Genomic DNA, 115343 nt, shown 5'->3' with positions numbered 1-115343 from the left:
ACGGTTTTAGCGGATTTGAAGTGTCCATCATGTGCTCAGAGTCGCTGTAATCGGTGATCTTGCAGAGAATAGCCCTGTTCGCGGTAGAAACGGAAACTCTCACGCGCGGCCTGACGAATAGCCGGATCTTCCACCACCACTTCCGCGACCCGGGCAAACCCCTTGGCGAAGGCTGGCACTTTCAGGTCCAGGTTGACCAGCAGGTCATGGTGATCGCCACAACTGTCGCCCACACCCAGCACCACCTGGCTGTCCGGCTCCGATTCTGCGGGGCCGTGGGGCACAAAGCTCTCGCCCTTGAAGCGCCACAGGCGGGCATCGAGGTCGTCACGCTGGGCGGCATCGCTGCAGTGCAGGTAGATGCGGTGGCCCATGCGCCAGGCTTTTTCCGTGAGTTTGCAGGCAAAGTCCAGGCGAGCCGACGGATCGGCGCTGGGCAATATATAGAAGTCGACTTGGGTCATTACATTTCCAGGCAGGCACGCAAAAACCTGTAGGAGCCTGTAAATCGGCTCCTACAGAGTTGCGTTTAGGCTTTGGCGCGATCCAGCAGGTACTGGGTCAGCAACGGCACCGGACGGCCGGTAGCGCCTTTGTCCTTGCCACCGCTGGTCCAGGCGGTGCCGGCGATATCCAGGTGAGCCCAGTTGAAGTTCTTGGCAAAACGCGACAGGAAGCACGCCGCCGTGATGGTGCCGGCCTTTGGCCCGCCAATGTTGGCGATGTCGGCGAACGGGCTGTCCAGTTGCTCCTGGTACTCATCGAACAGGGGCAATTGCCAGGCGCGGTCGTCGGCCGCCTTGCCGGCGCTGAGCAATTGCTCGACCAGCTCGTCGTTGTTGCCCAGCAGGCCCGAGGTGTGGGAACCGAGAGCGACGATGCAGGCGCCGGTCAGGGTGGCGATATCAATCACTGCCTGGGGCTTGAAGCGCTCGGCGTAGGTCAGGGCATCGCACAGCACCAGGCGGCCTTCGGCGTCGGTGTTGAGGATTTCCACGGTCTGGCCGCTCATGGTGGTCACGATATCGCCTGGGCGGGCAGCACCGCCGCTCGGCATATTTTCGGCACAGGCCAGGATGCACACCAGGTTGATCGGCAGCTTGAGCTCCAGCACGGCGCGCAGGGTACCGAACACACTGGCGGCGCCGCCCATGTCGTACTTCATCTCGTCCATGCCGGCACCCGGCTTGAGGCTGATGCCGCCGGTGTCGAAGGTGATGCCTTTACCGACCAGGGCGAACGGTTTGTCGGCCTTCTTGCCGCCGTTGTATTGCATGACGATCAGGCGGGGCGGCTGGTCGCTGCCCTGGCCCACGGCATAGAACGAGCCCATGCCCAGTTCTTTGATCTTCTTCTCGTCGAGGACTTCGACTTTCAGGCCCTTGAATTCTTTGCCCAAGGCCTTGGCCTGTTCACCGAGGTAGGTCGGGTGGCAGATGTTTGGTGGCATATTGCCCAGGTCGCGGGTGAACGCCATGCCCGCAGCGATGGCCTGGGCGTGGGTGGTGGCGCGCTGTACTTCAGCCTGGGCGGCCTTGATGGTCAGCAGGGTGATTTTCTTCAGGGCGCCGGGTTCGGCTTTCTGGCTCTTGAACTGTTCGAACGTGTAACCACCGTCCAGCAGGGTTTCGGCCAACAGGCGGGTCTTGCCGTAGCTGTCGCGGCCCTTGACCACGATTTCGTCCAGCGCCAGTGCCGCATCGCTGCCGCCCAGACCCTTGAGGGTGTTGAGGATGGCGCTGATGATCTTGCGGAACGGGCGGTCGCCCAGTTCGGCATCCTTGCCCACACCCACCAGTAACACGCGGTCGGCTTTGAGGTTCGGCAGGCCTTGCAACAGCAGGCTTTGCCCGACTTTGCCGGCCAGGTCGCCACGCTTGAGCACCGCGCTGATGGCGCCACCGCTCAGTTCATCGACTTGTTTGGCGGCCGCGCCGAGCTTGCGGCCTTCGCCGATGGCGACCACGAGGGTGGCGGTCTTCAACGTTTCGGGGCTAACGCTTTTTACAACCAATTCCATGTTCGGGTCCCTTATATAAGGTCAAAGAGCCTGGAGTCTGTACTCCGGCCTGTGGGCTGGGCCGCCTGTAGACGGCCGCGACAAAGCCCGCAGTTTGTACCGCGCCGCCCGAGCCTGACAACCCTTGACGCCAGCTTTGTGCATGGGTGTGAGCAAGCTCCGTGACAGGCGCGGACAATCACAGGATAATGCGCCATCTTTTTCGCCGGCCCGTGTCAACGGGGCGACTTGATATGCTTGCTTGTTTGGCCGCCTTAGCCTGACAACCCTGGAGTGTCTGGTTTGATCGTCTTCCGTTATCTGTCCCGCGAAGTTCTGCTGACCCTGAGTGCCGTAAGTGCGGTACTGCTGGTCATCATCATGAGTGGTCGTTTCGTCAAATACCTGGCCCAGGCCGCCTCGGGTGCCCTGGATCCAGGCTCGTTGTTCCTGATCATGGGGTTCCGCCTGCCTGGCTTCTTGCAGCTGATCCTGCCCCTGGGCCTGTTTCTCGGGATCCTGCTGGCCTATGGCCGGCTCTACCTCGAAAGCGAGATGACCGTGCTGTCGGCCACCGGCATGAGCCAGCAGCGTCTGCTGGCCATGACCATGGTCCCGGCCACCGGCGTAGCGCTGGTGGTGGCCTGGCTGAGCCTGAGCCTGGCGCCCCAGGGCGCCATGCAATTTCAGCTGGTGCTCAACAAACAGGACGCGATGACCGAGTTCGACACCCTCGAACCGGGGCGCTTCCAGGCGCTCAACGACGGCACCCGCGTAACCTACACCGAGCGCATGACCGACGATCGGGCCAACCTCGGCGGTGTGTTCATCTCCGAGAAGCGCCTGGGCCAGGACAAGAAAGACCGAGGCATTTCCGTGCTGGTGGCCGATAGCGGGCGCCAGGAAGTGCGTCCGGACGGCAGCCGCTACCTGATCCTGGAAAACGGCTACCGCTACGACGGCAGCCCCGGCCAGGCCGACTACCGTGCCATCAAGTACGACACCTACGGGGTCATGCTGGCCCGGCCGGATGTGAGCAACGAGGTCACCGACCGCGATGCCATCCCGACCTCAGCCCTGATCGGCAGCAAGCAACTGCGCTCGATTGCCGAGCTGCAATGGCGTATTTCCCTGCCACTGCTGGTGTTTATCGTCACCTTGATGGCGGTGCCGCTGTCCCGGGTCAACCCGCGCCAGGGCCGCTTCCTCAAGCTGCTGCCGGCGATCCTGCTGTACATGGCCTACCTGACCATCCTGATTTCCGCCCGTGGCTCCCTGGAGAAGGGCAAGCTGTCGCCGACCCTGGGGCTGTGGTGGGTCCACGGCATCTTCCTGGTAATTGGCCTGGGCCTGCTGTATTGGGAACCGATTCGCTTGAAAATGCAGAGCCGTCGCGGCATGAAGGAGATGGCTCGTGGGTAAGTTGGATCGCTACATCGGTAGCAGCGTACTGGTCGCCATCCTGGCGGTATTGGGCATCATCCTCGGCCTGGCGTCGTTGTTTGCCTTCATTGATGAAGTGGGCAACGTCACCGATACCTATACGGTCACTGACGTACTGAGCTACGTGGCGCTGACCGCGCCGCGCCGGCTCTACGACATGATGCCGATGGCCGCACTGATCGGCTGCCTGATCGGCCTGGGCAGCCTGGCCAGCAACAGCGAGCTGACCATCATGCGCGCCGCGGGGGTGTCCATTGCCCGTATCGTCTGGGCGGTGATGAAACCCATGCTGCTGCTGATGGCCACCAGCGTATTGATCGGCGAATACGTGGCGCCACCGGCGGAAACCACCGCCCAGGCCAACCGTGCGCTGGCCCAGGGCTCGGGCGACGCGCAGAGCTCCAAGCGGGGCCTGTGGCACCGCCAGGGCGATGAATTTATCCACATCAACGCCGTGCAACCCGGTGGCCTGCTGGTGGGTGTGACCCGCTATCGCTTTGATGAAGAGCGCCACATGCTGTCGTCGAGCTTTGCCAAACGGGCACAGTTCAATGACAACCAGTGGGTGCTGAGCGATGTCACCACTACCCATTTCCGCAACCCCGGCAAAGGCACCGAGGCCAGCACCGAGGTGATCAACGAGCCGACACAGACCTGGGACATCGCCCTCAAACCGGAACTGCTCAATACCGTGGTGATGGTCCCGGAAAGCCTGCCGATCTCCGGTTTGTGGAGCTATATCCACTACCTCAAAGACCAGGGCCTGAACAACGGCCGCTACTGGCTGGCATTTTGGGTCAAGGTGTTGCAGCCGGTGGTGACCGCTGCCCTGGTGCTGATGGCGATTTCGTTTATTTTCGGCCCGTTGCGCTCGGTAACCCTGGGCCAGCGGGTATTTACCGGGGTATTGGTCGGTTTCACCTTCCGCATTGCCCAGGACCTGCTGGGGCCGTCGAGCCTGGTATTCGGCTTCTCGCCGCTGTTTGCGGTGCTGGTGCCGACCGGCATCTGTGCCCTGGCCGGGTTCTGGCTGCTGCGGCGGGCCGGTTGATCCGCGGTTGTTGAATAAAAAATGCCCCATTCGCAAGAACGGGGCATTTTTGTTATTGGTCGTCAAAGATGACGTCTGGCCTGAGCATCAGGTACAATTCCCGGCTATTTTTCAGCGGGCAATCTGCCTGCAGCCTTTTTGAGTGTTGATCCGTGAGTGATTTGAGTCATATCCGCAATTTCTCCATCATCGCCCACATTGACCATGGTAAGTCGACGCTGGCCGATCGATTCATCCAGATGTGCGGCGGCCTTGCCGAGCGTGAAATGGAAGCCCAGGTCCTGGACTCCATGGACCTCGAACGCGAGCGCGGGATCACCATCAAGGCCCACAGCGTTACCCTGTACTACACCGCCAAAGACGGTATCAAGTACCAGCTGAACTTCATTGACACCCCGGGCCACGTCGACTTCACCTACGAAGTCAGCCGTTCCCTGGCCGCCTGCGAAGGCGCGCTGTTGGTGGTGGACGCGGGGCAGGGCGTTGAAGCCCAGTCCGTGGCCAACTGCTACACCGCGATCGAGCAGGGCCTGGAAGTCATGCCGGTGCTGAACAAGATCGACCTGCCACAGGCCGATCCGGACCGTGTGAAGGAAGAAATCGAAAAAATCATCGGCATTGACGCCACCGACGCCGTCGAGTGCAGCGCCAAGACCGGCCTGGGTGTCGACGAAGTGCTCGAGCGCCTGGTCAAGACCATTCCTGCGCCAACCGGTAACTACGAAGATCCGCTGCAAGCGTTGATCATCGACTCCTGGTTCGACAACTACCTGGGCGTTGTGTCCCTGGTACGCGTGCGCCATGGCCGGGTGAAGAAGGGCGACAAGATCCTGGTCAAGTCCACCGGCAAGATCCACCTGGTGGACAGCGTCGGTGTATTCAACCCCAAGCACACCGCTACCACTGATCTGAAAGCCGGTGAAGTAGGCTTCATCATCGCCGGTATCAAGGACATCCACGGTGCGCCGGTCGGTGACACCCTGACCTTGAGCTCGACGCCTGATGTCGACGTGCTGCCAGGCTTCAAGCGCATCCAGCCCCAGGTCTACGCCGGCCTGTTCCCGGTCAGTTCCGATGACTTCGAGGATTTCCGCGAAGCCCTGCAAAAGCTGACCCTCAACGACTCGTCGTTGCAGTACACCCCGGAAAGCTCCGACGCCCTGGGCTTCGGCTTCCGCTGCGGGTTCCTGGGCATGCTGCACATGGAAATCATCCAGGAGCGCCTGGAGCGCGAGTACGACCTGGACCTGATCACCACCGCGCCAACCGTTATTTTTGAGCTGGCGCTGAAAACCGGTGAAACGATTTACGTCGACAACCCGTCCAAGCTGCCGGATCTGTCGTCGATCGAAGACATGCGCGAACCGATCGTGCGCGCCAATATTCTTGTGCCGCAGGAGCACCTGGGCAACGTCATTACCCTGTGTATCGAAAAGCGTGGCGTGCAGCACGACATGCTGTTCCTCGGTACCCAGGTCCAAGTGACCTACGATTTGCCGATGAACGAAGTGGTCCTGGACTTCTTTGACCGTCTCAAATCCACCAGTCGCGGCTATGCTTCGCTGGATTACCATTTCGACCGTTATCAATCGGCCAATCTGGTGAAGCTCGATGTGCTGATCAACGGCGACAAGGTCGATGCCCTGGCGCTGATCGTGCACAAGGATAATGCGCACTACAAAGGTCGCCAGTTGACCGAGAAGATGAAGGAACTGATTCCGCGCCAGATGTTCGACGTTGCGATCCAGGCCGCCATTGGCGGGCAGATCATTGCGCGGACCTCCGTCAAGGCTCTCAGAAAGAACGTACTGGCCAAATGCTATGGCGGCGACGTCAGCCGTAAGCGCAAGCTGCTTGAGAAGCAAAAGGCCGGTAAAAAACGCATGAAGCAAGTGGGTAACGTGGAAATTCCACAAGAAGCCTTCCTTGCGGTGCTCAGGTTGGATAGTTAGGTCCTATGTCACTAAATTTCCCGCTGTTGCTGGTCATCGCCGTTGCCGTCTGTGGCTTCCTGGCGCTGCTCGATCTGCTGTTCTTCGCCCCGCGTCGCCGGGCGGCCATCGCGTCCTATCAGGGCAGCGTCAGCCAGCCCGATGGCGTGGTGATCGAGAAGCTGAACAAAGAGCCCCTGCTGGTTGAATACGGCAAGTCGTTCTTCCCGGTGTTGTTCATCGTGCTGGTGCTGCGCTCGTTTCTGGTAGAGCCGTTCCAGATTCCTTCGGGTTCGATGAAGCCAACCCTGGATGTGGGCGACTTTATCCTGGTGAACAAGTTTTCCTACGGGATCCGCTTGCCGGTGATCGACAAGAAAATCATCGAGGTGGGTGATCCGCAGCGCGGCGATGTGATGGTGTTCCGCTACCCAAGCGACCCGAACGTCAACTACATCAAGCGTGTGGTCGGCCTGCCGGGTGACGTGATTCGCTACACCAGCGACAAACGCCTGTTCGTCAATGGCGAGTCGGTGGCTGAGAAACTCATCGGTGCCGAGCCGAATACCCTGGGCAGCGCCGAGCTGTACGAGGAAAAACTCGGGGCGGTAGAGCACCAGATCCGCAAGGAAATGAGCCGCTACCGTTCGCCGCCCGACAACCAGTGGACCGTGCCTGCCGGGCACTACTTCATGATGGGCGACAACCGCGACAACTCCAACGACAGCCGCTACTGGGATGATCCAAGCATTCCCAAGGAGCTGCTGGGCATGGTTCCGGACCAGAATATCGTCGGCAAGGCCTTCGCGGTCTGGATGAGCTGGCCCGAACCCAAACTCAGCCACCTGCCGAACTTCTCGCGGGTGGGGCTGATCAAGTAATCCATGCGGCGCTGTGAACACAGCGCCGAATGCTTTTCTGGGGCTTGGACATTGGTCCGGCCTCGAGCGATACGCAGCATTGCCAGGATTTGAATTTGAACACAGCGTTAATCGTCGATGGCCTTTGCCGCCACGTACTGAAAGTAGGTAAACCGTGAGCGTTTCTTTGAGTCGTCTTGAGCGTCAGCTCGGCTACACCTTCAAGGACCAGGAATTGATGGTCCTTGCCCTCACACATCGCAGTTTTGCCGGGCGCAACAATGAACGCCTGGAATTCCTCGGTGATGCCATTCTCAACTTCGCCGCGGGCGAAGCCTTGTTCAACCGCTTCCCCCTGGCCCGTGAAGGCCAGCTGTCGCGCCTGCGCGCGCGCCTGGTGAAAGGCGAGACCCTGGCCGTATTGGCCCGTGGTTTTGACCTGGGCGAGTACCTGCGCCTGGGGTCCGGCGAGTTGAAAAGCGGCGGTTTCCGTCGCGAGTCGATCCTGGCCGATGCCCTGGAAGCCCTGATCGGCGCGATCTATCTCGATGCCGGGATGGAAGTGGCCAAGGAGCGGGTCATGGCCTGGCTGGCGTCGGAAATCGACAGCCTGACCCTGGTGGATACCAACAAGGATCCCAAGACCCGCCTGCAGGAATTTTTGCAGTCGCGCGGCTGCGAACTGCCACGCTACGAAGTGGTGGATATCCAGGGTGAGCCGCATTGCCGTGTGTTCTTCGTCGAATGCGAAGTCACCTTATTGAACGAAAAAAGCCGAGGTCAGGGTGTGAGCCGTCGTATTGCCGAACAGGTAGCGGCCGCTGCAGCACTGATTGCCCTGGGCGTGGAGAATGGCCATGACTGATTCAACCGCAACACGCTGTGGCTATGTTGCCATCGTCGGCCGTCCCAACGTGGGCAAGTCCACGCTGCTCAACCACATCCTCGGGCAGAAGCTGGCGATCACCTCGCGCAAGCCGCAGACCACCCGCCACAACATGCTGGGCATCAAGACCGAAGGCAACGTGCAAGCGGTCTACGTCGACACCCCGGGCATGCACAAAGGCGGCGAGAAAGCCCTGAACCGCTACATGAACAAGACCGCTTCGGCGGCGTTGAAAGACGTCGACGTGGTGATCTTCGTGGTTGACCGCACCAAGTGGACCGATGAAGACCAGATGGTGCTGGAGCGTGTGCAGTACGTCACCGGCCCTTTGATCGTCGCGCTGAACAAGACCGACCGCATCGAAGACAAAGCCGAGCTGATGCCGCACCTGAGCTGGTTGCAGGAACAACTGCCGAACGCCCAGATCATGCCGATCTCGGCCCAGCACGGGCACAACCTCGAAGCCCTGGAGCGGGTGATCGCCGGCTACCTGCCGGAGAACGAGCACTTCTTCCCGGAAGACCAGATTACCGACCGCAGCAGCCGCTTCCTCGCCGCTGAACTGGTACGCGAGAAAATCATGCGCCAGATGGGCGCCGAACTGCCGTACCAGATCACCGTGGAAATCGAAGAGTTCAAGCAGCAGGGCAAGACCCTGCATATCCATGCGCTGATCCTCGTCGAACGTGACGGCCAGAAGAAAATCATCATTGGCGACAAGGGCGAGCGCATCAAGCGCATCGGCACCGAGGCGCGCAAGGACATGGAATTGCTGTTCGACTCCAAGATCATGCTTAACCTGTGGGTGAAGGTTAAGGGTGGCTGGTCCGATGATGAGCGTGCACTGCGCTCCCTGGGCTACGGCGACCTGTAATCAGTCTTTAGTAACACCGCAGGACAAAATGTGGGAGCGGGCTTGCTCGCGAATGCAATGGATCAGTCACCAGATGCTTTGGCTGACCCACCGCATTCGCGAGCAAGCCCGCTCCCACATTGGATAGTCGTTGTTTTCCAGACCGTGTTCCCGCAGCGAGAACCCCATGTCCCCAACCCCACCCCCCAGCCAACCCGCCTACGTCCTGCACAGCCGCGCCTACCGCGAGACCAGCGCCCTGGTGGACTTCCTCACGCCCCAGGGCCGGCTGCGCGCGGTGTTGCGCAGTGCGCGGGGCAAGGCGGGCACGCTGGCGCGGCCATTCGTGGCCCTGGACGTGGAGTTTCGCGGCAAGGGCGAGCTGAAAAACGTCGGCCGCCTGGAAAGCATCGGCACCTCGGCCTGGCTCAATGGCGAGGCGCTGTTCAGCGGCCTCTACCTCAATGAACTGCTGATCCGCCTGCTGCCCGCCGAAGACCCCCACCCCGCAGTGTTCGATCACTACGCTGCGACCTTGCTGGCCCTGGCCGAAGGCCGCCCCCTGGAGCCGCTGTTGCGTGCTTTCGAGTGGCGTCTGCTCGACGACCTGGGCTACGGTTTTGAACTGAGCAACGACCTGCACGGCGAGCCCATCGCCAGCGACGGCATGTACCGCCTGCAGGTGGATGCCGGCCTGGAGCGCGTCTACCTGCTGCAACCCGGCCTGTTCCAGGGCACCGAGTTGCTGGCCATGGCCGACGCCGACTGGAGCGCCCCCGGTGCCTTGTCTGCGGCCAAGCGCCTGATGCGCCAGGCCCTGGCCGTGCATCTGGGCGGTCGGCCGCTGGTCAGTCGCGAGTTGTTTCGAAAGCCCTGACATCCCCGTGTATGCTGTGCGCCGATTCTTTCCCTTTTCAGGAGCGCTTCCGTGACCACCAGCAATCGCATTCTTCTTGGCGTCAACATCGACCACGTCGCCACCCTGCGCCAGGCCCGGGGCACTCGCTACCCTGATCCGGTCAAGGCCGCGCTGGATGCCGAAGAAGCCGGCGCCGATGGGATCACCGTGCACCTGCGCGAAGACCGCCGGCACATCCAGGAGCGCGACGTACTGGTGCTCAAGGACGTGCTGCAAACGCGCATGAACTTCGAAATGGGCATCACCGAAGAAATGATGGCCTTCGCCGAGCGCATCCGTCCGGCGCATATCTGCCTGGTCCCGGAAACCCGCCAGGAACTCACCACCGAAGGCGGCCTGGATGTCGCCGGCCAGGAAGCGCGGATCAAGGCGGCGGTCGAGCGCCTGTCGCAGATCGGCAGTGAAGTCTCGCTGTTTATCGACGCCGACGAACGGCAGATCGAAGCCTCGCGCCGCGTGGGCGCCCCGGCCATCGAGTTGCACACCGGCCGCTACGCCGATGCCACCACCCCCACCGAAGTGGCCGAAGAACTGCAGCGCATCATCGACGGCGTGGCCTGTGGCCTGCGCGAGGGCCTGATCGTCAACGCCGGCCATGGCCTGCACTACCACAACGTCGAAGCCGTGGCGGCGATCAAGGGCATCAACGAACTGAACATCGGCCACGCGCTGGTGGCGCACGCGCTGTTCGTCGGTTTCAAAGGCGCGGTTGCCGAGATGAAAGCGCTGATCCTGGCTGCCGCCAAGCCCTAATCAACGCCAAAGATTCAACGTGGCGCGGGCTTGTGTGGGAGCGGGCTTGCCCGCGATAAGGGCGTTTCAGTCGATACCTCTATTGACTGACACAGCGCTATCGCGGGCAAACCCGCTCCCACACAAGCTTGCTCCCACACAAGGCCTTTCCCACATGCGGCAATGCGAAGCCTTACTGTTTAGCCGGCAGGGGTGTATCGTATTTGCCCTTTGCGGGCCTTGGGCCTGCGCAGATTTGTGAGGTTGTTGTGTCCCGATCCTTTTCCCGTCGACAAATCCTTGGTGGCCTCGTCGGCCTGGCAGTCGTGGGTGTCGGTGCCGGTGGCGCCTATCGCTACTGGCTGGGGAAAGTCGCGGACGCCAGCGCCGGGCGCGATTACGAGTTGATCGCCGCACCGTTGGACGTGGAACTGGTGCCGGGACACAAGACCGAGGCTTGGGCCTTTGGCCCTTCGGCGCCGGGCACCGAGTTGCGCGTACGCCAGGGCGAATGGCTGCGGGTGCGCTTTATCAACCATCTGCCGGTTGCCACCACCATCCACTGGCACGGCATCCGCCTGCCCCTGGAAATGGACGGCGTGCCCTACGTCTCGCAACTGCCGGTATTGCCCGGTGAGTATTTCGACTACCAGTTCCGCGTGCCGGATGCCGGCAGCTACTGGTATCACCCCCATGTCAGCAGCAGCGAAGAACTGGGTCGTGGCCTGGTCGGCCCGTTGATTGTCGAAGAGCGCGAGCCCACCGGCTTCCAGCACGAACGCACCCTGAGCCTGAAAAACTGGCATATCGACGAGCAGGGTGAATTTGTCGAGTTCAGCATCCCCCGCGAAGCAGCCCGTGGCGGTACGGCCGGGCGCCTGTCGACCATCAACGGTGTGCCGCAGGCGGTCATCGACCTGCCTGCCGGGCAAATCACCCGGGTGCGCCTGCTCAACCTCGACAACACCCTGACCTATCGCCTGAATATCCCCAACGTCGAGGCGCAGATCTACGCGCTGGACGGCAACCCCATCGAGCCACGGCCCCTGGGCAAGGAATACTGGCTGGGCCCGGGCATGCGCATCTGCCTGGCAATCAAGGCCCCGCCGGCCGGCGAAGAGCTGTCGATCCGCAATGGCCCGGTGCGTCTGGGCACCTTCCGCTCGGTGGCCAACACCGACGCCCCCGGCGAGTGGCCACCGGCGTTGCCGGCCAACCCGATTGCCGAGCCCGACCTGGCGAATGCCGAGAAACTCAACTTCAATTTCGAATGGGTCGGCTCGGTCTCGGTCGATGTCGAAAACAGGCCGCCGAGCCTGTGGCAGATCAACGGCCAGGCCTGGGATATCACCGACAAGACCTGCGCCGACCGCCCGATTGCCAAGCTCGAGTTGGGCAAGAGCTATATTTTCGAACTGAAGAACATGACCCAGTACCAGCACCCGATCCACCTGCATGGCATGAGTTTCAAGGTCATCGCCTCGAACCGGCACAAAGTCACACCGTACTTCACCGACACCTACCTGCTGGGCAAGAACGAGCGCGCTCGCGTGGCGTTGGTGGCGGATAACCCTGGGGTGTGGATGTTCCACTGCCATGTGATCGACCATATGGAAACCGGCCTGATGGCCGCCATCGAGGTGGCGTGATGCGCCAGATACGCCCGACGGCGATTATCGACCGCAGCCGCGACCAGGACTTTATGCGCGAAGCCCTGGCCCTCGCCGCCCAGGGCGCGGCCCTCGGCGAAGTGCCGGTGGGTGCGGTGCTGGTGCAGGACGGCGAAATCATCGGGCGCGGCTTCAACTGCCCGATCAGCGGCAGCGACCCCAGCGCCCACGCCGAGATGGTCGCCATCCGCGCGGCGGCCCAGGCCGTCAGCAACTACCGCCTGCCGGGCAGCACCCTGTATGTGACCCTGGAGCCGTGCAGCATGTGCGCCGGGCTGATCGTCCACTCGCGCATCGCGCGGGTGGTGTACGGCGCGCTGGAGCCCAAGGCGGGGATTGTGCAAAGCCAGGGGCAATTCTTTACCCAGGGCTTTCTCAATCATCGGGTGATGTATGAAGGCGGGGTGCTGGCCGAGGAGTGCGGAGCGGTGTTGAGTGAGTTCTTCAAGGCGCGCCGGGCTAAACCCTGACCTCAATGTGGTAGCAGGCAAGCCAGCTCCCACATTTTTGATCTGCATTTTCTCAGGGCGATTGGGGGTTACTTCTTGGCGATAATCACCGCGCGCATCGGCGCCGGCAGCCCTTCAATCGTCTTGCTGTGATCCTCAGGATCGAGGAAGTCACTCAGGGACTGATACTTCATCCACTCTGTCCCGCGTTGTTCCTCGACCGTGGTCACGCTCACATCCACGCAGCGCACCTCAGTGAAGCCGGCACGCCGCAGCCATAGCATCAGCGCCGGCACCGAGGGCAGGAACCACACATTGCGCATCTGCGCGTAACGGTCTTCCGGCACCAGTACCTGTTGTTGATCGCCCTCGATCACCAGCGTTTCCAGCACCAGTTCGCCGCCCTTGACCAGGCAATCCTTGAGCGCCAACAAATGCTCGATCGGCGAGCGGCGGTGGTAAAACACGCCCATGGAGAACACCGTGTCAAAACCTTCCATGTTCGGCGGCAGGTCTTCGAACGGGAAGGGCAGGTGCCAGGCGTTGGGCGCCGACAGGTAGCGCTGCACCGCCTGGAACTGGCAGAAGAACAACCAGTTGGGGTCCACGCCAATCACACTGTCGGCGCCGGCGCCGAGCATGCGCCACATGTAGTAGCCGTTGCCACAGCCCACATCGAGGATGCGCTTGCCCGTAAGGTTCAGGTGCGGCGCGACCCGCGACCATTTCCAGTCCGAGCGCCATTCGGTGTCCACATGCACCCCGAACAGGTTGAACGGGCCTTTGCGCCACGGGCTCAGGCCCATCAGCGCGGCATGCATCTGCTCACGGGTTGTGTCATCGCAATCGGTGTCGAGGGTCAGGCCGTTCAGCAGGTCGACTTCGCTTGGCAGGATCTTGGGCAGCGCATCCAGCGCACTTTGCCAGCGCGCCAGGTCGCCATGGCCCTTTTCCATTTTTGCATCGAGTTGTGCTTGCAGGCCCTGGGCCCACACGGCCAGGGGAGTGCCGACCAGATGGCGGGCGAGGGGGGACAGATCAATCATGGCAAGGCAATCAACGAGGCAAAGTTAAGACACTGGAACCACGGCACGACTTTCGAGAACCCGGCCGCCAGCAGGCGTTCGCGGTGTTCTTCGAGGCTGTCGGGCTTCATGACGTTTTCGATGGCGCTGCGCTTCTGGGCGATTTCCAGTTCGCTGTAGCCGTTGGCGCGTTTGAACGCTACGTGCAGATCGGTGAGCAATGCATGTTCTTCGGGATCATTGAAGCGCAGTTTTTCCGAGAGAATCAGCGCGCCACCGGGCAGCAGCGATTGGCGAATCCGCCCGAGCAAGGCCAGGCGCTCCTCGGGGGCGATAAATTGCAGGGTGAAATTCAGCGCCACCACCGAGGCCGGCTGGAACTCTAGGGCGAGGATATCGCCTTCGATCACCTCCACCGGCAGCAGCTCCTGGAACATCGAGTCCTGGCCGTTGAGGTATTCGCGGCAGCGCTCGACCATCGCCGCCGAGTTATCCACAGCGATCACCCGGCAACCGTCGGTGCGCACGTGGCGACGCAGGGCCTGGGTCACCGCGCCCAGGGACGAACCCAGGTCGTACAGCACGCTGCCCGGCTGGGCAAACTGCGCCGCCAGCACGCCGAGGTTCTCGACAATCGTCGGGTAACCGGGCACCGAGCGCTTGATCATGTCCGGGAACACCCGCACCACGTCCTCGTTAAAGGCGAAGTCCGGCACCTGGGGCAAGGGCTGGGCGAATAGGCGATCGGGTTCTTTGCTCACGGCTGTTCCGGCGACGAAGTGGAAAAGGCCGGCATTTTAGCCAACTTGGCCGAGCGATGCGCGCCTTCTCTGATCTGTGGCGAGCGGGCTTGCCCGCGCTGGATTGCGCAGCAGTCCCATCTAGGGGGCCGCTGCGCGCCCCAACGCGGGCAAGCCCGCTCGCCACAGGGGGAGTCAGGTCAGGGGCGTGCGGCGCGGCTGGGAAAAGGCCGATGCGGTGATGCCCCACTGTCCCAACCAGTAGGTGATGATCAACAGGTACGGTGCGGCATCGAAGGTCACCACAAAGCGGTTGATGCCGATCAGCGTGTCGGAAAACACAAACAACGCCGCGCCGACGGCCGCCAACTGCGCCGAGCGCTTGGGTACGTCGCTGCCCAGGCGCGCCAGTGCACGCCAGAGCATGGCGCTGATCACCAGCGCATACACCACCACCGGAATCAGCAAGTCGCCCAGGCCGTGGGATATCAGGATGCTCAACAGGATCGCCCCAACCCCCAGGGCCAAGGCCAGCGGCAACAGGGCCGGGCGCCGGCAGTCGCTGAAGTAGGCTTTGAGATACGCCAGGTGCGCGAACAAAAACGCGCCCAGGCCGAAGATAAACAGGTCGCCGGGCCAGGCCAGCAACACATCGCCCACCACGGAGAAGATCAACCCCAGGCTGATCCAGCGTCGATAGTCACTGGGCGGCGCATCATGCAGCCAACCCAACAGCGCCAGTACCGGCAGCGGCTTGACCAACAGGCACAGCAAGGTGGCATGCGTGCTCAGACCGTAGATAAAGGTACCCGCACCCATCAACGCAAGAATCATCCATGGCATATCAGTTCACCGTAATGGCGCAGTCAAAGGTGTCCACCGGATTCACTTCCGGGGCCCAGGGTTGTTGGGAGGTCAGGCGCAGGCGGCCGCTACCTGCGGTAAAGGCCTGGAAGCGCCAGGTGGATTGCCCGGCGGCACCCACTACACCGGCGTCCTCGGGGTTGCTGTAGACCTCGGGGCCGAGGCTGCGCAGCACGCCGCCGGCCGAATCCTGGATCGCCCAGCGATAACCAGTGGTGGGGTTGCTCGGCAAGGTCAGGGTCAGGTTTTGCCCGGCCTTGAGCTTGAGCGGGCAGGCGCTCTGTTTTTCGACGGTGACGTTTTGCTTCGGTGCACTGGCGCAAGCCGCGAGCAGGGCGAGGCTTAGCGGAAGAAGCAGGCGGGCAGCGGTCATGAAGGCTCCGTTTATTGGCGACGAAGGGCGAGCATAACCGAAGATGAGACAAGGTGTTACAGCAGGGTTTTGTGTTGAGGCGGCTGACGCCATCGCGGGCAAGCCCGCTCCCACACTTGAATGTGTTCACATATCAAAATGTGGGAGCGGGCTTGCCCGCGATGAGGCCAGTGCCAACGCTACAGATCTATCAGAACAACACCTTCGCCACATCCGCAAAGCGCTTGGCAAAGTGCACCGTCATGCCTTCCTTGAGGTACTCCGGCAATTCTTCAAAGCTGCCCCGGTTGGGCTCCGGCAGGATCAGTTCATGGATCTTCTGGCGCCGCGCCGCAATCACCTTCTCGCGCACGCCACCAATCGGCAGTACGTGCCCGGTCAGGGTCAGTTCGCCGGTCATGGCCACGCCTTTTTTCGGCGGCTGGTTGCGCGCCAGCGAGAGCAGCGCACTGGCCATGGTCACCCCGGCACTCGGGCCGTCCTTGGGCGTGGCGCCTTCCGGCACGTGCAGGTGCACGAAGGCTTCGTCGAAGAACTTCGGGTCACCGCCAAACGACTTCAGGTTGGAGCTGATGTAGCTATAGGCGATTTCGGCGGATTCCTTCATCACTTCACCCAACTGCCCGGTGAGCTTGAACCCACGATTGAGCGTGTGGATACGCGTCGCCTCGATCGGCAAGGTCGCGCCGCCCATGCTGGTCCAGGCCAGGCCGGTGATGACACCCGTGCCCGACAGTACCTGCTCGTTGCGGAACACCGGCATGCCCAGGGAGCTTTCCAGGTCCTTGTTGCCGATCTTGATCACCGAGTCCGGCTCATCCAGCAGCTTGACCACCGCCTTGCGCACCAGCTTGCCCAGTTGCTTCTCCAACTGGCGCACCCCGGCTTCACGGGCATAGCCGTCGATCAGCGCGCGCAGGGCGCCATCGGTGATGCTCAGGCTGTTCTTGGCCACGCCGGCTTTTTCCAACTGCTTTGGCCACAGGTGACGCTTGGCAATGGCGACTTTTTCTTCGGTGATATAGCCCGACAGGCGAATCACTTCCATACGGTCCAGCAACGGGCCGGGGATCGAGTCCAGGGTGTTGGCGGTGCACACGAACAGCACTTTGGACAGGTCCAGGCGCAGGTCCAGGTAGTGATCGAGGAATTCGACGTTCTGTTCCGGGTCGAGGGTCTCCAGCAGGGCCGACGCCGGGTCGCCCTGGTAGCTCTGGCCCATCTTGTCGATCTCGTCGAGCATGATCACCGGGTTCATCACCTCCACATCCTTGAGCGCCTGCACCAGCTTGCCCGGCAGGGCGCCGATGTAGGTGCGGCGATGGCCCTTGATTTCGGCCTCGTCGCGCATGCCGCCGACGCTGAAACGGTAGAACGGCCGCCCCAGAGACTCGGCGATGGATTTGCCGACGCTGGTTTTGCCCACACCCGGCGGGCCTACCAACAGCACGATGGAACCGGCGACTTCGCCTTTATAGGCGCCGACCGCGAGGAACTCGAGGATGCGACTCTTGATGTCGTCCAGCCCCGCATGGTGTTTATCCAGGACTTTGCGTGCGTGTTTGAGGTCGAGTTTGTCCTCGCCATACACGCCCCACGGCACCGAGGTCGCCCAGTCCAGGTAGTTACGCGTGACCGCGTATTCCGGCGAGCCGGTTTCGAGGATCGACAGCTTGTTCAGCTCTTCATCAATGCGTTTCTGCGCCTGGGCCGGCAGCACCTTGCCTTCCAGGCGCTGCTCGAACTGTTCGACGTCGGCGCTGCGATCGTCCTTGGTCAGCCCCAGCTCCTGCTGGATCACCTTGAGTTGTTCCTTGAGGAAAAATTCGCGCTGGTGCTCGCCGATCTTGCGGTTCACCTCGGCGGAGATTTCCTTTTGCAGGCGCGCGACTTCCACCTCTTTGCGCAGCATCGGCAACACTTTTTCCATGCGCTTGAGCATTGGCACGCAGTCCAGCACTTCCTGCAACTCGTTACCGGTGGCCGAGGTCAGCGCGGCGGCGAAGTCGGTCAGGGGCGACGGGTCGTTGGGGCTGAAGCGGTTGAGGTAGTTCTTCAGCTCTTCGCTGTACAGCGGGTTGAGCGGCAGCAGTTCCTTGATCGCATTGATCAGGGCCATGCCGTAGGCCTTGACCTCATCGGTCGGCTCGCTGGGCTGGTGCGGGTATTCGACTTCCACCAGATACGGTGGGCGGTGGTGCTTGAGCCAGGTCTTGATGCGCACGCGGGTCAGGCCCTGGGCAACGAACTGCAGCTTGCCGTTTTCGCGGCTGGCGTGATGCACCTTGACCAGGGTGCCGTACAACGGCAGGGCAGAGGTATCGAAATGCCGCGGGTCTTCGGGCGGCGTGTCCATGAAGAACAGCGCCAGGGAGTGGTGGTCGGATTTGCTCACCAGCTCCAGGGTCTCGGCCCAGGGCTCTTCATTGACGATCACCGGCAACACCTGCGCCGGGAAGAACGGCCGGTTGTGGATCGGGATGATATAGACCTTGTCCGGCAGATTTTGCCCAGGCAGGGCCAGGCCGGTGTTGGACGACGGAGTTTCAGCGTTTTCGGGGTCGGCGTAGTCGTTGAGGTCGATATCGGGGAATTCTTGCTGGTCGCTCATGGGGCACCTGCACAGTGAAGTATGGAGGTTAGATGGGGCAGGTGAGCGGTGGTTTCAATGGCCCGGCGTGGTTAGCAACAAATTGCATGACATTTACGACGTCACCGCAGTCCCCCTTCAGCAAATCGGTGGCGATTTTTGGGGTGCCTGCGCGGTTTAGACGGCGATCTGTCGTCAAAATAATGTCAGCCAACCTCCCGTATTTATTAGGTTTACTTCTGCCCGGCGAAGGCTAATCTGGGTTTTCCAAATGCCCGGTATGAACGGGCATTTATTTGACACCGGGCCGCCAGTCGCGAGGGATGCGTATGACAAAAGGGCGCTTGAGCTGGGGCGTGGGCACGCTGCCAGGAGGCAAGCGGATGAAATGGCGCCACGCCTTCCAGGCGCGGCTGGCGGGGGTGTTGGCGTTGCTGCTGCTGGTCGTGGTGGGCGCGGTGTATTTTGCCGTGAAAGTGGCCACCACCCGGGCCGTGGAAAATCAGGCCCTGGTGCAACTGGAGACCGGCAGCCGAGTGTTCGAGCGCCTGCTGGACCTGCGCGGGCGGCGCCTGCAATACGGCCTCGACTGGCTGACGGTGGACGAACAGTTCCGTCGCGCCGTCGCTGAGGGCCAGCCGGCGGCGATCCTCGCGGCCCTGCACCGGCAGGGCAGCGGCATCCGTTCCAGTGAGGTGTTTGTGCTGGGGCTGGATGGGCAGGTCATCGTCAGCACCCTGGCTGACGTGTCGGCGCAGCAAGTCTTTCCCTACGCCGAGGCGCTGCGTCAGGCTCGGCGCAATTCCCTGCAAATGCTCGTCGTCTCCCTGGCCGGCCAGCCTTTTTTGCTGGTCCAGGAAGATGTGCTGGACCCGCTGCCCATTGCGCGGGTGGTCATGGGCTTTTCCATGGATGAGGAGTTCGCCGCCGAGTTGCGCTCCCTGAGCAACCTGGAGGTGTCGTTCATGAGCGTGGACAAGGGCCAGCCGGGGGCCTTGTTCAGCACCCAGCCCGTGACCGATCGCCCGGCCATTATCGAGGCGCTACAGGCGTCGCCTCCCAGGGCGCTGGCACAAATGAGTGAGTTTCACGGCCAGCGTTTTCTCAGCCAGGTGCTGCCCCTGGCCAACACCGGCGATGGCGGGCAAGTCATGGCCTTGCTGCAAAGCCCGCTGGACCACGCCCTGCAATCCTTTGCGCCGCTGGACCGGCAATTTCTCGGCATCGCCCTCGCGGCCCTGTTGGTCTCGCTGGTGGGTGCGCTGTTGATGGCGCGCCGCGTGTCGCGCCCGCTCGATGCCCTGGTGCAGGCAGCCGAGCGCATTGGTGGCGGGGATTACCGCACGCCAGTGGCGGTGCGCGGCAAGGATGAATTCGGCCTGCTGGCCCGTGCCTTCAATGCCATGCAAAGCGGCATCGCCGTGCGCGAGCGGCAACTGGCGCACAATGCCCTGCACGATGCGCTGACCGGCCTGCCCAACCGCGCCCTGGCCATGGAGCGCCTGGGCAGTGCGATCAGTGCGCGGCGCCCGGTTGTGTTGCTGTACCTGGGGATTGAAAACTACCGGGTGATCAACGAAGGCTTTGGCCCCCAAGGGGTCGAGGAAATGTTGCGCGAAGCCAGCCGCTGCCTGCTGTCGAGCCTGGCGGCCGGGGATTCGGCGGCGCGCATTACCGGCAGCGAATTTCTGGTACTGTTGGAAAACACCAAGCTCGACAGCGCCGTGGCCCGCGCCGACCGCCTGTACAGCCTGTTGACCGAGCCGCAGCGGGTGGGTGTCGATGAACTGCGCCACGAAGTGAGCATGGGCATTGCCGCCTACCCCGAAGATGGCCAGCAGGTCGAAGAACTGATCAGCCGCGCGGCCATTGCGCGCCACGATGCGGCCGCGCTGCCCGGCTATCTGCAGATCTATCAACAAGATCGCGACCTTGCCCATCAACGCCAGATCAGCCTGATCCGCGACCTGCGCCGCGCCGCCATCGAAGACGAATTGTTCCTGTGCTATCAACCCAAGCTCGACCTGCGCCACGGCTACGTGCGCCAGGCCGAGGCACTGTTGCGCTGGCAGCACCCGACCCTGGGCCTGGTGTCCCCCGTCGAATTCATCCCCCTGGCCGAACGCTCCGGCAGCATGGCCAGCCTGACCCACTGGGTGATCGAAGAGGCGATCCGCCAGTTGGCAGAGTGGAGCGTGCGCGGGCTGGAGGTGCAGCTGTCGCTGAACATTTCGGTGGACGACCTCGGCGACGAAGGGTTGGCGCCGCGGGTGACCGAACTGCTGGAATTGCACGGGGTGCTGGCCGGGCAGTTGATTTTCGAGATCACCGAAAGCGCGATCATGCACAACCCGGAACAGGCCTTGCGCATCCTCGAGCAACTGCGCGGCTGTGGCATCAGCCTGTCGGTGGACGACTTCGGCACGGGCTACTCGTCCCTGGCCCAGTTGCAGCGCCTGCCGGTGCAGGAGCTGAAGATCGACCAGTCCTTTGTGCGCAACCTCGACAGCACCAGTGGTGACGCGGTGATCGTGCGTTCGACCATCGAGATGAGCCACAACCTGGGGCTCAAGGTGGTGGCCGAAGGGGTGGAGTTCGAACCCAGCCTGAGGCTGCTCAAGCAATGGAATTGCGACACCGCCCAGGGCTACCTGATCAGCCGGCCGTTGAATGCCATGGCCTTTGAGATGTGGATGCGCCGGGATCGCAGTACGGTGTGACGGGGCCGGCGCGGTCAAAATGTGGGAGAGGGCTTGTGTGGGAGTGGCTTGCCTGCGATAGCGGTGGGTCAGTGCAACATATGCCAACTGATCCAGCGCTATCGCAGGCAAGCCAGCTCCCACATTTGAGTTGTATTTCAAATAAAAAACCCCGGAATTCCGGGGTTTTTTTGTTGCCGCTGTCGCTTAATCCGCCAGCTTGAACGCCATCACATAGTCACCCTGCTTGGTTCCCAGGGAACCATGACCGCCCGCCACGACCAGCACGTACTGCTTGCCGTCCTTGCCGGTGTAGGTCATCGGGGTGGTTTGCGCGCCTGCAGGCAGGCGGCCTTCCCACAGTTGCTTGCCGTTTTTCACGTCATAGGCACGCAGGTACTGGTCGAGGGTACCGCTGAGGAAGGACACGCCACCGGCGGTGGTGAAGGCCCCGCCCAGGCTTGGCACACCCATGCTCAGGGGGATGGGCACTGGCGAGCTGTCACGCACGGTGCCGTTCTTGTGCATCCAGATGGTCTTGTTGTTGGTCAAGTCCACGGCGGCCACATAACCCCAGGCCGGTGCCTGGCATGGCAGGCCCATTGGCGAGAGCATGGCTTCCAGGACCACGCCATAAGGCGTGCCTTTGTTCGGCTGCACACCTTCGGTCTCGCTGACACGCGGGCCCATGGCGGCGATTTTTTCTGCCGGGATCATGGTCGACTTGAACGCCATGTAGCTTGGGTTGACGAAGGCAATCTGGCGCACCGGATCAACCGAGATGCCGCCCCAGTCGAACACGCCGAAGTTGCCGGGGTAAACGATCGAACCTTGCAGCGATGGCGGGGTGAACGGGCCATCGTAGCGCAGGGATTTGAAGTCGATCCGGCAGAGCATTTGGTCGAACGGGGTCACGCCCCACATGTCACGTTCCTTGAGGGGCGGTGGCATGAAGTTGAGGTCGGACTTGGGCTGGGTCGGCGAGGTGTGATCGCCTGCCACTGCGCCTTGCGGTACCGGGATTTCGTTGATCGGCACCACCGGCTCGCCCGTTGCACGGTCCAGCACGTAGATGCTGCCTTGCTTGGTCGAGGCCATCACGGCTTGCTTCACGCCGGCCGCTGTCTTGATGTCGATCAGGCTTGGCTGGCCGCCCACGTCCATGTCCCACAGGTCATGGTGGGTGAACTGGTAGTGCCAGCGCACTTTACCGGTGTCGATATCCAGGGCGGTCAGGCCGGCAGCGTGCAGCTCGGAAGCCGGGGTGCGGTAGCCACCGAACTGGTCCGGGGTCTGGTTGCCCATCGGCAGGTAGAGCATGCCGAGTTTTTCATCGACGGCGAACATCGACCACATGTTGGGCGAGTTGCGGGTGTAGGTCTTGCCTTCGGCAATCGGCGTGGTGTCGTCCGGGTTGCCGCTGTCCCAGTTCCACACCAGCTTGCCGGTGTGCACGTCGAACGCGCGGATTACGCCGCTTGGTTCGTCGGTGGAGACGTTATCGGTGACGTGACCGCCAATGACCACCAGGTTCTTGGTGATGGCGGGCGGCGAGGTGGAGTAGTAACCACCGGGGGCGAAGGTGCCAATGTTGGCGCCCAGGTCGACCTGGCCTTTGTCGCCGAAGTCTTCACACATCTTGCCGGTGTCGGCGTTCAGTGCGATCAGACGGGTGTCGGCGGTCGGCAGGAAAATGCGGCGCGGGCAGGCATTGGCGGCTGGCGTGGCGGCGCCGGTGGCCGGGCTTTGCTCGGTGGCGGCGTAGGCCGCGTCATCGTGATACGACACGCCACGGCAGGTCATATGCGCCCAACCCTTGAAGTTCTCGGCTTTCTGCGTCGAGAGCTTAGGGTCGAAACGCCAGATTTCCTTGCCGGTATCCGGATCAAGGGCAATCACCTGGCTGTGCGGTGTGCACACGTAGAGCATGCCGTTGACTTTCAGCGGGGTGTTTTCCGCAGTGGTTTCACCAGGGTCGCCCGGGCCAGGCAGGTCGCCGGTGCGATAAGTCCAGGCCGGCACCAGCTTGTGGGCATTTTCCGGGGTGATCTGCGCCAGCGGCGAGTAACGATCACCGAAACCCGAACGGCCATAGGAATTCCAGTCGCCATCGGCCTGGGCCGGCGCGGCATTGGTCATGCCCGGTACCGCGTCGCGGTCCAGTTGGCCCTTGATTTCACCGGGGTTGGTGAACTGGCTGGCCACGGCGGTTGCGCCGGCCAGTACCACGGCTACGCTCAGCGCGCCGGTGCCCAGCGGGGCGGGTTGGCCACGCAGCAGGGGACGGCGGAACCACGGCAGCAGCATGACGATGCCCAGGCCGAACAACAGGGCCAGGCGCGGCACCAGTTGCCACCAGTCCAGGCCGACTTCCCACAGAGCCCACACCGTACTGGCGAACAGCACCACAGCGTACAGGCCCAGCGCCGCGCGGCGCGTAGCCAGCAGCAGGACGCCGGTCAGAGTGATGCCGATACCGGCCAGCAGGTAGTACAGCGACCCGCCGAGCATGCTCAGCTTGACGCCCCCGGCCAACAAGGCCAGGCCCATGATCAGCAGCAAGATCCCCAGCAGCCTGGGCAGCAGGCGGCTTGGGCTTGAAGCACCATCAGTGCTCATAGTGTGATTCTCCGTGACGTTTAAAGTAGTCCCGCGCTTGTTCACTGTAGATGACGTTTGCGCGCGGGCTTGGTTCAGGTCTCATTGCGTTTATTGCGATTCAGAAGGACGCTTGCAGCTTGATCCCGCCGACCAGCGCGTCATCCACCTGGGCAACGGCCCCCGGATGCCGGATGTATTGCAGGTTCGGGCGCACCGTCAGCCAGTTGCTGACATGCACGCCGTAATAGAGCTCGGCGCTGTATTCGGTGTCTTGCACCGGCAGGTAGGCGGCGTCGTCGAAGTCGTAGACCGCACGGGCCTGGTTGCTGGCCTGGGCGTTCTTGCGATAGGCCGGGTTGACGTGCACGCGGGCCACGGCAAAGCCGATATCGTCCTGGGCGCGGGCATCGAACGGGCCTTTGTAGACCACCCCGGCCTGCACATAGTTATCCACAGCGTTGGTCTTCTTATCGTGCATCGTCGCGTTGGCGAACACGCTCAAGCCACGGCTGTTGTCGCTGGCGAGGCGGGTGACCTGCTGCTGCACGCCCAGCCACACACCGTGCTTGCTGGAGGCACTGCGATAGGCCTCGCCACTGACGGCGGCGGGCTGGTCGTAGCGGTCCTTGTAGACATCGCTGGCCTTGGCGCTGCTGTAGTAGTAACCGGCGCGGTATTCGCCCGGCAGGCCATGGAACGTTGGCGTCCACACCAGCTCCACCGGCAGCAGGGCGCCCTGGGTGCCGCTGCCACTGAGCTTGAAGCCATTGCCGCGATCGAGGTTGGACGGGTTCTGTTCATAGGCGCCGACCTGCGCGTACAACTCGGGCGTCAGGTGGTATTTGACCCGCAGCGCCCATTGGCTCACGGGCCAGTTGTACCAGATGCCACCGACCCAGTTGCCCACCTGGGAGCCGCAGAACGCCAGGTTCTGGAAGTCACAGGGGAAGCTGTTGAAGTCTTCGCCTTCGCCAAAACGCCCAGCTTTGATATCCAGTTTTTGGTCGAAGAATTTCTGCTGGTACCACATCTGCGTCAGGCGCCAGGTCTGGCCACGGCCCCAGACTTCCTGGGACGAGGTAAAACCGCCGACCCGTGGGTCGTTGATGCGGTCATTGCTGATGTTATTGCCACTGCGCTCGGTGATCGTCAGTTGGAACTCGGCGTCGTGCCAGCCGAGGATCTTCTGCAGGTCCAGGTGGCTGCCGAAGGCCCATTGGTCGCTGTAGCGGGCGGTGCGGTCATGGTCCGAGCCGCCATGCAGGTTGCTGCCCATCTCGCCGGTGTAGTCGATCTTGAAGTCGTAGCCTTGTTGAGACAGCGCTGTCCGGGAACCGCCGAAATCACCCAGCATCCACGGTGACTCGCGGTCAAAGGCAGGGGCGGCCTGGGCACAGGTGATCAGGCACAAAGGCAGCAGCGCAGCGCACAGGCGCAGTGTTGGGAAAGCAGGCATAGGCAAGGGCAGGTCTTAATAGTTTTTGGTTTTAGTACGCAAACGGCGACCGGCAGGGCGGGCGCGCATCAGGTTTTTGGGTGGCAGATGAAACGTTTCAGGTTGTTGCCGACAAGGATAAAGCGCCGGCACGGGGAGAGAAAGGGCTAATCGCAAGATGGATTATTTCGGATTTGGTAACAGTCGGCGCAGAGACCGCAAAGCAGTGAGGGAGCTGGCTTGCCCGCTCCCACAGGGGATCTCGTTTACAGCACGGGTTTGGCTAGACCACACAACTTGATGTGGGAGCTGGCTTGCCTGCGATAGCGTTGGGTCAGCACCGGATAGGCTGGCTGACCCACCGCCATCGCGGGCAAGCCCGCTCCCACAGGGGGGGCTCGTTTGCAGTACGGGTTTGGCTAGACAACACAATTTGATGTGGGAGCTGGCTTGCCTGCGATAGCGTTGGGTCAGCACCGGAAAGGCTGGCTGACCCACCGCTATCGCGGGCAAGCCCGCTCCCACAAGGGAGCTTGTCTGCAGCACGAGTTTGGCTAGACAACACACAGCTCCCACAGGTTGAACATCCCTGTCTGTCAGAAGGTCGTGCGCAGGCCTACCTGCACGCTGCGCCCCGGTGCCGGTGCGATATCGCGCAGGATCGAGCTGGCGTAGCGCACGGTCTGGTTGGTCAGGTTCTCGCCGTCAACAAATGCCAGCCACTGGCTGCCACCCAGGTTGAAGCGATAGCCGGCGCTGGCGCCCAATGTGGTGTAGCCGTCGGTGCCGCTTTCGTTGTTCGGCACCCGACCCTGGCCAGCAGCATGCTCGACATCAATGCGCGCCTGCCAGCGATCCAGTTCCCACAGCAGGCCACTGTTCAGGCGCAGCGGCGCAATACGGGGCAGGGCTTCGCCGGTCTCCAGGTTGGTGGCGCGGGTGTAGTCGCCCGACAGTTCCAGGGCAAATTTGCCGTAGGCGCTTTCGCCAAGTTTCCAGTGATCCTGGGCTTCGAAGCCAACGAAACGTGCGCGTACGCCGGAGTAGGTGTATTCCGGGATGCCGTCGGCGTCTTCTTCGCCTTCGTCATTCAAGGTGCGACCGCTGTTCAGCAGGCCGATGTAGTTGGAGAAGTGACTGTAGAACACGCCAAAACTGCCCTTGTGCGTGCCATTGTCAAAGCGCAGGGCCAGGTCGCTGGCCACGGCTTTTTCCTTGGACAACTTGGCGTCGCCCACTTCATAGGTGCCGGTGGCGACGTGGGCGCCGTTGGCGTATAGCTCGTAGAAGGTCGGCGCGCGCTCGGTGTAGCCCAGGGTTGCGGCCAGCGACCAGATGGGCGTGAGGGTATACACCGCGCCCGATGACAGGCTGCCAGCGGTGAAGCTGCTGGAGGTGTTGGCATTGGCAAAGCGCTCGTTGCCCTTGCCGTCCGGGTCGACAGTGGTGTGTTCCAGGCGCCCGCCCAGGCTCAGTTTCAGGCGCTCGGTGGCCTGCATTTCTTCGAGGATAAACAGCGCGCCGGCATTGGTCTCGGTCTGCGGTACGAAGGCTTCCTCGCCCAGGGCGGAAAATTCGCTACGGCTGACCTGGGCACCGACGATGCCGTCGAAAGGCCCCATCGGCTGGTGCCGTGCTTCGATGCGCGCCTCATAGCCTTTGTTCTTGAAAGTGGTACCGGTTTCGCCGCCTTCGATTTCCCGGTGTTCGTAATCGGTGTAGCCAGCGTCGAGTTTGACCGAGGTAAACGGCCCTTGCAGGTTGCGGATTTCGGACGCAAAGGCGTAATGCTCTTGCTGCATGCGGATGCGCACATCCTGTTCGGCGGGCGAGCCGTAGTTGCTGTCGGAGTTGCTGTAGGACAGCCCGGCGTAACCGTCGTCCCAAGTGTAGGAACCGCCCACTGCGCCACTGTCCTGACGCCCATCGCTGTTGCCCAGGCGGCCGTTTTTGCCGGGGCCGTTTTCACTTTGCGGGGCATGGCGGCTGCGGGCGTAACCGGGGATTTTCAGGTCGTTGAATTGCCGTGCGCTGGCATCCAGGTGCAGGGCGAAGCTGCCGTTGCCGGCTTCCAGCTTACCGGCGCTGCTGCGGGTGGTGTCGGCGGCGCCGTAGCGCAACTCGCCCGCGCCATGGATGCCTTCGATGGCTTCGGTGGGGATGCGGTTGTCGAAGGTATTGACCACGCCGCCGATGGCGCTGCCGCCGTAGAGCAGGGCGGCCGGGCCACGGACGATCTCAATGCGCTCGACATTGACCGGGTCCAGCGGCACCGCATGGTCATAAGACAACGACGAGGCATCCAGCGCGCCGACGCCATTGCGCAGGATGCGGATGCGGTCGCCATCCTGGCCACGGATGATCGGGCGGCTGGCGCCAGGGCCAAAGTACGACGACGACACCCCCGGCTGCTTGTTCAGGGTTTCGCCAAGGCTGCCTTTTTGTTGCAGGGTCAGGTCATCGCCTTCCAGCACTGTGGTGGGCGAGGCCAGTTGTTGGCTGCCCAGCGGGTTGCCGGTGATGACTTGGGGTTGCAGTTCCAGGGCGTGGGCCTGGGTGCCGATCAGCAGGGCGGCGGCCAGCGGCGTCAGGCGCCAGAGAGGGGAGAGGGACATCGGGGGTTCCTTGGCAAAGCAGAGAAGGTTTGATATGAATGGTTACAATATAACATCTCTTTTTCGTCCGGGAAGCGGAACTTTTTCAACGGCTATAGTGAACACGGTGCTTCCGCCTGCCTGGCCTCTCGGCTAAGGTGCGCGGCTTCCTCTTTATTTACTTGGCAAAGGCCCGGCATGACCGCATCGAATAACAACCCCCTGCACGGCGTTACCCTGGAACAGGTGCTCACTGCACTGGTGGCGCATTACGAATGGGAAGGCCTGGCCGAGCGCATTGATATTCGCTGCTTCAAGAACGACCCGAGCATCAAGTCCAGCCTCACCTTTTTGCGCAAGACCCCGTGGGCGCGGGAGAAAGTCGAAGGCCTGTACGTCAAGCTGATGCGCACCAAACGCCCGCTGGACTGATCCCATGAAGCGCTTTATCGCGTCAGCGGCGCTGGCCGGCTGGGCGGGCCTGGCGATCCAGCAGTACCTGGTCCTCTACTCACGCTGGATGGCCGATGCCAGCCTGTTGGGTGGGTTGGTGAGTTTCTTCAGCTTCTTCACGGTGCTGACCAACACCCTGGCGGCGGTGGTGCTCAGTTATGCACTGGTGAATCGCCCTTCAGCCGGGCGCCGCTTTTTCCTGCAGCCTGCGGTCAGCAGCGGGATAGCGGTGAGTATCGTCGTGGTGGGGCTGGCGTATAGCCTGCTGCTGCGGCATTTGTGGAGCCCCGAGGGCTGGCAGTTTATCGCCGACGAATTGCTCCACGATGTGATGCCGCTGCTGTTCCTGGGGTATTGGTGGCGGTGTGTGCCCAAGGGGACGTTGCGCCTCAGGCACATCGGCTATTGGGCGATCTACCCGTTGCTGTATTTCGTGTACGTGCTGCTGCGCGGGCATATGCTGGGGCAGTATCAGTACCCGTTTATTGATGTCGACACCTTGGGATATCCACAGGTGTTTATGAATGCGGGGGGGATATTGCTGGGGTTTGTGGCGGTGGCGTTGGCGATAGTGGGGCTGGACAAGATCCCCAAGGTAACGAAGGACTAATGTGGGAGCGGGCTTGCCCGCGATTGCAGTGGGTCAGTAGCAAATGTGCCGACTGATACAGCGCAATCGCGGGCAAGCCCGCTCCCACATTTTGACCGAGTGAGCCCTATTCTTCGTCGCTGCCCTGGGCTCGCCAGTAGCCCACGGCCTTGACGAACTCGTCGTTGAGCTGGTGCTTATCCAGCAGCACCCGCCGAACCTGGCGTGACAGCTTGGTCTCGGTAGCCACCCAGGCATACAGCGCCCCGGCCGGTGGCTGCAGGTGCTCCACCGTGGCCAGCAGGTCATCGACCCCGCGCATCACCCAGATCACTTCCACATCCGCCGCGCTATCGAGCGCCTGCTTTTCGTGCTCATCGGCAATTTCAATCACCGCCAGCACCTTGCGCCCCGCCGGCAGTTCTTCCAGGCGCCGGGCAATGGCCGGGATTGCGGTTTCGTCGCCGATCAGCAGGTAGCTGTCGAAGATATCCGGCACGATCATCGAGCCCCGTGGCCCGCCGATGTACAGGTGTTGGCCGACGGCAGCCTGCTCGGCCCAGGTCGACGCCGGGCCGTCGCCGTGCAGCACAAAGTCGATATCCAACTCCCCGAGGGCCAGGTCGAAACGCCGTGGTGTGTAGTCGCGCATCGCCGGTTGTGGGCCCTCGCCCTTGATGGTGAAGGTCGGGCTTTGCAGCGCGGCCAGTTCGGCGGCGTTCTGCGGGAACAGCAGCTTGATATGGTCATCGCTGCCCAGGCTGATAAACCCGGCCAGTTGCTCGCCACCCAGGGTGATGCGGCGCATGCGCGGGGTGATATCGACCACCCGCAATACCTGCAGGCGGCGGCGTTTGATCTCGTGGGTGACGCGGTGGATGACGGGCTTGTTCATTCACTTTTCCCCTGTACAGGTTGGACGGCCGGGCCATCCACAATGGCTTGGGCGGTGCTGTTGAGCAGCCCCGCAACACGCGTGATTTCTTCCGGGCTCCAGCGCCCGTGGTGCAGTTGCAAGGCATGGCGCAGGTTGTGCACCGCCTCGTGGATCTCGGGTGGCCGGTCGTGGCCGCGCAGCGAACGCTTGCTGACGTCGATGCGCATGCGCACACCGTCCAGGGCAATTTTCTGTTCACTCAAGAAGAGACGTCCGGCGTCGGTGATTGTGTAGCGTTTTTTCCCGCTTTCGGCGTCGCCACTGATCAACTCGCTTTCTTCGAGGAAGGTCAGGGTGGGGTAGATCACCCCGGGGCTGGGGCTATAGGCGCCGTCGAACAGTCCTTCGATCTGGCGGATCAGGTCGTAGCCATGGCACGGCTGTTCGGCGATCAGCGCCGGCAGGAGGATTTTCAGATCGCCCGGGGCAAAGACCCGGGGCCCCCGGCCACCGCGCTCGCGGCCTGGGCGTTTCTCGAAGCCGTCGCGGCCGTCACCGGGTTCACGGTGGGAATGATGGTCTCTCATTGTCATGCTCTCTGTGGGTGTCTAAGACATAACGTAAGATATATCTTATGACTCGAGCAATGCCTTCTGACGAACGGTAGGGCGCCAACCCCGGGTGCTATCACCGGCACCACAGGCCGATTTATAAATGGTCGGTTTAAATGGCATTGTGGAGTTTTTGCTCTAAAGTAAGTTCTGCTTAGCTATAGCTATTCGTGTACTCCATTTCTTACGGAACGATGTCTTATATAGGTAAGCCGAACTAATGTTGCCTGTATTACCGGGATGACAGGTAATACGTGACTTATTGAGTTTTCAGGATTTTTTCTGCCTGCATAGAGGGTTTGATAACTACGCGCTACACGGAAATAGCTGGCTTACCTGAAGTTGGAATCGGCAGATCATTTACTTGCGTCTTAGGACTCAACTTGGAGTTGGGCTTGTGGCGCGTCATGAAGTTTCGATCGAGTCGAATCTTTAACTTACTTAAAGTGACAACAGGTATTTAACGATGCTGAAAAAAACTGCTTTCGTCCTGCCACTGGTCTTGTTGGCTATCGGCTCTTCCAGCGTGTTTGCTGCCGGTGAAGCCACCAGTGTCATCAACATCAAGGCAACCATTCCTACCAAACAGTTCCACGCCCAGCCGGTGGATCCGGATTTCGGTAAGGATGAAACCATGTCCTACAACACCGTCACTGGCCAATTGAGCCAGATCCGTGCCACCTACGCGGTAAAAAATACTGACGGTTCGATCAAGGCCTACATCGAAGGCGGCCCGGCATCCCTGAGCAACGGCACGTCCTCCATCCCCCTGACCACCTCCTTCAACGGCGTGACCCTGACCGGTTCGCCACTGGAAGTCGTGGATGACGCCAGCTCCACCCCGGGCACCCAGGCCGACATGGTGGTTGTGGCCGCCAAGCCAGCCGACACCGACGCAGGCCTGTTCACCACCAACTACACCGTGGTGTTCGATCACGAGCCACGCGTTACGCCGTAAAGGCGACCTGTTGATCAGTATGCATCGGCTTATTGCTTAGCCCTACCGATCGACAGGCAGTCGCTGTCGGTTGATCGGTATTCAAGTATTCCCTGTGCGTAATCAGAGTATCCGTTCATGTTCCCGATGATTTTCATCGCGGCAGCGCTCGCCTTGTTGTTTTGTACGGGGGCGTTTGCAGCTGACGCGGCAACTGGCACAACCCCAAGAAGTTTGCTGTCCCAGGCCAAGGGTTTACCGGCGGACTTCGAAGAGCATTTTTTTGATGTGCCGTTGGCGGTACGGGTCGAACTGGATGAGGAGTTCGTCTCTGAGGCGATGATTGTCCTCACCCGCGACGACCGCCTGACCCTGCTGAATTTCACTGACCATGAAGGCAGTGTGATCAAGGATGTCGAGCGCGACCGCTGGGGCGACTACCTCAAGCAGGGTGTGCCGTTGGGGGCCTGCGAAAGTGGCTGCCCGGATCAGTTGCTGGCGGTGCACTACAACCTGGAAAAGTCCCTGCTCACATTGCTCACCGAGAATGCCGAGCGTGAAGGGCAAGAATCGAAGTACTACTCCCTGCCCACGGGCGGCAGCACGGGCCTGATCGTGCGTAACCAGCTGAATATCAGTGGCGGCCAGGGCCAGGACCTGGGCGGACGCCTGGGGCTGGACGCCAGCGGCAGCCTGGGCAATTGGAACCAGGTGCTGAACATGCAGTTCTCGCGCTTGGGCGGCCCGGATGACGATGCCCTCAACCACGCCGTGTACTCGTTGTACTCCCAGCGTGAAATGCACGGTGAGTTCCTGCGCCTGGGCTATTTCACGCCTAACGCCGAAGGCTTGACCCGGCAACTGCGTACGTTCGGCGCGAGCCCCGACACCGCCGTGGGCGTGATGTACGGCAGCTCCGACAGCCTGATGATCAGCAATCCCAAGCCGAGCATCTACCCCATTTACGTCACGGCCAATCGCCAGGCCTCGGTCGAGATTTACCGCAACGGGCTGTTGATCAACACCCAGGCCGTTACCACAGGCTTGCAGAGCCTGGACACACGGCCCTTGCCCGGCGGCATCTACGAGGTGGAAGTGCGCCTGGTGGAAGACGGCCAGATCACCAGCACCACCCAGGAGTTGGTGTACAAGCCCAATAACTGGCGCAACCTCGACAACCGCTGGCGCTACAACGTCTTTGCCGGGCAAGAAAGCAAACTGCTCAGCAACTGGGACGAGCAATCCAGTGGCGACCTGACCGCCGGTGCCTCCCTCAACTATCTGGCTCACCCGCGAGTGGTACTGGGGTTGTCCGGGCGCCAGGTCAAGGACAACATGCAGTACGGCACGTCCGTCGACTGGTCCCTGGCCAATAACGCCAGTCTCTACGCCAACATCTACCAGACCGATAACTACGGCACCGGCGTCGACTTCAACAGCCTCTACAACTATGGGCTGGGCAGTGTGGTGTTCAACCACACCCGCAGTTGGCTGGACAACCGTAACACCTACGAAACCCTGCCCGACGGCACCCGCATTCGCCAGCTCGATATCTTTGTCGGCCAGACCAGCCAGTCGTCGCTGTCCGTGAACCATCGCCTGAGTAACCTGCGTTCCATCAACGCCCGGTTGGCTTACAGCGAAGGCAACGTTCAAGGTCTGGGGCTGGACGTGGGCTGGACCGAACGGGCTCACCTGTTTGGCAACGACGCCAACTGGCGACTGTCGCTGTTCGACCGTCCTGCCAGCTCCAGCACCGGCGACAAGCGCAATCGCGGGGTCGACCTGAGCGTCAGCCTGGCCCTTGGCAGCCCGGGCGAACAATGGTCGGCCAGCATCGGTACACGCACCTCCCGTGACGGTGGCCGCGACAACAACGGCTCGCTGAGCTATCGCCGCGACCTGCAGGATCATGTTCTGCAAAGTGTTTCGGCCACCGCCCTGGTTGACACCTACGGCGTCGGGCTGTCCGGCATGGCCAGCTTCCAGACCGATGCGGTCAATGGTGACGGTTTTGTGCAGCGCTCATCGTTCAATAACGACCTGACCGGTGGCCTCAACCTGGACAGCACCTTTGCCGTCGGCGGGCAGCGGATGGTGCTCACCAGCCAGTATGCCGGCAGCGGTTCGGGGATGATTGTCGACGTTGAAAGCGATGTGGACGACATCGTCCTGCGGGCCGATGACTTGAGTGGCGGCAGCACCATGTTGCGACCTGGGCGCAACTTCATCCCAATCGCCGCCTACAAGGGCAGCTCGGTCAGCTTCGACTTCGACGGCAACCACGCACCTGCGGCCAACATCCAGCCGCCGCGCACGGCCTACCACCTGAACAAGGGCGGCGTGGACTATTGCAAGATCAGCGTGATGCGCACCGTCACCGTGCTCGGGCGCCTGGTGGACCCCCAGGGCAAACCGCTCAAGGGCCACCACATTCTCAACCACGCCAGCCGTGGGGTGAGCGAGGTCGATGGGTTTTTCTCCCTGGAAATGAACGCCAGCTCGCCGACCCTCGAGGTGCGGCGTAACAACCAGCTGCTGTGCCAGTTCCGCCTGGATACCGCCAATGCGCACAGTGAAAACGACGTGCTGATGATTGGGGATTTGCGCTGCACGCCGGACACCCTGGCCGACTTCACCTTTACCCAGCAGACCGCAGGTTGAGTGGCATGACGAGATTACCGACCACCATGAAACGCATCAGAACTTTGATCTGCCAGTTGGGAGGAGTAGGCGCTACGTTGTTGTTCAGTTCGACGGCGGTGGCGCTGACCCAGGACATCACGGCCGTGTTTACGCCGGACCCCGGCAATCCGTTTGTGAACCAGTTTCGTAATACAACGCCTATCAGTTCTATTTGCGAGTCTCACATTCCAAACCAGTGCAAGGCGTTGAATATCTTCAGCCTGCGGGAGTGGAACTTTGAGGCGTTATCCAACGGGCCGATCCTGGCCAACCATGAGAATGACCGCCAGGGCTATTACGTAAAAGTGCCATCCGAGTGGCGAGATGTGCTGGTGACGCATAACAGAACCGGGGAAGTCGAGACCGTAAAGATGCGTATTGCCGGGCTAGGTGGCGTCTGGACTGCGGCCAATCCGCCGGGGGTGGCGGCTTGGGCGCAACCTGGACGCGCATGGCATGCGCAATGGCAAAACGCTCCGAGCCCGTGCCGAAGTACTGGTCACCTTAAGTTTACCAACGCCTCTGCCACGTATTTCTGGTTGGTCCCTGAAGGAGCAGGCGCCTGTGGTCGCAAGCCCTCGCTGGATATTCCCAGGTTGCGCCTGTTCCAACTCGAGTATGCCTATGAGCTTAAAACCCCCAATCCGCTAGGCATGTCCAGCGGTGAATACTCTGGCAGCCTCACCTACACCATGGGGCCTGGGGGAGATTATGACTTCGGCGATGTGCTGATTCCGTCGGACAACCAACTGACCTTCAATTTCGCCCTGGAAGTGCAACACCAGCTCCAGGTGGACGTCCCCCCGGGCGGTAACCGTGTCGAACTGGTGCCCCAGGGCGGCTGGCAAGGCTGGGTGAACCAGGGGCGCAAGCCGGCACGGTTGTTCCGTGACCAGACGTTCAATATTTCCGCCTCGTCGCGCTTCAAGATGCAGATGGCCTGCGATCAGGTCGTAGGGGACACCTGCGCCTTGAAAAACACCACGGACGGTCATGAAGTGCCGCTGGACGTCAGCGTCAGCCTGCCCCATGGCCTGAACCGTGAAGACGGCAGCGCGGTGAATCGCCAGCCGCTGCTGCTCAGCGGCGCCGGCACCGAGCAGTTCAATCCGGGCTTCTACGTCAACAGGCGGCCCGGCACGTTGCACTTCGAGGTCAAGAAAGATTACGCCGAGCAGATGCTCAGTCGAGGCGGTAGCACCTACACGGGCCAGGTCTCAGTGGTCTGGGATTCACAAATATGAGCTGCCGTCAGATAGAGGCCGTCAGTGGTAGCGGCATGAATGTAGCGAAGTGGCTAGGGCGTGGCTCGCAGGTGGCGGCCAGCGTGTTACTGGCGTCGCTGGCAATGCCTGCAATCGCAGTGGAGATGAGCATTCATGCTGAGTTTCGGCCGGACCCTGCACAGCCGCACTTGAATAAGTTCGAGAACAAAACGCCCAGTGTTGGTTACTGTGTGTCATTCCCTGCCCAATGTAACTCCTTGAACATATTCAGCCTCAGGGCTGCTATTTCGGCTGAGACCGTGACGCAGATCTCTGCGTTTCATACGGATCAACGGCAAGGCGCAATGTTTAAGGTCCCAACGGAGTGGCAGGATCTGACCGTGGTGCATCGGCAGACTCAGGAGACCGAGACGTTAAAGGTACGGATCATGGGGGTCGGTTCGACATATTCCATTCCCAACCTGATTAGCCTGGTCGGAGGGGGTGTGACCCCTTTGCAGGCTCATCAGAGAATGTGGACCGGCTCCAGTTGGGTGTACCCGCCGCGTACCTGCCTGGGCACCGGGGTGAGCCTTTATGGGACGATAACCTATGGGTTTTTCTGGCGAACACCCGTCGGCTCTCTATGTGCCAGACAGGCCAGGTTCGACATTCCCACCATGCGCTTAAACAGCCTGGAGTTTGCCTATGAACTCATCACGCCCAACCCATTGGGCATGTCTTCAGGGGAGTACATCGGTAGTCATCAATACACCGTAGGGCCCGGCAAGGACTTCGATTTGGGCGACGTGATGATGCCCAGCAGCCCTACGCTGACTCTGAATTTCACCCTGGCGGTGCAACATGACCTCAAAGTCGAAGTTCCCCCCAACGGCAACCGTATCGAGCTGGTACCCCAAGGCGGCTGGCAAGCCTGGCTGAATCAGGGCCGCAAACCTGCGCGTCTGTTTCGCGACCAGACCTTCAGCATTTCTGCCTCGTCGCGTTTCAAGATGCAGATGAGCTGTGAGCGGTCTATCGGCGACACCTGTGCCTTGAAGAACACCACCGACGGCCACGAGGTGCCGCTGGACGTCAGCGTGAGCCTGCCCCATGGCCTGAACCGGGCCGACGGCAGCGCCGTGATTCGCCAGCCGCTGCTGCTCAGCGGCGCCGGTACCGAGCAGTTCAATCCGGGCTTCTACGTCAACAGGCGGCCCGGCACGTTGCACTTCGAGGTCAAGAAAGACCACGCCGACCAGATGCTCGAGCGCGGTGGCAGCACTTACTCGGGCCAGGTCACGGTGGTCTGGGACTCGGAACTTTAAATGAGACTGATGAAGATGAAACATCTGTTGGCGCTGTGTGCGCTGTGCTGGTTGCCGATCTCGGCACCGGCCGCTCCCAACATCAATGTCGGGGTGTTCTATGACTACCTGGACGGCGATAAAAGTACCTACCTCAAACGGGTTTTCAACGGCGGTGACAGCACGGCATTTATCAAAGTCTCGGTGATGGAGATCCTCTACAACGCCGACGGCACCTCCGAGGAAGTGGAGCTCAAGAGCAACCTCGAGAACACCGCCCGCGACGGCTTGATGGCCACCCCGGCACGCCTGATCGTCCCTGCCGATGGCATGCAAGGCACACGTTTGCTGTACCTGGGCGAGCGCGACAAAGAGCGCTATTTCCGCGTGCGTTTTGTGCCGGTGATGCCGGAGCCGGAGGACGATTTTGCCGTCTCCAGCGACGAGCGCGAGGCCTATAAAACCAACCTCTCGGCCGGCGTCACGGTACTGGCGGGGTTTGGCACAGTGTTTTTCGTGCGGCCCAAGGTCACGCGCTTTGCCACCCGTATCGACGATCAGCCCACTGAGTACGGGATGCATAACGATGGCAACAGCGTGGTGGTGGTCGACCAGTTCAAGGACTGCGCCAGCGACGGTGCCCAGGAATGTTTGCCCGTCACCAAGAACCACATCCTGCCGGGCCGTGCCTTCAGCTTCCCCAAGCAGGCAGGGCGTACGTATCGCTTCACTCTGGTCGAGGGCAGCGAGAAAAAACCATATGAGGTCAAAGGCTAATGGTCATTGAAAGAGCACATAGGCACGGGCACCGCCCATGCAGAGGCTGCAAAGTCGTGTTGGCAGCACTGTTGCTGGTGGTTGTCACGTTGCTCAGTACCCAGGCCCACGCGATCCGTGAAGAGCAGGTGTTCGAGGTCTCCGTCACCATTCCCACCGCCGACTTTTATGTGCTGCCGATCAACCCGGTGTTTTTGGAGCGTGAGCAAGAGATGGCGTGGAACCTGGTGACCCGCACGCTCAAGCCGTTGCGCGAACACTTCGACGTGAAAAACAGCGCCGGCGGGATTGTCGCGCGCCTGGGCGATCTGCCGGTGCTGTCCAACGGCCGGCGCCTGATCCTGTTGAACGTGTCCTTCAACGGCCAGGCGCTGGACCTGACGGACACCCTGGTGGTGCCCGCCGATCAAGCGCGGGTCGGCAAGCGAGTGCTGTTGGACATTGCTGCCGTCGAGCCGGAGGACGGCTACGTGCCGGGCGACTATTTTGGCAGCGTTAACCTGATATTCGACGCGTTGCGACCGTAAGAGGTGGTTATGAAATACGTTTATGCAGTACTGGGCGCGTGGCTGTGGTCCTTCAATGCCTATGCCGGGCCGGCCATCAATGTCGGGGATTTTTACGATTACTTGAATGGCGACAAAAACACTTATCTCAAGCGCGTGTTCAATGGCGGCACCAGCACCGCGTTCGTCAAGATCAATGTCACCGAAATGCTCTACAAACCCGATGGCAGCTACGACGAAGTACCGCTCCAAAGCCAAGGCGACGGCATGGTGCGCGATGGCCTGATGGCCAGCCCGGCACGCTTGATCGTGCCCGCCAATGCGATGCAAAGCACGCGCTTCCTGTTTATGGGGGAGCGGGACCGGGAGCGTTACTTCCGGGTGCGCTACTTGCCCGTGGCGCCGGAAAAGGACGATGACTTTGGCGTCAACGACGAGGACCGCGCGGCGTATGAGGCGTCATTGACGGCAGGTGTGCGGGTGATGTCGGGGTACGGCACGGTGTTCTTTGTGCGGCCCGAGCACAGCCGTTTCGATACCCGCACCGAAAACGGTGGCCGCACCTACACCCTGCGCAACGCCGGCAACACCGTCGTGGTGGTGGATGAGTTCAAGGACTGTTCGGTAGCGGATCGTACGGACTGCGCCCCCGTGACCAAGAACCATATCTTCCCGGGGCGGGTATTCAGCTTTGAAAAACAGGCCGGGCGGACCTACCGGTTTTTCCTGGTGGAAGGCAGCTCCGAGAGAGTCGTCGAGATCAACGGCTAGGGCGCGCTGCACAAGGTGTGGCCAGCGGGCTGCAGATAGGGCGTCAGCACCGGCGCCATGCCCTTGAGCACCTGGACCGGCAGCGCCGAGGTAAACGTGAAGTTCTGCGCACCGCTGCCGGGGACAAAGGCGGTCAAGGTACCGAAATGCCGATCGCCGATATAGAACACAAACGTCGCCGTGCGGTTGATTGCCTTGGAACTGAGGACGCGCCCGCCGGCGCCAATGGCTTCGATGCGATTATCCCCGGTGCCGGTCTTGCCGCCCATGGCCAGTGGCGTGCCGTCGGCCAACTTGAAGCTGCCCGACAGCCTTTTTGCGGTGCCTGCGTCTACCACCTGGGACAACGCACTCCGTAGGGCTGTGGCGACTTCGCTGGGCATCACCCGCTTGCCTTTATCGGGGTGGTTCACCAGTCGGGTTTCATAGGGCGTGCCAGGGGCGAAGTGCAGGCTGTCGATCCGCAGCGTCGGTTCACGTACCCCATCGTTAAGGATCGTCCCTACCAGTTCCGCCAAGGCTGCCGGGCGGTCACCGGAGCTGCCGATGGCGGTGGCCAGGGACGGCACCAGGTGGTCGAAGGGATAGCCAACCGCCTGCCAGCGCTGATGAATATCGAGGAACGCCTCAATCTCCAGCATGGTGCGGATACGGGTGTCCCGGGCGCTTTTGTGGCGGCTCTTGAACAGCCAGCCATAGACTTCCTGGCGCTCGTACTGGCTGGCGGCGACGGCCTGGGCGAAGGTGGCGTCGGGGCTGTTCAGCAGGTAGCCAAGCAGCCACAAGTCCAGTGGGTGGACCTTGGCGATGTAACCCTGGTCCGGCAGGTCATAGGCGCCGGGGCCGTAGTCTTGATAGAGCTTTTCCAGGCGTGCATCGGTAAGTTTTTCCGCGGCCTTGGTCCCGGTCAGATGGGAGCGCACAAAGCTGTTGAAGCTCTGCTGGCTGGCCTGGGGCAACAGGTACCGGTGCACGGCGGCCAGGCGAATGGCGGTGGGGTGAATGCTGTCGAGAAAAGTCGCTAGCCGGGCCTGGGTGTCCTTGTTGCGGTATTTTTTCCAGAACCGCAGCAAAAAGGTCTTGCCCTCGCGGTCGGCGAACTGGGCCAGGTATTCCTGGCGGCGCGGGTCGCTGTCGTCCTTGAGCAACTGGGCGCTGTTGCCCGGTGCCTGGTAGGTGCTGTAGCGCACCAGGTCACGCATCAGCCGGATAAACGGCAGGTTGATGGATTCGCGCAGGGCATCACGCAGGGTCGGGTTGCGGCCATTGTCTTCGTTGCGAAAGTTATTGAAGCGATGCAGGCCGCCGCCGGTAAAAAAACGTTCGCCGGGGCTGGCGGAGTACTGCCGGTCGAGGGCCGCGTCGAGCATGTTCGCCAGGCTCCGGTCGCTGTTTTGCACCAGGTAATCCACGGCCCAGCGGGACAGGCGGTCCTGCTCGTCGAGCACGACTTTTTTCAGCGCGGCGGGCGTCTGCCCGGCATAGCGCTCGTGCAGTTCGCCGATGATTTGCAGGTAGGTGGTGAGCACCCGCAGCTTGGCGGTGGAGCCCAGTTCCAACTTGCTGCTCTCGTTGATATCGAAGGGTTGGTCGGTGTTGTCGGTTTGCACCCGCACCCGGGCGCCGTCGGGTGTCATTTCGTAGAGGTTGAAGCTGTAGCGCACCTGAGCGGTGCCGGCCGCGGTCAGCAGGCGCGGGCCGAGCAGGCCGAGTTGGCCGGCAACGCTCGGGTCTGCCAGGCGCTTGAGGTACTCGGTGGCCTGGGTTTGCAGATCGCTTTGCAGGGTACTGGTGGCGGCCAGGTCGAGGCGGTCCAGGTCGTACAGCGAACGATTGAGCAGGGCGGCCAGGCGGCTGCGGGCGACGCGGATGCCCTTGTTGGTTTCGATTGGCCGGAGGGTGGGTTGCTGCTGCCAGTCCCGATAGTTGACCTGACTGGCCAGGGCCGCCGTGGACAGTGCCGGTTCGATCACGCCGTTCTGGGCCAGCAGGCGGATATGGCTGTCGGTGAGCTGCGCCAGTTCATCGCGGCCCTTGGTCAGGTAATGGGACGGGCGGCGCTGGGCAATCATCAGCGACAGCACTTCACGCAGGGCCAGGCCTTTTTGCGCCAGGGATTGTGGGTCGCTGCCGGCGAGCAGGGCGTTGGTCTGGTTGAAGTCCGCGCCGTACCACACCCTCAGGCCCTCGGCCATGCCATGCACTTCGCCATGCCCCGGCACTGCCGACAACGGCACGCTGTTGAGGTAATCGCGCACGAGGTTTTGCCGTGCCTTCAGCGTCTGCGGACCATTCTGATAAGTGCGCACACTGGCGGAAATCATCTGACGAATTTTTTCGCCGCCGGACAGGGTCAGCCCGTCGGGGGAGTGGCGGTACTTTTCCAATTGCGTGGCGAGGGTACTGCCGCCCGCCGTCTGGCCGGGCAAGTGCAACACTTTGGCGACCTGGGACCAGGCGGCCTTGGCAAAGCGCGGCCAGTCCACGGCGGGGTTGGCCTGGGGCTGGGCGGGGTTGAGCAACTCGCGGTTTTCGATAAACAGCAGGCTGTTGACCACCAGTGGCGGGATATCGGCAAAGGAAGGGTAGAGCTGCTGCGGGTAGCTGAACTGGTACAGCGCGGTGCCACGGCAATCGGTGATCGACAAGCCCGCCTGGACTTTCTCGGCATAGGGCACGAACAGGCCGTGGCGAGTGTGGTTCATCAGCGCGTCGGAGAAGCGCGCCTGGGACTGGATCAGGTAATCGCGCTTGAGCAGCCTGGGTAAGAAGTCACCCAGGGCGCTGTAGCCCAGGCGCTGATCGAACGGGCCGGCACCGGGGTAGACGATGGCATCGCTGGGGCCGGGCTGCACGCTGTAGGTCAGGGTTGCCGCCAGGCGACTGAACTCCCGCGCCTGCCACTTGGACGTGCGCATTTCCCGGGAAGCGGCAAACCCCAGCGCGATCAGGCCCATTACCAGCAACAACCACAACATACGCCAGGCATAGCGTCGTTTGCGGGGCTTTTGGGGCGGTGGCTGTTCATCCGGGCTGTCGGTTGGCACCGCAGCCTTGGCCGAATTGGTTTGCCACGAAGCACCCATAGTCGATTGATCCATTCACGCAGATTGATCGGACTTGTCTGAAGCTTAGACGCTGGTAGGCGTGTAGGAAGGATTTGTGTGGAGTGTGAGATTTTGGCCGAATGCACGTGGCGTGGTGCGGGGGGATCTACCTATCTCTCCTGTGCAGTTGTTTGGGTGGGTGTGCATACCCGTTGTTTACAGCCAGCCCTCTGAATGTCTGCAAACACCGCGAGCGGTGGTCAGGCAAGGGGACAAGCCCCCACGCCAGCACACCGCAGGGAAGGCCCGTCCTAGAGCCATCCCCGCAGGTAAATCCGCCAAAGGTAGGGGCATGACTGTGCACCATCCTTGTGCAATACTCGCCGCCGTTTAATGAAGGCAATTCCTACATTGCCCAGGTGATGCTCCTCCGTAAAAGGCGCTTTTGCCGAGAGTTCTCGCTGAATCTTGCTGTTTATTGAGTGAAAAGCCCTGCTCATGGCTTTTTATACTGCACCCCCGCTGAGCGGGCCCGGTTTCTAGGGCCAGGCAGGTTTGCCCAAAAGGCAGCCTGGCAGGAGGGCGTCGTGGCGATCCGCCGTGATGCCGGACACTCGGTGGTTCATATCCAATAACAAAATGAGGTTGTACCCCTATGCCTGTTGGCAACCATCTGCCCCATGGCGAGACCGCTCAAGGCGGTCCGCTCAAACGCGAACTCGGCGAACGGCATATTCGCTTGATGGCGCTCGGCGCCTGTATCGGTGTCGGTCTGTTCCTCGGTTCGGCCAAGGCCATCGAGATGGCCGGCCCGGCAATCATGCTGTCCTACATCATTGGTGGCCTGGCGATCCTGGTGATCATGCGCGCCCTCGGTGAGATGGCCGTACATAACCCGGTGGCCGGTTCCTTCAGCCGTTATGCCCAGGATTACCTCGGCCCGTTGGCGGGCTTTCTTACCGGCTGGAACTACTGGTTCCTCTGGCTGGTGACCTGCGTTGCGGAAATCACCGCCGTTGCCGTGTATATGGGCGTGTGGTTCCCCGATACGCCGCGCTGGATCTGGGCCCTGGCGGCTCTGATCAGCATGGGCACGATCAACCTGATCGCGGTAAAAGCCTTCGGTGAGTTCGAGTTCTGGTTCGCCCTGATCAAGATCGTCACCATCATTGCCATGGTTATCGGCGGTGTCGGCATCATTGCCTTTGGTTTCGGCAACGACGGCGTGGCGCTGGGGATTTCCAACCTGTGGGCCCACGGCGGCTTTATGCCCAATGGCGTGCAGGGCGTGTTGATGTCCCTGCAGATGGTGATGTTTGCCTACCTCGGCGTGGAAATGATCGGCCTGACCGCCGGTGAAGCGAAGAACCCGCAGAAGACCATCCCCAATGCCATCGGCTCGGTGTTCTGGCGCATTCTGTTGTTCTACGTCGGCGCGTTGTTCGTGATCCTGTCGATCTACCCGTGGAATGAAATCGGCACCCAGGGCAGCCCGTTTGTGATGACCTTCGAGCGTCTTGGCATCAAGACGGCTGCCGGCATCATCAACTTCGTGGTGATCACCGCCGCGCTGTCGTCCTGCAACGGCGGGATTTTCAGCACCGGGCGCATGCTCTACAGCCTGGCGCAGAACGGCCAGGCCCCGGCGACCTTCGGTACCACCTCCAGCAACGGCGTGCCGCGCAAGGCCCTGCTGTTGTCGATCTTCGCCCTGCTGCTGGGGGTGTTGGCCAACTACCTGGTACCGGACAAGGTCTTCGTATGGGTCACCTCCATCGCCACCTTCGGTGCGATCTGGACCTGGGTGATGATCCTGCTGGCCCAGCTCAAGTTCCGTAAGAGCCTGAGCCCGGCCGAACAGAAGGCCCTGAAGTACCGCATGTGGCTGTACCCGGTCAGTTCGTACCTGGCCCTGGCGTTCCTGGTACTGGTGGTGGGCCTGATGGCTTACTTCCCGGATACCCGCGTGGCGCTGTATGTGGGCCCGGTGTTCCTGGTATTCCTGACCGTGCTGTTCTACGTGTTCAAGCTGCAGCCGACCCAGGACGGTCTTGGCGCGCAACGTTCGGCGTAATCCCCTGACCCCTGGCCTGCCTGTTTGCTTCACAGGCAGGCCAGTCGCGCTTCAGACGTGCATCAACGTCCGTTGCGTGCCCTCGGTCAACTGACGCACAAGGCGGTTCTGTTCGGCCGTTTCCTCGTCGAGCAGTTGCTGGTGGCGGATCCAATACTCATCCGAGTCCTTGGTCGGAAACTCCTGATTCAGCGCGCCGACTTTGTAAGCGATGGTGCCCTTGACGGTGAAAAACGCTTCCGGCTCGCTGCTGGCCAGATACTCGACCCAGAAGTCGGTCATCAAGATTGCTTCCTGCAACGCCGGTGACTGGCCGAGTGCCCGCAGACTCCTGCGCGCTTCATTGACCACCTCGTCGGTGACGTAATCATCCACGGTGTACAGCAACGCCAGTGGATAAAACGGCAGGTTGAATTCACGGGCCAGTTTGTCCCGCAGGTAAACGGTGACCTCGGCGGGGTCGACTTCAAGCCCTGCCTGCTCGCGCTCAAGAATAAACCGGTCGCAAAAGTGATCCAGCTGGTTCAGGTAAAAGCAGCTCTTGGCCAGCTCCAGCAATGCCCTGTCGGCCAGGTAACTCCTTGGCTGCTGCTTGGCCTGATGGATCCGGTGATGCAGCTCCATGTTGGTAAATGCCAACAGGACGCTGTCGCCGCAATTGCCTGAACCATAGGTATTGAGGCAGACCGCGTTGCGCAGTTGCGTCGACTCGCCCATGGCGATCAGCAAGGTCCAGACCCGCTCGGTCAGGCGCGCCCTCGATGCCGTGTGGCGATAGGCGTGGGTTCGCTTCAGGTCACGCAGCACCCGGAACACATCATCGGCCCTGGCGGTTTCATTCGCTTTCAACTGTTCCCACAGCTCTCGGCGGGCGGGCACGTCTTGTGCCGCGACGCCTGTCAGCCAGGTGTCGAGGTCGTTTGCCGCTACGGGAGCATGGGCCGGTGTGCGAAGTTGCCCGCCCAGGCGGATGCCGGTATCCAGGCGGTATGTGTCGATGCGCGCCAGGGTCTCGGCGGACAACGGGTTTTCATGGAGCAGGGTGTTGCGATTGGCAGTTTGCAGCCATGGGTTGGTGAAAACCTCTTCAGGGATGGTGGTGATCCCGTTTGCCTGCAAGTGCAGTTCTGTCAGGCTTGGCAGGGCGCTGGCGCCGATGGGCCACTGAGTGATGCCTGTATTGGCCAGGTGCAAGGTATTCATTTGCAGCATCCGGCTGACATCCGGTACGAGGGTCAGGTCCGGATTATCGTTCAGATCGAGTTTCTGCAGGTTGACCATGCTTGCCAGGCGTTGCACAGACTCTTGGGTCAAGTGCAGGTCGTTGTCGTTCAGGTCAAGGTGGGTAAGTGTGGTCATGTCGGTGATCGCCTGGGGCAGTTCAGTCAGGCGACAATCAATGCGCAATGCCTTGAGCTGGGTGAACTTGCCAAGAAACTCCGACCCTGTCGCAGGGAACGCATTGCCGGAAATCCGCAGGTATTCAATGTGATTGAAGCCGGTGGTGCCCGTCAGGAATGACGCAGGAGGCAAGCCTTCGTCGTCCAGTTGCAACTCCAGCGAGGGCACGTTGAATAGCCCGGCGATGTAAAACGTAGCGTTTTCCTGACGCCATGCGCTGCGCAGTTGGTAGGCAATATGGCGTCGCCTTCCGCGGTTCATGCCCAGGGGATCGTTGAGCTCGTTGTCGGTCGGCAACAGGGTTTCACTCCAGCGCGACAGCTCCACATCCATGGCCTGATACTCCGCCTGGCGGCGTTCCAGCTCGAGCAGTTTTTCTGGGTCGCTCATGTTCAATGACTGCAGCAGTCGCCGTGCATCGTCGTTGTTGAAATGGGGGTACAGCTCTTGGACCTTGGCCACCAGGTCCGGTGGCCGGGGGCCGCGAAAAGGCCAGATTCGTTGCCATAACGGATACACCAGGAACGAACGGTCAACGCCCATCGCCGGTTGCATCCAGGGTTGCAGGTGTGGGATGTCCAGCAGACCCTTGATTTCAATACGGCGGGCGAAGGCCAGTTCGGCAAGCTGGTACTGCAGCTCGGCGATACCGCTTTGGGTGTCAACCTGAAGCAAGCTCTGCTCGGCAGCAGACAAGGTACTGAGAATGACCCGCAGCAATCTGTTCGATGGCTGGCCCAGCGGTTCGCCCTGTTGGTCATAGGCCTGATACCCCCGGTTGGTCCTGGCGATCGTCTTGCGTGATGTCCCCACCAGATGCCCTGCCGTTTCCAGCAAGCGTCCCTGGTTGTCCCATTCGCGAATATCAATGCGCAGGGTTTTCGGCCAGGCGGGCAGGAGTCGCAGCAGGTACAGGGTGATCCGGTCGCTGTCGGCATTGGCGCAGGCATCCACATACAGGCCTTCGTACGCACGGTTCAGGCGCAAGTCGTGGGCACTTGTGCGCGCCTGTTCCGCCAGGCGCAGGCTCAATTGGTTGTGCTTATGCAGTTGTCTGAGCTCCCGTGACGAGGCCTGGCCCAGGATCGCCTTGACCGTGCTGGTGGGCAGTTCCGGGTGTTTGGCCTTGAAACGCCGCTCTTGCTCGGTGCCGCCGGACTCGCTGCGTCGGTACAAAGACTTGAGGAGTTGCGCCCGCTCCCGTTCGGTGTACTCGACGATCCGGGTGACCAGTTGGACCAGACGCTGCTCGGTGGTCTTGGGGACCTGCCCCAGGAGGCCCTCGATAACGTCATCGTGGGGGACGATGGCCTCGAGCAGCCGGGCACTTTTGAACTGCGCATCGGTGACCGTCACCACCTGGTTGTCGGGCCGCTGGTGCTCGGGGTATTGGTGGGTGACGCGATTATCGCGGTCGACAATCTGCAACACGTGGGTGTCGGGCCATCCGGGCAGGCTGGTAATCACCAGCAATTGCAGGTCCGGACGGGCGAAAGGGTTGCTGGGCAGGGCATACATCGCCTCGATGAACCGGTTGATTTCCTGGTCGATGCGCAAGCGCTTGCACGTATCGGCCAGCAGCGGCGGCGATGCCCGATTGCTACGGTGTATCTGGCGCAATACATGGGGCGGGGTGTCGGTCAGGGCGAGAATGGACGTGGCCATATCCTTGGGGAATGCGTAGTGGTCGCTGCCGAGGCGATAGAGCAGGCTGTGGTCATCCCAGCTCATCGGGTTCTCGCTGGACAGGCGCCAGGCACCTTCACCGTTGTGCTCCAGGGTCGGGGTGTCGACGCCGACCTTTTGCGGATGCATGAGCCGCCACTTGAATACCCGTCTGTCATAGATGATCCGATACCAGGAGCCAAACAGGGGCAGGTAATGGTCACCGCTGAGGGGAAGCAGGCCCAGGGCATCGAGCTGCAGTTTGTGTGGCAAGGACAGGGTGTGTTCGTACTGCGCCAGCGAACCGTTGGCCAGCCTGACAAAGCCTGAAGGGCCGCGCTGGTTGCTCATGTAGTCACCCAGGGTAGCGCGCAGGCCCAGGGCATCGGTTTCGCTGCTCATGCTGAGTAGCTGCCGTTCATGGGGTTGCAGCACTGAGCCAATGGCCAGGTAGAAGCTGTCCACCGCCGGTGACACGGCAATCGTGCCGGCATTGCGCATGTCATAGGCCTCGTAGACGCCTTCGCCGAAGTGGCGCAGTTCCACGGTGAGGTCGTCGGGGCCGCTGGAGACATAAGGGCTGGCGATGGTGTCAGCGATCACTTCGGTGATGACGAATCTGCGTTTGAGACGTTGCTGTATCAAGGCGGAAGCGAACTCCCTGGCCCATTGATCGGCGTCGTTGTTGAACTGACGGGGGTGATACAGCGCGTCGATGGCGGCGTCGATGCGCAGGGCGGTGCGGTGAGTGTCCAACAGCTCATAAAAGGCCGTTGGCAAAAGCCCGCCACGCAGGTAGGCCTGTTGTTGGCTTGGGCTCAGTGGATGCTGTTCCAACAGCCGTTGGAGCAGTGCCGGTGACAATGGGCTGTTGAGGTCGCGCATTTTTTTCAGCAGCGGGGTGACGGCCACCAGGGGCTCTGCTGCCTTGACCGGCAAGAAACGCCGGACAGTGGGGGGCGGCAGTTGCTCGCTTTTTTCATAACTGGCGTAGTTCACCAGGGCCGCGAACAAGGCCGTGCGTTCGCGCCGTGCCAGGTCTACAACGGCACGGCGCACTGCCATGATCCGCTGGGCGGGCGTGGCATCGGCTTGCTCCGTCAGGCCCAGTTGCGAGGTGTCGGGCTGCAGGCTGATGACCAGGTCCAGCAGGGGGGCGGCGCGGTAGCGCGGCTGGCCGCGATAACGTTCGGCCTGGTAACTGCCGTCTTCGTTGCGCACGATTGTCAGGGTCGTCAACCCAGGCACCCGCTGTTCAGTCTTGCCAAAGGTTTCGATCACTGAGCGTTGTGGGTCGCTGATGCTCAACAGGACTGCGGCGGGCCACTCGGGCAGTTGGGTCAGCAGGCACAGCACCACGCTATCGCCATAGGGGGGCAAATAACCGGCTTCGTGGAAGTGTTCGATAATCTGCTGGATCACCTGATCGGCCTGCAGGCGCCGCACGCCTTCGATCAGGTTCAGGGGGGGCGGTGCGCCGCGCCAGACATTTTCCAGGATGGCGCGGGAGGTGGCGGTGCTGCGCAGCATCCGTTCCAGGTCGACCGGGGAGATGATCGACGAACCATTGTGCAGCATCTGTTGCAGCAACTGCGTATCCGACAGGTCTCGGGTGTGGTGCAAGTCGAAGGTCCAGGCTTGCAGGTGCGGGGCAAACACAATCGCAGGCTTGTAGGCGCTGCGGCTGTTCTTGAGCACGTAGCGCTGATTGTGCTGGTCGTGGATGACCTCGGCCACCAGGGTCTGGCGCTCGTGGTGCAGTTTGACGTACTGCCTGCCTTGTACGGTGAACATGCACAGGGCATCGGCACTTTTACCTTCGAGCAGGTATTGCTGGTCATGGGCGTAGTGGCGGGCGTCGGGTTTCCACAATTCATCCACGCCGTCGGGGCGCGTGACCTTGCGCGGGTTACCCAGCTGTTGCAGGTAGTGGAGCATGCGCTGGCGATGGGCTTTGCCGGCAACGCTGATCAAGCGCCCGCTGACGGCCAGATCGGCGACATCGGTCAGGGTCGAAGCGAAGCCGCTGGCGTCGCCCTTGATGGCTTCATCCAGGCCTGCGCTGACGCTGTAGGTCATGCTGCCGAGCACCGCCAGTTGCATGACCCGATTCATCCCCGTGACCCCACCGGGCAGGGGGGTGAGCAACAGTTGCAGGACTTCGTTGGCGATAGCGGCGGTGGCGTCCTTGAGCGCTTGCCAGTCGGCTTCGGAGCGGGTGTTGGCGAGGGTGTCGATATCGGCCTGGCAGCGCTGGATCTGGCGATAAGTCAGGGCTTGCAGCAGGGTTTCGGTGGGGCCGGTGGCAGGGTCGGTGGCGAAATGAATGTCGTTGAGCGTCTGTTCCGGGAAGGCTTTGTGAAAGCCGTCATACAGAAGCCCGGCCAGCCAGCTCATGCCCTCGGGGCGTGGTTCCTGGGTCAGCAACGGCCGGAACAACGACAGGCCTACCAGCGGTAATTGGCGGGAAAACCAGCCGAGGTCGCCTTGCTGGTGACTGTCGAGCAACTGCTGGCGAAAATCAGCCTCGGCCGAGCGCGCGTCGCGGTGGTAGCGGAACGCGCCGCCGGGGCGAAAGGGGAAATAGGACAGCACCGCGAGGCTGGCCACTCTGATCAGCAGCAATGGAACGGGAATCGCACTCTGCCAGGGCACAAAGGGCACGGCAATCACGGGGGTGACGCCCGAGGTCAGGCTCAGGCTCTCGACGACCAGGGGCGGCCCGTTGCCCTCGATCAACGCCGTGAGGCTGTCGTATACCGCCTGGGTCATGCCGTTGTGGGCACGGTTGCGCCAGGCGTCCAGCGCATCGAACCGCAAGAGTGCCAGCGCCGCCTCGCTCATCAACCGGCGCAGCGTGCCGTTCTCGCCGAGTGCGGCCTTGATCTTTACTTGCAACTGGTGGCCCAGGTCCAGCTCGCGGGCGATGGTGATGAACGCCCGGGCGCTGAGGCTGCGATCGCCATCGGGGCCTACCACGCGGCTGGCGTCCACCAGGCTGTAGCCGGAGTCCTGGCGAATGGCGGAGGTAAAGCCGAAATTCACGCAGGCGGCTTCCCACAAGGTCATGCTCTTGACGTGTTCGATTTCGCGCAGATTGCTATCGGAGCGGCGGGGCACGCGGATGTGGCTGCCCGGTTGACGATCCCAGGGCAAGGCATGCTCGACCTTTTCCAGATAGGTGGTCTCGAAGCGGTATAACTGCGGGTCGCGTCCGCCGATCCGGTTGCGCAACTGCATCAGGCTGTCTGTCTTGAAGGCCCGGACCACTCGCTCTTTCTCGGTTTCAACCGCCGCCAGGGCTGCGAGAGCGTCGCGTTGCAGCTGCAGAAAGCGTTTTTTTTCCTGGGTGTCCAGGCCATCGAGGGCCTGGTGAACGTTGCGCTGGATCAGCTCCAGCGCCTGTTGTTGGGCCCAGGCGGTACTCGATTGCAGATTGCCAGACAGGCCGTTGAGTAATTGATGAGTCGGCATGTGCTCTACCTTTCACGATAAGTGGAAGGTAGATGGAATCAGCCCGCACCCAGGCTCGGGGGCTAACTATTTAAGGGGCGCTCGTCACTGCGCCGGGCCAGGTTCAGTTGCTTGTTGAACTCCAGCCATGCCGCCAGCCCAGCCATCAATCCCAGGCCCAGCAGTGCGCTGAATATCTGCATCGGCCAGGCGTCGTCGACCTGGGCGTTGAGCATATCCGCCAGCGGCGCCAGTAAGACCCCCAGGCAGAACACTTCCAGGGAATAGCGCCCCATGCGGCAGCTTTGTTGCGCCAGCCAGTTTTGTGTCCAGGCGCGGCCGGGCAGCAGCTTGGCGGTGACATAGGCCAGGGCGAGGAAGTGCAGCAGGCGCACCGGCGACAGATCGGTCTTGCTGATCGGGTACAGCAGGTTACTCAAGGCGGCGGGCATCAGCTCATCGTGGATCTCGGGCCAGCGCCAGGACACGGTAATCACGCCGGCCAGCAGTGTGTAGGCGGCGGCCGCAAGAAACAGCGGTTGTCGCTGCAACGGCCGGGTCTCAGGTGCACGGGGCTGCCCGGCGCGGATTGCCGCCGCGCCGCCGAGCACGAACAATAACTGCCAGGTCACCGGGTTGAAGTACCACACGCCATCGGCAATCGCCGCCAGGTTCCAGCCCAATTTGGGCGCCAGCAGGTACACCACCACCGACACCGCCACCACCGCCAGGGGGGCGCGCACCAGTACCGGCAGCACCAGCGGCAAACCGAGCAGCAACACGATGTACAGCGGCAGCGGGTCCATCAGGTTGGGCTTGAAGCGCAGCAGCAATTCATCGGTCAGGGCTTGCTGCGGGTTGGTAATGAAGTGCGTGAGGCCCATTTCCTGGACCAGGTCGCGGGTCTCCACCTTGCTGTTGGCGAAGAAGACGATGCCCATCAGCATCGCCAGCAAGAAAATATGCACCACATACAACACCCAGGTACGGCGCAGGATTTTCAGGCTGGCCATCCAAAAACCTTCGCGCTGCAACACTTTGCTGTAGGCCAGTATCGAGGCGTAGCCGGCGAGGAACACGAAGACTTCGGCGGCATCGCTGAAGCCGACGTTACGCAGGGTGATCTGACCAAGGGGGTTGTGAGGCACGTGATCCCAAAAAATGAAAATCAACGCCAGGCCTCGAAAAAAGTCGATGCGCGGGTCGCGTCCGTTAAGCATGGCTCGGGCTCTTGAACAGTGGGTTAAATACTGACCCGCGGGTGTCGGCAATGATCCTGCCGCGCGTCGGGCGGGCGCAGGTTGGCGGTATTTGTAAGCAATTGCAAAGGATGGATATTACGGAATGTCTCAATTTCGGGATGGAATTGTACCGCCGGTCGCATAACCGCCCCTACCTGTTAGTTCTGACAGTAGACGAGGTTTTTTCGGCATGGCTTGCTTGCCCATCGACCGCGATGGGCAACGAGGCGCGATGGTGGCATGGGCAGACTATGGATGGGGTTCTCCACCTACACGGTGATCGGCATCGCCAATACGGTGATCCACTGGCAGCTGTTTTTCGTGCTCAGGGCCGCCTTTGATCTGAGCCAGGCCTTCAGCAATTTCCTGGCCTTTTGCGTGGCGGCGACCTTTTCGTTTTTTGCGAATGCCACTTTCACCTTTGGTATGGCGGCTTCGCTGGGCCGCTACCTGCTGTTCATCTTCTGCCTGGGCAGCTTGAGCCTGGCGGTGGGGTGGCTGGCGGATCGCTGGCGCTTGCCCGGGCTGGTCACCGTGGTGGTGTTTTCCCTGGTCAGCCTGGTGTGCGGTTTCCTGCTATCGAAGTACTGGGTGTTCCGCAGGTCCGCCCCATGAGGCTCTCGCTGATCGTGCCGTTGTTCAATGAGGAGCAGGCGATACACCTGTTTTATCGGGCCGTACGCCAGGAGCCGTCGTTGCAGGATCACGAAGTCGAGATCGTGTTTATCAATGACGGCAGCACCGACCGCACGGGTGATATCGCCAGGGATATCGCGTTGGCCGATAGCGATGTGGTGTTGATCAACTTTTCCCGCAATTTTGGCAAGGAACCGGCACTGTTTGCCGGCCTGGCGTACGCCAGCGGTGAGGCGGTGGTGCCCATGGACGTCGACTTGCAAGACCCGGTTGAAGTGGTCGCGCGCCTGATCGAGAAATGGAAGGAGGGCGCCGATGTAGTCCTGGCCAAGCGTCGTGATCGCTCCAGCGATGGCTACCTCAAACGCCACAGTGCCTCGATGTTCTATCACCTGCTCAATCGCATCGCCTACACCCATATCGAAGAAAACGTCGGCGACTTCCGCCTGATGGACCGCAAGGTGGTGGACGTGATCAAGACGTTGCCGGAGCAGCAATTGTTCATGAAGGGCGTACTGTCCTGGGCCGGGTTCACCGTGGCTATCGTCGAATATGACCGGGTTTGCCGGGTGGTCGGCCACAGCAAGTTCAATGCCTGGAAACTGTGGAACCTGGCGCTGGAGGGCATCACTTCGTTCAGCACCTTGCCCTTGCGGTTATGGAGTTACATCGGTGCCGGTATTTCGTTATTGGCGCTGGGGTATGCGGGGTATCTGATCATCGACAAATTGCTGTTTGGCAATGATGTGCCGGGGTATCCGTCGCTGATGACGGCGATTCTGTTTTTAGGCGGTGTGCAACTGATCGGGATTGGCATATTGGGGGAATATGTGGGGCGGATCTATATGGAAGCCAAGCATAGGCCGCGGTATGTAGTCGCCAATGTAGTGAAGAACCAGGAGACGCCAGATGAGTCAATTTGATGGGGTGGCTATGGGCGGTGTTGATAACTCGAAGCGAACAAAAATTGATATTTCCCTGGCTCTTATAGTGTTCTATTTTTTTGTGTTGTTGGTTTCAGTGGGGGTGCGGTTTGCCGAGTTGACTGAAACAGGTATATGGCTTGATGAGGCTTTCAGCCTGCTGCTGAGTATGAAGCCGCCTTCTGAAATTCTGTCTCATACGGCCCGTGATGTTCATCCGCCACTGTACTATCTGATGTTGCATGAGTGGATCAAGGTGTTCGGTAATGGCGCTTTTGCCGCCCGCAGTCTGAGTGTGTTTTTTGGGGTTGTTTCGGTGGCGCTGGGGATCTGGTTGTCGCACCTGTTGCTCCCTCGACGTGCGGCAATGCTGGCAAGCATATTATTGGCGATCTTTCCGGCGGCCGTTCGCTACAGCCAGGAAGTCCGTATGTACTCGTTCCTGGGGGCTTTGATGCTGGGCGCGACGATTGCATTTATCTACTGGCTTGACCGTCCGCAGAGTAAAGTTCCGCTCGCCCTGTACATCCTGCTGATGGTGGCAGGGCTTTATACGCACTATTTTGCGGCTTTATGCCTGTTGTCCCATTGGGCCTATATTTCGCTTCTGGCAACGTCTCGACAGATAAAATATAAGTATCTGTGGAGTCGTAGTTGGTGGCTGGCCAATGGTTTGATTGTGATTTGTTTTTTACCCTGGTTGCCCAGCCTGCTAAATCAATTGACGTATTCGAGGTTGGACTGGATCGCCCAGCCGGGTATTAAGGAGTTGGTCGAGCTGACTTGGTTTTTTCTGAATTTCAGTGAAGGTCAGCAGGTGCCTGTCTGGGGGTTTTATGGCCTGGCCTTGGTGGTGTGGATCGCGTCCGTATCTATTTGTCTGTGGGATGCAAGTGATCGAAAAAATAATGCACTTCTTGTTGTGTATGTATGGTGCCCGATAGCGGCGATCATGCTGGTGTCATTGTTTTGGCCGCTGCTGTATCCACGTTATTTTTTATTTGCCGGGCTGGCGTTGCCTCTCGTCATTGCAATGGCACTGGAGGGCATGTCGACACGAAGTAAGTCGGCGTTCGTCATCGGTTTGTCAGCGGTTATTCTGCTTGAGTTGAATGGTTTGTGGCATGTGTATAACAAGACGTGTACGTGGTGTTATGAAAACAACCAGCTGGGCGCGCTGGCCGATTATGTTGACCACACTTCGCAGCCGGGAGACGGGGTGTTGGTGCTGGAGCCTTTCATGCACTTGTCCATGATCTATTACCTCAAGAGCGAACGCCCTGCGATGCAGTACACACCAATAAACGCGGATGGCACATCAGGGCGTCCCAACGGGTATCAGATTTCCACACTGATTCAAGACAAGGCCGATCAGATCTATGTCGATGACCTGGAATTGCTCACAACGGCCTCAGGCCGACTTTGGCTGATTGATGCCCAGGACCGTGGCACCCTCACGCGAAAGCTTCCTGCCTATTGGCAGTTGCTTGGCACCTATAGGGTAGGTAAGGAAAAAGCCCAGCTTATGGCTATTTGCCCGTTGGCGAGTGGCTGCCAGAAACCGCCTCTTCAATGAGGGATTAAAACCCATCCATCAACAACACCCGGCAAGGCTTGGCCTGATACGCGTTGATCTGCGGCACCAGCCGGGTGAAGTGTTCGGTCTGGCAATGGGCATCCAGCGCGGCCTGGTCGGGCCATTGCTCGATGAAGATAAAGTGCCCCGGGTCTTTCTGGTCGACGAACAAGTCGTAGGCGATGCACAGCGGTTCCTGGCGGGTTTTTTCCACCAGTTCGGCGTACCAGGGGCGCACGGTTTCCAGGTGTTCGGGTTTGATAAAGTCTTCGGCGATCACTTTCAACACAACATTTGTCCTTTAAGCCGCTTCTACTTCATGGGGCTCGAAACTGTCGGCCCGCGCCATTTGCCACATCCGCGAATAAAACTCGCCGTTCACTTCACCGGTCAGCAGTTCCCCTGGCTTGAGGAACACATGCAACTGCGAGAACAGCTTGATCTCGGTGGCCGACATGCGCCGTACCAGGTGTTTGGCCGACAACTGCGAAGGGTGATCCAGGCCGGCCGCCGCGAGCATTTCCGCGAGGGCCTTGAGGGTGTTGCGGTGGAAGTTGAACACGCGCTGGGCCTTGTCCGGTACCACCAGTGCGCGCTGGCGCAACGGGTCCTGGGTGGCCACGCCGGTCGGGCATTTGTTGGTGTGGCAGCTCTGCGACTGGATGCAGCCGATGGCGAACATAAAGCCCCGGGCCGAGTTGGCCCAGTCGGCGCCGATGGCCAGGACGCTGGCGATATCGAAGGCGCTGACGATCTTGCCGCTGGCGCCCAGTTTGATTTTGTCCCGCAGGTTCAGGCCCACCAGGGTGTTGTGCACAAACAACAGACCTTCACGCAGGGGCACGCCGATATGGTCGGTGAACTCCACGGGGGCGGCGCCGGTGCCACCTTCCTTGCCGTCGACCACGATAAAGTCCGGCAGGATCCCGGTCTCGAGCATGGCCTTGGCGATGCCCATGAACTCCCACGGGTGGCCCAGGCAGAATTTGAAGCCCACGGGTTTGCCGCCGGACAATTCACGCAACTGGGCAATAAAGTGCATCAGCTCAATCGGCGTGGAGAAGGCACTGTGGCGTGACGGCGAGATGCAGTCTTCGCCCATCATGATGCCACGGGTCTCGGCGATTTCCTTCGTCACCTTGTGCTTGGGCAGGATCCCGCCATGGCCGGGCTTGGCGCCCTGGCTCATCTTGATTTCGATCATCCGTACCTGCGGGTTTTGCGCCTGCACGGCAAAGCGTTCGGGGTCGAAACGGCCGTCGCTGGTGCGGCAGCCGAAGTAGCCGCTGCCCAGCTCCCAGGTCAGGTCGCCGCCGTTTTCCCGGTGGTAGGCGCTGATGCTGCCTTCGCCGGTGTCGTGGGCGAAGTTGCCGAGCTTGGCGCCCTGGTTGAGGGCGCGGATGGCGTTGGCGCTCAACGAGCCAAAGCTCATGGCCGAGATATTGAACACCGACGCCGAGTACGGCTGGGTGCACTGCGGGCCGCCGACCACCACGCGAAAGGCGCTGGGGTCGCTCAACGGGGCCGGGCGCATGGAGTGGCCGATAAATTCGAAACCGGACTGGTACACGTCGATCAGGGTGCCGAAGGGTTTGTCGGCGCTTTCATTCTTGGCCCGCGAGTACACCAGCGAACGCTGGGCCCGGGAGAAGGGCAGGGCGTCGCTGTCGGACTCCAGCAGGTACTGGCGGATTTCCGGGCGAATGCCTTCCACCAGGTAGCGGATATTGCCCAGGATCGGGTAGTTGCGGCGCACCGCGTGGGGGCTTTGCAGCAGGTCGAACACGCCGATCAGGCTGAGCACGCCGGTCACCAGGGTCATCGGCCAGAGCCATTCGTGTTGGATAAAGGGGAGGCTGGCGAGGGTGAAAATGACACACACGGCAAAGAATGCATAACGGCTAAGCAACGACAGGCTCATACGGTTTCCTTGGGTTCGGACTCTCTACGACCTGTAGGAGCCTGCTCCTACAAGGTTCTATTCTTTATGCGGGTTCACGGTTCAACACGGGGCCCAGCTTACGGTCGAGTTCCTTGCCGGGGCAACCGCAGAGAACCCAAGCCTCTCTTGGTATTGCAATACGTTCTCGTTTGGGTGCATTATTTACGTTACTGTATAACGTATTAATCCTGCCCAGATGCCCCGGAGGCCCTATGAAAGCTGGTATTCACCCCGACTACCGCACCGTGCTGTTCCACGATACTGCCGCCGATGTGTTTTTCCTGATCGGCTCCACGGTCGACACGGATCGCACCCACCAACACACCGATGGCAACACTTACCCTTACATGGCCCTCGACGTATCCAGCGCGTCCCACCCGATCTACACCGGGCAGCAGCGCAAGACCCAGGTCGAAGGGCGGATTGCCGGGTTCAACAAGCGGTTTGCCTCGTTTGGTTCCAGCCCCAAGCCCGCTGAAGCCTGAACAGCAGAGGCGTCACGCCGCTGTCTGCCGGATCGGTAGCACCACCCGAAAAGTGGTGCCCCTGCCGACTTCACTGCTCACCGAGATATCCCCGTGGTGTTTCTTGACGATGCCATAGGACAGCGACAACCCCAGGCCCGTGCCTTCGCCCACCGGCTTGGTGGTGAAAAACGGGTCGAAGATTTTCTGCAGGCTGTGGGGCGCAATCCCGCAGCCGTTATCCGCCACCTCCAGCCACACCCGATCGCCCTCGACCCCATTGCTGAGGGTGATCGTGCCGCGCTCCGGGCCCATGGCCTGGGCTGCGTTGATCACCAGGTTCATCACCACCTGGTTGATTTGTGAGGCCAGGCATTCAATCTCGGGCAGGGGCTGGTAGTGCTTGATCACGTCCGCCTTGTGCTTGAGTTCACTGGCCACGATGTTCAGGGTCGAGTCGATCCCTTGCTGCAGGTTCGCCCATTGCCATTGCTCGTCGTTATCGACCCGGGAGAAGTTCTTCAGGTCTTTGACGATCTGCGTCACACGGCCGATGCCGTCCTTGGATTCGCGGATCAGGATCGGGATGTCCTCCTTGAGGAAGTCCAGGTCCAACTCGTTGCGCAAGGCGCTCAGTTGTTCAAGGCAGTCACCGGGCGCCAGGGCCGCCTCAGCCTGTTGATAGGCGTCGAGCATGCGCTGCAATTGCTTGAAGTCACTCTCCAGCGTGCCAAGGTTGGAGGTGACGAAGCCCACGGGGTTATTGATTTCGTGCGCCACCCCGGCAGCCAGTTGCCCCAGGGAGGCCAGCTTCTCCGATTGGATCAACTGGCTTTGCAGCTGCTTGCGCTCGTCGATTTCCTGCTGCAAGGCCTGGCTGGCAAGGGTCAGCGCCTCGGTGCGCTGTTCTACCAACTGCTCCAGGTGCACGGTTTTCAGGCTGGCGCGGCGGGCCATGTCCCATTTGGCCGCCAGGGTATTGGCCATCTGTTGGACTTCGATATTGTCGAAGGGCTTCTTCAGAATAAGCAGTCGATCATGGGCATTGAGGCGCGACAGCAGTTCTTCCCAGGAATAGTCCGTGTAGGCGGTACAGACCACCACTTGCAGGTCCGGGGCGACTTTCCACAGCTCTTCGATAGTCTGAGCACCGTCCCAGCCCTGGGGCATGCGCATGTCGACAAACGCCAGGGCGTAGGGTCGTGCTTGTTGCATGGCCGCACACAGTTGCTGCAAGCCTTCCTGGCCGCCGTAGGCCGAGTCGAGTTCAAAGGTCTGGGCCTGGGGTTTGGCGGCTTCGCCAAACAGCGCGCTCTCCATCTCATCCAGCGCCGCGTTCTGTTCGAGCGTCGGCATCAGGATCTTGCGAAAGTCCTCGTGGATCGAGGGGGTGTCATCAATCAGCAGAATGCGCCGGTTGTAAAGAGAGGGCATGGTCAGGTCTCGGCACGTTCAAGAGGGATAGACAAGGTAAACAGGGCGCCCTGGCCCGGCCCATCGCTGTGGGCGGTGAGACGGCCTTTCATTTCGATGGCCGCCAGGGCGCAGCTATGCAGGCCGAAGCCGTGGCCTTCCTTGCGGGTGGTGAAACCGTGGGTAAAGATCCGCGTCATGTTCTCTGCGGGAATTCCTTCGCCTTCGTCTTTTACGCTGATTTGCAGCGTATGGTCATCCAGGGGGCGGACCGTCAGGGTTATCTGGCGTGGCCGGTCGCTGAGGTTGGACATGGCGTACTTGGCGTTGCTGATCAGGTTTACCAGAATCAACAGCAAACGATGCTTATCGACCATGACCTCGGGGACTGGCTGATAGTCTTTGACCACCGTGACATGGTGGCGACTCAAGGCCCCGGAATTCATGCGCAGCGCGTCTTCGACCAGGGCGCTGATATGGACCGGTTCCAGCAGCTTGGAGGCGCCAGCATAGGACTGCTGGGTGGAGACGATGTCCTTGATGTGGTCGACGCTCTTGGTCAACTGCACCAGTTCATCGGCCATGCCTTGCTGCTCGATGGCAATCGCGTCCACCAATTGATTGAGGTATCCCGGCAACATTTTGCCCTTGTCGTCGTCCGTCAGGAAGGTGCCCAGGTCATGGGGATGCTCGTTGATCAACTGCATGGCCTTGCCCAGCCCCAGGGCCTTGCTGGCCCGCAGCTTACGGGTGACCAGGTCGGCGGACACATTCACGCTGTTGAGCACGTTGCCGACGTTGTGCAGCACATTCGTGGCAATTTCCGCCATGCCGGCCTGGCGGGCGCTGTCGAGCAGCTCGCTCTGGGCGTCCTTGAGTTCCCGGGTGCGTTCCTCGACCCGTTGTTCGAGGCTTTCGTTGACAGCCAGCAGGGCGCGGTTGACCCGGTTGATCTCGGCGAAGCTGCGTAACAGGCGAACAGCCAGGTACACCAGTACCAGCATCAATAACGTCGAAAACACCAGCAGGTAACGGTGGTACTTCTGCTCGGTCAGTTCGGCGACCCGTTGATCCTGGTCGAGTTGGTTGGTCATGACGTCCAAGTGCTCGGACAGCGGGATTGCGGCGATGCGCTCAAGCAAACTGTTGACCACCGGTTGCTCACGCAGAATCAGGGCAATGTGCTTGCTGAGAAGCTCGATAGGGCTCTGGAAATCCCCAGGCAGGTGTTCCTTGTTGATCGCCAGTTTGTTCAACCCGACAAGAATCTCTGCGGCCTTGTCATCACTGGCAACCAGCGCGAACTCAAGACTGCTGAGCAACAAGTCGTAGGTGTCGCTGGTAATGTCCTGCAACTGCAGGCGATTGTTGTCGTCCAGCAGACCGAACTGCATCTGGATATCGTCCTCGGCGTTCGGCAGGAAGGCCAGGGAGTTGCGCAGCAAGGCGTTATGGGCTTTGAACTGGTCCACCAGCCGCGCTTTTTCCTCGATCGCCGCTTGATAGGTGCTCTGTGCCAATTGCCAGTTGGCTGGATCGGCATGCTGGTGCAGGTGCTCGCGCGCTTCCAACTCGGCCCAGAGGCTGTTCATCTCGTTGAGCGGCGCGACCAGCGGGTCGTAGTTGTGGGTCAGGGCGATCCGCGCCTTGAGCACCTCGCTGTCCCATTGCGCGTTCAATTGCTTGATATGGCGGATCAGGTCCCGGGACGGGGTGTAGTTGCTGCTCTGGTCAGTAGAAGACTTGATGTATAAAAAAACCAGGATCGAGGCCAGTACCACGGTGACGACACCGAGCAGTGCCAGGCTGGCGCGGCGAGTCAGCTTCATAGCGGCTTGCCCTCCCATTCGCCGGTCAGCGTCTTGAGAAACAGCGCAATCAGGGCCCTGTCATCCGCCGACGGCGTGCGCCCCAACTGGTACTTGAACATCACGTCGATCGCCTCTTCCAGAGTCTTGGCCGAGGCATCGTGAAAGTACGGGGCGGTGACGGCGACGTTACGCAGGCTGGGCACTTTGAACACATGGCGGTCTTCCTCATCCAGGGTGACCAGGTAGCGCCCCAGGTCCGCGTCCACCGGGTTGCCGCGGTCCTTGAAGTAGTCACCCAGCACGCCGAACTTCTGGTACATGTTGCCCCCGATGTTGACCCCTTGATGACAGGCAATACAACCGTACTCCTTGAAGCGCAGGTAACCCTGTTTTTCGTCATAGCTGAGGATGTCGGTGTTGCCCAGCAGGTACTGGTCGAAGCGTGAGTTGGGCGTGAGCAGGGTGCGCTCGTACGTGGCCAGGGCATTCTGCACGTTGGCGGCCGTGACGCCGTCGGGGTACGCCTGGGTGAATGCGCGTTGATATTCAGGCGCAGCGGACAGGGTCGCGACAACGGTTTGCCAGTTGTTGCCCATTTCCACGGGGCTGGTGACCACTTGGTGGACTTGCGCCTCCAGCGTGTTCACCCGGGCGTCCCAGAACTGCTTGAAGCTCAGGCTGGCATTGAACACGGTGGGCGTATTGAGCCTCACTGGCTTACCGTCGAAGCCAAGAGAGAAGGGTTTGTCATCGGCGCCGCCTTTGTCCAAGTGATGGCAACTGGCACAAGACAGGGTGTTGTTGATCGACAGGCGTGTTTCATTGAACAGTCGACGCCCCAGCTCGACCCGGTGGGCATCCAGCACTGGCAGCTCAGGCAGGGGCGTGAGTGCCTCGTTGAGCGGCGCCGCCAGCGCCACAGAGCTTCCCAGCCATCCGCCGGATACAAGGCATATGAACAATGCCGACGCGTAAAGCGGTGATGTATGCCTCAACTTCAGTTCCTTGCGAGCAGAGAGTCATTGATCCGGCATCAGATGATGTGGGCCGGTTTGCAGCAGCCGGGCAAAATCCTCGGCCGCCACGGCTTTACTGAACAGATAGCCCTGGCCCTCCTCGCAGTGCCGGGCCTTGAGGAACTCCAGTTGTTCGACGGTCTCCACGCCCTCGGCAATGATATTGAGGTCCAGGCTCTTGCCCAGGCTGATAATGGCACTGATCAGTTGCATGTCCTGGGTGTTCTCGCCCAGGCCACGAATAAACGACTGGTCGATTTTTAGCACATCGACGGGAAAGCGCCGCAGGTAACTGAGGCTGGAGTAGCCGGTGCCGAAGTCATCAATGGCCAGCCGCACCCCCATTTTTTTGATCTCGTGCAGGATGGCAACGGTGTCTTCGACGTTTTGCATCAATACACTCTCGGTAATCTCCAGCTCCAGCAGGGCGGGCGCCAACCCTGTCTGCTCGAGTATGGTCGCAAGGTTGCTGACAAAGTCGCGCTGACGGAAGTCGATAGCCGAGATGTTCACCGAGACACAAATGGGCGCCAAGCCCTGGGCTTGCCAGCGTTGCGCCTGTTCGCAAGCCTGGCGCAAGACCCACTGGCTCAAGGGCACGATCAGGCCGCTGTCTTCGGCCATGGGGATGAAGTCCGATGGGTAGACCCAGCCATGAGCCGGTTGAAACCAGCGAATCAGCGCTTCGGCGCCGACAATCCGCCCACTCTTCAAGTCCAGCTTCGGCTGATAGTGCAAGACAAACTCATCGCGCTCCAGGGCCAGGCGGATAGCGGCCTCCAGGGTCTGCTGCTGGCGCGCGATGAGGTTCATGTCTTCGATAAAGAAGCTGAAGTTGTCCGGCCCCTGTTCCTTGACGTTACGCATGGCGGTTTCCGCCTTCTTGATCAGCTCCACGGCATTGAAACTGTCATTGGGGTAAATGCTGATGCCAAGGCTGGCAGTGACACGCAGGTCATGGCCCGCCACATGGCGGGTGCGGCCCAGAGCCTTGAGGACCTTCTCGGCAATGCTTTTGGTTTGCTGGGGGTGATGAATGTCGTTGAGGATCATCACGAACTCGTCGGCGCCATAGCGGAACACCGAGTCGGATTTGCGGACCGTTGCCGCCAGGTCCTCGCCGACCTGTTGCAACACTTGATCGCCCACGGGGTGGCCCAGGGCGTTGTTGATACGCTTGAAGCGGTCCAGGCCAATAAACATCACGGCCAGTTGAGTATTGTGGCGCCGGCCCAGGGCAATGGCCTGCGTCAGTCGGTCGCCGAGCAACGTGCTGTTGGGCAGGCCGGTGAGGGCATCGTATTGCAGCAGGTGCGAGACCTTGAGCAGTTCCTGGACCCGTTCTTCGATCGTGCGCTCCAGGTTCGACACCTTGAGCAGCGCATCCTGTGCCAACTGCCATTTCCAGGTCAGGGCACTGGCCATCTGACGGATTTCCAGATGGTCGAAGGGTTTTTTCAGGATCAGCAACTGATCGCTGAACTTCAGGCGCGCTTCAATCGCTTCGAAGGAGTAGTCGGAATAGGCGGTACACAGGGCGATTTGCAGGTTGGAGTCGATGTTCCACAGCTGCTCGATGGTCTCCAGGCCATCCCACCCCGGCGGCATGCGCATGTCGATGAACGCCAGGGCGTATGGCGCGCCGTCAGCCAGCGCCTGGCTCACCAACGCCAGGGCTTCCTGGCCCTGGTAGGCGGAGTCCAGGGTGTAGCGCTGGTGAACCGCGGGTGCCGTACCGAACAGGCTTTGCTCGATACTTTCCAGCGTCTGGTCAGCGATGGCCTCGGCACAGAGGATTTTGCGGAAGTCCTGATGGATAGAGGCCGTATCGTCGACGATCAGAATGCGTCGGTTTGCATGTTTAGGGCGCTGGCTCATGACCCGGACCCATCGGCATGCAACAACATGGAGGGGTGCATAAGGATTCCTTTCCGCAACGGGTGAGAGGAGTGAGTCAATTGCTGACTCTATGTACAAGCGTAGTCGGCTCCCTTGAATTAGTCGGCCAGTTGGCGTCAAATCAACGGCAGCTCACCCTTTGACGTAGAGCGCTGATTGCCTGGGCAAGCACCGCGCAGTCAACGGCAGGTGCAAGGGTTAAATCTAGTTCAAGTTTGAGTAGGTGTCGCCATGGATGAGCAACTCGCTACAACTTCTCCCTACAGGCCCACGGTTTTGCTGGTCGATGATGAAGAGTCGATCCTCAACAGCCTGCGCCGCCTGCTGCGCGGTCAGCCTTATGACGTCTTATTGGCCGGCAGCGGTGCCCAGGCGCTGGAAATCATGGCGGCCCAACCCGTGGACCTGGTCATGACCGATGCCCGGATGCCGGCCATGGACGGGGCGACGTTGCTGGCCGAAACCCATCGCCTGTACCCGGCGACGTCGCGCATCCTGCTGACGGGCTACGCCGACCTGACGATGATCATCAAGGCCATCAACGAGGGGCAGATCCACCGCTATATCAGCAAGCCGTGGAACGATGATGAACTGCTCCTGATCCTGCGCCAGTCCCTGGAGCATCAGTTTTCCGATCGCGAAAGGCTGCGCCTGGAGCAACTGACCCGCGAACAGAACGATCAACTCAAGGCGCTCAATGCCACCCTGGAAAAGCGCGTCCTCTCGCGCACCAGCGAGCTGCAACAGACCGCCGACATGCTTGACCTGGCCTACGATGAGCTCAAACGCAGCTACGTGACCGGCACCGAAGTCTTTTCCCTGCTGGCCAACCTGCGCCTGCCCAAGGAAAAACAGACCAACCGCCCATTGATCGAGCTGATCCGGGTGTACTGCCGAGCCCAGTCGATGGATGAGTCCAGTGTGCGCGACCTGACCATGGCTGCGGCGCTGTACAACGTCGGCAAGTTGAGCTGGACCGACAGGATGATGATCGCTCCCGCCGACCTGTTGCACAGCACCGACCGCGAGCTGTATCGCACCTACCCGACCCAAAGCGAATCGCTGCTGATGACCCTGGAGCCGATGAAGGATGCGGCGCGCATCATCCGCCATCACCAGGAACGCTGGGACGGCAGTGGTTTCCCCGACCACCTCAAGGGCGATGGGATTCCGTTTGGCTCGCGTTTGCTGAAGTTGGCGGTGGACTTTATCGAATTGCAGCGCGGCTTGATTCTGGAGCGGCAGATGAACAGCGACGAAGCGCTGCTGTACATCCGCAAATACGCCGGGCGCCTGTATGACCCGGATATGGTGGAAGACTTCGTCCAGGCCTGTGCGGCCTTCCTCAGCGACGTGACCCTGGGCGACCCGACGGTCAAGGTGCTTGGCACGCGGGAATTGGCCGAAGGCATGATCCTGGCGCGCAATCTCAATGCCGACAACGGCATGCTGTTGCTCAACGCCGGCAAGGTGTTGAACCTGCCGCTGGTGGACAAGCTGATCGCCTTTGAAGCCATGGAAGGCGCCAAGTACAGCGTGTTCATCAAGGAGCCTGACGAACCGCTCCCCGCTCAATAAAAAATCACACAACCTGTGGCAACGGGGCGACCAGCCTTGTTATGGCGAGCGGGCTTGCCCGCGCTGGGCTGCGAAGCAGCCCTAATCAGGCCACCGTGTTTTCTCAGTTGGAGCTCGGTGGGTGGTCTGGGGCGGCTTTGCCGCCCAGCGCGGGCAAGCCCGCTCGCCACAACAAACCCGTCATCACAAAAAAACGGCCACAAAGCTGGCAGCGCAGCGCAGGGTCGTGTGATCCTTTGCGCCCTTTACTCCAAGGCGTTTATTTCATGTCCCAGACTATCCGTATCGCCGCCGCCCTGTTGATCGGCAGCGACGGCCAGACCCTGCTGGTGCGCAAGCGCGGCACCCAGGCGTTCATGCAGCCGGGCGGCAAGATCGACGCGGGCGAACAACCGGTGCAGGCCCTGGCGCGTGAGCTGTACGAAGAGCTGGGGCTGCGTATCGACTCGGCCCAGGCACACTACCTGGGCCACTTCTCGGCGCCGGCGGCCAACGAGCCGGGGTTTACCGTGGCGGCCGAGCTGTTTGAAGTGCGTATCGACGTGCCGGTAACGCCCGCTGCCGAGATCGAAGAAGTGTGCTGGATCGACCCGGCCGGCGACGGCGGCCTGCAGCTGGCGCCCTTGACACGTGACTTGATCCTGCCGTTTTATCGAGCATCGCTGACCACTACTGCCTGAACTGTCGGGCGCAAAGGACTGAGCCGTGATCCCCCTCAATGAACTGCTGATTTTTGCCGCCGCCTCGCTGCTGCTGGTACTCACGCCCGGGCCGAACATGATCTACCTGATCTCCCGCTCGATCTGCCAGGGCCGCAAGGCCGGGGTCACGTCGTTGCTGGGGGTGGTCGCAGGTTTTTTTGTGCACCTGTTCGCCGCGGCTGCCGGGTTGACCGCAGTGTTTCTCACGGTGCCGGTGGCCTACGAAGTGCTGAAGTGGGCCGGCGCGCTGTACCTGCTATGGCTGGCCTGGCAAGCAGTGAGACCGGGCGCCCGTTCGCCGTTCGAGGCCCAGCAACTGCCCGCCGACTCGCCGCGCAAGCTGGTGACCATGGGCTTTCTGACCAGCGCCCTGAACCCGAAAATCGCGGTGTTCTACCTGTCGGTATTCCCGCAGTTCATCACCCCGGAGCACGGTTCGGTCTTCACCCAGAGCCTGATGCTCGGCTTTACCCAGATCAGCGTCAGCTTTGTGGTCAACCTGCTGATCTCGCTGTGCGCCGCGAGCATCGCCGCCTGGTTTATCCACAACCCCACGTGGCTGGCGGTGCAGCGTTATTTCATGGGGTTTGTGCTGGCCGCCCTGGCGGTGCGCCTGATGCTGGAGCAACGGCGCAGCGCGTGAGCAATCAACGGACTGCGCTGACCCCATCCAGGGTCGAAAACGAGGTGTCCTTGGCCGTCAGCAAAAAGTCGCGCATGTACGGCGCATCCAGCATATCCGCGCGGATCCCGGCGTACAGCGTGGCAAACAGGCCCTTCTCGCCCAACCGCTTGGCCTTCACATAACCCCGCGAGCTGTACTCGTGCAGCGCCCAGTGGGGCATGCCACATACGCCGCGTCCGCTGGCCACCAACTGCATCATCATCACCGTCAGCTCCGAGGTACGGACCTGGGCCGGCTCGACGTCGGCCGGTTCCAGGAAACGGGTGAAGATGTCCAGGCGGTCGCGCTCCACCGGGTAGGTGATCAGGGTTTCGCTGAGCAGATCCTCGGGCACGATGTACGGCTTATTGGCCAGGGCGTGCTGGTTGGCCACGGCGAGCATCGCTTCGTAGGTGAACAACGGCACATAGGTGATGCCCGCCAGCTCCAGCGGGTCGGAGGTCACTACCAGGTCCAGGTCGCCACGGGCCAGGGCTGGCAGCGGGGCGAAGGCAAAGCCGGAAGCCAGGTCCAGCTCGACTTCCGGCCAGGCATCGCGGAACTGGTCGATGGTCGGCATCAGCCACTGGAAGCAGCTGTGGCACTCGATCGCCATATGCAGGCGCCCGGCGGTGCCGCCGGCCAGGCGTGCGATATCCCGTTCGGCACCGCGCAGCAGCGGCAGGGTGGCGTCCGCCAGTTGCAGCAGGCGCAGGCCGGCGCTGGTGAAGCGTACCGGTTTGGTCTTGCGCACAAACAGCGGCATGCCCATGCGCTCTTCCAGCTCTTTGAACTGGTGGGACAGTGCCGACTGGGTCAGGTGCAGGCGCTCGGCGGCTTCCACCAGGCTGTCGGCTTCGCGCAAGGCGTGCAGGGTCTTGAGATGACGGATTTCGAGCACGGGCTCTCCATGAAGATAATTTGTGACAAGTTCGGATAGCGTGAGTTTGTCTCATGTTGCCAATTCTGTCGACCATGACCGCTGGGCACTCTTCATCAAACTGTCACGTAACTGTGGCAGCGCGCTTGAACAAACTTCATCAGACTCGCGCTCTACTGGGGTTCTGCGTTTCGGTGTTTTTCATGCGCGTGTTGCTTTTACTGGCCGCCTTATTGTTCGGCCTGCCGTCTTTTGCGGCTTCTCGATGTGATGTCAATGTCCCGACTGAGCGGGTCGACCTGGACCAGGTGAGCCTGGCGTACCAGAGCATCGGCCGTGCTTCCGACCCAGCGTTGCTGCTGGTGATGGGCCTGGGCGGGCAGTTGATCCACTGGCCGGACGAAGTGGTGGTCGCCTTGTGCCAACAAGGTTTTCGGGTGATCCGCTACGACAACCGTGACGTTGGCCTGTCCACCTGGCGCCAGGCCCCGGCCAGCGCCAACCTGACCTTTGAAGTGCTGCGCTACAAACTCGGCCTGCCGGTGGCTGCGCCCTACACCCTGACCGATATGGCCGACGACGCCCTGGGGTTGATGGATGCGTTGCAGGTGCGCCAGTTCCATGTACTGGGCGCGAGCATGGGCGGGATGATCGCCCAGCACCTGGCGGCGATGGCCCCGCAGCGCGTAGAAAGCCTGACCCTGATCATGACCAGCTCCGGCGCCGAAGGCCTGCCCGCGCCGAATGCCGCGCTGGTGCAGCTGCTGTCGCGGCGCAGTGCGCCCAACCGTGAAGTGGCCCTGGAGCAGCAGGCCGACTTGCTGGCCGCCCTGGGCAGCCCCCAGGTTGAGGATGATCGCCAGGCGTTGCTGCAGCAGGCGGCGCAGTCTTACGACCGGGCATTCAACCCCGAGGGTGTGAAGCGCCAGATCATGGCCATCCTTGCCGAACCGAGCCGGGTGCCATTGCTCAACCAACTGCGCGTGCCGACCCTGGTGGTGCATGGCACGGCCGACCCGTTGTTGCCGGTGATGCATGGTGTGCACCTGGCGGCGCATATCCAGGGCAGCCAGTTGCGGCTGATCCCGGGTCTGGCCCATCGTTTTCAGGAAGCGTTCAAGGCGCCGTTGCTGGCGGCGGTGTTGCCGTACCTGCAAGCCCACCGCGAAGAGGCGGCGCATTGGGCGCAGGTTGAGCCCCTGGCCCCCGCCAAGGTTTTATGACGGCCGCGTAGAGGTGTATGGTGCGAACTTTGTGGCGTGTAATGCCTGCGAGGTTGCCTGAATGAGTACTTCCCTGAAAATCGACTTTGTCAGCGACGTGTCCTGCCCCTGGTGCGTCATCGGCCTGCGCGGCCTGACCGAAGCCCTGGACCAACTGGGCGCCGAAGTGCAGGCCGAGATCCACTTCCAGCCCTTCGAGCTGAACCCGAACATGCCCGCCGAAGGGCAGAACATCACCGAGCACATCACCGAGAAATACGGCTCCACTGCCGAAGAGTCCCAGGCCAACCGCGCGCGCATCCGCGACATGGGCGCCGCCCTGGGCTTTGCGTTTCGTACCGATGGCCAAAGCCGTATCTACAACACCTTCGACGCCCATCGCCTGCTGCATTGGGCCGGGCTCGAGGGCTTGCAGTACAACCTCAAGGAAGCGCTGTTCAAGGCTTACTTCAGCGATGGCCAGGACCCGTCCGACCACGCCACGTTGGCAATCATTGCCGAGAGCGTTGGCCTGGACCTCAAGCGCGCAGCCGAGGTTCTGGCCTCGGACGAGTACGCCGCAGAAGTCCGCGAGCAGGAGCAGCTGTGGGTATCACGCGGGGTGAGTTCGGTGCCGACCATCGTGTTCAACGACCAGTACGCGGTCAGTGGTGGGCAGCCGGTTGAAGCGTTTGTCGGTGCAATCCGCCAGATCATCAACGAAGCCAAAAGCTAACAAACACCACCGACCAAATGTGGGAGCGGGCTTGCTCGCGAAAGCGGTAGATCAGCTAAGTATCTCTTGACTGACCCACCGCCTTGGCGAGCAAGCCACATGGGTTCCTGGCCCATCCCTTGCATTACCCCCCTAAAGCCCCGCCGGTAAGCGGCTGGGCACTGCCAGGGGGTGAAACATTACCTTGAATATTCTTGATCTCGACCACAGCCTCACAGCCCAGGCACCCATCGCCCGGCGTCTGGCCAGTGGTCAAGCGACGCGCCTGGACCTGCTCGACCTGGGCCCGAAACTGCGCCTGTGGTCCACCGAAAAAACCTGGAAACGCTTTGTCCAGCGCCTGGCCCAACGGCCCCGGCCAAGCACGGCGCGCCCGGAAATCTTCTTTGTCGGCTCCGGCGACTATCACCACCTGACCCCGGCTTTTCTCGCCGAAGTGCAGGAACCTATCAGCCTGATCCACTTCGACAACCACCCCGACTGGGTACGCCTGGCCCCGCGCCGACACTGCGGCTCATGGGTCAATCAGGCCCTGAAGATGCCGGCGATCCAGCGCATCGTCACCCTCGGCCCGTGCAGCGATGACCTGCATAACCCGCAACTGCGCGGCGGTAACCTCGGCGCCCTGAAGCGCGGGCATTTGCAGTTGTTTCCCTGGCAGCACGCGCCGTCGAAAGTCTGGGGGCGGGTAGGGGATGGCGCCGGCCATGCACAACAGGAAAACCACTTGCACTGGCGCAACCTCGCTGAGCTCGACTGGCCTGCATTCCTTGAGCAAATGATCGCCAGCCTGCCCACCGAGGCGGTATGGATCACCCTCGACAAGGACGTGCTGGCCAGCGAAGACGCGGCCACCAACTGGGACCAGGGCGGCATGCGCCTGACGCACCTGCTGCAAGCCCTGCGTGCGTTGGCGGCGAGCAAGCGGATCCTTGGCATCGACGTGTGCGGCGAGTTTGCCCAGCCTGCGTTCAGCAACGCCTTCAAACGCTGGGAAGCCAAGTCCGACCAGCCGCCGGCCGCACGCTGGAGCGCTGACGACCTGCTGCGTAACGCCACCACCAATGAAGCGTTGATCAACCTGTTCGAGGAGCTGTTCCCGTGACCCTGACCGTCGTGTTGCTGGTGGCCTTTTCCATCGTTCTCGATGTGATCGGCCAGTTGTGTTTCAAATTGGGCCTGGACCGCTTGCCCGAACTCGAAGGCGGCTTTCGCCTGAATGCCTTCTGGGGCCAGGTATTTAATGCGCCGTTGCTGTGGGCGGGCATCGGCGCCTATGTCATCGAATTTTTTGTCTGGCTTGAAGCCTTGTCCCGCGCGCCGTTGAGCCTGTTGTTCCCGGCCGCCGCACTGGCTTACTGCGGGGTGGTGTTGGCGGGCAAGGTGATACTGGGCGAAACCGTCAGCCGCCGGCGCTGGCTGGGCACGATGGTGATTACCGCCGGCGTGATGTTGGTGGCTGTAGCAGGAGCACAATCATGAGTGCGCAAGAGATGGCTATCCGTCCGGTTGGCTGGCTGCATGGGCGCCTGGGCACCGTAGTGTTATGGGCGTTGTTGATCCTCACCGAAAGCGCCGGCCAGTTGTTTACCAAGGTGGCTGGCGATCAAATTGGCCAGATGGATTTCAATTGGCAGTGGTTGGCGGCGGTGGCGGTCAACCCGGGGATCCTCGCGGCGATCGCCTGCTATATCGGCGCGTTCTTTGTGTGGATGCTGATCCTGCGGCGCAGCAGCCTGTCCCTGGCCTTCCCCCTGAGTTCGCTGGTGTTTGTGGTGGTGCTGCTCGGCTCGTGGTTGGGGCTGGGCGAGCACATCAGCTTCCTGCACTGGGTGGGCGTGGTGGTGATTATTGGCGGGATTGCACTGCTGGCCGAGGGCGAAGAAAACTGAGCCCAGACTGGAATGACGGACAAATATGGGAGCGGGCTTGCCCGCGATGCAGGCGCCGTGGTGTATCAGTTACACCGCGGTGATGCTATCGCGGGCACGCCCGCTCCCACACAATCAATCGAAGGTGTAGCTGATCGCCGTCTGCACCTGTCCCTGGTTCACCTCGCCGGTCTGGCGCACGATGCTGCTGTCCGCCGCTGACCCCAGTAGATGCACCCAACTGGCACTGGCCAGCAACGACCATTTGGGCGCCAGGGGAATCTGCACGCTCTGGGTCAGTGTCAGGTTCTGGAACCCGCCGCTGGCGTTGTACGGGCGAATCCCGGAGCCTGCCGCTTCCTGCTCATCCACCCCGAAAAACGTCTGGGTCTGGCGACCATCGGCAAAATGCGCGACCAGCCCCGTGCTGCCAATCACTGCGCCGCCCAACGGGTAACCCAGCTCCCCGCCGAGCTTGCCGAGCACGCCGCTTTGCGCGCGGGCACCGCCCACGGCCCGCCCCAGTTGCGCGTAGACCCGCCAGAAGTCCGCTGGCGCGTACTGGATAAACCCGCCGACCTCGGCCATGTCCGATACATCCCGCAGGCCCTTCAGCGGCCCGTTGGCCGTGCGTCCCGCCAGGTAATTGAGGTACGGCCCGGCACTCAAGCCATTGCTGTTGAGCGCACTCCAGGTCAGGCCGTCATCGGTATCGAGGCTGACATCTCCCCAATCCAGGTCGAAGTAGGGCACCGGCACGGTCTGATAGCGGCTGGCGGCGGGCTCCCGTGGCTGATAGCTCAGGCCCAGGCCCACCTCGCCGCTGATGTCGGCCGCTGCTGCCGAACCCATCCACAGCCCCAGGACGCCGGCGAATACCCGCGAAGTCACCCTGAACATATTGCTTGCTCCTCTTGCAAAATATGCGCGCATGAACGCGCAGGCGCAGGGCCCCACGCAAGCACTCATGTTGTTTGTAGCGACCTACAAAAATTGTAGCTTGGGCACTGGGTATTTCACCGCGACATGCGGCAGAAGCCCGGCCCCATTGGGTTTTGTGCACTTGGCACAGTCCCTGCTCTAACCCTGGTACAAGCGCATCCGCGCTGTCATCTCCAAGGTAAACGCAGATGAATGACTGGCATATCGTGTGTGACTTCGATGGGACCATCACACCCACCGATGTCATCGACAATGTTCTCCAACGCTTCGCCGGCCCCGAGTGGGAAACCATCGAGCAACAATGGCTGGACGGCCATATCGGATCCCGCGAATGCCTGAGCCGCCAACTGGCATTGATCAAGGCGACACCGGCCGAACTGCTGGCGTATTTCGACACCGTCGAGATCGACCCGGACTTCCCGGACTTCGTCGACCATGTCCTTGGCCTGGGCGCGTCCCTTGAAGTGGTCAGCGACGGCATCGAGCAAGGCATCGCGCGGATCCTTTCGCGCAACTACGTGACCCTGCTGCCGATCATCGCCAACCGCCTGCGCCAGGTTGACCAGAACAGCTGGCGCATCGACTTCCCCCATGCCAGCGACGCTTGCCGCGCGGCCTCGGGCAACTGCAAATGCAAGTCCACCCCGCGTAACAAACGGGTGTTGGTGATCGGCGACGGCAAGTCCGATATGTGCGTCTCGACCACCGCCGATTTTGTTTTCGCCAAGGGCAGCCTGGCCCAGTACTGCCAGGCCCACGCCATCCCCCATCTGCGCTTCGACACCTTTGCCGAACTGCCGGCCTTGCTGGCCAGGCTGCCCCAGGGCATCGCCGCCAACGCCACCCATTTCACTTCCGAAAATCAGGAACTCTTTCATCATGTCTGATATCCGTATCGCTACCGCCGAAGACCAGGTTCTGCTGGATAAAGAAGCCAAATACTGCTCCTACGGCGACACCGTCCACTACATCGACCCGCCGCGTATCTTCAGCCGTTGCGAAGGCTCCTACGTGTGGGACACCGAAGACCAGGCCTACCTCGACCTGCAAATGTGGTACTCGGCGGTCAACTTCGGTTATGCCAACCCGCGCCTGAACAATGCGCTGAAACAGCAGATCGACACCCTGCCGCAAATCGCCAGCCAGTACCTGCACAAGGGCAAGATCGAGCTGTCGGAAATGATCGCGGTGGATGCCAAGAAAAAATTCGGCCTCGATGGTCGGGTGCATTTCAACGTCGGCGGTTCGCAGTCCATCGAGGACTCGCTGAAGGTGGTGCGTAACGCCACCAACGGCAAGAGCCTGATGTTCGCCTTCGAGGGCGGTTACCACGGGCGCACCCTCGGTGCGTCGTCCATCACCTCCAGCTACCGCTACCGTCGCCGCTACGGCCACTTTGGCGAGCGCGCCAACTTCATCCCGTTCCCGTACCACTTCCGTGGTCCCAAGGGCATGACCAAGGAAGAGTACGGCAGCCACTGCGTGCAGCAGTTCGCCCGTCTGTTCGAGACGGAATACAACGGTGTGTGGGACCCGAAAGTCGGCCAGAGCGAGTACGCAGCGTTCTACGTCGAGCCGATCCAGGGCACCGGCGGCTACGTGATCCCGCCGATGAACTTCTACAGCGAACTCAAGCAGGTGCTCGACCAGCACGGCATCCTGATGGTGGTCGATGAAATCCAGATGGGCTTCTGGCGCACCGGTAAGTTGTGGTCGATCGAGCACTTCGATGTGCAGCCGGACGTGATCGTGTTCGGTAAGGCCCTGACCAACGGCCTCAACCCCCTGGGCGGCATCTGGGCCAAGGAAGAGTTGATCAACCCGAAAGTCTTCCCGCCGGGTTCCACCCACTCCACCTTCGCCTCCAACCCGCTGGGTACGGCGGTGGGCCTGGAAATGTTCAAGATGACCAGCGAGGTCGACTACGGCGCGATGGTCATGGCCAAGGGCAAATACTTCCTTGAAGGCCTGCAAGAGTTGCAAAAGCGCTTCCCGATCATCGGCGACGTCGATGGCCTGGGCCTGGCCCTGCGCTGTGAAATCTGCGGTCCCGATGGCTTCACCCCGGACAAGGCGACCCTGGACTACATGGTTGACGAGGGCATGAAAGGCGACATGTTGGTAGACGGCCAGAAACTCGGGCTGATCCTCGATGTGGGCGGCTACTACAAGAACGTGATCACCCTGGCGCCGTCCCTGGAAATCAGCTACCCGGAAATCGACCTGGGCTTGAAGCTGCTGGAGCAACTGCTGACCCGAGCGATGAAGCGGTGAACCAGGCCGATATCGATCTCGGCGAAGGCAACGCCGGCTTCGTTCTCGGCAACGGTCCGGTCGGGGTCTTGTTGATCCACGGCCTGACCGGCACCCCGACCGAGTTGCGTCGGGTGGCCCAGGGCCTGGCCAAGGAGGGCAACTGCACCGTGTATGTGCCGACCCTGGCCGGGCACTGCGGGGGCAACGAAGACCTGCAGGCCACCGGTTGGCGCGACTGGTACGAGGGCGTGCGCAAGACCTTTGTCGGCGTGCAGCAGCGCCATGCGCAGGTGTTCGTCGGTGGCTTGTCCATGGGCGCGGTAATGTCGATGTACCTGGCCTCGGAGTTTCCGGGCCAGGTCGCCGGGTTGCTGATGTACTCCACGACCCTCAAGTACGACGGCTGGAGCATCAACAAATTTGCGTTCATCACGCCGTTGCTGATCCGTATTCCATTCGGCGTGCGCCTGTTCCGTTTTACCGAGAAACCGCCCTACGGCATCAAGAACGAACGCCTGCGGGCCATCGTCGAGCGGCAGATGAAAGAGGGCGAGAGCAGCGAGGCCGGGTTGTTGACCATGGAAGGCGTCACTGTGCGCGAGCTGCACTGGATGAATGCGGTGGTGAAGAAACGCATGCCGTCGATCAAGACCCCGGCGCTGGTGCTGCACTCTATCGAGGACGACATCACCAGCCGCTGGAACGCCGACTACGTGGAACGCCACCTGGGGGGGCCGGTGACCAAGATCCTGTTGGACAACTGCTATCACATGATCACCGTCGACCTGCAATACCGCCGGGTGATCGAGTTGAGTGCCGACTTTATCGAGCAACACACCGGTTCAAAAATGGGCGATGTCTCGTTCTGCGAGCCCGCGCTGGCGGCGGCACAGTAAACATTGATGTTGCCTGAGCCACCGCTATCGCAGCCTCACGGGGCGAGACAGCGCCCACAGGAGCACTTACAGGGATATTCCGATGTGATCACCGCACACACCTTCCCGAGCATCCACGCCATCGAACGCAGTGCCTGGAATGACTGTTTTCCCCAGGCGTTGGAGGATTGGGATTACTACGTCGCCGTAGAAAACGCTGCCATCGACGACTTCCAGTGGCGCTACCTGGCCCTCTATGAGGACGGGCAACTGCTGGCCGTCGCCCCGGCGTTCATCACCCATTATCGCCTCGATACCACCGTGTCGGGCATCGCCAAACGCTTTACCCAACGCCTGGAACGCTGGTGGCCGGGAGCGTTGCGCCTGGGCTTGTACGCCATCGGCTCGCCGGTGGCCGAGCAATGCCATGCCGGTGTCGCCAGCCATGTGCCCGCTGCGCGCCGCAGTGCGCTGTTGGAGCAATTACTGGTCGCGGCGCGTCGGGATGCCGATGCATTCGGCATCGGCCTGCTGGCGGTCAAGGACGCGCCGAGCCTGGATCAGGACTGGGCCGACAGCTGCAAGACCGCCGGCCTGCACAGCATGCCGAGTTTGCCTACCGGGTTGCTGCCGCTGCCCTACGGCTCAGTGGATGCCTATCTGGGCTCCCTGGGCAAATCCACGCGCAAGGATTTGCGGCGCAAGCTGCGTGCGCCGGGGCCACAGGTGGAGTGGCGGGACAATGTCGATGATGTGTTGCCGGATATCATGCGCCTCTACGAAGCCACGCTGGCTCGCGCCGACCTGCAATTCGAGCGCCTGCCTGCCGGTTATTTCAGCCAGGTGCTCGCCCAGCTTGAACAACGGGCGCGCTGTGTACTTTACTGGGTGGATGGGCAACTGGTGGCGTTCAACCTGGTGCTGCTGGACCAGCACCGGCTGATCGACAAGTTCTTTGCCCACGACCTGGCCCACAGCCGCGAACATAACCTGTACTTTCGCAGTTGGCTGACCAACGTCGACTACTGCATCGAGCACAATATTGCGTTGTACGAGTGCGGGCAGGCCGGGTATGCCAGTAAGCTACGCCTGGGCTGTGAGTTCGCCGGCAATACGCTGTTCTTCCAGCACCGCAACCGGCTGCTCGATACCCTGCTCAAGCTGGTAAAAGTGTTTATTCGCCCGGACCGATCCGACCCTGCCATGGCTGCTGCAATAAGCGAAACCCGATGATCGCCAAAACCCGTCAGAAAGCCCGCCCATTTGCCATTTCCCGCTGGAGCCTGCAGCGCAAGCTGGTGTTGGCGTTCTGGCTGGTGACGGTGATCCCGACCATGATCGCCGCCGAGCTGGCGGCCACCACCCTGTCGCAGATTTTCGACAGCAACGTGCGCATCTGGCTGCAAGAGTCGACCCGCATCGTCAAGGATGAAGTCAGCGACATCCTGCACGACAACGCCCGTGTGGCGCAGATCTTCCTGCGGTATGTGCGTCCGCCTTCCAGCCATGAAGCGATGCGTCATGACCGTTTGATCGCGGACATTGCCCGCGCCACTGATATTGATGTGGTCACGCTGATTCGTAGCAGTGACCGCAAGGTGATGTTCAGCACCGTGGGCGAGGATGTGGTGAAACAAATCAGCCTCGCTCCCAATGCCGTGTTGCAAACCGTGCAGGTCGGCGGCGCGGCCACCGGGGCCGTGATTTCCTCGTTCGAGACCAGCCAGGATGGCGTCGACTACGAACTGTTGGTCGGTACCTACCTGGACAGCAGCTTCCTGACCAGCGTCGCCGAGGTGCACTCCCTGGACTTGCGTCTGTACCTGGCCAATACCGAAGGCTTTTCGGAGATCTTCTCCACCCAGCGTTTTGAAGACCACCCGACCCGCGTGCCGAAATCCGTGGAAACCCTGCTGCGCAGCACCAAGCAGCCCAGTGAACAGTTCACCAGCAACTACAGCGGCCTGTACTGGCCGATCTTCAATGACACCGGCGAGTTGCAGGGCGTGATCTTCAGCGGCCTGCTGCGCCACACCAGCCTGGTGGGGCTGGTGAACCAGAGCAATCTGTTTGTGCTGATCTTCCTGCTCAGTTCCGCTTTGTCCCTGGGCGCCGGTGTGCTGGTCTCCCGGCACCTGACCCGGCCACTGCGCGAGTTGTCCCAGGGGGTGAGCGCGGTGATCAGCGGCAACTACCAGCACCGCGTGGCCGTCACCGGCGGTGACGAGCTGGCGCAATTGAGCAGCACCTTCAACCATATGACCGAGCGCCTGGGCGAGTTGCATCACCTCGAAGCCCAACTGCGCCGCCGCGACCGCCTGCATGCCCTGGGCGAAGTGGCGATGGGCCTGGCCCATGAAATCCGCAACCCGCTGGGCATCATCAAGACCGCGACCCAACTGCTGCACCGTCGCACGGACTTGCCGGAGACCGACAAGCGCCACCTGGAATACGTGATCAGCGAAGTCAGCCGGATCAATGACCTGATCACCGACTTCCTCGACTTCGCCAAGCCCAGCGAACCGCTGCGCAGCCAGCAACCGGCGCGGCCGTTGGTGGAAGAAATCCTCGGTTTCTGCGCGCCGGAGCTGGCCAGCCACGCCATCGACGCCCATCTCGACGACCAGGCGCCGGGTGCGACCCTGTATGTGGACGCCAAGCAATTCAAGCAGGCGTGCCTGAACCTGATCCTCAACGCCATCGACGCCATGCCCCAGGGCGGGCGCCTGACCTTGAGCATCAGCCGTGTCGATCACTACACGGTGATCAGCATCAGCGACAGCGGCCAGGGCATCCCCCCTGAAATGATCGAGCGGATCTTTACCCCCTTTGTTACCACCAAGGCCTCGGGCACCGGCCTGGGCCTGGCGAAAGTCTATTCAATCATGGAGAGTCACGACGCCAGCATCGAATGCACCAGCGAGAAAGATGCCGGCGCCACCTTCAGCCTGTACATTCCGGCCAACGGTGAAGATGACGGCGACGACGAGGACAGTCATGACACATAACATATTGGTGGTCGACGACGAGCCCAAGCTCTGCGATTTGCTGTCGTCGGCCCTGAGCCAGAACCATATCCAGGTGTTTATCGCGGGCAATGGCCTGCATGCGCTCAAGGTGCTGGAGCAGGAGGACATCGACCTGGTGATCAGCGACTGGCGCATGCCCGGCATGGACGGCCCGCAACTGCTGGCCGAGATCAAGGTGCGCTACCCGCAATTGCCGGTGATCGTGATGACGGCCTACAGCACCGTGAAAAATGCCGTGCAGTCCATGCGTAACGGTGCCTACGACTACATTGCCAAGCCCTTCGATATCGACGAGCTGGACATCACCGTGGCCAAGGCCTTGCAGTTTCGCGACATCATGCGCGACAACGCACGGCTGCGTGCCGAACTCGATGAACATGCCCAGTTCGATAGCCTGGTCGGGGAAAGCCCGGCGTTTCGCCGAGTGTTGCAGGCGGTGGATTCGGTGCGTGAAAGCAACGCCACCATCCTGTTGACCGGCGAAAGCGGCACCGGCAAAGAAATGGTCGCCCGCGCCATTCACAAGCATGGCAACCGTGCAGACAAGCCTTTTGTGGCGGTCAACTGCGCCGCGATCCCCGAAGGCTTGCTGGAAAGCGAAATGTTCGGCCATCGCAAGGGCGCGTTTACCGGCGCCGTGGCCGACCGGGTAGGGCGCTTTATGCAGGCCGACAAGGGCACGCTGTTTCTCGACGAAGTGGGGGATATGCCCCTGGCGTTGCAGGCCAAGATCCTGCGCGCCTTGCAGGAACGGGTGATCGAGCCGGTCGGCGACCCGCGTGAGCGCAAGGTGGACGTGCGGGTGATCGCCGCCACCAACAAGAACCTGCTGGAAGCGGTGGCGAACAAGGAGTTTCGCGAAGACCTCTACTACCGCCTGAATGTGTTCCCGATCCCACTGCCAGCATTGCGTGAGCGCGTCGAAGACATCGCCCCGCTGGCCCGCCACTTTGCCCGCAGCCTGAGTGCCAACGCCGGTAAACGCATCACCGGCTTCAGCCCCGACGCCTTGCAGGCCATGGCCGCCTACAACTGGCCGGGGAACATCCGCGAGCTGCAAAACTGCGTGGAGCGCGCGACCATCGTCGCCTCCAGCCCGGTGATTGAAGATATCGACCTGCCGGCCTACCTGTTCGCGTCCCAGCCGACCGAGCGGGATGTGACGACAATCCTCAGCGAAGGCCCAGGCGTGCCCCAGGACCTGGACGCGGCGCTGGCCGAGGTGGAAAAAGCCTACATCCTTGCGGCCTTGCAGGAGAGCAATGGCGTACAGGCGGCTGCGGCGTCGCGGATTGGCATCTCCGAACGCAGCTTTTGGTACCGCTTGAAAAAGCTGGGGATCCAGATCGACAAAATCGTACGCTGAGCCCTGGGAGCCACACATAAGCAAATGTGGGAGCTGTCGAGCTTTAGCGAGGCTGCGATGCAGGCAACTGGGTTTTACAGGTGTACCGAGTCGACCCCATCGCAGCCTCGCCGGGGCTCGACAGCTCCCACAGGGGATTGGGGAGGCACACTGAGCAAAGGTGGGAGCTGTCGAGCTTTAGCGAGGCTGCGATGCAGGCAGCTGGGTTTTGCAGGTGTGCCAAGTCGATCCCATCGCAGCCTCGCCGGGGCTCGACAGCTCCCACAAGGGATTGGGGAATCACAGGGATCAAATGTGGGAGCTGTCGAGCTTTAGCGAGGCTGCGATGCAGGCAGCTGGGTTTTTCAGGTGTACCGAGTCGATCCCATCGCAGCCTCGCCGGGGCTCGACAGCTCCCACAGGGGATTGGGGAATCACAGGGATCAAATGTGGGAGCTGTCGAGCTTTAGCGAGGCTGCGATGCGGGCAGCTGGGTTTTTCAGGTGTACCGAGTCGATCCCATCGCAGCCTCGCCGGGGCTCGACAGCTCCCACAAGGGATTGGGGAATCGCAGGGATCAAATGTGGGAGCTGTCGAGCTTTAGCGAGGCTGCGATGCAGGCAGCTGGGTTTTGCAGATGTACCGAGTCGATCCCATCGCAGCCTCGCCGGGGCTCGACAGCTCCCATAAGGGATTGGGGAATCACAGGGATCAAATGTGGGAGCTGTCGAGCTTTAGCGAGGCTGCGATGCAGGCAACTCGGTTTTATGGGTGTACCGAGTGGGTCCAGTTCCCACAGTGGAGCCGTGGAGTGTCAGGCGTGAATTCGAATCCACACACTCACCAGCACCGTCGCCGCCATCAGCCACGCCACTGCGGCCACCGCCAGGGAGGCCTCCAGGCGCATGCGGTCGACCATCACATACAGCGTCGCCAGGTACACAAAGTACGGAATGATCGACCACATGCCGAACACAATGGTGGTCTTCAGGTCGTCCACCGAGCGGCCCTTGCCGACGATGTAGTGGGCGATCAGTGCAAAAGTCGGAAACAGCGGTACCAGGCCGGCGATGTAATAGTTCTTGGTTTTGGCCAGCACCGCCAGGAGCAACACCACCGCCGCTCCGAGGGCGGCCTTGAAGACTAAATCCACGCATGACTCCTTAGTGGCTCAGGCCGTATTTCTTGACCTTGTCGAACAGGGTGGTCTTGGCCATTCCCAGTTCCTGGCTGGCCTGGGTCAGGTTGCCGCCGCTGCGTTGCAGGGCGTCGCTGAGCAGGTTGCGTTCAAAGGCTTCCACCGCTTCGGTAAAGGCCAGGCCATGGTTGTCGGGGCTGGCGCCGCTTTTCTTGAAGGCGGGCAGGCCCAGGGCAAAACGTTCGGCGACGTTGCGCAGTTCACGTACGTTGCCGGGCCAGTCATGGCTCATCAGGCTGGACAGGGTCTGGTTGTCCAGCTCCGGGGCGATGCGGTCGAAGCGCAGGGATGATTGCTGTAGAAAGTGTTCGAACAACTGCAGGATATCTTCGCGGCGCTCGCGCAGCGGCGGCAGTTCCAGGGTCACCACGTTCAGGCGGTAATACAAGTCGCTGCGGAACTGGTTGGCGCGGCTCAAGTCGTCGAGGTCGGACTTGGTCGCGGCAATCACCCGGCAATCCACCGCCACGCTCTGGTTCGAACCCAGGCGTTCCAGGGTGCGCTCTTGCAAGACCCGCAGCAGTTTGATCTGCAGGTTCATCGGCATGCTTTCCACTTCGTCGAGGAACAGCGTGCCTTCGTGGGCATGCTCGATCTTGCCGATCCGCCGTTTGCCCGCACCGGTGAAGGCGTTGGCTTCGTGACCGAAAATCTCGCTCTCAAACAGGTTTTCCGGCAGGCCGCCGCAGTTCAGGGCGACGAACTGGTGGGCGTGGCGGCGGCTAAAGTCGTGCAGACAGCGGGCGACCAACTCTTTGCCGGTGCCAGTCTCGCCTTCGATCAGCACGTTGGCCGAGGTGTCGGCGACGTTGGCGATCAACTCGCGCAGGTTCTGCATCGCCGGCGAGCGCCCGATGATCCGGCCTTCCAGGGAGTCACGTTCGGCCAGTTGCCGGCGCAGCGCCCAGACTTCCCGGGCCAGGCCACGCTGTTCGAGGGCGCGGCGCACCACGTCCACCAGGCGCTCCGGAGAAAAGGGTTTCTCCATGAAGTCATAGGCACCGTTGCGCATCGCGCCCACGGCCATGGAAATATCGCCGTGGCCGGTGATCAGCACCACCGGCAGGCTTTTATCCAGGGCCTTGAGGCGGGTCAACAGTTCCAGGCCGTCAATGCCGGGCAGGCGGATGTCACTGATCACAATGCCGGCAAAGTTCTCGCCGACACGCTTGAGTGCCTCTTCTGCGCTGGCCACGCCGACGCTGGGAATATCTTCCAGGGCCAGGGCTTGCTGGCAGCCGAGCAACACATGGGGATCGTCTTCGACAATCAGCACGGTCAGCTCGGTGTTGGGTTGGCTGTTCATATCGACTCGCCGGGTTGATGGCCTGCCAGGGGCAGGCTCAGGACAAAGGCTGTACCACCAGCGGCCGGATGCTCGACGGCCAGGTTGCCGCCGGTGGCTGCGGCCAGGCTGGCCGACAGGGTCAGGCCCAGGCCCAAGCCTTGCTCGCCGGGTTTGGTGGTGAAAAAGGGTTCGAACAAATGCTTGCGGGTCTCAGGGTCGATGCCATGTCCGTTGTCCCGCACCCGCAGGCGGTATTTGCCTTCGCTGATGTCACTTTCCAGCCACAGCTGCGGGGCGGGTTGGGCGTGCATCGCGTCCAGGGCATTGCCGATCAGGTTGACCAGGATTTGCTCCAGGCGCGTCTGGTCGATCTGCAGCATGGCCTGGCTGAACTGACGGTGTACGGTCAGCGGCAGGCTGTCGAGGCGGCTGCCCAGGACCTGGAACGCCGCATCCACGGCCTTGCCCAGGCTGGCTTCGCCCTGGTCGTCGCCCCGCCGGGCAAACGAGCGCAGGCTGGCGGTGATGCGTCCCATGCGGTCGATCAGTTCATTGATGGTCTTGAGGTTGGTGCTGGCAGTATCCAGGGCGCCGCGCTCGAGGAAGCGCACGGTATTGCCGGACAAGGTGCGCAGGGCCGCCAGCGGCTGGTTCAGTTCATGGGCGATGCTGGTGGACATCTGGCCGATGGCCGCTAATTTGCCGGCCTGGACCAATTCATCCTGGGCCCGGCGCAGGGTTTCTTCGGCCTGGCGCCGCTCGCGGATCTGCGCCTTGAGCCGTTCGTTGCTGGCGCGCAGGTCGGTGGTGCGCTCGGCAATCCGCCGCTCCAGCTGGTTGTTGGCTTCCTGCAGGGCCTCGCGGGCGGCCAGGCGTGTGGCGATTACCTTGCGCCGCTCATTCCAGGCAATCAGCAGGAACGCCACCAGGGCAAAGGCCACCGCAACGAGGATGCCCTGGTTGATCGCGGCCTGGCGCAGGTCGTTGAGCGGGGTGAGCAGGGTGAAATTCCACGGTGTGTCGTTCAGGGGCCGGGTCTGGGCCAGGTAGGTGACTTCCCGGTCGTCGGCCACCACTTCACTGTTGGCCGGGAAGGTCAGCTTTTCGGTGCCAGTGTCGAGCTGTTCGCGGGCCAGGGGTTGCAGTTCGTTGAGGGTCGCCCAGTAATATTGCAGGCTGCGGGCCAGGCGCTCCTTGGTATCGTCGCTCAGCGGGCGCACCGCCTTGAGCCGGCGTGCCGGGTCGCTGGAGAGGATGATGATGCCGTTCTCGTCGCTGACAAAGGCTTCCAGACGCGCGCGCTGCCAGCGTTCTTCCAGCGCTTCGAGGCGCACCTTGACCACTGCGACACCAATGATCTTGCCGTGTTCTTCCAGGCCATGGGCCAGGTAGTAGCCAGGCTCGCCATTGGTGCTGCCGATGCCATAGAAACGGCCGGGCTGGCCACGTACGGCATTCTGGAAATAGGCGCGGAACGACAGGTCTTCACCGAGGTAGCTGTCGACATCGCGCCAGTTACTGGTGGCCATCACGCGGCCGGTGGTGTCCATCACATAAATCGCCCGACTGCGGCTGCGCCGGTTCAGGCCTTCGAGGTATTCGTTGACCCTTTGCCGGTGTTCCGGGTTCGGGTCGGCCAGCAGTTTGGAGACGCTGGATTCCAGCTCCAGCAGGCTGGGCAGGTAGGTGTACTTGCTGATCTCACTCTCGACCGTGCGCGCATGCAGCTCCAGCTGGCGCTCGCCGTTCTCGCCCAGGGTCCGGATGCCGTAATGCTCGCTGGTCCAGAAGCCGATAAAACCCAGGCCGATCATCAACAGGATGATCAGGGGCGGCAGGAACAGCTGGCGAATCAGACGAGGCTTCACGGCAAGGGATGGCGGTGCGGCGCGATAGAGGGTGGGGTCGCATTTCATCACAGATGCCTTGGGTCAACCAGCGCTTGCCTGGACCGGTGTGGGGGGCGGGCTTGCCCGCGATGACGGTAGGTCAGCCACAGAGGTTGACTGATATGCCGCAATCGCGGGCAAGCCCGCTCCCACAGGGCCCGGTTTCTACAGTGGACGCTGTGTTGTGCTTAGTGCTGCAGGATTTTCTCGAGGAAGTGCTGCGCACGTTCGGAACGGGCGCTGATATCGCCGAAGAACTCTTCTTTAGGGCAGTCTTCGATGATCTTGCCGGCATCCATGAAGATCACGCGGTCGGCCACTTTGCGGGCGAAGCCCATTTCGTGGGTCACGCACATCATGGTCATGCCTTCCTGGGCCAGTTGCACCATCACGTCCAGTACTTCGTTGACCATCTCCGGGTCCAGGGCCGAGGTCGGTTCGTCGAACAGCATGACGATCGGGTCCATTGCCAGAGCACGGGCAATCGCCACGCGCTGCTGCTGGCCGCCGGACAGTTGGCCCGGGTGCTTGTCCTTATGTGCCGACAGACCTACACGCTCCAGCAATTGCAGGCCTTTCTTCTCGGCTTCTGCCTTGCTGCGGCCCAACACCTTGATCTGCGCAACCGTCAGGTTTTCGGTGATGGTCATGTGCGGGAACAGTTCGAAGTGCTGGAACACCATGCCTACGCGCGAGCGCAGTTTCGGCAGGTTGGTCTTCGGGTCGGCAATCGAGGTGCCATCGACCACAACGTCACCTTTCTGGAACGGTTCCAGGGCGTTGACGCACTTGATCAGGGTGGATTTGCCCGAGCCGGAGGGCCCGCACACCACGATCACTTCGCCTTTTTTGACCTCGGTGCTGCAATCGGTCAGCACCTGGAAGTCGCCATACCACTTGTTGATGTTCTTGATAGAGATCATACGGCAAACCTTTTTTGCAGACGCTTGACCAGCAGCGAGGCGGCAAAGCTGATGATGAAGTAGACGACACCGGCAAAGATCAGGAACTCATTGGAGCGGCCGATAATGTCGCCGTTGGAACGGGCGGAGTTGAGGAAATCCACCAGGCCCACGGTGTAGACCAGCGAGGTGTCCTGGAACAGGATGATGCTCTGCTGCAACAGCAGCGGGGTCATCTTGCGGAACGCCTGGGGCAGGATGATCAGGCGCATGGTCTGGCCGTAGGTCATGCCCATCGCTTGTGCCGCAGCCATCTGGCCCTTGGGGATCGACTGCACGCCGGCCCGCACGATTTCGCAGAAGTACGCCGCCTCGAACATCATGAAGGCCACGACGCAGGAGGTGAACGCACCGATTGGCGTGTCTTCGCCGGTGATCCAGCGCAACACGAACGGCACCGCCAGGTAGAACCAGGTGATCACCAACAGCAGCGGGATCGAGCGGAAGTAGTTCACATAGGCGCCGGCCAGGCTGGACAGCAGTTTGCTGGAGGACAGGCGCATCAAGGCCAGGATAGTACCGAGAACGATACCGCCGACCACGCCCATGACCATCAGCTTCAAGGTCATGACCATGCCGTTCCACAGGCCAGGCATGGCCGGGATAATGCCGCTGAAATCAAATTCCATTATTTGCCCCCCACGGAAATCAGGCCGGGCACAGCGACTTTCTTCTCGACCAGGCGCATCAGCAGCATCAGGCTCATGTTCAGGGTGAAGTAGATCAGCGTGGCCAGGGTGAAGGCTTCAAACAGGTTGGCCGAGAACTCGGCGGTCTGCTTGGTTTGCGCCAGCAGTTCCATCAGGCCGATCAAGGACGCCACGGAGGAGTTCTTGAACACGTTGAGGAATTCCGAGGTAAGCGGCGGAATGATGATCCGGTAGGCCTGGGGCAGCAGCACGTTCCAGTAGATCTGCGACAGGCTGAAGCCCATGGCGCGCGCGGCGGCTTCCTGGCCACGGGGCAGCGCCTGGATACCGGTACGCACTTGTTCACATACGCGGGCGGCGGTGAACAGGCCCAGGCACACGACAACGCTCAGGTAGGCCGAGGTGGTTGGGTTTAAGTCTTGTTTGTACCAGTCCTGCAGGTTTTGCGGCAGCAGGTCGGGCACCAGGAAGTACCAGATGAACAGCTGTACCAGCAGTGGCACGTTACGAAACAGTTCCACATAGCAGGTGGCGATGCCGGCTACGAGGCGGTTAGGCATCGTGCGCATCACACCCAGTATCGAGCCCAGCAGCAAGGCGACGATCCACGCCACGATGGCGATGGCGATGGTCCAGCCCAAACCGGAGATGAACCAGTCGAGATAGGTCTCGCTGCCCACGCCGGTGGACTTGAAGAATACGCCCCAGTCCCAGTTGTAATTCATTAGGGTCTCCCCCGAAATCAATCGATGTACAAGCACCCGCTTGGGGAAGATCCATTCCCGCCTGACGGTGAACGTCAGGCACACGCGATCGGCTCGGAAACCGCCAGGTCGAGTGTTCCAAATAATGCCAGCAGGTAGTAACAGACGCCTGAGGGAGGGTTGGCTCCCTCAGGAGATAAGGTTAGTTCGGAATCAGGACTTTTTTTCAGCCGTTTTGTCGTCGGCTGCTTTGTCGGTCGGATTGGCGATCAGGGCCTTGAGTTCGTCGCTCATCGGGAACATCAGGTTCAGGCCTTTTGGTGGGATCGGCGAGCTGAACCACTTGGTGTAGATGTTGTTGATTTCGCCAGACTTGTAGGTGGCGACGATAGCGTCATCCACAGCCTTCTTGAACGGTGCATCGCCTTTGCGAACCATGCAGCCATAGATTTCGAAGGATTGCGGCGTGCCGGTCACGGCCCAGTCGGTAGGCTTCTTGGCCTTGGCCATTTCACCGGCCAGCAGCGCATCGTCCATCATGAAGGCAACGGCGCGGCCGCTTTCCAGCATCTGGAAGGACTCACCGTGGTCTTTGGCGGAGATGACGTTCATGCCCATCTGCTTGTCAGCGTTCATGGACTTGAGGATGCGCTCGGACGTGGTGCCGGCGGTGGTCACGACGTTCTTGCCCTTGAGGTCAGCGAAATCCTTGTAGGTCGAGTCCTTTTTGGACAGCAGACGGGTACCGATTTCGAAGATGCCGACGGAGAAGTCGACTTGCTGCTGACGCTCAACGTTGTTGGTAGTGGAACCACACTCAACGTCCACGGTGCCGTTCTGCACCAGCGGGATACGGGTTTGCGAAGTGACCAGGTTGTATTTGACCTTCAGCTCGCCTTCCTTCATGCCGAGGTCTTTCTCGACAGCTTTGACGATGGCCAGTTGAATGTCGTGGGAGTAGCCCACTGGTTTGCCCGAACCATCCGCAATGTAGGAAAACGGAATGGAGGCGTCGCGGTGGCCCAGGGTGATGGTGCCCGACTCTTTGATTTTCTTCAGCGTGCCGGTCAGTTCGGCGGCGAAGACTGGAGTGCTAATCAGAGCAGCAGCGATAGCTGCGCCCAAAATATGGGGAACGATACGCATCAATACTTCCTCGACATTTGTTTTTTTTATGAAGCCTGGACGGCTCTTTCGATACAGCGAATGCCTGTGACGGCTCCTGAAGCATCTCAGACAAACACGTACCAAGTGTAGAGCATGAGTCGTGCCAGACTCTGATTAAAAGTCTAACTGTATGATTTATATGGCGATTAACTTTATATGACGAGGTTTATCCGGTGTTTAAATCCGGCAAACCGAATAGGTGGCGTTACCACGTTCGGAAAACCGAATCTGTAGGCATTGGCTGCCGGCGATCACCGCCCGTTGTTGCAGGCCAGCCAGCTCCCACATTGATCGCATTTCACATCAAGACGTCCATAAAAAAGCCCCTGGGCCTTTCGGCGCAGGGGCTGGATGCATCAGGCTGCTTCGATCTTGCTGCGGTTCTGTTCGACCTTGACCAAGTAAAGCTGCAGGTTCTCCTGCTCCTCGGGGGTGGTGAACAGCCCGAGTTTGGTGCGCCGCCACAGGATGTCGTAGGCCTGGGTCGCCCATTCCTCGGCGCACAGGTAGTCGACTTCCCGGGTGTACAGGCCGCCACCCAGGTGCTCGCCCAGGTCGGCCAGCGATTGCACGCCTTCGAGCAGGCGCCAGGTGCGGCTGCCATAGGTGGTCGACCAGCGGCGGGCGATCTCGCTGGGGATCCACTCGAACTTGCTGCGAATGTCGGTGGCCAGGGCTTCTGGCGTGCTCATGTCTTCACCGCCGGGCAGGCTGGCCTTGGCGGTCCAGCTCGGCTTGATATGCGGGAAGTAGGGGGCCAGTTGCGCCAGGGCCGACTCGGCCAGCTTGCGGTAAGTGGTCAGCTTGCCACCGAACACCGACAGGATCGGCGCTTCTTCGCCGCTGCCGGACAGTGCCAGGGTGTAGTCGCGGGTAATGGCCGACGGGTTATCCGACTCGTCGTTGCACAGCGGGCGCACGCCGGAATAGGTGTGCACGATATCGTCGCGGCTCAGCTGCTGCTTGAAGTGGGCGTTGACCACCTTGAGCATGTAGTCCGTTTCACCTTCGGTGATCGCCACTTTCGCGGGGTCGCCGGTGTACTCACGGTCGGTGGTGCCGATGATGGTCAGGTGATTGAGGTACGGAATGGTGAAGACGATACGCCCATCCTCGTTCTGCAGGATGTGCGCATGGGCGCCTTCGTACAGTTTCGGCACGATCAGGTGGCTGCCCTGGATCAGGCGGATGCCATACGGCGAATCGAGCTTGAGGTCATCCTTGATGAACTTGGCGACCCATGGGCCGGCCGCGTTCACCAGAGCCTTGGCGCGGATCGACAGCAGGCTGCCATCTGCGCGCTCCAGGTGCAGGTGCCACAGGCCCTTGCTGCGACGGGCGCTGACGCAACGGGTCTGGGTGTGGATATGTGCACCCTTTTCCCGGGCGGCCATGGCGTTGAGTACAACCAGGCGCGCGTCGTCGACCCAGCAATCGGAGTATTCGAAGCCCTTGGTGATTTCGCTTTTCAGCGGGCTGTCGGCGCCGAACTTCAGGCTTTTGGAGCCTGCAAGTTTCTCGCGCTTGCCAAGGTGGTCGTACAGGAACAGGCCGGCACGGATCATCCAGGCCGGGCGCAGGTGCGGGCGATGGGGCAACACAAAACGCATCTGCTTGACGATGTGCGGGGCCTTGGCCAGTAGCACTTCGCGTTCGGCCAGGGCTTCGCGCACCAGGCGGAATTCGTAATGTTCAAGATAGCGCAGGCCGCCATGGATCAGCTTGCTGCTGGCAGACGAGGTGTGGCTGGCCAAGTCATCCTTTTCGCAAAGGAATACCGACAGGCCGCGACCGGCTGCGTCTGCCGCGATGCCTACACCATTGATCCCGCCGCCAATCACGGCAACATCATAGACTTCGGCAAGGGGTGGAGCAGGCAAGGTAGAAGGGGTCATCGGCTGGCCTCGCGATCTTTTTTAATATTGGAATTCGAACATTAATGTTCATTTGCGAAAATGGTAGCTCATAAACGCGGGCACAGCCAGCTGACTTCGATTGAAAAAACTCATCGAAGGGCGGGAAAAGGAAAAATTGTGAACATTGAGCCGGATGCTGGCTCAAGAGAGTTGTAGCCTCTGGGCCGCCATCGCGGGCAAGCCCGTTCCTGTGGGAGCGGGCTTGCCCGCGATGGCGCAGGTCCAGGCGCCAACGAGCTCAGGGGGCGCTCAGACGACTTCCAGACGAATCTTGTTCTGGCTCAACAACTGCACCAGCGCCGGCACCGGCTGCTGATCAGTGACCAGGCAATCAATCAAGCTGATCGGCCCCAGGCGAATCATGGCATTGCGCCCGAATTTGCTGGAGTCCGCCGCGAGGATCACCTTGCGTGCGTTGGCAATGATTGCCTGGGAAACCCGCACTTCCTGGTAATCGAAGTCCAGCAGGCTGCCGTCCTCGTCGATACCGCTGATACCCACCAGGGCGAAGTCGACCTTGAACTGATTGATGAAGTCCACGCTGGCCTGGCCCACCACGCCGCCGTCACGGCGTACATTGCCGCCGGTCAGCAGCACGTCGAAGTCGTCCTTGGCGCTGAGCATCATGGCGACGTTGAGGTTATTGGTGATGATCTTCAGGTGGCTGTGGTTGAGCAGCGCCCGGGCAATGGATTCGGTGGTGGTACCGATATTGATGAACAGCGAGGCATGATCGGGGATCTGTGCGGCAATGGCTTCGCCGATACGCTGCTTTTCATCGCGCATCTGGTCGGCACGCATGGCGTACTCGGTGTTTTCGACACTGGAGTCATAGGCGGCGCCGCCGTGGTAGCGACGCAGCAGATTGGCGTCGGCCAGCTGATTGATATCGCGGCGGATGGTTTGCGGGGTAACAACGAACAACTGCGCCATTTCCTCGATACTGACGTAGCCGCGTTCGCGGACCAGTTCGAGGATTTGTTGCTGACGGGGAGGCAGATTCATTGGGCGTCCTGTGGGCTGCCATACAAAAGTGGCCCATGATGACGCAGGAATCCGCTCCCTGCCAGTTACAACCCGATGTGGGTCCTACGCTTGGCTTATTCAGCGCCTTCGTGGGGTTCCCAGTCACGGGTGCGGCTGACCGCTTTTTTCCAGCCGGCGTAGAGTTTTTCTTTGGCGGGCTCGTCCAGTTGTGGTTCGAACTCGCGTTCGATCACTGCCTTGCCACGCAGCTCATCCAGGCTGCCCCAGAAGCCACAGGCCAGGCCGGCCAGGTAGGCAGCGCCCAACGCCGTGGTCTCGCGCATTTGCGGGCGCTCGACCTGGGTGCCGAGGATGTCGGCCTGGAACTGCATCAGGAAGTTGTTGGCCACTGCGCCGCCGTCTACCCGCAGGGATTTGAGGCGTTCGCCGGAGTCCTGCTGCATGGCGTCGAGCACGTCGCGGGTCTGGTAGGCAATCGACTCCAGCGCTGCACGAATAATGTGATCGACACGTACGCCACGGGTCAGGCCGAACAGCGCGCCACGGGCGTAGGGGTCCCAGTACGGAGCGCCGAGACCGGTGAACGCCGGTACCAGGTACACGCCGTTGCTGTCTTTGACCTTGTTGGCGAAGTATTCGGTGTCGTGGGCGTCATTGATGATCTTCAACTCATCGCGCAGCCACTGCACGGTGGAACCACCGTTGAACACAGCGCCTTCGAGGGCGTAAGCCACTTCGCCACGTGGGCCGCAGGCGATGGTGGTGAGCATGCCGTGCTGGGATTTGACCGCTTTGTCGCCGGTGTTCATCAACAGGAAGCAACCGGTGCCGTAGGTGTTTTTCGCCTGGCCCGGCTCAACGCACATCTGGCCGAACAGGGCGGCTTGCTGGTCGCCGGCAATGCCGCCGATTGCAATCCCGCTTTTGGTGCGGCCATAGATTTCCGAGGAGGACTTCACTTCCGGCAGCATCTCGCGCGGGATGTCCAGGACCTCCAGCATCTTCGCATCCCACTCCAGGGTGTGGATGTTGAAGAGCATGGTGCGCGAAGCGTTGGTGTAGTCGGTGACGTGGGTCTTGCCGCCGGTAAATTTCCAGATCAGCCAGCTGTCGATGGTGCCGAACAGCAGCTCGCCGTTGCGCGCGCGTTCGCGGCTGCCTTCGACGTTGTCGAGGATCCACTTCAACTTGGTACCGGAGAAGTACGGGTCGGTGACCAGGCCGGTGGTGTCGCTGATGTATTGCTCATGGCCGTCGCGTTTGAGCTGCTGGCAGATTTCGGTGCTGCGCCGGCATTGCCAGACGATGGCGTTGTAGATCGGGCGGCCGGTGATCTTGTCCCAGACCACGGTGGTTTCACGCTGGTTGGTGATGCCGATGGCGGCGACCTGGTCGTGGTGCAGGCCGGCTTGTGCCAGGGCCTCGACCATCACGGCGCTCTGGGTGGCGAAGATTTCCATCGGGTCATGCTCGACCCAACCGGCTTGCGGGTAGTGCTGGACGAATTCACGCTGGGCGGTACACACCACGTTGGCGTCACGATCAAAGATGATCGCCCGGGAACTGGTGGTGCCCTGATCGAGGGCAATGATGTAGTTCTTATTCTGTGTGTCGGTCATGTCGATTGCCTTGGACGGAAAAAAGGAGTGGGTAAGTAGCCTGGGCCGCAAGGGGCAGAAGGGCTCAGGCTACCGCTTTCAAGAAGTTCGGGTGTTGCCGCTGGTGGCGGTTTCGGCTGCATCAGTTGTAGCAGCTGCGGCGTTGGGCAGATGGCGGGCAATCAACCCGCGATAGGCCGCAGCGCCGAGGCAGGCACCGACAATCGGTGCAATGATCGGAATCAGGACGTAAGGAATATCGCGCCCGCCGGTGAAAGCCATTTCACCCCAACCGGCGAAAAAGGTCATCAGCTTGGGGCCGAAATCCCGAGCCGGATTCATCGCAAACCCGGTCAGCGGGCCCATGGCGCTGCCGATCACGGCGATCAGCAAGCCGATCAACAGCGGGGCCAGGGGGCCGCGGGGCAAGCCGTTATTGTCGTCGGTCAGGGCCATGATCACGCCCATCAGGATCGCGGTGATGACCATTTCCACCAGGAACGCCTGGGCCGTATTCAGCAGGGCGTGCGGGTAGGTGGAGAACACCGAGGCCAGTTCCAGGCTGGCTGCGGAGCCACGAACCATCTGGTGAGTTTGTTCGTAATCGAAAAACAGGTTGCTGTAGAGCGTGTAGACCAGCGCGGCGGAGCAAAAGGCGCCGGCAACCTGGGCGATGATATAGAAGGGCAGTTTGCGCTTGTCGAAATCGGCAAAGATGCACAGCGCGATACTGACGGCTGGATTGAGATGAGCCCCGGAAATGCCGGCGCTCAGGTAGATCGCCATGCTCACGCCGATCCCCCAGATGATGCTGATTTCCCACAGGCCAAAGCTGGCACCCGCGACCTTGAGCGCAGCGACGCAACCGGTACCGAAGAAGATCAGCAACGCGGTGCCGAGGAACTCGGCCATGCATTGGCTGGAGAGTGAAGGCTGTTGAAGAGCAGTTGTCATTGAAAACCTCGATTTTTTTTCTTGTCTGGCGCTGTGCCACAACGGGCGATGCGCGATTTTCACCGTGGTCAGGATCCCCATCCTGCGCACGGCTTACTGCTCGGACACTGTGGATAGATTCTTACAGTATTCGGAAACGAAAAAATATAGACAAGAAACGCCGCTGTCAAAGGTCGAAAGTGAACGGTTGGTCATTTTCAAACTATTCGCGTGATGAATGATCTCGGCAACCCATCGGCGGGGCTGGCGGCAAGCGTGGCCAGGATCTGCGCGGATTCGTCGCACGACCCCCTGCACTAGAGCGTTTTGCCTGGGTTTGTCCTAGAATCGGCGGTCTGTTTTTCCACGTTTTCCCCAAGCCTGGAGCCTCCATGACACCTGCATTGGACTTGTTGAAAAAAGTTCGCGCCGAACATCGCATCCATAGTTATGAACATGACCCCAAGGCGGCATCCTATGGCCTGGAGGCCGCGGAAAAGTTGAGCCTCGACCCGGCGCAGGTGTTCAAGACGTTGCTTGCCAGCAGCGAAAAAGGTGAATTATTGGTGGCTGTGGTGCCGGTCGTCGGAAGTCTTGATTTGAAGGCCCTGGCTCACGCGGCGGGCGTAAAGAAAGTCGAGATGGCCGACCCGGCGGCGGCGCAGCGCTCGACCGGTTATTTGTTGGGCGGGATCAGCCCTTTGGGGCAGAAGAAGCGCTTGCGCACCTTCATTGATGTGAGCGCAGAGCCTTTTGCGACAATTTTTGTCAGCGCAGGCAGGAGAGGGTTGGAAGTGGAGTTGGCGGCGGCGGTGTTGGCCGAGCATACCCAGGGTAAATTTGCGCCGATTGGCCGGGCGTGATTTCAAGAACGGTGGAATCAGATGTGGGAGCCAGCCTCTATGGGAGCTGGCTTGCCTGCGATAGCCTCACCTCGCTGTAGCTGATAGCCCGAGGCGCCTGCATCGCGGGCAAGCCCGGCTCCCGCACAAGCCCGCTTCCACCTTTTTGACTCGGTTTGTTCAACTGGCGGTGCTGTAGCGCCGCACACCGGACTCCACCTGCGGGATCTGCGCCGCCGTGCTCCCCGAAGCCTGGAACAACACCAGATGCTCGGCCGCCACGCGGATCCCCACATGTACACCCACCTGATGATCGGCATGGCTGGGGAAAATCGACTCCAGCTGGGCGCCGGTCGGCAACTGCAGGCGGTACAGGGTCGAGGCACCCAGGAAGGTCTTGCCGACGATCAGCGCGTTCAGCGGGCTGTCCGGTGCGTACACGATGTCATCCGGGCGCAGCAACACATCCACCGCGCAGCCGGTTGGCCAGGTATAGGCACGATTGCCGCGCAGCTCGCCCAGTTCGGTAGTGACCGACTCCGGAGTGCTCAATTGGCCACGGATGAAATAACCCTGGCCAATAAAACTCGCGACGTAGGGCGTCAGCGGTTCGTGATAGAGGTTGTAGGGCGTATCCCACTGCTCCAGGCGGCCTTCCTTGAACACGCCGACATGGTCGCTCACCGCAAAGGCTTCTTCCTGGTCATGGGTCACCAGGATCGCACTGGTGCCACGGGCCTTGAGGATGTCGCGCACTTCATGGCTGAGCTTGCGCCGCAGTTCGCCGTCGAGGTTGGAGAACGGCTCGTCCAGCAACAGCAATTGCGGTTCCGGCGCCAGAGCACGGGCCAGGGCCACGCGCTGTTGTTGGCCACCGGACAGTTCGTGGGGGAAGCGCTTGCCCAGGTTCTTCAGGTTGACCAGCTCCAGCAGTTCGGCGACCACCCGCTCTTTGTGCGGGTGTTTGCGAATGCCGAAGCCGATATTGTCGGCCACGCTCAGATGTGGAAACAGCGCGTAGTCCTGGAACACCATTCCAATGCGACGCTTCTCCGGGGCCAGGGTAAAGCCGGCGCTGGAGATCACTTCGCCAGCCAGGTTGATCTCGCCTTCGTGCACCGGCTCAAACCCGGCAATCGCCCGTAGGGTGGTGGTCTTGCCACAGCCCGAGGAGCCCAGCAGGCAACCGATATCTCCAGCGTTGAGGTGCAGGTTGAGATTCTGCACCACCCGTTGGTCCTGATAGCCGCATGCCAGATTGCGCAGGTTCAGCAGAAGTGGCTGGCTCATGCGTGGTGATACGCCGGTGGGACCAGGAATTCCAGCAGGGCCTTCTGCGCATGCAGGCGGTTTTCTGCCTGGTCCCAGGCGACGGAGCGCGGGTCGTCCAACAGGTCGAGGCTGATTTCTTCGCCGCGATGGGCCGGCAGGCAGTGCATGAACAGCGCATCCGGGGCGGCGAGGTCGAGCAATTCACGGGTGACTTGATAAGGCGCGAACAGGGCCAGGCGCTTGGCGGTCTCGTCTTCCTGGCCCATGGAGGTCCAGACGTCGGTGCTCACCAGGTGCGCGCCGATCACCGCGTCTTTCGGGTCGCGCACGATTTGCACGCGGGCGTCGGCCTTGGCCAGGAACTCGCCGCTCGGCTCGTAGCCCTCGGGGCAGGCGATGCGCAGGTGGAAGTCGAACTGGATCGCCGCTTCTATATAGCTGTTGCACATATTGTTGCCATCGCCGATCCAGGCCACAGTCTTGCCCTGGATCGAGCCGCGATGTTCGAGGAACGTCTGCATATCGGCGAGCAACTGGCACGGATGCAGGTCGTCGGACAGCCCGTTGATCACCGGCACTCGCGAGTTGGCGGCAAATTCAGTCAGGGTGCTGTGGGCGAAGGTACGGATCATCACTGCATCGAGCATGCGTGACATGACGATGGCGCAATCGCTGATCGGCTCGCCACGGCCCAGTTGGGTATCCCGAGGCGACAGGAAAATGGCCTGGCCGCCGAGCTGGATCATGCCGGCTTCGAAGGACAGGCGGGTACGGGTGGACGACTTCTCGAAAATCATCCCGAGTACGCGGTTTTTCAGAGGCTCGAACAGTACGCCGCGATTACGCAGGTCTTTAAGCTCAATGCCTCGACGGATCACGCTGACCAGCTCTTCGGGCGTGCAATCCATCAGGGAGAGAAAGTGCCTTGCGCTCATCATTAACTACCTTTTTGCAACAGACCGCAGATACTCAAAGCCTTGTTTATTGTGACAACGGGCGAGACCTGCGGCGAAAGCCGCACGGGGCGACGAAATAGGGGAAGGCGCGATATTGACATTAAATGTCGCGTCTTACCAATAGGCTACGGTTTTTTAGGGGTGTTCAAAGGGGCGGGAATTGCACTTTTGAGGCCTGTTTACGGACAGCAGCGGGTCATTTGTACACTGGCGCTGCGACCTTTTGCAATGTGTGATGGCGGCTCCGGGCCAGGTTGCGTCGGTTTCTGGGGCGGTGTGGGCGGTTTCTGAAACATTTGCTCATGCTTGCCCATGGTCTGGCCTGATGCCCATTGATTCACGGGGCGAACGATGCTGGTGCCGCCGCTGGCCGCAGCCCATAGTCAGGCCAAAGCCCTAATAAAGAGACTGGCCATGACCAAGACTCTCCATCACCGTGCCTGCCACCTGTGCGAAGCCATTTGCGGCCTGACCCTGGAAACCACCACTTCGGATGATGGCAGCATTGCCATCACCTCGATCAAAGGGGACGCCCAGGATACCTTCAGCCGTGGCCATATCTGCCCCAAGGCCGTGGCCCTACAGGATATCCAGAACGATCCCGACCGCTTGCACCAGCCGATGTTGCGGGTGGGCAGCGAGTGGCAGCCGATCCCCTGGGACGAGGCCTTCGCCCTGGTGGCCGAACGGCTGGCGGGGATCCGGGCGCGGCATGGGCAGAATGCGGTGGCGGTGTATCAGGGCAATCCCAGTGTGCATAACTACGGCTTGATGACCCACAGTAATTACTTCCTCGGGCAGTTGAAGACGCGCAATCGCTTCTCCGCGACGTCGGTAGACCAACTGCCCCATCACCTCACCAGCCACCTGATGTACGGCCATGGCCTGTTGCTGCCCATCCCGGATATCGACCAGACCGACTTCATGTTGATTCTGGGCGGCAATCCACTGGCCTCCAATGGCAGCATCATGACCGTGCCGGACGTGGAGAAACGTCTGAAGGCCATTCAGGCACGGGGCGGCAAAGTGGTGGTGGTCGACCCCCGACGCAGTGAAACGGCGGCCATGGCCGACCAGCACCTGTTTGTGCGCCCCGGCGGGGATGCGGCGTTGCTGTTCGGGCTACTCAACACATTGTTTAGTGAGCACCTGACCCGCGACAGCCACTTGCCGGTGGACGGCCTGGAGGAGGTGCGCCGGGCCGTCGCAGGTTTTACCGCCGAGGCCATGAGCGCCCAGTGCGCGGTGCCGGCCGAGCAGATCCGCCAGTTGGCGCGGGATTTTGCGGCGGCAGACAAGGCGGTCTGCTATGGGCGGATGGGGGTATCGACCCAGGCGTTCGGTACCCTTTGCCACTGGCTGGTGCAGTTGATCAACCTGGTCACCGGTAATCTGGACCGGGTAGGGGGCGCCTTGTGCACCGAACCGGCGGTGGACCTGGTGGCCGCCACGTCTGGTGGGCACTTCAACCGTTGGCAGAGCCGGGTCTCCGGGCGTCCCGAATACAGCGGCGAGCTGCCGGTGTCGGCCCTGGCCGAAGAGATGCTCACCGAGGGCGAAGGACAAATCCGTGCGCTGGTGACAGTGGCCGGCAACCCGGTGTTGTCCACCCCCAACGGACGCCAATTGGAGCAGGCCCTGGACGGTCTGGAGTTCATGGTCAGCGTGGACCTGTATATCAACGAAACCACGCGCTATGCCGACCTGATCCTGCCATCGACCTCGGCCCTGGAAAACGATCACTACGACACCACCTTCAATATGTTTGCGGTGCGTAACGTCACGCGCTTCAACCGGGCGATCCTGCCCAAGCCCGAGGGCGCGTTGCACGACTGGGAGATTTTTGTCGGCCTGGCCCAGGCGTTTGCGGCCCGCACTGGCAACCCGCTCAAGCCAACCCTGGCGCCGGCGCAGATGATTGACCTGGGCCTGCGGGCCGGGGCCTATGGCGATGCCTCCTCGCACAAGCTATCGGTGGCGATGCTGGCCGAGCATCCCCATGGCCTGGACCTGGGACCGCTGAAGGCCAACCTGGCGGGACGCTTGAAAACCGCCAATGGTCGGGTGCAGGCGGCGCCAGCAGTGATCCTCGCGGACCTGGCGCGGTTTGCCGCATTGCCGTTGCCCAAGGTTGATGAGTTGCTGCTGATCGGCCGCCGGCACGTGCGCAGCAACAATTCGTGGATGCATAACTATCACCGGCTGGTGAAGGGCAAGCCGCGGCATCAGTTGCTGATGCACCCGGATGACCTCGCCAGTCGCCAACTGAGTGACGGCCAGCGCGTGCGGGTCAGTTCGCGGATCGGCATGATCGAGGTGCACGTACTGGCCAGCCTGGAGATGATGCCCGGCGTGGTCAGCCTGCCCCACGGCTGGGGTCATGACCGGCCGGGTGTGCAGATGAGTATTGCCAGCGCACAGCCGGGGGCGAGTGCCAACGACCTGACGGATGAGCGTCAGTTGGACGAACTGTCAGGTAACGCGGCGTTGAACGGCGTGCCGGTGCAGGTCGCGGCGGCGTGACGCAGTGAGTCTGTCGGGGAGCCCGAGCACCACGCTGGGATTTTGCGTTACAATGCGCCACCGTGCCGACCTGTGAGTCGCAAAGTTCCAGCCGAGGTGTTCCATGGATATCATCGAAACGATTAAAGAGCAGATTGCTAACAACACCATTCTGCTTTACATGAAGGGCGCACCGAATGCCCCGCAGTGCGGCTTCTCCGCGAAGGCCTCCCAGGCCGTCATGCAGTGTGGCGAAAAGTTCGCTTACGTCGATATCCTGCAAAACCCGGAAATCCGCGCCAATCTGCCGAAGTACGCCAACTGGCCTACTTTCCCACAACTGTGGGTGGCCGGTGAGCTGGTCGGCGGTAGCGACATCATCACCGAAATGGCGGCTGATGGTTCGTTGCAAGCGCTGATCAAGGACGCAGCTGAAAAAGCAGCGGCCAAGACCGAAGCGTAATTCGCGCGCAATAAAAAGCCCCGCTTCTCATTCGAGAGCGGGGCTTTTTTGTGCCTGTTGGCGCGGTTATTCACCCATCTGCGATTGCAGGTAGTTTTCCAGGGTCACTTTGTCGATCAGGCCGATCTGGGTTTCCAGCCAGTCGATATGCTCTTCCTGGTCTTCGAGGATATCTTCCAGCAGTTCGCGGCTGCCGAAGTCGCCCTTGGTCTCGCAATGTGCAATGGCGGCCTTGAGGTCGGCATGGCTCTTGCGCTCGAAGCCCACATCGCTGTTGAGCATTTCCAGGGTGTGCTCGCCGATGTTCAGCTTGCCCAGGTCCTGGACGTTCGGCAGACCTTCGAGGAACAGGATGCGCTTGATCAGCGCGTCTGCGTCCTTCATGGCCTTGATCGACTCTTTGTACTCACGCTTGCCGAGCTTTTCCAGGCCCCAATCGTCATACATGCGTGCATGCAGGAAATACTGATTGATCGCGACCAGTTCATTGGCAAGGATTTTGTTGAGTTGCTGGATGACTGAGATGTCGCCTTTCATGATTGGGGTCCTGCCCTGTATTCGTTGTATATAAGGCGGAGTTTGAGCTGCACAACTACTAGTGTCAAACCTAAGTTATTGAATAATAAATGAAAATTAATCGGAATAAGAATGTTTGTGTTCCGCGTCTTGGCGCTAACTATTTGAATTACAGGCATAAAAAAACCGGACGCTAAGTCCGGTTCTTTAAAACACGCCACTTCAGGCGTGTGTAAATTCTGCCGAGTAGGGGATCGCGGCCTGGGCTGTTTGCAGCGATGTCAGGGTTTCCCGTACCACTTGCTTGGCAAGGCAGGCACATTTGCCACATTGGCTGGCAACGCCGGTGGTTTCACGCACTTCCTTGTAGCTGCAGCAACCTTCATAGATCGCTTCGCGGATTTGTCCGTCGGTGACGCCAGTGCAGAGGCAGACATACATAAGGGAGAACCATCGCGGTTTAAGGCTTAAGTGCGATGGATCTTAATGTTAACGAGAATGATTGTCAAAGTGCTTTCTCAAACCTTTGCCCGCCGTGGGCCCCTCACTGACGAACGGCTTTTTTCAGGTATGATGGTCGGTCTTTACGAAGCGTGATCGCGTCACAGGCCTGTCGTCAATTCACGGCAGACTCAGGGGCGGTCCATTTACTTCAATTACCATCAGGAGATAACCAATGAGTGTACTCGTCGGCAAACAAGCCCCGGATTTCGACGTACCTGCCGTCCTCGGCAATGGCGAAATCGTTGACAGCTTCAAGCTGTCTGAAGCCATCAAAGGCAAATACGGCCTGGTGTTCTTCTACCCGCTGGACTTCACTTTCGTCTGCCCATCCGAGCTGATCGCCCTGGATCACCGCATGGACGACTTCAAGGCACGTAACGTTGAAGTGGTTGCCGTGTCCATCGACTCCCATTTCACCCACAACGCCTGGCGCAACACTGCCATCAATGATGGCGGCATCGGCAAAGTCAAATACACCATGGCTGCCGACATGAAGCACGACATCGCCAAGGCCTACGACGTTGAGTCCGAAGGCGGCGTGGCTTTCCGTGGCGCGTTCCTGATCGACGACAAGGGCGTTGTGCGCTCGCAGATCATCAACGACCTGCCGCTGGGCCGTAACATGGAAGAGCTGATCCGCCTGGTCGACGCTCTGCAATTCCACGAAGAGCACGGCGAAGTCTGCCCAGCCAACTGGAAAAAAGGCGACAAAGGCATGAACGCTTCGCCAGAAGGCGTTGCGGCTTACCTGACCGAGAACGCTGGCAAGCTGTAAGCCAGATTCGCGGTAAAAAAAACCGGCCTGAGAGGGCCGGTTTTTTTATGCGTGGGATTTAGCGACCTGATCAGTCGCTGAAATCTTCCCAGCCGCCCATCTGCTTCCAGCGGTTGACGATGCCGCAGAACAGATCGGCAGTCTTCTCGGTGTCGTAGCGAGCCGAGTGGGCTTCACGACCGTCGAAGTCGATACCGGCAGCCTGGCATGCCTTGGCCAGTACGGTCTGGCCATAAGCCAAGCCAGCCAGGGTCGCGGTGTCGAAGCTGGAGAACGGGTGGAACGGGTTGCGCTTCATGTCCAGGCGCGCCACGGCGGCGTTGAGGAAGCCCAGGTCGAAACTGCTGTTGTGGCCGACCAGGATCGCGCGTTTGCAGCCGTTGGCCTTCAGGGCCTTGCGAACGCCACGGAAGATGTCGGTCAATGCCGCTTCTTCGCTGACGGCCATGCGCAACGGATGGTCGAGCTTGATTCCGGTGAACTCCAGGGCCGCCGCTTCGATGTTGGCACCTTCAAAAGGCTCGACGCGGAAGAAATGGGTGTGTTCTGGATACACAAAGCCCTGTTCGTCCATGCCGATGGTAGTCGCGGCAATTTCCAGCAGCGCGTCGGTGGCGCAATTGAAACCGCCGGTTTCTACGTCGATAACGACAGGCAGATAGCCGCGAAAACGCTCGGCCATCGGGTGGCGCGAACCGCCGCCACTGTGTTCCTGTTCGTCGTCGTAATGGTCTTCACTCACGTGTGTTCCTCCAGCAGGCGCCAGCGCAGTGTTTCACCGGCGCGCAGCGGGATAACGGTCAGCTCGCCAAATGGCAGGCTGGTGGGGGCGGTCCAGTCTTCACGGACCAGGGTAATGCGGTCGGTATTCGCCGGCAGGCCGTAGAAGCGCGGGCCATTGAGGCTGGCGAAGGCCTCGAGTTTGTCCAGGGCGTTGCGTGCCTCGAAAGCCTCGGCGTACAGCTCGATCGCCGCATAGGCGGTGTAACAGCCGGCACAGCCGCAGGCAGCTTCCTTGGCGTGCTGGGCGTGGGGGGCCGAGTCGGTACCGAGGAAGAACTTCGCATTGCCACTGGTGGCGGCATCGAGCAGTGCCACCTGGTGGGTGTTGCGCTTGAGGATCGGCAGGCAATAGAAGTGCGGCCGGATTCCGCCCACCAGCATGTGGTTGCGGTTGTACAGCAGGTGATGCGCGGTGATGGTCGCGCCAACGTTGGCCGAAGCCTCGGTGACGAATTGCACGGCGTCGGCAGTGGTGATGTGCTCGAACACCACCTTGAGGGTCGGGAACAGCTCGACCACACGGCGCATGTGTTCGTCGATGAAGATCTTCTCGCGATCGAACACATCGACATCACCACGGGTGACTTCACCGTGGATCAGCAGCGGCATGCCCACTTCGGCCATGGCTTCGATGGCGGGCAGGATCTTGTCGATACTGGTCACGCCGGAGTCGGAGTTGGTCGTGGCGCCGGCCGGGTACAGCTTGGCGGCATGCACGTAACCGCTGGCCTTGGCCTCGCGGATTTCTGCGGGCTGGGTGCGGTCGGTCAGGTAGAGCACCATCAACGGTTCAAAGCGGCTGCCGGCCGGTCGTGCAGCGAGGATGCGCTGGCGATAGGCGTCGGCTTCTGCGGCATTGCGCACCGGAGGTACCAGGTTAGGCATGATGATGGCACGGCCAAACGTGCGCGCTACATCAGCCACGGTTTGGGGCAACGCAGCACCATCGCGAAGATGAATATGCCAGTCGTCGGGACGCAGCAGGGTCAGGCGGTCGGACATTGGGGATTCCAGGCGGGTCAATCTGGTGGGAATGCTACCGGAAAAGACTCTTGCAGGCACTCGCTATCAAGTTTTGCAGGGCGCGACCGATATCCCTGGGTATGCCTTAACGATGTATGACGCCTTGTTGTGTTGTAGAAACCAGTGGAGCCGCCCGTGCGCCAGCAATATCTAGCCCTGCTCAGCGTGTTCGCCAGCCTGCCTGCGATGGCCCTGACCTTCCAGACGCGCCTGGAAAATATCGAGTGGAAGGTGGAAGGCGACAAGTTCGAGTGCCGCTTGAGCCAGCCGATCGCCGATTTTGGTTCGGGTGAGTTCGTGCGCCGGGCCGGCGAGCAGGCGACATTTCGCTTGAAGGCCTACAACAGCGCGCTGGGCGTCGGCTCCGCAACACTCTTGGCGGCGGCGGCGCCGTGGCAGCCGGGGCGCGGTGATATCAACCTCGGTGCGGTGCGTGCGGGCAGCGGCGATGTGCTGTTCAACAGCTCCCAGGCCCAGGCCGGGCGCCTGTTCAATGGCTTGCTCGATGGCCGCAGCCCGACTGTGCGCCACTATTCCCGGGATGGCGGCTATTCGGAAATCCGCTTGCTGCCGGTGCGCTTCAACAAGGCCTACAGCGATTACCAGTTATGTACTGCGAAATTGCTGCCGATGAATTTCGAGCAGGTCAAACAGGCTGAAGTCGGCTTTCCGGGTGGCGGTATTGACCTCGACCCGGCGGCCAAGGCCAAGCTGTTGGTCATGCTTGAGTTCATCAAGGCCGACCCTACGGTCAACCATATCGAACTGGACGGCCATTCGGATAACAGCGGCAATCGCCTGACCAATCGCGACCTGTCCCGGCGTCGAGGCCTGGCGGTGATGGACTTCTTCAAGGCCAATGGCATTCCCGAATCGCAGATCGTCCTGCGCTTCCACGGCGAGCGCTACCCGCTGGTGCCCAATACCAACCCGGCCAACCGGGCGAAGAACCGACGGGTGAATATCCATCTCGACCGGGTGCCAGCCCCCGAGAAACCGGCACCCCAGGCCACCGCCCCGGCGAATGCGGCGGCGACCTCGTAGGCATCGGCCATTCGTCGCTCGCCCGACATAATCTGTCGCTTTATCTTCATTTGCTGTCGCGCCCCTGTAATTTCACGGTTTTGATCGGTAGAATCGACGCCTTTCCGTAAAACCCCGTGGAGTGATGGCATGGCCGACGTAAACAAGGTCGTTCTCGCGTATTCCGGCGGCCTGGACACTTCGGTGATCCTCAAGTGGCTGCAGGATACTTATAACTGTGAAGTGGTGACCTTTACCGCTGACCTGGGTCAGGGCGAAGAGGTCGAACCTGCACGAGCCAAGGCGCAAGCCATGGGCGTCAAAGAGATCTACATTGACGACCTGCGCGAAGAATTCGTCCGCGATTTCGTTTTCCCGATGTTCCGCGCCAACACCGTCTACGAAGGCGAGTACCTGCTGGGTACTTCCATCGCACGTCCGCTGATTGCCAAGCGCCTGATCGAAATCGCCAACGAAACCGGCGCTGACGCCATTTCCCATGGCGCCACCGGCAAAGGCAACGACCAGGTGCGTTTCGAACTGGGCGCCTATGCCCTGAAGCCTGGCGTGAAAGTGATTGCTCCTTGGCGTGAATGGGACCTGCTGTCCCGTGAAAAACTGATGGATTACGCTGAAAAGCACGCCATCCCGATCGAACGCCATGGCAAGAAGAAGTCCCCGTACTCGATGGACGCCAACCTCCTGCACATCTCCTATGAAGGCGGCGTGCTGGAAGACACCTGGACCGAGCACGAAGAAGACATGTGGAAATGGACCGTCTCCCCGGAGAACGCTCCTGACAAGCCGCAGTACCTGGAACTGACCTACCGCAACGGCGACATCGTCGCGCTGGACGGCGTCGAAATGACCCCGGCCACCGTACTGGCGACCCTCAACCGTATCGGTGGCGAGCACGGTATCGGCCGTCTGGACATCGTCGAAAACCGTTACGTGGGCATGAAGTCCCGTGGCTGCTACGAAACCCCGGGCGGCACCATCATGCTGCGCGCTCACCGCGCCATCGAGTCCATCACCCTGGACCGTGAAGTGGCTCACCTCAAAGACGAGCTGATGCCTAAATACGCCAGCCTGATCTACACCGGTTACTGGTGGAGCCCTGAGCGTCTGATGCTGCAGCAGATGATCGACGCCTCCCAGGTCCATGTGAACGGTGTGGTGCGCCTGAAGCTGTACAAGGGCAACGTGATCGTCACCGGCCGCAAGTCCGATGAGTCGCTGTTCGATGCCAATATCGCGACCTTTGAAGAAGATGGCGGTGCCTACAACCAGGCTGACGCTGCTGGCTTCATCAAGCTCAACGCACTGCGCATGCGCATTGCGGCCAACAAGGGCCGCAAGTTGTTCTGAAGTACCTGAAGCGTCATAAAGAGTGGCCCCTTGAAAAAGGGGCCATTTTTTTTGTCCGTCATTCAGGAGGTCCGGGTTTTGTTTATCAGTGTTTAATGTCTTGCCGATGTGTTTGGGGCGTTGCTGTTTATTAGTTTTGCTTTTGTTTTTTTGTGTCGGGAAGTTGATGCTTCAGGCATGCAGCCTTGTTTGTGTTTAAAATCATTCGGTTGTTTAGTAGGAAAGAGATGGAGTTCTATTTTATTTGTGGAAATATCTGTCAGATAATTCCAAGTGTTGTTAATGACTGTTGCACCGAGGGAACTTTTTTGCAGGGGCAATGGCCGCGTCGAGGCACGCAGGTCTGGCCCGTGCAAGGGGCATTTCCTGAAAATGGCGTGCGTCATGTTTACTTTTCTAGGGTAAACGGTGCTTTTTTTGCTCAAAATATGTTTGCCCACGGAAAGTTCTGAAAGGCTGAACAATAACCGACACATCCATAGAGGCGTTTTTTTGTAGGTCTATTCTCATAACTTTGTGGGTTGGGTCTCTGCTTGTCGTTACTTGGGGGGGAGTGCTATGCCAAGGAGGAAACGACTAGGCTATTGTGCTGGCTCTGAATAATTCGAACAGCGAAATTGGACTTGCCCATGAATAAAGTGCTGATCGTGGATGATCATCCCGTCATTCGCCTTGCTGTACGCATGCTAATGGAACGTCATGGTTATGAGGTCGTTGCAGAGACCGATAACGGAGTCGACGCGTTACAACTAGCGCGGGAGCATATGCCGGATATTGTCATCCTGGATATTGGAATTCCCAAACTTGACGGTTTGGAAGTTATTTGTCGCCTGTCTTCCACAAAGCAGGCGCAACCCTTCAAGGTGCTGGTGCTGACCTCCCAGGCACCCGGTCACTTCTCCATGCGCTGCATGCAGGCGGGGGCGGCGGGCTATGTGTGCAAGCAGCAGGACCTTACCGAGCTGCTGAGCGCAATCAAGGCCGTGCTGTCTGGCTACAGCTATTTCCCCAACCAGGCACTCAACTCGGTGCGGTCCACCCAGGGCAATACCAGCGAGGCGGATATGGTCGAACGGCTCTCAGGCCGGGAGATGATGGTGCTACAGCAGTTGGCCCAGGGAAAAACCAACAAAGAAATCGCCGACGGCATGTTCCTCAGCAACAAGACGGTGAGTACCTACAAGACGCGTCTGCTGCTCAAGCTCAATGCCCGGTCCCTGGTGGACCTGATCGAGCTCGCTCAGCGCAACGGCCTGGTTTAAGAAGCAGGGAGCAACAGGCAGGAAAAGCCTCCATCGCGGAGGCTTCTGTGTGATCGTTTGGCTAGAGATCGAAATCGTAATCGGCCAACTGTTTTTGCAGGCGTCGCTCTTCCAGAAGATTGTCGATGGTGCGGCGTTTGCTCAAATTGGTCTTGGCCACTTCTACGGGCGCCTCGGCTACTTCGTCAGTGTCCGTTGCCACAAAGTCATCTTCTACATCCAGTTGTTCTTTGCCAGTGCTCATAAGGTTAACTCCAGGCTAAGACTGCCGTTGGCGCTCCTTATATCGGCAATTGCGCACCGGGTAAAAAAGATTTTTTCAATCGACTCATCAATAAAAGCAATGACGGCTCAATCGTCAGACGTCTTTTCCTTGTATTCACACAGATCCTCGATGCGACAGCTGCCACAACGCGGCTTGCGGGCCTGGCACACATAACGGCCGTGCAGAATCAACCAGTGGTGGGAGTCGAGCAGGTAAGGCTTTGGCACAAATTTCATCAGTTTTTTCTCCACCTCCACCACATTCTTGCCCGGTGCGATCCCTGTGCGGTTACTCACGCGGAAAATATGTGTGTCCACCGCCATGGTCAATTGGCGAAACGCTGTATTGAGCACCACATTGGCCGTCTTGCGACCCACGCCGGGCAAAGCTTCAAGTGCTTCCCGGGTTTGTGGCACTTCGCCGCCATGCAACTCGACCAGCAGTCGGCAGGTTTCTATGACGTTTTTTGCCTTGCTGTTATACAGGCCAATGGTCTTGATGTACTGCGACAGCCCCTCCACCCCCAGGGCATGGATCGCCGCTGGAGTATTGGCCACCGGAAACAGCTTGGCCGTGGCCTTGTTGACGCCCACATCCGTCGATTGCGCAGACAGGATCACCGCAATCAGCAGCTCGAACGGCGACGAGTAGGCCAGCTCGGTCTTGGGTTCTGGGTTGTCCTCGTGAAACCGACGAAAGATCTCCAGGCGTTTTGCGGCATTCATGGGGCGAGCGGTTCCTTCAGTGTGATTTGCGGCGTTGGGTCCAGGCTTGCCACCCGGCAAGCCACAACCCGAGCAGGATAAACCCTGTGGGGGCGAGGGTGGCGATGCTGCTGCCGAGTAACAAGCGCGAGAGGGTGATTGCAACCAATAGCCCGGTAGCAACGGTGAATAGCTGAAGCTGCGCCCTGCGCTGGTTGGCGGCGAACAGGCCGGCATGTTCAAGCAATACGCATTGCACGCCAATTAACCCCAGGTACGCTCCCAGGGCCATAGACGGGCCAAAGGCCAGGGCCTGGGCCACCAAGTGTGCGCAACTGACCCAGGTGGTGGCCAGCAACACATTGGCAATCAGCCGCCAATTGCCACTGAGGCGATTACGCACCCAGGCGCAGCTCCAGCCATGCAGCGTCACGATCAGCACACACAGCGCCCAGAAGGCAGCGGCGCCGGCCGGGGTGGCGCTGACACCCAGCAGCGCAGGCAGCAGCAACAGGCTGCCAAGGGCGAATGGTTTAGTCATGGCTGGCAGTCTCCAGCAGCGCCTGACGATGTTCGTCAAAATACCGCAAGGCATCATGGGTTGCGTTAATCACCGCGCGGGAGGTGATGGTCGCGCCCGCCATGTGGTCGAACTGGCCGCCGTCTTTCTTCAGCGCCCATATCTGCGGACTTTCCCGCGACAACCCTTTGAACGAGGCAAGCCAGGGATTGCCGGGCCCGCCAATAGGTCCGCCCAATGTGGGGGTTTCTGCGTGGGCCAGGGTCTTTACCCCGAGCAGCTTGGCGTTGTGGTCGATGGCAATCAGCAATTGGATACGTCCACCGTAACCATCGACCTGCGCGCGCAGCACGACGGCGCTGGGTTTACCGGCCAGGGTCGCGAGGTAACCACCCAGCAGTTGACTGTTATCCAGCATTCCCGAGGCGATACCCAGCGGGCGCTCCAGGGGGTGATTGTCATAACTGCCAGCGGGCAGTACATCCAGCAACGCCCGACTTTGCATTTCACGCTGCTGCGCGGCAATGGGCTTGCTCGTCAGCTGTTGCAGGCCAACGGTCAGGCCCACCGCGCCGACGGCGATCATCAGCACGATCAAGGCTTGCCAGGTGCGCGTCATGCCTTCACCGCCTGCGGCCGTGCCCAGCGCTCCAGTGTCGGCACTGCCAGGTTCATCATCAGTACGGCGAACGCCACGCCATCCGGGTAGCTGCCCCAGGTGCGGATCAGGTAGGTCAGCAGCCCCACGCCCACCCCAAACAGCAAGCGTGCCCGCGCACTTTTTGCGCCCGACACCGGTTCGGTGATGATAAAGAAGGCCCCGAGCATGGTGGCCCCGGTCAGCAGGTGAAACAGCGGCGAGCCATTGGAGTCCGAGCCCGAGCCGTTCCAGCCCAGCAGGCTGATGACAAACAGGCTGGCGAGCATGCCCACCGGCGCATGCCAACTGAATACCCGTTGCTGCAGTAAAAAGACGCCGCCGGCGAGAAACGCCAGGTTTACCCACTCGCTGCCGGTGCCGCCGATCTGGCCGAACGCCGGGTTGCTGGCAAACAGTTCATCAATGGTCAGGCTGTTATTGATGCGTAACGTATCCAGCGCCGTGGCCCGGGCCCAGGCATCGGCGGTCTCGCCGTGCAGGCCGAACACCTGTTGCAGGCCGGCCAGCAGGTCCAGGCCGTGGGACGCCGGCCAATGGGTCATTGGCTGGGGAAAGGCCAGCAGCATCAGCGCATAACCGAGCATGGCCGGGTTGAAGGGGTTCTGCTTGCCGCCATACAGGTGTTTGCCCAGCAGCAATCCACTGCTCACAGCGCCCACGCATAGCCACCACGGGCAGTAAGGTGGCAGCGCCAGGGCCAGCAGGACCGCGCTGACCAGGCCACTGAGGTCGCCACCGCCCTGGCCGCGCAACCGGCGCACCCCGGCTTCGATGGCCCAGGCACAGGTACCGGCCAGCAACAGATTGATCAACACGCCCCAGCCATACAGCCAGAACAGCACCAGCACGCCGGGCGTTACCGCCATCAACAGGCGCTGCATGGCCTGTTGCTGGCGCTCAACAACGTCAGGCCCCGACATGTTCATCCACCAACCGCTGAGCGTCAGCCAGGCGTTGTCTGGCGTCCATTAACGCGTTGGTACTGCTGGCGGGCTGGCGTTCGAGTTTGTTCAGGTCGGCGCGGGCATAGGCCAGGGCGGTCTTCAATTGGCGCAGTTGGCTGTCGATGGGCCGTTTCTCGATACGTTGCAAATCAGGCCTGGGCTGCTCGGAGGCTTCTTCGGCCGCATGCAAGGCTTGTTCAGCGTCGGCCAGGGCTGCGCCCAGGGCGGCCAGTTGTTCGGCATCGGCAAGCGCGTCCTGGGCTTTTTTCAGCTCGGCGCGACGCATGGCCAACTGGATTTTGGCGCGTTTGAGCGCTGGATCTTTATTGGCCTGGGGGATCACAACAGCGGGGGCGTTGGTTTCAAGGGCGGCCAATGCCTGTTCGGCGGATTCAAATTGCTGTTGCAGGATGATCAACTGCGACTGTTGCTCAAAGGTCGGCGGATGGCCGAAGGCTTTCAGGGATTTATGCAGTTGCGCCCGGCTCATCGCCAGGTTGATCTTGGCCTTTTTTAGCGCGGCGTCGATGTCGGCGTCTTTTTGCGCGCGCACGCGCTCGATGGCAGCCTGCAGCGGGTCGCCGTTGCTCTCTGCGCTGGGGGCCGGGCGTTTACTGCGGGCCAGGCGTTCTGCCAGCTTGTGCTCTTCCTCGCGTTGCAGCCTGGCGTTGCGTTGCTCGAAGCGGCGGCGGGCGCGCTCACGCTTGGCCCTGCGCTCTTGGCGCTCCTCGGCGGTGCTGGCATAGCCCGCGACAATTGGCAGCACCGTGGCCAGCGGCAAGGGCAGCATGTCGATGCAGTCCACCGGACAGGGCGCGACACACAAGTCGCAACCGGTGCATTCATCCACGATCACGGTGTGCATCAACTTGGCCGCGCCGACAATCGCATCCACCGGGCAAGCCTGGATGCACTTGGTGCAACCGATGCACTCGGCCTCACGGATAAAGGCAATCTGCGCGGGGGCTTCACCACGGGTGCTGTCCAGCTCCAGGGGCGCCAGGTTCAACAGCTGCGCCAGCTCGGCGATGGTTTCCGTGCCGCCTGGCGGGCACTTGTTGATAGCCTCACCCCGGGCGATGCCTTCGGCGTAGGGGCTGCAACCAGGGTGCCCGCATTTGCCGCATTGGGTCTGGGGCAGCAGGGCGTCGATACGTTGAATCAGGCTCATGGTTTGATCATTGCGTTTAAGCCCAGCAACGCCACGGCCATCAGCCCGGCACTGAACAGGTCCACGGGCAGGCCTTTGAAGGGCTGGGGGATATCGTTGTGGTCTATGCGCTGGCGCAAATCGTTGAACAGGCTGAGGGTCAGCCAGAATGCCGGGCCGATCCCCAGGCTATAGATCAGTTGGGTGGTATTGCCAGGGCCCAGGAATACCACGCTGAGCACACCGGCGTTCGCCAGCAGCGGCAGCCACAACCCGTCGAAGGGCAGTGCGGGCACGCGGCGGGAAAGTACCGTCAGCAATGGCTGGCTCAACAAGATCGCCACCGGCACATAAGCAAACAGCCATACAGCGTCCAGCGCCAAGGGTTGCAACACAAAGTGAACAACCAGGTAGCTGAAAGCGCCGCTGAGGGCGACCAAGAGTGTGGTCGCCAACCCTAGGGCGTGCACCAGCCGTCGTTCCAAAGGCGGATCCCCAGGCAGCGCAACACGCAGCAGGTATTGGCTGATCAGGGCAGCGCAGAGAAGGGCGACAAGCAGTTCGGTCATGGTCGAGCCGGTTAAGCAAACAGGGCCTGATTATCCGGCAAGCAGGGAGAGGGTACTAGCGCAAACCGCCCTGTCGCGGCCAATCACCGCGACAGGGTTTTCCGGTTACTTGATGCGCTGGCCAGGCTTGGCGCCACTGTCCGGGCTGAGCAGGTAGATTTCCTCGCCGCCAGGGCCGGCTGCCATCACCATGCCTTCGGAGATGCCGAACTTCATTTTGCGTGGCTTGAGGTTGGCAATCATCATGGTCAGGCGACCATCGAGCTTGGACGGGTCCGGGTAGGCACTTTTGATCCCGGAGAACACGTTGCGTTGCTCGTCACCGATATCCAGGGTCAGGCGCAACAGCTTGTCGGCGCCTTCCACGGCTTCGGCCTTGATGATCAGCGCGACCCGCAGGTCCACGGCGGCAAAGGTATCGAAGTCGATTTCCGGCGACAGCGGATCCTTGGCCAGCTCGCCATTGCCCGCTGGGGCGGCGTTGCCGGTGTCGGTCTGGCTGGCGGTCAGGTCTTCCTTGGAAGCATCCGTCATGGCCTGCACCTTGACCGGGTCGATACGGGTCATCAGCGGCTTGAATTCGTTGAGCTGATGGTTGTTGAGCAGGCTGGTGTGGTCATTCCAGGTCAACGGTGCAACGTTGAGGAACGCCTCGGCGTCGGCGGCCAGCAACGGCAGCACCGGCTTGAGGAAGATCACCAACTGGCGGAACAGGTTGATGCCGGTGGCGCAGATGGCCTGGACTTCATCCTGCTTGCCTTCCTGCTTGTTCAGCGACCACGGTGCCTTGTCGGCGATCCAGGCGTTGGCGCGGTCGGCCAGGCCCATGATCTCGCGCATGGCGCGGGCAAAGTCGCGGGCTTCATAGGCGTCGGCGATGCTTGGCGCGGCCGCCAGGAAGGCGTCGGTCAGCTCTGGTGCGGCGTTGACCGGCACCATCACCCCAGCGTTGCCCTTGTGGATAAACCCGGCGCAGCGGCTGGCGATGTTGACCACCTTGCCCACCAGGTCCGAGTTGACCTTCTGCACGAAGTCTTCCAGGTTCAGGTCCAGGTCGTCGACGCCACGGCCCAGCTTGGATGCGTAGTAGTAGCGCAGGTATTCCGGCGACAGGTGGTCCAGGTAGGTGCGCGCCTTGATAAAGGTGCCACGGGACTTGGACATCTTCTGGCCATTGACCGTCAGGTAGCCGTGCACGGCGATGCCGGTCGGCTTGCGGTAGCCCGACCCTTCGAGCATTGCCGGCCAGAACAGGGCGTGGAAGTTGACGATGTCCTTGCCGATGAAATGGTACAGCTCGGCGGTGGAGTCCTTGCCCCAGAACGCGTCGAAGTCCAGCTCCGGCGTGCGGTCGCAGAGGTTCTTGAAGCTGGCCATGTAGCCAATCGGCGCGTCCAGCCACACATAGAAGTACTTGCCCGGCTCATCGGGGATCTCGAAACCGAAATACGGCGCATCGCGGGAGATATCCCACTGTTGCAGGCCGGCATCCAGCCATTCGGCGATCTTGTTTGCCACGGCGTCCTGCAAGGTGCCGCTACGGGTCCAGGTTTGCAGCATTTCCTGGAAATCCGGGAGCTTGAAGAAGAAGTGCTGGGAATCCTTGAGCACCGGGGTGGCGCCCGAGATCGCCGACTTCGGATCTTTCAGATCGGTCGGTGCGTAGGTGGCACCGCATTTTTCGCAGTTATCGCCGTACTGGTCTTCGGTGCCGCACTTGGGGCAGGTGCCCTTGATGAAGCGGTCGGCCAGGAACATTTTCTTTTCCGGGTCGAAATACTGGGTGATCGAGCGGGTGGCAATGTGCCCGGCATCACGCAGTTTCAGATAGATCTGGCTCGACAGCTCGCGGTTCTCTTCGGCGTGGGTCGAGTGGAAGTTGTCGAAATCCACCAGGAACTCGGCAAAGTCGGCGCTATGTTCAGCCTGGACGTTGGCGATCAGTTGTTCCGGGGTGATGCCTTCCTTTTCGGCGCGCAACATGATGGCCGAACCGTGGGCGTCGTCCGCGCAGACATAAATGCATTGATTGCCGCGATGCTTCTGGAAGCGCACCCACATATCGGTCTGGATGTACTCAAGCATATGGCCAAGATGGATGGAACCATTGGCATAGGGCAGGGCGCTGGTGACGAGGATCTTGCGTGGCTCGGACATGGGGCTCGGCTACTTGATGAAACGGAGGTCGGCCACTATAAAGCGCTGGGGAATTTATTTCACCCCGTGAGGCTGTTTCAGGGTTTTCCAATATCGCGAAAGCATGCCCCTCAAGCCTCGGAACGGTTAGGATAGCCGCCTGTTTTAGTCTGTCTTTTCCGGGAGTAGCCCATGAGCGCCGTCAATCGCGCAGCGGTGGAAGCCGTTCTTCGCCAGTACACCGACCCCTACCTGAACCAGGACCCGGTCAGCGCCGGCTGTGTCCGGGCCATTGAGGTGCAGGGCGATCAGGTCACGGTCCAGCTTGAGCTGGGCTACGCCGCAGGCCTGTTCAAGAGTGGCTGGGCGCAGATGCTGCAAATGGCCATTGAAGGCCTGGACGGCGTGCGCTCGGCCAAGGTCGACATCCAGTGTGTGATCGCCGCGCATAAGGCCCAGGCACAGATCCCCGGCCTGGCCAACGTCAAGAACGTGGTGGCGGTGGCGTCCGGCAAGGGCGGCGTGGGCAAGTCGACCACGGCGGCCAACCTGGCCCTGGCCCTGGCCCGTGAAGGCGCGCGGGTGGGCATCCTCGACGCGGATATCTATGGTCCCAGCCAGGGCGTGATGTTTGGCATCGCCGAAGGCTCGCGGCCAAAGATCAAGGACCAGAAGTGGTTCGTGCCGATCCAGGCCCATGGCGTGGAAGTGATGTCGATGGCGTTCCTGACCGATGACAACACCCCGATGGTGTGGCGCGGGCCCATGGTTTCCGGGGCCTTGATGCAACTGGTGATGCAGACCGACTGGGGCAACCTGGACTACCTGGTGATCGACATGCCGCCGGGCACCGGTGATATCCAGCTGACCCTGGCGCAAAAAGTGCCGGTGGCCGGTGCAGTGATTGTCACCACCCCCCAGGACCTGGCGTTGCTGGATGCGCGCAAAGGCGTGGAGATGTTTCGCAAGGTCAACATCCCGGTGCTGGGTGTCGTGGAGAACATGGCGGTACACATCTGCTCCAACTGCGGCCATGCCGAGCATCTGTTCGGTGAAGGCGGCGGCGAAAAACTCGCCACCCAATATGACGTTGAGCTGCTGGCTTCGTTGCCGCTGGCGATGGGCATTCGTGAGCAGGCAGATGGTGGCAAGCCGACGGTCGCCGCCGAACCCGATGGGCAGATCGCCATGGTCTATCAGGAACTGGCCCGTCATGTAGGCGCGCGGATTGTCTTGCAGGAAGCCGGTGCCCAGGCAATGCCGACCATCACTGTCAGCGACGACTGATCGACCTGAAGGCAGACAAGCCTCGACCCTGTCGGGGCTTTTTCTTGTCTGGCGTAAACCTTTTGGGAGGGCGGGTGCGCATTTCCCTAATGGACGGTGTAAGCATTCGCTTACTTTTTCGTAAGTGTTTGGTTTTTTAACCGGACCTGGATGCCTCGAATCACCTGGACATATTTCTATATCATTGAAATATAACGCTTATTTATTTGTGATCGAGAGCGACGGCGGGGTGTGCTTGGGAATGGATCCCGTTGAACTTGTCTGGGAAGTCTCTACTATCAGCCCTGTGTCCACGGATTGACACAGTCATCACGGAACGATGATTCAGGGAACCTCGCAGGATGCGATTCATCAGGACGATGAAAAGGAACACAGGGACTAGGGAAAAAATGTGGGCGGGTCAAACCGCCCCTTTTTTTTGCCTGCAGAAAAGTAAAAGACCCGCGCGCAAAAACGCAAAAAGGCCCGCAAGGGGCCTTTTAGAGGGGCGCGACGCTGTTAGCGTTCGAGGTCTTTGATCTTGCCTTTAACGCCATCCCACTCTTCCGCATCTGGAAGCGATTCTTTCTTCTCAGTGATGTTGGGCCAGATTTCCGCCAGCTCGACGTTCAACTGAATAAATTCCTGCATGTCCTCCGGTACTTCATCCTCGGAGAAAATCGCAACGGCCGGGCATTCTGGCTCACACAGGGCGCAGTCAATGCACTCATCCGGGTGGATTACCAGGAAGTTCGGGCCTTCGTAAAAGCAGTCCACCGGACACACTTCTACGCAGTCGGTGTACTTGCACTTGATGCAGTTGTCGGTGACGACGAAGGTCATTTCTAGTTTTCTCCTCAGGCGGCGGCAGCGAAACCCCTTCTGGCAGGGCTCGCGAGGTTTGGGAGCGATAGTCTGCAGGCCAGGCTAAAAGCCCGCAGCATCCCAAACCGCGCGAGATTCTATCAGCTTGCACGCGTCTGCGTTAGACCCGTGTCTTCAGTGCATAGAGCAATTCCAACGCTTTTCGTGGAGTCAAGTCGTCCAGGTCAAGCTTTGCCAACTCATCCAGTACCGGGTGGGGCAGGCTGGCGAACATATCGCTCTGCATGGGCACACCCGGTTTGCTGGTGGCCTTGGCTGGGCTTGCAACCACGGTTTCGTGGGGCAGGGCGGTGGTTTCCAGGCGGCTGAGGTGCTCGCGGGCGCGCAGGATCACATCGTTCGGCACACCGGCCAACTGGGCCACGGCCAGGCCGTAACTCTGGCTGGCCGGCCCTGGCAGCACATGGTGCAGGAACACGATGCGCTCGTTGTGCTCGGTGGCATTGAGATGCACGTTAGCCACCAACGGCTCGCTTTCCGGCAGCACGGTCAGTTCGAAATAGTGGGTGGCGAACAGCGTGTAGGCCCGCAGGTGGGCCAGGCGCTCGGCAGCAGCCCAGGCCAGGGACAGGCCGTCGAAGGTACTGGTG

General features: G+C 60.9%; 98 protein-coding genes (2 of these 98 only partly in view). 47 read left to right on the top strand and 51 right to left on the bottom strand.

Annotated elements, in window-relative coordinates; genetic code table 11:
* The 3 genes from PSH73_RS21005 to PSH73_RS20995 all read right to left on the bottom strand — a co-directional run.
* Window positions 1-28, bottom strand: partial view of a hypothetical protein gene (locus PSH73_RS21005; protein WP_057958551.1) — the 5' portion only. Its footprint begins 356 nt before the window's first position; 28 of the gene's 384 nt are visible here — the first part of the coding sequence; the start codon lies at window positions 26-28; the stop codon falls past the left edge of the window.
* A 7-nt stretch (window positions 29-35) separates the two neighbouring features.
* Entirely contained in the window at window positions 36-464 is a 429-nt protein-coding gene (locus PSH73_RS21000) for a DNA polymerase III subunit chi (RefSeq protein WP_057438270.1), read from the bottom strand.
* 65 nt (window positions 465-529) lie between these two features.
* Window positions 530-2020, bottom strand: coding sequence for a leucyl aminopeptidase (locus PSH73_RS20995; protein WP_198817993.1), 1491 nt, complete (start codon window positions 2018-2020; stop codon window positions 530-532).
* Window positions 2021-2302: 282 nt separating this feature from the next.
* Here PSH73_RS20995 and lptF point away from each other — a divergent pair, with 282 nt between their 5' ends.
* From lptF to tadA, 10 genes are all read left to right on the top strand, one after another.
* Window positions 2303-3421 carry an LPS export ABC transporter permease LptF gene (gene lptF, locus PSH73_RS20990; protein WP_057958552.1) on the top strand — a complete coding sequence of 373 codons (1119 nt, stop codon included), beginning with the start codon at window positions 2303-2305 and terminating at the stop codon, window positions 3419-3421.
* Complete coding sequence (gene lptG, locus PSH73_RS20985) at window positions 3414-4493, top strand: LPS export ABC transporter permease LptG (RefSeq protein ID WP_057958553.1); 1080 nt, start codon at window positions 3414-3416, stop codon at window positions 4491-4493. The genes lptF and lptG overlap by 8 nt, the downstream gene beginning before the upstream one ends.
* Window positions 4494-4645: 152 nt before the next feature.
* Window positions 4646-6445 (top strand): translation elongation factor 4, encoded by a 1800-nt coding sequence (lepA, locus tag PSH73_RS20980; RefSeq protein WP_003210439.1) that lies wholly within the window; start codon window positions 4646-4648, stop codon window positions 6443-6445.
* 5 nt (window positions 6446-6450) lie between these two features.
* On the top strand, window positions 6451-7305 hold the full coding sequence (gene lepB, locus PSH73_RS20975; RefSeq protein ID WP_057438278.1) for a signal peptidase I: 855 nt from the start codon (window positions 6451-6453) through the stop codon (window positions 7303-7305).
* Between the two features lie 154 nt (window positions 7306-7459).
* Complete coding sequence (rnc, locus tag PSH73_RS20970; RefSeq protein WP_029297476.1) at window positions 7460-8149, top strand: ribonuclease III; 690 nt, start codon at window positions 7460-7462, stop codon at window positions 8147-8149.
* The gene (gene era / locus PSH73_RS20965; protein ID WP_029297473.1) at window positions 8142-9044 is read left to right on the top strand and encodes a GTPase Era; all 903 of its coding nucleotides are present in this window, start codon (window positions 8142-8144) and stop codon (window positions 9042-9044) included. Before rnc ends, era begins: the two co-directional genes overlap by 8 nt.
* A 166-nt stretch (window positions 9045-9210) precedes the next feature.
* Complete coding sequence (gene recO, locus PSH73_RS20960) at window positions 9211-9900, top strand: DNA repair protein RecO (protein WP_057438280.1); 690 nt, start codon at window positions 9211-9213, stop codon at window positions 9898-9900.
* 51 nt (window positions 9901-9951) lie between these two features.
* Window positions 9952-10695: a pyridoxine 5'-phosphate synthase gene (gene pdxJ, locus PSH73_RS20955; protein ID WP_057438282.1), complete on the top strand. Its 744-nt coding sequence runs from the start codon at window positions 9952-9954 to the stop codon at window positions 10693-10695.
* A gap of 248 nt (window positions 10696-10943) precedes the next feature.
* Window positions 10944-12323: a multicopper oxidase family protein gene (locus PSH73_RS20950; protein WP_057438284.1), complete on the top strand. Its 1380-nt coding sequence runs from the start codon at window positions 10944-10946 to the stop codon at window positions 12321-12323.
* A complete protein-coding gene (gene tadA, locus PSH73_RS20945; protein WP_057958555.1) occupies window positions 12323-12814 on the top strand; it encodes a tRNA adenosine(34) deaminase TadA in 492 nt (163 codons plus the stop codon). Before PSH73_RS20950 ends, tadA begins: the two co-directional genes overlap by 1 nt.
* 68 nt (window positions 12815-12882) lie before the next feature.
* On the opposite strand, the gene cmoB is transcribed toward tadA, so the two are convergent.
* The 5 genes from cmoB to lon form a co-directional block, all read right to left on the bottom strand.
* Window positions 12883-13839 (bottom strand): tRNA 5-methoxyuridine(34)/uridine 5-oxyacetic acid(34) synthase CmoB, encoded by a 957-nt coding sequence (gene cmoB, locus PSH73_RS20940; protein WP_305461300.1) that lies wholly within the window; start codon window positions 13837-13839, stop codon window positions 12883-12885.
* A complete protein-coding gene (gene cmoA, locus PSH73_RS20935) occupies window positions 13836-14579 on the bottom strand; it encodes a carboxy-S-adenosyl-L-methionine synthase CmoA (protein ID WP_057438290.1) in 744 nt (247 codons plus the stop codon). Before cmoA ends, cmoB begins: the two co-directional genes overlap by 4 nt.
* 174 nt (window positions 14580-14753) lie before the next feature.
* Window positions 14754-15401, bottom strand: a complete 648-nt coding sequence (locus PSH73_RS20930) for a lysoplasmalogenase (RefSeq protein WP_057958557.1) — start codon at window positions 15399-15401, stop codon at window positions 14754-14756.
* A 1-nt stretch (window position 15402) separates the two neighbouring features.
* Window positions 15403-15795 (bottom strand): protease inhibitor I42 family protein, encoded by a 393-nt coding sequence (locus PSH73_RS20925; RefSeq protein ID WP_029297456.1) that lies wholly within the window; start codon window positions 15793-15795, stop codon window positions 15403-15405.
* Between the two features lie 190 nt (window positions 15796-15985).
* On the bottom strand, window positions 15986-18406 hold the full coding sequence (lon, locus tag PSH73_RS20920; protein ID WP_057438296.1) for an endopeptidase La: 2421 nt from the start codon (window positions 18404-18406) through the stop codon (window positions 15986-15988).
* A 362-nt stretch (window positions 18407-18768) separates the two neighbouring features.
* On the opposite strand from lon, the gene PSH73_RS20915 reads away from it, so the two are divergent.
* A complete protein-coding gene (locus tag PSH73_RS20915) occupies window positions 18769-21105 on the top strand; it encodes a bifunctional diguanylate cyclase/phosphodiesterase (protein ID WP_057958558.1) in 2337 nt (778 codons plus the stop codon).
* A gap of 186 nt (window positions 21106-21291) precedes the next feature.
* Here PSH73_RS20915 and PSH73_RS20910 read toward each other — a convergent pair whose 3' ends face one another.
* The 3 genes from PSH73_RS20910 to PSH73_RS20900 all read right to left on the bottom strand — a co-directional run bounded on the left by PSH73_RS20910 (window position 21292) and on the right by PSH73_RS20900 (window position 27735).
* Window positions 21292-23703 (bottom strand): glucose/quinate/shikimate family membrane-bound PQQ-dependent dehydrogenase, encoded by a 2412-nt coding sequence (locus PSH73_RS20910; RefSeq protein ID WP_169989494.1) that lies wholly within the window; start codon window positions 23701-23703, stop codon window positions 21292-21294.
* Between the two features lie 100 nt (window positions 23704-23803).
* On the bottom strand, window positions 23804-25141 hold the full coding sequence (locus PSH73_RS20905) for a carbohydrate porin (protein WP_115128925.1): 1338 nt from the start codon (window positions 25139-25141) through the stop codon (window positions 23804-23806).
* A 575-nt stretch (window positions 25142-25716) separates the two neighbouring features.
* Window positions 25717-27735, bottom strand: coding sequence for a TonB-dependent receptor (locus tag PSH73_RS20900; protein ID WP_120734101.1), 2019 nt, complete (start codon window positions 27733-27735; stop codon window positions 25717-25719).
* Window positions 27736-27912: 177 nt separating this feature from the next.
* Here PSH73_RS20900 and PSH73_RS20895 point away from each other — a divergent pair, with 177 nt between their 5' ends.
* Together PSH73_RS20895 and PSH73_RS20890 are read left to right on the top strand one after the other, a co-directional pair.
* A complete protein-coding gene (locus tag PSH73_RS20895) occupies window positions 27913-28146 on the top strand; it encodes a VF530 family DNA-binding protein (RefSeq protein ID WP_057438302.1) in 234 nt (77 codons plus the stop codon).
* A 4-nt stretch (window positions 28147-28150) separates the two neighbouring features.
* A complete protein-coding gene (locus PSH73_RS20890; protein ID WP_115128923.1) occupies window positions 28151-28777 on the top strand; it encodes a Pr6Pr family membrane protein in 627 nt (208 codons plus the stop codon).
* Window positions 28778-28883: 106 nt separating this feature from the next.
* Here the strand turns inward: PSH73_RS20890 and PSH73_RS20885 are convergent, their stop codons facing one another.
* A complete protein-coding gene (locus tag PSH73_RS20885; protein WP_057958563.1) occupies window positions 28884-29651 on the bottom strand; it encodes a siderophore-interacting protein in 768 nt (255 codons plus the stop codon).
* Window positions 29648-30220, bottom strand: coding sequence for a PadR family transcriptional regulator (locus tag PSH73_RS20880; protein WP_305461296.1), 573 nt, complete (start codon window positions 30218-30220; stop codon window positions 29648-29650). The genes PSH73_RS20885 and PSH73_RS20880 overlap by 4 nt, the downstream gene beginning before the upstream one ends.
* Before the next feature lie 490 nt (window positions 30221-30710).
* Between PSH73_RS20880 and PSH73_RS20875 the strand changes: the two genes are divergently transcribed.
* The 7 genes from PSH73_RS20875 (at window position 30711) to PSH73_RS20845 (ending at window position 38432) form a co-directional block, all read left to right on the top strand.
* Window positions 30711-31202, top strand: a complete 492-nt coding sequence (locus tag PSH73_RS20875; RefSeq protein ID WP_057958565.1) for a CS1 type fimbrial major subunit — start codon at window positions 30711-30713, stop codon at window positions 31200-31202.
* Window positions 31203-31319: 117 nt separating this feature from the next.
* The gene (locus PSH73_RS20870) at window positions 31320-33845 is read left to right on the top strand and encodes a CS1-pili formation C-terminal domain-containing protein (RefSeq protein WP_305461294.1); all 2526 of its coding nucleotides are present in this window, start codon (window positions 31320-31322) and stop codon (window positions 33843-33845) included.
* Window positions 33846-33850: 5 nt separating this feature from the next.
* Window positions 33851-35110: a hypothetical protein gene (locus PSH73_RS20865; protein WP_225923819.1), complete on the top strand. Its 1260-nt coding sequence runs from the start codon at window positions 33851-33853 to the stop codon at window positions 35108-35110.
* Between the two features lie 641 nt (window positions 35111-35751).
* Window positions 35752-36399 carry a hypothetical protein gene (locus PSH73_RS20860; protein WP_057438309.1) on the top strand — a complete coding sequence of 216 codons (648 nt, stop codon included), beginning with the start codon at window positions 35752-35754 and terminating at the stop codon, window positions 36397-36399.
* A 15-nt stretch (window positions 36400-36414) separates the two neighbouring features.
* On the top strand, window positions 36415-37155 hold the full coding sequence (locus PSH73_RS20855; RefSeq protein ID WP_057438396.1) for a hypothetical protein: 741 nt from the start codon (window positions 36415-36417) through the stop codon (window positions 37153-37155).
* A 56-nt stretch (window positions 37156-37211) separates the two neighbouring features.
* Entirely contained in the window at window positions 37212-37682 is a 471-nt protein-coding gene (locus PSH73_RS20850; RefSeq protein WP_057438311.1) for a CS1 type fimbrial major subunit, read from the top strand.
* A gap of 9 nt (window positions 37683-37691) precedes the next feature.
* On the top strand, window positions 37692-38432 hold the full coding sequence (locus PSH73_RS20845) for a hypothetical protein (RefSeq protein ID WP_057958568.1): 741 nt from the start codon (window positions 37692-37694) through the stop codon (window positions 38430-38432).
* Here PSH73_RS20845 and PSH73_RS20840 read toward each other — a convergent pair.
* Window positions 38429-41518 (bottom strand): transglycosylase domain-containing protein, encoded by a 3090-nt coding sequence (locus tag PSH73_RS20840; protein WP_305461292.1) that lies wholly within the window; start codon window positions 41516-41518, stop codon window positions 38429-38431. The genes PSH73_RS20845 and PSH73_RS20840 overlap by 4 nt on opposite strands.
* A 616-nt stretch (window positions 41519-42134) precedes the next feature.
* Between PSH73_RS20840 and PSH73_RS20835 the strand changes: the two genes are divergently transcribed.
* Window positions 42135-43553, top strand: a complete 1419-nt coding sequence (locus tag PSH73_RS20835; protein ID WP_057958570.1) for an amino acid permease — start codon at window positions 42135-42137, stop codon at window positions 43551-43553.
* A gap of 51 nt (window positions 43554-43604) precedes the next feature.
* Here PSH73_RS20835 and PSH73_RS20830 read toward each other — a convergent pair whose 3' ends face one another.
* Window positions 43605-50093: an NEL-type E3 ubiquitin ligase domain-containing protein gene (locus PSH73_RS20830; protein WP_305461290.1), complete on the bottom strand. Its 6489-nt coding sequence runs from the start codon at window positions 50091-50093 to the stop codon at window positions 43605-43607.
* Window positions 50094-50155: 62 nt separating this feature from the next.
* Complete coding sequence (locus PSH73_RS20825) at window positions 50156-51292, bottom strand: OpgC family protein (RefSeq protein WP_305461288.1); 1137 nt, start codon at window positions 51290-51292, stop codon at window positions 50156-50158.
* Between the two features lie 261 nt (window positions 51293-51553).
* On the opposite strand from PSH73_RS20825, the gene PSH73_RS20820 reads away from it, so the two are divergent.
* Genes PSH73_RS20820 through PSH73_RS20810 form a run of 3 tightly spaced genes read left to right on the top strand, consistent with a single transcriptional unit; the run spans window position 51554 to window position 54448 of the window.
* Window positions 51554-51928, top strand: a complete 375-nt coding sequence (locus PSH73_RS20820) for a GtrA family protein (RefSeq protein ID WP_057958573.1) — start codon at window positions 51554-51556, stop codon at window positions 51926-51928.
* Complete coding sequence (locus tag PSH73_RS20815) at window positions 51925-52872, top strand: glycosyltransferase family 2 protein (protein WP_057958574.1); 948 nt, start codon at window positions 51925-51927, stop codon at window positions 52870-52872. The genes PSH73_RS20820 and PSH73_RS20815 overlap by 4 nt, the downstream gene beginning before the upstream one ends.
* Window positions 52859-54448: a glycosyltransferase family 39 protein gene (locus tag PSH73_RS20810; protein WP_305461286.1), complete on the top strand. Its 1590-nt coding sequence runs from the start codon at window positions 52859-52861 to the stop codon at window positions 54446-54448. Before PSH73_RS20815 ends, PSH73_RS20810 begins: the two co-directional genes overlap by 14 nt.
* Window positions 54449-54452: 4 nt before the next feature.
* On the opposite strand, the gene PSH73_RS20805 is transcribed toward PSH73_RS20810, so the two are convergent.
* Both PSH73_RS20805 and PSH73_RS20800 read right to left on the bottom strand, forming a co-directional pair.
* Entirely contained in the window at window positions 54453-54737 is a 285-nt protein-coding gene (locus PSH73_RS20805) for a putative quinol monooxygenase (RefSeq protein ID WP_057958576.1), read from the bottom strand.
* 12 nt (window positions 54738-54749) lie between these two features.
* The gene (locus tag PSH73_RS20800; protein WP_057438323.1) at window positions 54750-56369 is read right to left on the bottom strand and encodes an FMN-binding glutamate synthase family protein; all 1620 of its coding nucleotides are present in this window, start codon (window positions 56367-56369) and stop codon (window positions 54750-54752) included.
* Window positions 56370-56602: 233 nt separating this feature from the next.
* Between PSH73_RS20800 and PSH73_RS20795 the strand changes: the two genes are divergently transcribed.
* On the top strand, window positions 56603-56875 hold the full coding sequence (locus tag PSH73_RS20795; RefSeq protein WP_057958577.1) for a type B 50S ribosomal protein L31: 273 nt from the start codon (window positions 56603-56605) through the stop codon (window positions 56873-56875).
* A gap of 12 nt (window positions 56876-56887) precedes the next feature.
* Here the strand turns inward: PSH73_RS20795 and PSH73_RS20790 are convergent, their stop codons facing one another.
* The 4 genes from PSH73_RS20790 to PSH73_RS20775 are packed head-to-tail and all read right to left on the bottom strand — an operon-like array spanning window position 56888 to window position 62972.
* On the bottom strand, window positions 56888-58288 hold the full coding sequence (locus tag PSH73_RS20790; protein WP_120734094.1) for an ATP-binding protein: 1401 nt from the start codon (window positions 58286-58288) through the stop codon (window positions 56888-56890).
* Between the two features lie 2 nt (window positions 58289-58290).
* Window positions 58291-60096: a DAHL domain-containing protein gene (locus tag PSH73_RS20785; RefSeq protein ID WP_169989548.1), complete on the bottom strand. Its 1806-nt coding sequence runs from the start codon at window positions 60094-60096 to the stop codon at window positions 58291-58293.
* A complete protein-coding gene (locus PSH73_RS20780) occupies window positions 60093-61040 on the bottom strand; it encodes a cytochrome-c peroxidase (protein ID WP_057958579.1) in 948 nt (315 codons plus the stop codon). Before PSH73_RS20780 ends, PSH73_RS20785 begins: the two co-directional genes overlap by 4 nt.
* A 57-nt stretch (window positions 61041-61097) precedes the next feature.
* Window positions 61098-62972 carry a bifunctional diguanylate cyclase/phosphodiesterase gene (locus PSH73_RS20775; RefSeq protein ID WP_057958580.1) on the bottom strand — a complete coding sequence of 625 codons (1875 nt, stop codon included), beginning with the start codon at window positions 62970-62972 and terminating at the stop codon, window positions 61098-61100.
* Window positions 62973-63224: 252 nt separating this feature from the next.
* Between PSH73_RS20775 and PSH73_RS20770 the strand changes: the two genes are divergently transcribed.
* The 3 genes from PSH73_RS20770 (at window position 63225) to PSH73_RS20760 (ending at window position 65915) form a co-directional block, all read left to right on the top strand.
* Window positions 63225-64571 (top strand): HD domain-containing phosphohydrolase, encoded by a 1347-nt coding sequence (locus tag PSH73_RS20770; RefSeq protein WP_057438331.1) that lies wholly within the window; start codon window positions 63225-63227, stop codon window positions 64569-64571.
* Between the two features lie 266 nt (window positions 64572-64837).
* A complete protein-coding gene (locus PSH73_RS20765) occupies window positions 64838-65251 on the top strand; it encodes an NUDIX domain-containing protein (RefSeq protein ID WP_115128909.1) in 414 nt (137 codons plus the stop codon).
* A 25-nt stretch (window positions 65252-65276) separates the two neighbouring features.
* A complete protein-coding gene (locus PSH73_RS20760) occupies window positions 65277-65915 on the top strand; it encodes a LysE family translocator (protein ID WP_057958583.1) in 639 nt (212 codons plus the stop codon).
* A gap of 4 nt (window positions 65916-65919) precedes the next feature.
* Here PSH73_RS20760 and metR read toward each other — a convergent pair whose 3' ends face one another.
* A complete protein-coding gene (gene metR, locus PSH73_RS20755) occupies window positions 65920-66837 on the bottom strand; it encodes a transcriptional regulator MetR (RefSeq protein ID WP_032859924.1) in 918 nt (305 codons plus the stop codon).
* Window positions 66838-67019: 182 nt separating this feature from the next.
* On the opposite strand from metR, the gene PSH73_RS20750 reads away from it, so the two are divergent.
* The 5 genes from PSH73_RS20750 to PSH73_RS20730 all read left to right on the top strand — a co-directional run bounded on the left by PSH73_RS20750 (window position 67020) and on the right by PSH73_RS20730 (window position 70646).
* Window positions 67020-68039 (top strand): alpha/beta fold hydrolase, encoded by a 1020-nt coding sequence (locus PSH73_RS20750; protein WP_057438337.1) that lies wholly within the window; start codon window positions 67020-67022, stop codon window positions 68037-68039.
* A gap of 61 nt (window positions 68040-68100) precedes the next feature.
* A complete protein-coding gene (locus tag PSH73_RS20745; protein ID WP_057438339.1) occupies window positions 68101-68754 on the top strand; it encodes a DsbA family oxidoreductase in 654 nt (217 codons plus the stop codon).
* 184 nt (window positions 68755-68938) lie between these two features.
* On the top strand, window positions 68939-69859 hold the full coding sequence (locus tag PSH73_RS20740) for an arginase (protein ID WP_200657072.1): 921 nt from the start codon (window positions 68939-68941) through the stop codon (window positions 69857-69859).
* Window positions 69856-70236 carry a transporter gene (locus PSH73_RS20735; RefSeq protein WP_057438341.1) on the top strand — a complete coding sequence of 127 codons (381 nt, stop codon included), beginning with the start codon at window positions 69856-69858 and terminating at the stop codon, window positions 70234-70236. The genes PSH73_RS20740 and PSH73_RS20735 overlap by 4 nt, the downstream gene beginning before the upstream one ends.
* Window positions 70233-70646 (top strand): EamA family transporter, encoded by a 414-nt coding sequence (locus PSH73_RS20730; protein WP_057958585.1) that lies wholly within the window; start codon window positions 70233-70235, stop codon window positions 70644-70646. The genes PSH73_RS20735 and PSH73_RS20730 overlap by 4 nt, the downstream gene beginning before the upstream one ends.
* 114 nt (window positions 70647-70760) lie before the next feature.
* Here the strand turns inward: PSH73_RS20730 and PSH73_RS20725 are convergent, their stop codons facing one another.
* Window positions 70761-71525, bottom strand: coding sequence for a MipA/OmpV family protein (locus tag PSH73_RS20725; RefSeq protein WP_057438345.1), 765 nt, complete (start codon window positions 71523-71525; stop codon window positions 70761-70763).
* Between the two features lie 230 nt (window positions 71526-71755).
* Between PSH73_RS20725 and PSH73_RS20720 the strand changes: the two genes are divergently transcribed.
* The 6 genes from PSH73_RS20720 (at window position 71756) to PSH73_RS20695 (ending at window position 79093) form a co-directional block, all read left to right on the top strand.
* Window positions 71756-72454 (top strand): MtnX-like HAD-IB family phosphatase, encoded by a 699-nt coding sequence (locus PSH73_RS20720; protein ID WP_057438346.1) that lies wholly within the window; start codon window positions 71756-71758, stop codon window positions 72452-72454.
* Window positions 72447-73841, top strand: coding sequence for an aspartate aminotransferase family protein (locus PSH73_RS20715; RefSeq protein ID WP_057958587.1), 1395 nt, complete (start codon window positions 72447-72449; stop codon window positions 73839-73841). The genes PSH73_RS20720 and PSH73_RS20715 overlap by 8 nt, the downstream gene beginning before the upstream one ends.
* Window positions 73838-74719: a carboxylesterase gene (locus PSH73_RS20710; protein ID WP_057958588.1), complete on the top strand. Its 882-nt coding sequence runs from the start codon at window positions 73838-73840 to the stop codon at window positions 74717-74719. The genes PSH73_RS20715 and PSH73_RS20710 overlap by 4 nt, the downstream gene beginning before the upstream one ends.
* 84 nt (window positions 74720-74803) lie before the next feature.
* On the top strand, window positions 74804-75931 hold the full coding sequence (locus tag PSH73_RS20705; protein WP_057438352.1) for a GNAT family N-acetyltransferase: 1128 nt from the start codon (window positions 74804-74806) through the stop codon (window positions 75929-75931).
* Window positions 75928-77706, top strand: coding sequence for a HAMP domain-containing sensor histidine kinase (locus tag PSH73_RS20700; RefSeq protein ID WP_198792740.1), 1779 nt, complete (start codon window positions 75928-75930; stop codon window positions 77704-77706). Before PSH73_RS20705 ends, PSH73_RS20700 begins: the two co-directional genes overlap by 4 nt.
* Window positions 77696-79093, top strand: coding sequence for a sigma-54 dependent transcriptional regulator (locus tag PSH73_RS20695; RefSeq protein WP_057958591.1), 1398 nt, complete (start codon window positions 77696-77698; stop codon window positions 79091-79093). Before PSH73_RS20700 ends, PSH73_RS20695 begins: the two co-directional genes overlap by 11 nt.
* Before the next feature lie 793 nt (window positions 79094-79886).
* Here the strand turns inward: PSH73_RS20695 and PSH73_RS20690 are convergent.
* The 11 genes from PSH73_RS20690 to PSH73_RS20640 all read right to left on the bottom strand — a co-directional run bounded on the left by PSH73_RS20690 (window position 79887) and on the right by PSH73_RS20640 (window position 92385).
* Window positions 79887-80225 (bottom strand): GlpM family protein, encoded by a 339-nt coding sequence (locus PSH73_RS20690; RefSeq protein ID WP_057438356.1) that lies wholly within the window; start codon window positions 80223-80225, stop codon window positions 79887-79889.
* A gap of 10 nt (window positions 80226-80235) precedes the next feature.
* Entirely contained in the window at window positions 80236-81516 is a 1281-nt protein-coding gene (locus PSH73_RS20685) for a sigma-54 dependent transcriptional regulator (protein WP_233093252.1), read from the bottom strand.
* A gap of 56 nt (window positions 81517-81572) precedes the next feature.
* Window positions 81573-83474 carry a sensor histidine kinase gene (locus PSH73_RS20680; RefSeq protein WP_057958598.1) on the bottom strand — a complete coding sequence of 634 codons (1902 nt, stop codon included), beginning with the start codon at window positions 83472-83474 and terminating at the stop codon, window positions 81573-81575.
* A gap of 161 nt (window positions 83475-83635) precedes the next feature.
* A complete protein-coding gene (locus tag PSH73_RS20675; RefSeq protein ID WP_057438360.1) occupies window positions 83636-84370 on the bottom strand; it encodes an amino acid ABC transporter ATP-binding protein in 735 nt (244 codons plus the stop codon).
* On the bottom strand, window positions 84367-85038 hold the full coding sequence (locus PSH73_RS20670; protein ID WP_057958599.1) for an ABC transporter permease subunit: 672 nt from the start codon (window positions 85036-85038) through the stop codon (window positions 84367-84369). Before PSH73_RS20670 ends, PSH73_RS20675 begins: the two co-directional genes overlap by 4 nt.
* Window positions 85038-85784: an amino acid ABC transporter permease gene (locus PSH73_RS20665; RefSeq protein WP_057958600.1), complete on the bottom strand. Its 747-nt coding sequence runs from the start codon at window positions 85782-85784 to the stop codon at window positions 85038-85040. Before PSH73_RS20665 ends, PSH73_RS20670 begins: the two co-directional genes overlap by 1 nt.
* A gap of 192 nt (window positions 85785-85976) precedes the next feature.
* Window positions 85977-86909: a glutamate/aspartate ABC transporter substrate-binding protein gene (locus PSH73_RS20660; RefSeq protein WP_029295166.1), complete on the bottom strand. Its 933-nt coding sequence runs from the start codon at window positions 86907-86909 to the stop codon at window positions 85977-85979.
* Between the two features lie 377 nt (window positions 86910-87286).
* Window positions 87287-88825 (bottom strand): glycerol-3-phosphate dehydrogenase, encoded by a 1539-nt coding sequence (gene glpD / locus PSH73_RS20655; RefSeq protein WP_057958601.1) that lies wholly within the window; start codon window positions 88823-88825, stop codon window positions 87287-87289.
* Window positions 88826-89095: 270 nt separating this feature from the next.
* Complete coding sequence (locus PSH73_RS20650; RefSeq protein ID WP_057438366.1) at window positions 89096-89851, bottom strand: DeoR/GlpR family transcriptional regulator; 756 nt, start codon at window positions 89849-89851, stop codon at window positions 89096-89098.
* Between the two features lie 95 nt (window positions 89852-89946).
* On the bottom strand, window positions 89947-91452 hold the full coding sequence (gene glpK, locus PSH73_RS20645) for a glycerol kinase GlpK (RefSeq protein WP_029295173.1): 1506 nt from the start codon (window positions 91450-91452) through the stop codon (window positions 89947-89949).
* A gap of 78 nt (window positions 91453-91530) precedes the next feature.
* Window positions 91531-92385 carry an MIP/aquaporin family protein gene (locus tag PSH73_RS20640; RefSeq protein ID WP_057958602.1) on the bottom strand — a complete coding sequence of 285 codons (855 nt, stop codon included), beginning with the start codon at window positions 92383-92385 and terminating at the stop codon, window positions 91531-91533.
* 371 nt (window positions 92386-92756) lie between these two features.
* On the opposite strand from PSH73_RS20640, the gene ybaK reads away from it, so the two are divergent.
* Window positions 92757-93227, top strand: a complete 471-nt coding sequence (gene ybaK / locus PSH73_RS20635) for a Cys-tRNA(Pro) deacylase (RefSeq protein ID WP_057438370.1) — start codon at window positions 92757-92759, stop codon at window positions 93225-93227.
* A gap of 159 nt (window positions 93228-93386) precedes the next feature.
* Here ybaK and PSH73_RS20630 read toward each other — a convergent pair whose 3' ends face one another.
* A complete protein-coding gene (locus tag PSH73_RS20630; protein ID WP_115128902.1) occupies window positions 93387-94496 on the bottom strand; it encodes an ABC transporter ATP-binding protein in 1110 nt (369 codons plus the stop codon).
* Window positions 94493-95413 (bottom strand): ornithine carbamoyltransferase, encoded by a 921-nt coding sequence (argF, locus tag PSH73_RS20625; protein ID WP_057958604.1) that lies wholly within the window; start codon window positions 95411-95413, stop codon window positions 94493-94495. Before argF ends, PSH73_RS20630 begins: the two co-directional genes overlap by 4 nt.
* A 435-nt stretch (window positions 95414-95848) precedes the next feature.
* Here argF and PSH73_RS20620 point away from each other — a divergent pair, with 435 nt between their 5' ends.
* The gene (locus PSH73_RS20620) at window positions 95849-97957 is read left to right on the top strand and encodes a molybdopterin oxidoreductase family protein (protein WP_305461276.1); all 2109 of its coding nucleotides are present in this window, start codon (window positions 95849-95851) and stop codon (window positions 97955-97957) included.
* Window positions 97958-98060: 103 nt separating this feature from the next.
* Window positions 98061-98399 (top strand): Grx4 family monothiol glutaredoxin, encoded by a 339-nt coding sequence (gene grxD, locus PSH73_RS20615; RefSeq protein ID WP_032858447.1) that lies wholly within the window; start codon window positions 98061-98063, stop codon window positions 98397-98399.
* Between the two features lie 66 nt (window positions 98400-98465).
* On the opposite strand, the gene bfr is transcribed toward grxD, so the two are convergent.
* Together bfr and PSH73_RS20605 are read right to left on the bottom strand one after the other, a co-directional pair.
* On the bottom strand, window positions 98466-98936 hold the full coding sequence (bfr, locus tag PSH73_RS20610; protein WP_057439332.1) for a bacterioferritin: 471 nt from the start codon (window positions 98934-98936) through the stop codon (window positions 98466-98468).
* A 201-nt stretch (window positions 98937-99137) separates the two neighbouring features.
* Window positions 99138-99356 carry a bacterioferritin-associated ferredoxin gene (locus PSH73_RS20605; protein ID WP_057958606.1) on the bottom strand — a complete coding sequence of 73 codons (219 nt, stop codon included), beginning with the start codon at window positions 99354-99356 and terminating at the stop codon, window positions 99138-99140.
* A gap of 235 nt (window positions 99357-99591) precedes the next feature.
* On the opposite strand from PSH73_RS20605, the gene PSH73_RS20600 reads away from it, so the two are divergent.
* On the top strand, window positions 99592-100194 hold the full coding sequence (locus tag PSH73_RS20600; RefSeq protein ID WP_003172097.1) for a peroxiredoxin: 603 nt from the start codon (window positions 99592-99594) through the stop codon (window positions 100192-100194).
* 70 nt (window positions 100195-100264) lie between these two features.
* Here PSH73_RS20600 and rnt read toward each other — a convergent pair whose 3' ends face one another.
* Both rnt and pyrC read right to left on the bottom strand, forming a co-directional pair.
* Complete coding sequence (rnt, locus tag PSH73_RS20595) at window positions 100265-100936, bottom strand: ribonuclease T (RefSeq protein WP_057958607.1); 672 nt, start codon at window positions 100934-100936, stop codon at window positions 100265-100267.
* Window positions 100933-101979, bottom strand: a complete 1047-nt coding sequence (gene pyrC / locus PSH73_RS20590; protein WP_169959702.1) for a dihydroorotase — start codon at window positions 101977-101979, stop codon at window positions 100933-100935. Before pyrC ends, rnt begins: the two co-directional genes overlap by 4 nt.
* A gap of 156 nt (window positions 101980-102135) precedes the next feature.
* Here pyrC and PSH73_RS20585 point away from each other — a divergent pair, with 156 nt between their 5' ends.
* From PSH73_RS20585 to PSH73_RS20575, 3 genes are all read left to right on the top strand, one after another.
* Complete coding sequence (locus PSH73_RS20585; protein WP_057439335.1) at window positions 102136-103044, top strand: OmpA family protein; 909 nt, start codon at window positions 102136-102138, stop codon at window positions 103042-103044.
* 129 nt (window positions 103045-103173) lie between these two features.
* Entirely contained in the window at window positions 103174-104391 is a 1218-nt protein-coding gene (locus tag PSH73_RS20580; protein WP_029295244.1) for an argininosuccinate synthase, read from the top strand.
* 629 nt (window positions 104392-105020) lie between these two features.
* Window positions 105021-105653 carry a response regulator transcription factor gene (locus PSH73_RS20575; RefSeq protein ID WP_032858436.1) on the top strand — a complete coding sequence of 211 codons (633 nt, stop codon included), beginning with the start codon at window positions 105021-105023 and terminating at the stop codon, window positions 105651-105653.
* Window positions 105654-105714: 61 nt separating this feature from the next.
* Here PSH73_RS20575 and PSH73_RS20570 read toward each other — a convergent pair whose 3' ends face one another.
* The 8 genes from PSH73_RS20570 to metG form a co-directional block, all read right to left on the bottom strand.
* Window positions 105715-105897, bottom strand: a complete 183-nt coding sequence (locus PSH73_RS20570) for a PA3496 family putative envelope integrity protein (protein WP_057439336.1) — start codon at window positions 105895-105897, stop codon at window positions 105715-105717.
* Between the two features lie 107 nt (window positions 105898-106004).
* Complete coding sequence (gene nth / locus PSH73_RS20565) at window positions 106005-106643, bottom strand: endonuclease III (protein WP_115128897.1); 639 nt, start codon at window positions 106641-106643, stop codon at window positions 106005-106007.
* Window positions 106644-106659: 16 nt separating this feature from the next.
* Window positions 106660-107163: an Rnf-Nqr domain containing protein gene (locus PSH73_RS20560; protein ID WP_128593204.1), complete on the bottom strand. Its 504-nt coding sequence runs from the start codon at window positions 107161-107163 to the stop codon at window positions 106660-106662.
* Complete coding sequence (locus PSH73_RS20555) at window positions 107156-107761, bottom strand: RnfABCDGE type electron transport complex subunit G (RefSeq protein WP_305461273.1); 606 nt, start codon at window positions 107759-107761, stop codon at window positions 107156-107158. The genes PSH73_RS20560 and PSH73_RS20555 overlap by 8 nt, the downstream gene beginning before the upstream one ends.
* Window positions 107758-108723, bottom strand: a complete 966-nt coding sequence (locus PSH73_RS20550; RefSeq protein ID WP_370694591.1) for an RnfABCDGE type electron transport complex subunit D — start codon at window positions 108721-108723, stop codon at window positions 107758-107760. The genes PSH73_RS20555 and PSH73_RS20550 overlap by 4 nt, the downstream gene beginning before the upstream one ends.
* Window positions 108710-109918, bottom strand: a complete 1209-nt coding sequence (gene rsxB / locus PSH73_RS20545) for an electron transport complex subunit RsxB (protein ID WP_305461270.1) — start codon at window positions 109916-109918, stop codon at window positions 108710-108712. Before rsxB ends, PSH73_RS20550 begins: the two co-directional genes overlap by 14 nt.
* Window positions 109915-110466 carry an Rnf-Nqr domain containing protein gene (locus tag PSH73_RS20540; RefSeq protein WP_305461268.1) on the bottom strand — a complete coding sequence of 184 codons (552 nt, stop codon included), beginning with the start codon at window positions 110464-110466 and terminating at the stop codon, window positions 109915-109917. The genes rsxB and PSH73_RS20540 overlap by 4 nt, the downstream gene beginning before the upstream one ends.
* Window positions 110467-110571: 105 nt before the next feature.
* Window positions 110572-112623, bottom strand: coding sequence for a methionine--tRNA ligase (gene metG / locus PSH73_RS20535; RefSeq protein ID WP_057958614.1), 2052 nt, complete (start codon window positions 112621-112623; stop codon window positions 110572-110574).
* Window positions 112624-112794: 171 nt separating this feature from the next.
* On the opposite strand from metG, the gene apbC reads away from it, so the two are divergent.
* Window positions 112795-113889, top strand: coding sequence for an iron-sulfur cluster carrier protein ApbC (gene apbC / locus PSH73_RS20530; protein WP_057958615.1), 1095 nt, complete (start codon window positions 112795-112797; stop codon window positions 113887-113889).
* Window positions 113890-114387: 498 nt separating this feature from the next.
* On the opposite strand, the gene fdxA is transcribed toward apbC, so the two are convergent.
* Window positions 114388-114711 (bottom strand): ferredoxin FdxA, encoded by a 324-nt coding sequence (fdxA, locus tag PSH73_RS20525; RefSeq protein WP_003222178.1) that lies wholly within the window; start codon window positions 114709-114711, stop codon window positions 114388-114390.
* A 142-nt stretch (window positions 114712-114853) separates the two neighbouring features.
* A protein-coding gene (mutS, locus tag PSH73_RS20520) for a DNA mismatch repair protein MutS (protein ID WP_057958616.1) crosses the window boundary here: on the bottom strand, window positions 114854-115343 show its end. The gene runs 2102 nt beyond the window's last position; 490 of the gene's 2592 nt are visible here — the last part of the coding sequence; the start codon falls outside the window, past its right edge; the stop codon is at window positions 114854-114856.

Origin of the sequence: Pseudomonas sp. FP2294 (assembly GCF_030687625.1) — a bacterium.
Lineage (GTDB): Bacteria > Pseudomonadota > Gammaproteobacteria > Pseudomonadales > Pseudomonadaceae > Aquipseudomonas > Aquipseudomonas shahriarae.
This window is presented reverse-complemented; position numbering and strand designations above follow the sequence as displayed.

Excerpts from the sequence above, each read along its gene's own strand:
- PSH73_RS21000 (WP_057438270.1), bottom strand. The coding sequence starts at position 464 with ATGACCCAAGTCGACTTCTATATATTGCCCAGCGCCGATCCGTCGGCT.
- PSH73_RS20995 (WP_198817993.1), bottom strand. The coding sequence starts at position 2,020 with ATGGAATTGGTTGTAAAAAGCGTTAGCCCCGAAACGTTGAAGACCGCC.
- lepB (WP_057438278.1), top strand. The coding sequence starts at position 6,451 with ATGTCACTAAATTTCCCGCTGTTGCTGGTCATCGCCGTTGCCGTCTGT.
- era (WP_029297473.1), top strand. The coding sequence starts at position 8,142 with ATGACTGATTCAACCGCAACACGCTGTGGCTATGTTGCCATCGTCGGC.
- recO (WP_057438280.1), top strand. The coding sequence starts at position 9,211 with ATGTCCCCAACCCCACCCCCCAGCCAACCCGCCTACGTCCTGCACAGC.
- tadA (WP_057958555.1), top strand. The coding sequence starts at position 12,323 with ATGCGCCAGATACGCCCGACGGCGATTATCGACCGCAGCCGCGACCAG.
- cmoB (WP_305461300.1), bottom strand. The coding sequence starts at position 13,839 with ATGATTGATCTGTCCCCCCTCGCCCGCCATCTGGTCGGCACTCCCCTG.
- PSH73_RS20930 (WP_057958557.1), bottom strand. The coding sequence starts at position 15,401 with ATGCCATGGATGATTCTTGCGTTGATGGGTGCGGGTACCTTTATCTAC.
- PSH73_RS20925 (WP_029297456.1), bottom strand. The coding sequence starts at position 15,795 with ATGACCGCTGCCCGCCTGCTTCTTCCGCTAAGCCTCGCCCTGCTCGCG.
- lon (WP_057438296.1), bottom strand. The coding sequence starts at position 18,406 with ATGAGCGACCAGCAAGAATTCCCCGATATCGACCTCAACGACTACGCC.
- PSH73_RS20915 (WP_057958558.1), top strand. The coding sequence starts at position 18,769 with ATGAAATGGCGCCACGCCTTCCAGGCGCGGCTGGCGGGGGTGTTGGCG.
- PSH73_RS20910 (WP_169989494.1), bottom strand. The coding sequence starts at position 23,703 with ATGAGCACTGATGGTGCTTCAAGCCCAAGCCGCCTGCTGCCCAGGCTG.
- PSH73_RS20905 (WP_115128925.1), bottom strand. The coding sequence starts at position 25,141 with ATGCCTGCTTTCCCAACACTGCGCCTGTGCGCTGCGCTGCTGCCTTTG.
- PSH73_RS20900 (WP_120734101.1), bottom strand. The coding sequence starts at position 27,735 with ATGTCCCTCTCCCCTCTCTGGCGCCTGACGCCGCTGGCCGCCGCCCTG.
- PSH73_RS20895 (WP_057438302.1), top strand. The coding sequence starts at position 27,913 with ATGACCGCATCGAATAACAACCCCCTGCACGGCGTTACCCTGGAACAG.
- PSH73_RS20890 (WP_115128923.1), top strand. The coding sequence starts at position 28,151 with ATGAAGCGCTTTATCGCGTCAGCGGCGCTGGCCGGCTGGGCGGGCCTG.
- PSH73_RS20885 (WP_057958563.1), bottom strand. The coding sequence starts at position 29,651 with ATGAACAAGCCCGTCATCCACCGCGTCACCCACGAGATCAAACGCCGC.
- PSH73_RS20880 (WP_305461296.1), bottom strand. The coding sequence starts at position 30,220 with ATGAGAGACCATCATTCCCACCGTGAACCCGGTGACGGCCGCGACGGC.
- PSH73_RS20875 (WP_057958565.1), top strand. The coding sequence starts at position 30,711 with ATGCTGAAAAAAACTGCTTTCGTCCTGCCACTGGTCTTGTTGGCTATC.
- PSH73_RS20870 (WP_305461294.1), top strand. The coding sequence starts at position 31,320 with ATGTTCCCGATGATTTTCATCGCGGCAGCGCTCGCCTTGTTGTTTTGT.
- PSH73_RS20865 (WP_225923819.1), top strand. The coding sequence starts at position 33,851 with ATGACGAGATTACCGACCACCATGAAACGCATCAGAACTTTGATCTGC.
- PSH73_RS20860 (WP_057438309.1), top strand. The coding sequence starts at position 35,752 with ATGCGCTTAAACAGCCTGGAGTTTGCCTATGAACTCATCACGCCCAAC.
- PSH73_RS20855 (WP_057438396.1), top strand. The coding sequence starts at position 36,415 with ATGAAACATCTGTTGGCGCTGTGTGCGCTGTGCTGGTTGCCGATCTCG.
- PSH73_RS20845 (WP_057958568.1), top strand. The coding sequence starts at position 37,692 with ATGAAATACGTTTATGCAGTACTGGGCGCGTGGCTGTGGTCCTTCAAT.
- PSH73_RS20840 (WP_305461292.1), bottom strand. The coding sequence starts at position 41,518 with ATGGGTGCTTCGTGGCAAACCAATTCGGCCAAGGCTGCGGTGCCAACC.
- PSH73_RS20835 (WP_057958570.1), top strand. The coding sequence starts at position 42,135 with ATGCCTGTTGGCAACCATCTGCCCCATGGCGAGACCGCTCAAGGCGGT.
- PSH73_RS20830 (WP_305461290.1), bottom strand. The coding sequence starts at position 50,093 with ATGCCGACTCATCAATTACTCAACGGCCTGTCTGGCAATCTGCAATCG.
- PSH73_RS20825 (WP_305461288.1), bottom strand. The coding sequence starts at position 51,292 with ATGCTTAACGGACGCGACCCGCGCATCGACTTTTTTCGAGGCCTGGCG.
- PSH73_RS20820 (WP_057958573.1), top strand. The coding sequence starts at position 51,554 with ATGGGCAGACTATGGATGGGGTTCTCCACCTACACGGTGATCGGCATC.
- PSH73_RS20815 (WP_057958574.1), top strand. The coding sequence starts at position 51,925 with ATGAGGCTCTCGCTGATCGTGCCGTTGTTCAATGAGGAGCAGGCGATA.
- PSH73_RS20810 (WP_305461286.1), top strand. The coding sequence starts at position 52,859 with ATGAGTCAATTTGATGGGGTGGCTATGGGCGGTGTTGATAACTCGAAG.
- PSH73_RS20800 (WP_057438323.1), bottom strand. The coding sequence starts at position 56,369 with ATGAGCCTGTCGTTGCTTAGCCGTTATGCATTCTTTGCCGTGTGTGTC.
- PSH73_RS20795 (WP_057958577.1), top strand. The coding sequence starts at position 56,603 with ATGAAAGCTGGTATTCACCCCGACTACCGCACCGTGCTGTTCCACGAT.
- PSH73_RS20790 (WP_120734094.1), bottom strand. The coding sequence starts at position 58,288 with ATGCCCTCTCTTTACAACCGGCGCATTCTGCTGATTGATGACACCCCC.
- PSH73_RS20785 (WP_169989548.1), bottom strand. The coding sequence starts at position 60,096 with ATGAAGCTGACTCGCCGCGCCAGCCTGGCACTGCTCGGTGTCGTCACC.
- PSH73_RS20775 (WP_057958580.1), bottom strand. The coding sequence starts at position 62,972 with ATGAGCCAGCGCCCTAAACATGCAAACCGACGCATTCTGATCGTCGAC.
- PSH73_RS20770 (WP_057438331.1), top strand. The coding sequence starts at position 63,225 with ATGGATGAGCAACTCGCTACAACTTCTCCCTACAGGCCCACGGTTTTG.
- PSH73_RS20765 (WP_115128909.1), top strand. The coding sequence starts at position 64,838 with ATGTCCCAGACTATCCGTATCGCCGCCGCCCTGTTGATCGGCAGCGAC.
- PSH73_RS20750 (WP_057438337.1), top strand. The coding sequence starts at position 67,020 with ATGCGCGTGTTGCTTTTACTGGCCGCCTTATTGTTCGGCCTGCCGTCT.
- PSH73_RS20745 (WP_057438339.1), top strand. The coding sequence starts at position 68,101 with ATGAGTACTTCCCTGAAAATCGACTTTGTCAGCGACGTGTCCTGCCCC.
- PSH73_RS20730 (WP_057958585.1), top strand. The coding sequence starts at position 70,233 with ATGAGTGCGCAAGAGATGGCTATCCGTCCGGTTGGCTGGCTGCATGGG.
- PSH73_RS20725 (WP_057438345.1), bottom strand. The coding sequence starts at position 71,525 with ATGTTCAGGGTGACTTCGCGGGTATTCGCCGGCGTCCTGGGGCTGTGG.
- PSH73_RS20720 (WP_057438346.1), top strand. The coding sequence starts at position 71,756 with ATGAATGACTGGCATATCGTGTGTGACTTCGATGGGACCATCACACCC.
- PSH73_RS20715 (WP_057958587.1), top strand. The coding sequence starts at position 72,447 with ATGTCTGATATCCGTATCGCTACCGCCGAAGACCAGGTTCTGCTGGAT.
- PSH73_RS20700 (WP_198792740.1), top strand. The coding sequence starts at position 75,928 with ATGATCGCCAAAACCCGTCAGAAAGCCCGCCCATTTGCCATTTCCCGC.
- PSH73_RS20695 (WP_057958591.1), top strand. The coding sequence starts at position 77,696 with ATGACACATAACATATTGGTGGTCGACGACGAGCCCAAGCTCTGCGAT.
- PSH73_RS20680 (WP_057958598.1), bottom strand. The coding sequence starts at position 83,474 with ATGAAATGCGACCCCACCCTCTATCGCGCCGCACCGCCATCCCTTGCC.
- PSH73_RS20675 (WP_057438360.1), bottom strand. The coding sequence starts at position 84,370 with ATGATCTCTATCAAGAACATCAACAAGTGGTATGGCGACTTCCAGGTG.
- PSH73_RS20670 (WP_057958599.1), bottom strand. The coding sequence starts at position 85,038 with ATGGAATTTGATTTCAGCGGCATTATCCCGGCCATGCCTGGCCTGTGG.
- PSH73_RS20665 (WP_057958600.1), bottom strand. The coding sequence starts at position 85,784 with ATGAATTACAACTGGGACTGGGGCGTATTCTTCAAGTCCACCGGCGTG.
- PSH73_RS20660 (WP_029295166.1), bottom strand. The coding sequence starts at position 86,909 with ATGCGTATCGTTCCCCATATTTTGGGCGCAGCTATCGCTGCTGCTCTG.
- glpD (WP_057958601.1), bottom strand. The coding sequence starts at position 88,825 with ATGACCCCTTCTACCTTGCCTGCTCCACCCCTTGCCGAAGTCTATGAT.
- PSH73_RS20650 (WP_057438366.1), bottom strand. The coding sequence starts at position 89,851 with ATGAATCTGCCTCCCCGTCAGCAACAAATCCTCGAACTGGTCCGCGAA.
- glpK (WP_029295173.1), bottom strand. The coding sequence starts at position 91,452 with ATGACCGACACACAGAATAAGAACTACATCATTGCCCTCGATCAGGGC.
- PSH73_RS20640 (WP_057958602.1), bottom strand. The coding sequence starts at position 92,385 with ATGACAACTGCTCTTCAACAGCCTTCACTCTCCAGCCAATGCATGGCC.
- ybaK (WP_057438370.1), top strand. The coding sequence starts at position 92,757 with ATGACACCTGCATTGGACTTGTTGAAAAAAGTTCGCGCCGAACATCGC.
- PSH73_RS20630 (WP_115128902.1), bottom strand. The coding sequence starts at position 94,496 with ATGAGCCAGCCACTTCTGCTGAACCTGCGCAATCTGGCATGCGGCTAT.
- argF (WP_057958604.1), bottom strand. The coding sequence starts at position 95,413 with ATGAGCGCAAGGCACTTTCTCTCCCTGATGGATTGCACGCCCGAAGAG.
- PSH73_RS20620 (WP_305461276.1), top strand. The coding sequence starts at position 95,849 with ATGACCAAGACTCTCCATCACCGTGCCTGCCACCTGTGCGAAGCCATT.
- grxD (WP_032858447.1), top strand. The coding sequence starts at position 98,061 with ATGGATATCATCGAAACGATTAAAGAGCAGATTGCTAACAACACCATT.
- bfr (WP_057439332.1), bottom strand. The coding sequence starts at position 98,936 with ATGAAAGGCGACATCTCAGTCATCCAGCAACTCAACAAAATCCTTGCC.
- PSH73_RS20605 (WP_057958606.1), bottom strand. The coding sequence starts at position 99,356 with ATGTATGTCTGCCTCTGCACTGGCGTCACCGACGGACAAATCCGCGAA.
- PSH73_RS20600 (WP_003172097.1), top strand. The coding sequence starts at position 99,592 with ATGAGTGTACTCGTCGGCAAACAAGCCCCGGATTTCGACGTACCTGCC.
- pyrC (WP_169959702.1), bottom strand. The coding sequence starts at position 101,979 with ATGTCCGACCGCCTGACCCTGCTGCGTCCCGACGACTGGCATATTCAT.
- PSH73_RS20580 (WP_029295244.1), top strand. The coding sequence starts at position 103,174 with ATGGCCGACGTAAACAAGGTCGTTCTCGCGTATTCCGGCGGCCTGGAC.
- PSH73_RS20575 (WP_032858436.1), top strand. The coding sequence starts at position 105,021 with ATGAATAAAGTGCTGATCGTGGATGATCATCCCGTCATTCGCCTTGCT.
- PSH73_RS20570 (WP_057439336.1), bottom strand. The coding sequence starts at position 105,897 with ATGAGCACTGGCAAAGAACAACTGGATGTAGAAGATGACTTTGTGGCA.
- nth (WP_115128897.1), bottom strand. The coding sequence starts at position 106,643 with ATGAATGCCGCAAAACGCCTGGAGATCTTTCGTCGGTTTCACGAGGAC.
- PSH73_RS20560 (WP_128593204.1), bottom strand. The coding sequence starts at position 107,163 with ATGACTAAACCATTCGCCCTTGGCAGCCTGTTGCTGCTGCCTGCGCTG.
- PSH73_RS20555 (WP_305461273.1), bottom strand. The coding sequence starts at position 107,761 with ATGACGCGCACCTGGCAAGCCTTGATCGTGCTGATGATCGCCGTCGGC.
- PSH73_RS20550 (WP_370694591.1), bottom strand. The coding sequence starts at position 108,723 with ATGTCGGGGCCTGACGTTGTTGAGCGCCAGCAACAGGCCATGCAGCGC.
- rsxB (WP_305461270.1), bottom strand. The coding sequence starts at position 109,918 with ATGAGCCTGATTCAACGTATCGACGCCCTGCTGCCCCAGACCCAATGC.
- PSH73_RS20540 (WP_305461268.1), bottom strand. The coding sequence starts at position 110,466 with ATGACCGAACTGCTTGTCGCCCTTCTCTGCGCTGCCCTGATCAGCCAA.
- metG (WP_057958614.1), bottom strand. The coding sequence starts at position 112,623 with ATGTCCGAGCCACGCAAGATCCTCGTCACCAGCGCCCTGCCCTATGCC.
- apbC (WP_057958615.1), top strand. The coding sequence starts at position 112,795 with ATGAGCGCCGTCAATCGCGCAGCGGTGGAAGCCGTTCTTCGCCAGTAC.
- fdxA (WP_003222178.1), bottom strand. The coding sequence starts at position 114,711 with ATGACCTTCGTCGTCACCGACAACTGCATCAAGTGCAAGTACACCGAC.